General features: G+C 44.2%; 117 protein-coding genes (2 of these 117 running past the window's edge). 33 read left to right on the top strand and 84 right to left on the bottom strand.

Annotation, left to right across the window (positions count from 1 at the left end; all coding sequences use genetic code 11):
• Positions 1–1,537, top strand: the 3' portion of a protein-coding gene (locus ABXT60_RS05980) for a GMC family oxidoreductase (protein ID WP_443631830.1). 77 nt of this gene lie to the left of the window's left edge; only the last 1,537 of its 1,614 coding nucleotides appear in the window; its start codon lies off the left edge, out of view; its stop codon occupies positions 1,535–1,537.
• A 64-nt stretch (positions 1,538–1,601) separates the two neighbouring features.
• Here ABXT60_RS05980 and can read toward each other — a convergent pair whose 3' ends face one another.
• Positions 1,602–2,231, bottom strand: coding sequence for a carbonate dehydratase (gene can / locus ABXT60_RS05975; protein ID WP_443631829.1), 630 nt, complete (start codon positions 2,229–2,231; stop codon positions 1,602–1,604).
• 149 nt (positions 2,232–2,380) lie between these two features.
• On the opposite strand from can, the gene ABXT60_RS05970 reads away from it, so the two are divergent.
• Positions 2,381–2,953 carry a 5-formyltetrahydrofolate cyclo-ligase gene (locus tag ABXT60_RS05970; protein WP_443631828.1) on the top strand — a complete coding sequence of 191 codons (573 nt, stop codon included), beginning with the start codon at positions 2,381–2,383 and terminating at the stop codon, positions 2,951–2,953.
• Positions 2,954–2,969: 16 nt separating this feature from the next.
• On the opposite strand, the gene ABXT60_RS05965 is transcribed toward ABXT60_RS05970, so the two are convergent.
• The 3 genes from ABXT60_RS05965 to ABXT60_RS05955 all read right to left on the bottom strand — a co-directional run bounded on the left by ABXT60_RS05965 (position 2,970) and on the right by ABXT60_RS05955 (position 6,235).
• Entirely contained in the window at positions 2,970–3,395 is a 426-nt protein-coding gene (locus ABXT60_RS05965; RefSeq protein ID WP_443631827.1) for a copper chaperone PCu(A)C, read from the bottom strand.
• Positions 3,396–3,893: 498 nt separating this feature from the next.
• A complete protein-coding gene (locus ABXT60_RS05960; protein WP_443631826.1) occupies positions 3,894–4,847 on the bottom strand; it encodes a D-2-hydroxyacid dehydrogenase in 954 nt (317 codons plus the stop codon).
• Positions 4,848–4,873: 26 nt separating this feature from the next.
• Positions 4,874–6,235: a hypothetical protein gene (locus ABXT60_RS05955; RefSeq protein ID WP_443631825.1), complete on the bottom strand. Its 1,362-nt coding sequence runs from the start codon at positions 6,233–6,235 to the stop codon at positions 4,874–4,876.
• A 67-nt stretch (positions 6,236–6,302) separates the two neighbouring features.
• Between ABXT60_RS05955 and ABXT60_RS05950 the strand changes: the two genes are divergently transcribed.
• Entirely contained in the window at positions 6,303–6,776 is a 474-nt protein-coding gene (locus tag ABXT60_RS05950) for a peroxiredoxin (RefSeq protein ID WP_443631824.1), read from the top strand.
• Here the strand turns inward: ABXT60_RS05950 and ABXT60_RS05945 are convergent.
• Both ABXT60_RS05945 and ABXT60_RS05940 read right to left on the bottom strand, forming a co-directional pair.
• Entirely contained in the window at positions 6,754–7,812 is a 1,059-nt protein-coding gene (locus ABXT60_RS05945) for an AI-2E family transporter (RefSeq protein WP_443631823.1), read from the bottom strand. The genes ABXT60_RS05950 and ABXT60_RS05945 overlap by 23 nt on opposite strands.
• Before the next feature lie 8 nt (positions 7,813–7,820).
• Positions 7,821–8,078, bottom strand: coding sequence for a sulfurtransferase TusA family protein (locus ABXT60_RS05940; protein WP_443631822.1), 258 nt, complete (start codon positions 8,076–8,078; stop codon positions 7,821–7,823).
• A gap of 33 nt (positions 8,079–8,111) precedes the next feature.
• Between ABXT60_RS05940 and ABXT60_RS05935 the strand changes: the two genes are divergently transcribed.
• Entirely contained in the window at positions 8,112–9,617 is a 1,506-nt protein-coding gene (locus ABXT60_RS05935) for a M48 family metallopeptidase (RefSeq protein ID WP_443631821.1), read from the top strand.
• Here the strand turns inward: ABXT60_RS05935 and nadA are convergent.
• From nadA to ABXT60_RS05875, 12 genes are all read right to left on the bottom strand, one after another.
• On the bottom strand, positions 9,610–10,656 hold the full coding sequence (gene nadA, locus ABXT60_RS05930) for a quinolinate synthase NadA (RefSeq protein WP_443632073.1): 1,047 nt from the start codon (positions 10,654–10,656) through the stop codon (positions 9,610–9,612). The genes ABXT60_RS05935 and nadA overlap by 8 nt on opposite strands.
• Positions 10,657–10,678: 22 nt before the next feature.
• A complete protein-coding gene (gene ybgF, locus ABXT60_RS05925; RefSeq protein WP_443631820.1) occupies positions 10,679–11,551 on the bottom strand; it encodes a tol-pal system protein YbgF in 873 nt (290 codons plus the stop codon).
• A gap of 125 nt (positions 11,552–11,676) precedes the next feature.
• Positions 11,677–12,402 (bottom strand): peptidoglycan-associated lipoprotein Pal, encoded by a 726-nt coding sequence (gene pal, locus ABXT60_RS05920; protein WP_443631819.1) that lies wholly within the window; start codon positions 12,400–12,402, stop codon positions 11,677–11,679.
• Between the two features lie 101 nt (positions 12,403–12,503).
• A complete protein-coding gene (gene tolB, locus ABXT60_RS05915) occupies positions 12,504–13,832 on the bottom strand; it encodes a Tol-Pal system beta propeller repeat protein TolB (RefSeq protein ID WP_443631818.1) in 1,329 nt (442 codons plus the stop codon).
• Between the two features lie 14 nt (positions 13,833–13,846).
• Positions 13,847–15,130, bottom strand: a complete 1,284-nt coding sequence (locus ABXT60_RS05910) for a histone H1-like repetitive region-containing protein (protein ID WP_443631817.1) — start codon at positions 15,128–15,130, stop codon at positions 13,847–13,849.
• The gene (gene tolR, locus ABXT60_RS05905) at positions 15,127–15,561 is read right to left on the bottom strand and encodes a protein TolR (protein ID WP_443631816.1); all 435 of its coding nucleotides are present in this window, start codon (positions 15,559–15,561) and stop codon (positions 15,127–15,129) included. Before tolR ends, ABXT60_RS05910 begins: the two co-directional genes overlap by 4 nt.
• 8 nt (positions 15,562–15,569) lie before the next feature.
• Positions 15,570–16,241, bottom strand: a complete 672-nt coding sequence (gene tolQ, locus ABXT60_RS05900; RefSeq protein ID WP_443632072.1) for a protein TolQ — start codon at positions 16,239–16,241, stop codon at positions 15,570–15,572.
• Between the two features lie 234 nt (positions 16,242–16,475).
• Positions 16,476–17,498 (bottom strand): Holliday junction branch migration DNA helicase RuvB, encoded by a 1,023-nt coding sequence (gene ruvB / locus ABXT60_RS05895; RefSeq protein WP_443631815.1) that lies wholly within the window; start codon positions 17,496–17,498, stop codon positions 16,476–16,478.
• An 81-nt stretch (positions 17,499–17,579) separates the two neighbouring features.
• Entirely contained in the window at positions 17,580–18,191 is a 612-nt protein-coding gene (gene ruvA, locus ABXT60_RS05890) for a Holliday junction branch migration protein RuvA (protein WP_443631814.1), read from the bottom strand.
• Between the two features lie 27 nt (positions 18,192–18,218).
• Positions 18,219–18,782 (bottom strand): crossover junction endodeoxyribonuclease RuvC, encoded by a 564-nt coding sequence (ruvC, locus tag ABXT60_RS05885; RefSeq protein ID WP_443631813.1) that lies wholly within the window; start codon positions 18,780–18,782, stop codon positions 18,219–18,221.
• Positions 18,783–18,947: 165 nt separating this feature from the next.
• Positions 18,948–20,720, bottom strand: a complete 1,773-nt coding sequence (aspS, locus tag ABXT60_RS05880; protein ID WP_443631812.1) for an aspartate--tRNA ligase — start codon at positions 20,718–20,720, stop codon at positions 18,948–18,950.
• A 38-nt stretch (positions 20,721–20,758) separates the two neighbouring features.
• The gene (locus ABXT60_RS05875; RefSeq protein WP_443631811.1) at positions 20,759–21,019 is read right to left on the bottom strand and encodes an FmdB family zinc ribbon protein; all 261 of its coding nucleotides are present in this window, start codon (positions 21,017–21,019) and stop codon (positions 20,759–20,761) included.
• 204 nt (positions 21,020–21,223) lie between these two features.
• On the opposite strand from ABXT60_RS05875, the gene ABXT60_RS05870 reads away from it, so the two are divergent.
• From ABXT60_RS05870 to ABXT60_RS05855, 4 genes are all read left to right on the top strand, one after another.
• Positions 21,224–22,954: a proline--tRNA ligase gene (locus ABXT60_RS05870; RefSeq protein WP_443631810.1), complete on the top strand. Its 1,731-nt coding sequence runs from the start codon at positions 21,224–21,226 to the stop codon at positions 22,952–22,954.
• Positions 22,954–23,307, top strand: coding sequence for an arsenate reductase (glutaredoxin) (arsC, locus tag ABXT60_RS05865; protein ID WP_443631809.1), 354 nt, complete (start codon positions 22,954–22,956; stop codon positions 23,305–23,307). The genes ABXT60_RS05870 and arsC overlap by 1 nt, the downstream gene beginning before the upstream one ends.
• On the top strand, positions 23,307–23,663 hold the full coding sequence (locus ABXT60_RS05860; protein ID WP_443631808.1) for a DUF2069 domain-containing protein: 357 nt from the start codon (positions 23,307–23,309) through the stop codon (positions 23,661–23,663). The genes arsC and ABXT60_RS05860 overlap by 1 nt, the downstream gene beginning before the upstream one ends.
• 168 nt (positions 23,664–23,831) lie before the next feature.
• Positions 23,832–24,746: a cation diffusion facilitator family transporter gene (locus tag ABXT60_RS05855; protein ID WP_443631807.1), complete on the top strand. Its 915-nt coding sequence runs from the start codon at positions 23,832–23,834 to the stop codon at positions 24,744–24,746.
• A gap of 110 nt (positions 24,747–24,856) precedes the next feature.
• Here ABXT60_RS05855 and rluB read toward each other — a convergent pair whose 3' ends face one another.
• The 4 genes from rluB to ABXT60_RS05835 are packed head-to-tail and all read right to left on the bottom strand — an operon-like array spanning position 24,857 to position 28,012.
• Positions 24,857–25,735: a 23S rRNA pseudouridine(2605) synthase RluB gene (rluB, locus tag ABXT60_RS05850; RefSeq protein ID WP_443631806.1), complete on the bottom strand. Its 879-nt coding sequence runs from the start codon at positions 25,733–25,735 to the stop codon at positions 24,857–24,859.
• Positions 25,736–25,777: 42 nt separating this feature from the next.
• On the bottom strand, positions 25,778–26,380 hold the full coding sequence (scpB, locus tag ABXT60_RS05845) for an SMC-Scp complex subunit ScpB (protein WP_443631805.1): 603 nt from the start codon (positions 26,378–26,380) through the stop codon (positions 25,778–25,780).
• Positions 26,377–27,174, bottom strand: a complete 798-nt coding sequence (locus tag ABXT60_RS05840; RefSeq protein WP_443631804.1) for a segregation and condensation protein A — start codon at positions 27,172–27,174, stop codon at positions 26,377–26,379. The genes scpB and ABXT60_RS05840 overlap by 4 nt, the downstream gene beginning before the upstream one ends.
• 1 nt (position 27,175) lies before the next feature.
• On the bottom strand, positions 27,176–28,012 hold the full coding sequence (locus tag ABXT60_RS05835; protein WP_443631803.1) for a PHP domain-containing protein: 837 nt from the start codon (positions 28,010–28,012) through the stop codon (positions 27,176–27,178).
• A 190-nt stretch (positions 28,013–28,202) separates the two neighbouring features.
• Here ABXT60_RS05835 and ABXT60_RS05830 point away from each other — a divergent pair, with 190 nt between their 5' ends.
• The gene (locus ABXT60_RS05830; protein WP_443631802.1) at positions 28,203–28,598 is read left to right on the top strand and encodes an H-NS histone family protein; all 396 of its coding nucleotides are present in this window, start codon (positions 28,203–28,205) and stop codon (positions 28,596–28,598) included.
• On the opposite strand, the gene pgi is transcribed toward ABXT60_RS05830, so the two are convergent.
• From pgi to ABXT60_RS05745, 17 genes are all read right to left on the bottom strand, one after another.
• Positions 28,595–30,277, bottom strand: a complete 1,683-nt coding sequence (gene pgi, locus ABXT60_RS05825) for a glucose-6-phosphate isomerase (RefSeq protein ID WP_443631801.1) — start codon at positions 30,275–30,277, stop codon at positions 28,595–28,597. The two genes, ABXT60_RS05830 and pgi, sit on opposite strands and share 4 nt — an antisense overlap.
• Positions 30,278–30,362: 85 nt before the next feature.
• Positions 30,363–32,417 carry an NAD-dependent DNA ligase LigA gene (gene ligA / locus ABXT60_RS05820; protein WP_443631800.1) on the bottom strand — a complete coding sequence of 685 codons (2,055 nt, stop codon included), beginning with the start codon at positions 32,415–32,417 and terminating at the stop codon, positions 30,363–30,365.
• Between the two features lie 24 nt (positions 32,418–32,441).
• Positions 32,442–33,908, bottom strand: a complete 1,467-nt coding sequence (zipA, locus tag ABXT60_RS05815; RefSeq protein ID WP_443631799.1) for a cell division protein ZipA — start codon at positions 33,906–33,908, stop codon at positions 32,442–32,444.
• Positions 33,909–34,098: 190 nt separating this feature from the next.
• Positions 34,099–37,599: a chromosome segregation protein SMC gene (gene smc / locus ABXT60_RS05810; RefSeq protein ID WP_443631798.1), complete on the bottom strand. Its 3,501-nt coding sequence runs from the start codon at positions 37,597–37,599 to the stop codon at positions 34,099–34,101.
• 35 nt (positions 37,600–37,634) lie between these two features.
• Positions 37,635–38,858 (bottom strand): c-type cytochrome biogenesis protein CcmI, encoded by a 1,224-nt coding sequence (gene ccmI / locus ABXT60_RS05805; protein WP_443631797.1) that lies wholly within the window; start codon positions 38,856–38,858, stop codon positions 37,635–37,637.
• A 3-nt stretch (positions 38,859–38,861) separates the two neighbouring features.
• The gene (locus ABXT60_RS05800; RefSeq protein WP_443631796.1) at positions 38,862–39,341 is read right to left on the bottom strand and encodes a cytochrome c-type biogenesis protein; all 480 of its coding nucleotides are present in this window, start codon (positions 39,339–39,341) and stop codon (positions 38,862–38,864) included.
• Positions 39,341–39,889, bottom strand: a complete 549-nt coding sequence (locus ABXT60_RS05795; RefSeq protein WP_443631795.1) for a DsbE family thiol:disulfide interchange protein — start codon at positions 39,887–39,889, stop codon at positions 39,341–39,343. The genes ABXT60_RS05800 and ABXT60_RS05795 overlap by 1 nt, the downstream gene beginning before the upstream one ends.
• Entirely contained in the window at positions 39,886–41,841 is a 1,956-nt protein-coding gene (locus ABXT60_RS05790) for a heme lyase CcmF/NrfE family subunit (protein WP_443631794.1), read from the bottom strand. The genes ABXT60_RS05795 and ABXT60_RS05790 overlap by 4 nt, the downstream gene beginning before the upstream one ends.
• On the bottom strand, positions 41,838–42,335 hold the full coding sequence (gene ccmE, locus ABXT60_RS05785; RefSeq protein ID WP_443632071.1) for a cytochrome c maturation protein CcmE: 498 nt from the start codon (positions 42,333–42,335) through the stop codon (positions 41,838–41,840). The genes ABXT60_RS05790 and ccmE overlap by 4 nt, the downstream gene beginning before the upstream one ends.
• A gap of 23 nt (positions 42,336–42,358) precedes the next feature.
• Complete coding sequence (ccmD, locus tag ABXT60_RS05780) at positions 42,359–42,529, bottom strand: heme exporter protein CcmD (protein ID WP_443631793.1); 171 nt, start codon at positions 42,527–42,529, stop codon at positions 42,359–42,361.
• 2 nt (positions 42,530–42,531) lie between these two features.
• Positions 42,532–43,296, bottom strand: coding sequence for a heme ABC transporter permease (locus tag ABXT60_RS05775; protein ID WP_443631792.1), 765 nt, complete (start codon positions 43,294–43,296; stop codon positions 42,532–42,534).
• A gap of 28 nt (positions 43,297–43,324) precedes the next feature.
• Entirely contained in the window at positions 43,325–43,984 is a 660-nt protein-coding gene (ccmB, locus tag ABXT60_RS05770; protein WP_443631791.1) for a heme exporter protein CcmB, read from the bottom strand.
• Positions 43,981–44,643: a cytochrome c biogenesis heme-transporting ATPase CcmA gene (ccmA, locus tag ABXT60_RS05765; protein WP_443631790.1), complete on the bottom strand. Its 663-nt coding sequence runs from the start codon at positions 44,641–44,643 to the stop codon at positions 43,981–43,983. Before ccmA ends, ccmB begins: the two co-directional genes overlap by 4 nt.
• 288 nt (positions 44,644–44,931) lie before the next feature.
• The gene (locus tag ABXT60_RS05760) at positions 44,932–45,558 is read right to left on the bottom strand and encodes a 3'-5' exonuclease (protein WP_443631789.1); all 627 of its coding nucleotides are present in this window, start codon (positions 45,556–45,558) and stop codon (positions 44,932–44,934) included.
• A complete protein-coding gene (locus tag ABXT60_RS05755; RefSeq protein ID WP_443631788.1) occupies positions 45,555–47,393 on the bottom strand; it encodes a DUF294 nucleotidyltransferase-like domain-containing protein in 1,839 nt (612 codons plus the stop codon). Before ABXT60_RS05755 ends, ABXT60_RS05760 begins: the two co-directional genes overlap by 4 nt.
• 37 nt (positions 47,394–47,430) lie before the next feature.
• Positions 47,431–49,254, bottom strand: a complete 1,824-nt coding sequence (locus tag ABXT60_RS05750) for a sodium:solute symporter family protein (RefSeq protein ID WP_443631787.1) — start codon at positions 49,252–49,254, stop codon at positions 47,431–47,433.
• A gap of 53 nt (positions 49,255–49,307) precedes the next feature.
• Positions 49,308–49,568, bottom strand: a complete 261-nt coding sequence (locus ABXT60_RS05745; RefSeq protein ID WP_443631786.1) for a DUF4212 domain-containing protein — start codon at positions 49,566–49,568, stop codon at positions 49,308–49,310.
• 277 nt (positions 49,569–49,845) lie between these two features.
• Here ABXT60_RS05745 and ABXT60_RS05740 point away from each other — a divergent pair, with 277 nt between their 5' ends.
• Positions 49,846–53,346 (top strand): NahK/ErcS family hybrid sensor histidine kinase/response regulator, encoded by a 3,501-nt coding sequence (locus ABXT60_RS05740; RefSeq protein ID WP_443631785.1) that lies wholly within the window; start codon positions 49,846–49,848, stop codon positions 53,344–53,346.
• A 2-nt stretch (positions 53,347–53,348) separates the two neighbouring features.
• On the opposite strand, the gene ABXT60_RS05735 is transcribed toward ABXT60_RS05740, so the two are convergent.
• Both ABXT60_RS05735 and acs read right to left on the bottom strand, forming a co-directional pair.
• Positions 53,349–54,011 (bottom strand): response regulator transcription factor, encoded by a 663-nt coding sequence (locus ABXT60_RS05735; RefSeq protein WP_443631784.1) that lies wholly within the window; start codon positions 54,009–54,011, stop codon positions 53,349–53,351.
• A gap of 36 nt (positions 54,012–54,047) precedes the next feature.
• A complete protein-coding gene (acs, locus tag ABXT60_RS05730; protein WP_443631783.1) occupies positions 54,048–55,988 on the bottom strand; it encodes an acetate--CoA ligase in 1,941 nt (646 codons plus the stop codon).
• Positions 55,989–56,169: 181 nt separating this feature from the next.
• On the opposite strand from acs, the gene ABXT60_RS05725 reads away from it, so the two are divergent.
• Genes ABXT60_RS05725 through ABXT60_RS05715 form a run of 3 tightly spaced genes read left to right on the top strand, consistent with a single transcriptional unit; the run spans position 56,170 to position 57,474 of the window.
• A complete protein-coding gene (locus ABXT60_RS05725) occupies positions 56,170–56,655 on the top strand; it encodes a hypothetical protein (RefSeq protein ID WP_443631782.1) in 486 nt (161 codons plus the stop codon).
• On the top strand, positions 56,645–57,241 hold the full coding sequence (locus tag ABXT60_RS05720; protein ID WP_443632070.1) for a transglycosylase SLT domain-containing protein: 597 nt from the start codon (positions 56,645–56,647) through the stop codon (positions 57,239–57,241). Before ABXT60_RS05725 ends, ABXT60_RS05720 begins: the two co-directional genes overlap by 11 nt.
• A 14-nt stretch (positions 57,242–57,255) precedes the next feature.
• A complete protein-coding gene (locus ABXT60_RS05715) occupies positions 57,256–57,474 on the top strand; it encodes a YheU family protein (RefSeq protein ID WP_443631781.1) in 219 nt (72 codons plus the stop codon).
• A 17-nt stretch (positions 57,475–57,491) separates the two neighbouring features.
• Here ABXT60_RS05715 and tusA read toward each other — a convergent pair whose 3' ends face one another.
• Positions 57,492–57,737 carry a sulfurtransferase TusA gene (gene tusA, locus ABXT60_RS05710; RefSeq protein WP_443631780.1) on the bottom strand — a complete coding sequence of 82 codons (246 nt, stop codon included), beginning with the start codon at positions 57,735–57,737 and terminating at the stop codon, positions 57,492–57,494.
• 63 nt (positions 57,738–57,800) lie between these two features.
• Positions 57,801–58,451: an alpha/beta family hydrolase gene (locus ABXT60_RS05705; protein WP_443631779.1), complete on the bottom strand. Its 651-nt coding sequence runs from the start codon at positions 58,449–58,451 to the stop codon at positions 57,801–57,803.
• Between the two features lie 376 nt (positions 58,452–58,827).
• Here ABXT60_RS05705 and ABXT60_RS05700 point away from each other — a divergent pair, with 376 nt between their 5' ends.
• Entirely contained in the window at positions 58,828–59,487 is a 660-nt protein-coding gene (locus ABXT60_RS05700; protein WP_443631778.1) for a hypothetical protein, read from the top strand.
• A gap of 114 nt (positions 59,488–59,601) precedes the next feature.
• Here the strand turns inward: ABXT60_RS05700 and ABXT60_RS05695 are convergent, their stop codons facing one another.
• The 5 genes from ABXT60_RS05695 to recQ all read right to left on the bottom strand — a co-directional run bounded on the left by ABXT60_RS05695 (position 59,602) and on the right by recQ (position 64,041).
• Positions 59,602–59,973, bottom strand: a complete 372-nt coding sequence (locus ABXT60_RS05695; RefSeq protein ID WP_443631777.1) for a DUF2237 family protein — start codon at positions 59,971–59,973, stop codon at positions 59,602–59,604.
• Positions 59,974–60,116: 143 nt separating this feature from the next.
• Entirely contained in the window at positions 60,117–60,686 is a 570-nt protein-coding gene (locus ABXT60_RS05690; RefSeq protein WP_443631776.1) for an MSMEG_1061 family FMN-dependent PPOX-type flavoprotein, read from the bottom strand.
• An 84-nt stretch (positions 60,687–60,770) separates the two neighbouring features.
• On the bottom strand, positions 60,771–61,631 hold the full coding sequence (gene ttcA / locus ABXT60_RS05685) for a tRNA 2-thiocytidine(32) synthetase TtcA (protein WP_443631775.1): 861 nt from the start codon (positions 61,629–61,631) through the stop codon (positions 60,771–60,773).
• Between the two features lie 5 nt (positions 61,632–61,636).
• Positions 61,637–62,176, bottom strand: a complete 540-nt coding sequence (locus tag ABXT60_RS05680) for a DUF2058 domain-containing protein (RefSeq protein WP_443631774.1) — start codon at positions 62,174–62,176, stop codon at positions 61,637–61,639.
• Positions 62,177–62,241: 65 nt separating this feature from the next.
• On the bottom strand, positions 62,242–64,041 hold the full coding sequence (recQ, locus tag ABXT60_RS05675) for a DNA helicase RecQ (protein WP_443631773.1): 1,800 nt from the start codon (positions 64,039–64,041) through the stop codon (positions 62,242–62,244).
• A gap of 190 nt (positions 64,042–64,231) precedes the next feature.
• Between recQ and ABXT60_RS05670 the strand changes: the two genes are divergently transcribed.
• A complete protein-coding gene (locus ABXT60_RS05670) occupies positions 64,232–64,858 on the top strand; it encodes a YecA/YgfB family protein (protein ID WP_443631772.1) in 627 nt (208 codons plus the stop codon).
• Between the two features lie 6 nt (positions 64,859–64,864).
• Here the strand turns inward: ABXT60_RS05670 and ABXT60_RS05665 are convergent, their stop codons facing one another.
• The 5 genes from ABXT60_RS05665 to prmB form a co-directional block, all read right to left on the bottom strand.
• The gene (locus ABXT60_RS05665) at positions 64,865–65,491 is read right to left on the bottom strand and encodes an energy-coupling factor ABC transporter ATP-binding protein (protein WP_443631771.1); all 627 of its coding nucleotides are present in this window, start codon (positions 65,489–65,491) and stop codon (positions 64,865–64,867) included.
• Positions 65,491–66,201, bottom strand: a complete 711-nt coding sequence (locus ABXT60_RS05660; protein WP_443631770.1) for an ABC transporter permease — start codon at positions 66,199–66,201, stop codon at positions 65,491–65,493. The genes ABXT60_RS05665 and ABXT60_RS05660 overlap by 1 nt, the downstream gene beginning before the upstream one ends.
• 8 nt (positions 66,202–66,209) lie before the next feature.
• The gene (locus ABXT60_RS05655) at positions 66,210–67,022 is read right to left on the bottom strand and encodes a substrate-binding domain-containing protein (protein ID WP_443631769.1); all 813 of its coding nucleotides are present in this window, start codon (positions 67,020–67,022) and stop codon (positions 66,210–66,212) included.
• A gap of 8 nt (positions 67,023–67,030) precedes the next feature.
• A complete protein-coding gene (aroC, locus tag ABXT60_RS05650; RefSeq protein ID WP_443631768.1) occupies positions 67,031–68,116 on the bottom strand; it encodes a chorismate synthase in 1,086 nt (361 codons plus the stop codon).
• A gap of 69 nt (positions 68,117–68,185) precedes the next feature.
• Positions 68,186–69,094: a 50S ribosomal protein L3 N(5)-glutamine methyltransferase gene (prmB, locus tag ABXT60_RS05645; RefSeq protein WP_443631767.1), complete on the bottom strand. Its 909-nt coding sequence runs from the start codon at positions 69,092–69,094 to the stop codon at positions 68,186–68,188.
• A 92-nt stretch (positions 69,095–69,186) separates the two neighbouring features.
• Between prmB and ABXT60_RS05640 the strand changes: the two genes are divergently transcribed.
• Positions 69,187–69,789: a Smr/MutS family protein gene (locus tag ABXT60_RS05640; protein ID WP_443631766.1), complete on the top strand. Its 603-nt coding sequence runs from the start codon at positions 69,187–69,189 to the stop codon at positions 69,787–69,789.
• 122 nt (positions 69,790–69,911) lie between these two features.
• Entirely contained in the window at positions 69,912–70,454 is a 543-nt protein-coding gene (gene folE, locus ABXT60_RS05635; RefSeq protein ID WP_443631765.1) for a GTP cyclohydrolase I FolE, read from the top strand.
• On the opposite strand, the gene ABXT60_RS05630 is transcribed toward folE, so the two are convergent.
• The 8 genes from ABXT60_RS05630 to dinG form a co-directional block, all read right to left on the bottom strand.
• Positions 70,444–71,313, bottom strand: coding sequence for a patatin-like phospholipase family protein (locus ABXT60_RS05630; protein ID WP_443631764.1), 870 nt, complete (start codon positions 71,311–71,313; stop codon positions 70,444–70,446). The genes folE and ABXT60_RS05630 overlap by 11 nt on opposite strands.
• Positions 71,314–71,562: 249 nt before the next feature.
• Positions 71,563–72,132, bottom strand: coding sequence for a DUF4334 domain-containing protein (locus ABXT60_RS05625; protein WP_443631763.1), 570 nt, complete (start codon positions 72,130–72,132; stop codon positions 71,563–71,565).
• Positions 72,133–72,156: 24 nt separating this feature from the next.
• Positions 72,157–72,693 (bottom strand): DUF4892 domain-containing protein, encoded by a 537-nt coding sequence (locus ABXT60_RS05620; protein ID WP_443631762.1) that lies wholly within the window; start codon positions 72,691–72,693, stop codon positions 72,157–72,159.
• An 11-nt stretch (positions 72,694–72,704) separates the two neighbouring features.
• On the bottom strand, positions 72,705–73,175 hold the full coding sequence (gene sixA, locus ABXT60_RS05615) for a phosphohistidine phosphatase SixA (protein WP_443631761.1): 471 nt from the start codon (positions 73,173–73,175) through the stop codon (positions 72,705–72,707).
• Complete coding sequence (locus ABXT60_RS05610; protein ID WP_443631760.1) at positions 73,175–73,471, bottom strand: DUF4389 domain-containing protein; 297 nt, start codon at positions 73,469–73,471, stop codon at positions 73,175–73,177. Before ABXT60_RS05610 ends, sixA begins: the two co-directional genes overlap by 1 nt.
• Before the next feature lie 63 nt (positions 73,472–73,534).
• Positions 73,535–74,557, bottom strand: coding sequence for an NAD(P)H-dependent glycerol-3-phosphate dehydrogenase (locus tag ABXT60_RS05605; RefSeq protein WP_443631759.1), 1,023 nt, complete (start codon positions 74,555–74,557; stop codon positions 73,535–73,537).
• Positions 74,558–74,568: 11 nt separating this feature from the next.
• A complete protein-coding gene (locus tag ABXT60_RS05600) occupies positions 74,569–75,798 on the bottom strand; it encodes a DEAD/DEAH box helicase (protein ID WP_443631758.1) in 1,230 nt (409 codons plus the stop codon).
• Positions 75,799–75,910: 112 nt separating this feature from the next.
• Positions 75,911–78,040 carry an ATP-dependent DNA helicase DinG gene (gene dinG / locus ABXT60_RS05595; protein ID WP_443631757.1) on the bottom strand — a complete coding sequence of 710 codons (2,130 nt, stop codon included), beginning with the start codon at positions 78,038–78,040 and terminating at the stop codon, positions 75,911–75,913.
• Between the two features lie 177 nt (positions 78,041–78,217).
• Here dinG and lexA point away from each other — a divergent pair, with 177 nt between their 5' ends.
• Both lexA and ABXT60_RS05585 read left to right on the top strand, forming a co-directional pair.
• Positions 78,218–78,826, top strand: coding sequence for a transcriptional repressor LexA (lexA, locus tag ABXT60_RS05590; protein ID WP_443631756.1), 609 nt, complete (start codon positions 78,218–78,220; stop codon positions 78,824–78,826).
• Between the two features lie 18 nt (positions 78,827–78,844).
• Positions 78,845–79,303: a cell division inhibitor SulA gene (locus ABXT60_RS05585; RefSeq protein ID WP_443631755.1), complete on the top strand. Its 459-nt coding sequence runs from the start codon at positions 78,845–78,847 to the stop codon at positions 79,301–79,303.
• 7 nt (positions 79,304–79,310) lie between these two features.
• On the opposite strand, the gene ABXT60_RS05580 is transcribed toward ABXT60_RS05585, so the two are convergent.
• Positions 79,311–80,597: a M18 family aminopeptidase gene (locus tag ABXT60_RS05580; RefSeq protein ID WP_443631754.1), complete on the bottom strand. Its 1,287-nt coding sequence runs from the start codon at positions 80,595–80,597 to the stop codon at positions 79,311–79,313.
• A gap of 200 nt (positions 80,598–80,797) precedes the next feature.
• Between ABXT60_RS05580 and ABXT60_RS05575 the strand changes: the two genes are divergently transcribed.
• Entirely contained in the window at positions 80,798–82,882 is a 2,085-nt protein-coding gene (locus ABXT60_RS05575; RefSeq protein ID WP_443631753.1) for a carboxy terminal-processing peptidase, read from the top strand.
• Positions 82,883–82,889: 7 nt separating this feature from the next.
• On the opposite strand, the gene ABXT60_RS05570 is transcribed toward ABXT60_RS05575, so the two are convergent.
• Together ABXT60_RS05570 and ABXT60_RS05565 are read right to left on the bottom strand one after the other, a co-directional pair.
• Positions 82,890–84,044 (bottom strand): CaiB/BaiF CoA transferase family protein, encoded by a 1,155-nt coding sequence (locus ABXT60_RS05570; RefSeq protein ID WP_443631752.1) that lies wholly within the window; start codon positions 84,042–84,044, stop codon positions 82,890–82,892.
• 73 nt (positions 84,045–84,117) lie between these two features.
• On the bottom strand, positions 84,118–85,116 hold the full coding sequence (locus ABXT60_RS05565) for a serine/threonine protein kinase (RefSeq protein WP_443632069.1): 999 nt from the start codon (positions 85,114–85,116) through the stop codon (positions 84,118–84,120).
• Between the two features lie 166 nt (positions 85,117–85,282).
• Between ABXT60_RS05565 and ABXT60_RS05560 the strand changes: the two genes are divergently transcribed.
• The 10 genes from ABXT60_RS05560 (at position 85,283) to ABXT60_RS05515 (ending at position 92,072) form a co-directional block, all read left to right on the top strand.
• A complete protein-coding gene (locus ABXT60_RS05560; RefSeq protein ID WP_443631751.1) occupies positions 85,283–86,317 on the top strand; it encodes an MBL fold metallo-hydrolase in 1,035 nt (344 codons plus the stop codon).
• Between the two features lie 14 nt (positions 86,318–86,331).
• On the top strand, positions 86,332–86,544 hold the full coding sequence (locus ABXT60_RS05555) for an RNA-binding S4 domain-containing protein (RefSeq protein ID WP_046482989.1): 213 nt from the start codon (positions 86,332–86,334) through the stop codon (positions 86,542–86,544).
• Positions 86,545–86,561: 17 nt separating this feature from the next.
• The gene (locus ABXT60_RS05550; protein WP_443631750.1) at positions 86,562–86,786 is read left to right on the top strand and encodes a benzoate/H(+) symporter BenE family transporter; all 225 of its coding nucleotides are present in this window, start codon (positions 86,562–86,564) and stop codon (positions 86,784–86,786) included.
• 28 nt (positions 86,787–86,814) lie between these two features.
• The gene (locus ABXT60_RS05545) at positions 86,815–87,852 is read left to right on the top strand and encodes a histone deacetylase family protein (RefSeq protein ID WP_443631749.1); all 1,038 of its coding nucleotides are present in this window, start codon (positions 86,815–86,817) and stop codon (positions 87,850–87,852) included.
• Between the two features lie 77 nt (positions 87,853–87,929).
• The gene (ppnP, locus tag ABXT60_RS05540; RefSeq protein WP_443631748.1) at positions 87,930–88,211 is read left to right on the top strand and encodes a pyrimidine/purine nucleoside phosphorylase; all 282 of its coding nucleotides are present in this window, start codon (positions 87,930–87,932) and stop codon (positions 88,209–88,211) included.
• A gap of 81 nt (positions 88,212–88,292) precedes the next feature.
• On the top strand, positions 88,293–88,727 hold the full coding sequence (gene trxC / locus ABXT60_RS05535) for a thioredoxin TrxC (protein ID WP_443631747.1): 435 nt from the start codon (positions 88,293–88,295) through the stop codon (positions 88,725–88,727).
• Positions 88,728–88,771: 44 nt separating this feature from the next.
• Entirely contained in the window at positions 88,772–89,014 is a 243-nt protein-coding gene (locus tag ABXT60_RS05530) for a DUF5062 family protein (protein WP_046483424.1), read from the top strand.
• 32 nt (positions 89,015–89,046) lie between these two features.
• Complete coding sequence (locus ABXT60_RS05525) at positions 89,047–89,823, top strand: enoyl-CoA hydratase (RefSeq protein WP_443631746.1); 777 nt, start codon at positions 89,047–89,049, stop codon at positions 89,821–89,823.
• Between the two features lie 2 nt (positions 89,824–89,825).
• On the top strand, positions 89,826–90,407 hold the full coding sequence (locus ABXT60_RS05520) for an HD domain-containing protein (RefSeq protein ID WP_443631745.1): 582 nt from the start codon (positions 89,826–89,828) through the stop codon (positions 90,405–90,407).
• Positions 90,408–90,473: 66 nt separating this feature from the next.
• Positions 90,474–92,072 carry an ABC-F family ATPase gene (locus tag ABXT60_RS05515; RefSeq protein WP_443631744.1) on the top strand — a complete coding sequence of 533 codons (1,599 nt, stop codon included), beginning with the start codon at positions 90,474–90,476 and terminating at the stop codon, positions 92,070–92,072.
• 21 nt (positions 92,073–92,093) lie between these two features.
• Here the strand turns inward: ABXT60_RS05515 and ABXT60_RS05510 are convergent, their stop codons facing one another.
• The 17 genes from ABXT60_RS05510 to gyrA all read right to left on the bottom strand — a co-directional run bounded on the left by ABXT60_RS05510 (position 92,094) and on the right by gyrA (position 109,859).
• Entirely contained in the window at positions 92,094–92,552 is a 459-nt protein-coding gene (locus tag ABXT60_RS05510; RefSeq protein ID WP_443631743.1) for a pilin, read from the bottom strand.
• 98 nt (positions 92,553–92,650) lie between these two features.
• A complete protein-coding gene (locus ABXT60_RS05505) occupies positions 92,651–92,848 on the bottom strand; it encodes a DNA gyrase inhibitor YacG (protein ID WP_443631742.1) in 198 nt (65 codons plus the stop codon).
• Positions 92,845–93,444: a dephospho-CoA kinase gene (gene coaE / locus ABXT60_RS05500; protein WP_443631741.1), complete on the bottom strand. Its 600-nt coding sequence runs from the start codon at positions 93,442–93,444 to the stop codon at positions 92,845–92,847. Before coaE ends, ABXT60_RS05505 begins: the two co-directional genes overlap by 4 nt.
• A gap of 53 nt (positions 93,445–93,497) precedes the next feature.
• Positions 93,498–94,688 carry a type II secretion system F family protein gene (locus ABXT60_RS05495; protein ID WP_443631740.1) on the bottom strand — a complete coding sequence of 397 codons (1,191 nt, stop codon included), beginning with the start codon at positions 94,686–94,688 and terminating at the stop codon, positions 93,498–93,500.
• Entirely contained in the window at positions 94,688–95,884 is a 1,197-nt protein-coding gene (locus ABXT60_RS05490; protein WP_443631739.1) for a GspE/PulE family protein, read from the bottom strand. The genes ABXT60_RS05495 and ABXT60_RS05490 overlap by 1 nt, the downstream gene beginning before the upstream one ends.
• Before the next feature lie 75 nt (positions 95,885–95,959).
• Positions 95,960–97,300 (bottom strand): deoxyguanosinetriphosphate triphosphohydrolase, encoded by a 1,341-nt coding sequence (locus ABXT60_RS05485; RefSeq protein WP_443631738.1) that lies wholly within the window; start codon positions 97,298–97,300, stop codon positions 95,960–95,962.
• A 102-nt stretch (positions 97,301–97,402) separates the two neighbouring features.
• Positions 97,403–97,690, bottom strand: a complete 288-nt coding sequence (locus ABXT60_RS05480) for a ComEA family DNA-binding protein (protein ID WP_443631737.1) — start codon at positions 97,688–97,690, stop codon at positions 97,403–97,405.
• Between the two features lie 89 nt (positions 97,691–97,779).
• Positions 97,780–98,487 (bottom strand): orotidine-5'-phosphate decarboxylase, encoded by a 708-nt coding sequence (gene pyrF / locus ABXT60_RS05475; RefSeq protein ID WP_443631736.1) that lies wholly within the window; start codon positions 98,485–98,487, stop codon positions 97,780–97,782.
• A 1-nt stretch (position 98,488) separates the two neighbouring features.
• The gene (gene lapB / locus ABXT60_RS05470) at positions 98,489–99,652 is read right to left on the bottom strand and encodes a lipopolysaccharide assembly protein LapB (RefSeq protein ID WP_443631735.1); all 1,164 of its coding nucleotides are present in this window, start codon (positions 99,650–99,652) and stop codon (positions 98,489–98,491) included.
• 5 nt (positions 99,653–99,657) lie between these two features.
• Positions 99,658–99,945 (bottom strand): LapA family protein, encoded by a 288-nt coding sequence (locus ABXT60_RS05465; protein ID WP_443631734.1) that lies wholly within the window; start codon positions 99,943–99,945, stop codon positions 99,658–99,660.
• 58 nt (positions 99,946–100,003) lie between these two features.
• A complete protein-coding gene (ihfB, locus tag ABXT60_RS05460) occupies positions 100,004–100,288 on the bottom strand; it encodes an integration host factor subunit beta (RefSeq protein WP_046482962.1) in 285 nt (94 codons plus the stop codon).
• A gap of 16 nt (positions 100,289–100,304) precedes the next feature.
• Positions 100,305–101,969, bottom strand: coding sequence for a 30S ribosomal protein S1 (gene rpsA / locus ABXT60_RS05455; RefSeq protein WP_443631733.1), 1,665 nt, complete (start codon positions 101,967–101,969; stop codon positions 100,305–100,307).
• Between the two features lie 94 nt (positions 101,970–102,063).
• Positions 102,064–102,741, bottom strand: a complete 678-nt coding sequence (gene cmk, locus ABXT60_RS05450) for a (d)CMP kinase (RefSeq protein ID WP_443631732.1) — start codon at positions 102,739–102,741, stop codon at positions 102,064–102,066.
• Complete coding sequence (locus ABXT60_RS05445; RefSeq protein ID WP_443631731.1) at positions 102,738–104,984, bottom strand: bifunctional prephenate dehydrogenase/3-phosphoshikimate 1-carboxyvinyltransferase; 2,247 nt, start codon at positions 104,982–104,984, stop codon at positions 102,738–102,740. The genes cmk and ABXT60_RS05445 overlap by 4 nt, the downstream gene beginning before the upstream one ends.
• Positions 104,984–106,108, bottom strand: a complete 1,125-nt coding sequence (pheA, locus tag ABXT60_RS05440) for a prephenate dehydratase (protein WP_443631730.1) — start codon at positions 106,106–106,108, stop codon at positions 104,984–104,986. The genes ABXT60_RS05445 and pheA overlap by 1 nt, the downstream gene beginning before the upstream one ends.
• A gap of 7 nt (positions 106,109–106,115) precedes the next feature.
• Positions 106,116–107,204, bottom strand: coding sequence for a 3-phosphoserine/phosphohydroxythreonine transaminase (gene serC, locus ABXT60_RS05435; protein WP_443631729.1), 1,089 nt, complete (start codon positions 107,202–107,204; stop codon positions 106,116–106,118).
• A gap of 6 nt (positions 107,205–107,210) precedes the next feature.
• Positions 107,211–109,859 (bottom strand): DNA gyrase subunit A, encoded by a 2,649-nt coding sequence (gene gyrA / locus ABXT60_RS05430; RefSeq protein WP_443631728.1) that lies wholly within the window; start codon positions 109,857–109,859, stop codon positions 107,211–107,213.
• 231 nt (positions 109,860–110,090) lie between these two features.
• On the opposite strand from gyrA, the gene ubiG reads away from it, so the two are divergent.
• Complete coding sequence (gene ubiG, locus ABXT60_RS05425; RefSeq protein ID WP_443631727.1) at positions 110,091–110,807, top strand: bifunctional 2-polyprenyl-6-hydroxyphenol methylase/3-demethylubiquinol 3-O-methyltransferase UbiG; 717 nt, start codon at positions 110,091–110,093, stop codon at positions 110,805–110,807.
• Between the two features lie 57 nt (positions 110,808–110,864).
• Positions 110,865–111,617 (top strand): YciK family oxidoreductase, encoded by a 753-nt coding sequence (locus tag ABXT60_RS05420; RefSeq protein ID WP_443631726.1) that lies wholly within the window; start codon positions 110,865–110,867, stop codon positions 111,615–111,617.
• A gap of 50 nt (positions 111,618–111,667) precedes the next feature.
• On the opposite strand, the gene ABXT60_RS05415 is transcribed toward ABXT60_RS05420, so the two are convergent.
• On the bottom strand, positions 111,668–111,949 hold the full coding sequence (locus tag ABXT60_RS05415) for a GIY-YIG nuclease family protein (protein ID WP_443631725.1): 282 nt from the start codon (positions 111,947–111,949) through the stop codon (positions 111,668–111,670).
• A gap of 70 nt (positions 111,950–112,019) precedes the next feature.
• On the opposite strand from ABXT60_RS05415, the gene ABXT60_RS05410 reads away from it, so the two are divergent.
• A complete protein-coding gene (locus ABXT60_RS05410; RefSeq protein WP_443631724.1) occupies positions 112,020–113,054 on the top strand; it encodes a DUF3549 family protein in 1,035 nt (344 codons plus the stop codon).
• A gap of 9 nt (positions 113,055–113,063) precedes the next feature.
• Here the strand turns inward: ABXT60_RS05410 and ABXT60_RS05405 are convergent, their stop codons facing one another.
• Both ABXT60_RS05405 and ABXT60_RS05400 read right to left on the bottom strand, forming a co-directional pair.
• On the bottom strand, positions 113,064–113,777 hold the full coding sequence (locus tag ABXT60_RS05405) for a hypothetical protein (RefSeq protein WP_443631723.1): 714 nt from the start codon (positions 113,775–113,777) through the stop codon (positions 113,064–113,066).
• Positions 113,770–115,343, bottom strand: the 3' portion of a protein-coding gene (locus ABXT60_RS05400) for a hypothetical protein (RefSeq protein WP_443631722.1). The gene runs 127 nt beyond the window's last position; the window shows 1,574 of its 1,701 coding nt (coding positions 128–1,701); the start codon falls outside the window, past its right edge — the gene reads right to left on this strand; its stop codon occupies positions 113,770–113,772. The genes ABXT60_RS05405 and ABXT60_RS05400 overlap by 8 nt, the downstream gene beginning before the upstream one ends.

The raw sequence follows: 115,343 nt of genomic DNA, 5'->3' as shown, positions 1-115,343 counted from the left end.
TTATAATGTTCTGTTATTAGAAGCGGGAGGGCCATTATTTAACCCATGGATCTCGGTGCCTGCAGGGTTTGGCAGCACTTATTACCACCCTCGTTATAACTATATGTACCACAGCCAACCCGAGCCTAACATGAAAGGGCGAACCCTATATGTACCTAGGGGGAAATGCCTAGGGGGTTCTGGCTCCATCAATGCGATGATTTATGTACGTGGTCAAGCTCAGGATTTTGACGACTGGGCTGCGGCGGGTAATCCCGGCTGGTCTTATGATCAGGTGCTGCCTTATTTTAATGAACTAGAACAACACCCTAAAGGCCCAAGCTTATACCATGGTGCCACTGGCCCTATTGGCATAACCCCTATGCACCAAGATGCACACCCAATATGTACGTCCTATATACAGGCCACTCAACAACTAGGCTTGCCACAAAGTGACGATTTTAACGGCGTGCAGTTTGAAGGTGCAGGAATTTATGACGCCAATATCCGCAATGGCCGCCGTGACTCAAGCTATACAGCTTACTTAAAACCTGCTTTAAAGCGCAGCAACTTAGACTTGTGGACCCATGCCCACGTGCATAAATTGCGAATTAAAGACAAAAAAATAAAAGGCATAGATGTTATTCACATGGGTGAATTACGACATGTTAATGTTCGTAAAGAGATCATTCTATGTGCTGGAGCCGTTGCGAACCCTAAACTTTTACAGCTTTCTGGTGTGGGCGAAAAAGTATTACTAGAAAAGCATAATATTGACATAAAACACCTTCTTCCAGCCGTAGGCCAGAACCTACAAGACCACCTGTGTGCGAGCTTTTATTTCCACAGCAAAGTACCCACCTTAAATGATGATTTTGGCACTTGGCCAGGGAAGATAAAAGCGGGTCTAGAGTATGCGTTTAAGCGAAGTGGGCCTTTGTCTATGGCGGTGAACCAGGCAGGAGGTTTCTTTCGTGGCAACGAGTCCGAAACCCATGCTAATTTACAGGTTTATTTCAATCCACTGTCTTATGAAATCCCCCAAAGCCCTAATGCCAAGTTAGAACCGTTGCCCTATTCGGGTTACCTAATGGCAGTAAATCCCTGCCGACCTACTAGCCGCGGTCATATCAACATTGCTAGCATTGACCCTAAACAGGCACCCTTGGTGAGCTTTAATTACTTAAGTACTGAAAAAGATCGACAAGAAGTTATTCAGGCTTGCCAGTTAGTGCGCCGTATAAGCCAAGCTCAAGCGCTGCAAAACGTCACTGTGAAAGAAGAAAAACCAGCACAAAAAGTGCGAACAGAAGCCGAGATGTTAGCGTATTTTCGAACTGAAGGAAGTTCCATTTATCATTTATGTGGCACCTGTGCCATGGGCGAAGACCCACTACTCACTGTGGTAAACTCAGAGTTAAAAGTACATGGTTTGGAAGGCCTGCGAATTGCTGATGCCTCTGTGTTTCCCAACATTACCTCTGGCAACACCAATGCTGCCACAATGATGGTGGCAGCTAAAGCGGCCGACCTAATACTCAAGCCAGACTTTAAGTAAAGATCATCACTGAGCATGCATAGACGCACTTATGCGTACCTTCCCGAACTAACTCATTGAGCAGTTACACCTCAACCTGGTATATGTCATCGATATCATCTAAGCCTCTGTGGCTGACATTCAAATTCTTTATCACGCCATCATTTAAACCGTATATCCAACCATGTATTTCTAGAGTTTGATTTTTTTGCCAGGCTGTTTGCACGATTTTGCTATGGGCCAAGTTAGCCACTTGCTCAACTACATTAATTTCACACATACGGTTCAGACAAGCGTCTTCGTTGTGAAAATCTTGCAACTCTTCACGATGACGCAAGAAAATATCTTTAACTGACCTTAGCCAATAGTCGCTTATACCCGCGTTAGTATTCTCCATAGCCACTTTAACACCACCACACCCATAATGACCACAAACGATAATATGCTCAACTTTAAGCACATCAACTGCATATTGAATCACTGATTGGCAGTTGAAATCGACGTGTTTGACTAAATTAGCAACATTTCGATGAACAAATAGTTCTCCAGGCAACATACCAACAATTTCATTTGCTGGAACACGACTGTCAGAACAGCCAATCCATAAATACTTTGGGGTTTGTTGTTGAGCCAGTGTAGTAAATAATTCTGGCTGTTCCTGAGCTATCTTTTTAGCCCAAGCTTTATTCATGTCTAGTAGATCTTCAATTGCCATAAAATTACCCTAACAACTCCAATTAGTAAGATAAACACGATGTTACCACCCAAGGTGGTGAGAAAAAACTATGCTTTAGAAGAAAACTAGTGTGTACTAGCCAGATAATCAAAACAAGTCTTTGTTGTGTCTACTTAAGAGAATAGTTAATGTCGTCTATCGATGAAAAAAAGCAGTTATTGCGCGTTCAAGCGAAACAACAAAGAGCTAAAGCATTTATTGTCGACCCATATGTGGGTAAGCAAGTGTGTGATCGATTATTAGACGCAAATATACTGCCACATGCCCAAATCGTGGCAGTGTATTGGCCGTTAGGTGATGAGCTTGACCCTGTACCGTTGTTAAACACACTGCATTCTCTTGGGCATAGAATGGTATTACCAGTCATGCTTGGGGCCAAAAAACCACTTGTTTTTCGCACTTGGTGCCCAGGGGACGAGTTGCAAAATGCTAGCTTTGGAACCCTTGAGCCAAGTAAAGATAAAACAGAACTAGAACCTGATGTTATTTTGGCACCTTTACTGGCCTTTGATAGTAGAGGTTTTCGCCTTGGATATGGGGGTGGATTTTATGATCGGACGTTAGAGAAATTACGAAAAAAAAAGCGGGTATCAGTGTACGGTATTGCTTATGCTGCGCAAGAGATGGATCAGGTCATTAAGGGGCCATATGACCAGCCCCTAGACGGTATAGTGACTGAGCTGGGTGTCACTAGATTTTAATTTTAGGCATCAACACTCAAGTTTTTGGTACCCTCACCTCTGCTGGCACTGCAACCCAACCTATACCTTCAATGTTAAACTCTAGTGTGACTTCTGATTGGTTTTTCATAGTATGTTTAAGGCCCATCAACATGGCATGCTTGCCACCTGGAGATAAGGTTAGGATAGCTCCTGGGGCAATGAGCCAACCATCTGCGACCTTTCGCATTTGCATGACATTATCAACCATGATCATGCTATGGAGTTCTGAGTGCGCACTGAAAGAAGTTCTTACAGCGACCAAGCGAAGACTAGAGTCAGTCACATTCTCAATTTCAACAAACCCTGCTGTCATATGCATCCCGGGCATGGGCTTTTTTACCCAAGCGTTAGCAAACTTAACTTGGTCCGTTGCTGCTTGATTAGCATACGAGTTCGTTGACAGTATAGTCAAAGTTATCAAAAAAAATCTCATTAATTTCATTTCGCTGTCTATCTCATTGGTTAATACGTTTGTCTTACCATGTCAATTATATCAGCAAAAAATATCTTATAAATAGTATCAATAGAGTTATTTTAGTAATTGCGTTAAAGCTAATGTATTAGCAAACACTAAGCCTTAAGAGGATCCAAGTTTTATCCCCATTCGCTGTGGATAACTCGGTTGATAAATATTGTAAAAAAGCCTCAAAGCCAATTATATCGGCCTTGTTAACAAACTGGTTAAAAAATAACCAGCTTAAAAATTATCCTTTTAAATCAACATCTTATCAATGTCAATCTGTTAGGTTGAGATATTTTTAAGGAATTAATGGGTTTTATGCTGGGGCTTGAAAAATGTGCACAACCCGCGCTATAAGTTTCAATGAGTTAGGGATGTCAAGAACAAATAACACAGAAAACGACAAAAAAGATGTTCTTTTTTAGCCCTAACTATTGACACTTTTTCAAAATCAACAACTTACAGTTGGCGAACACGATCTTGGCCAAAGGTTAAACTTAGGATATTTTCTGCAGCTTGATTAAGGATAGTTTGGCGAGCTTGACGGCTAGCCCAGGCTGTATGTGGTGTAATAATAAGATTGTCTCTTTCTACAGCCAGCAAAGGATGGTTTTTTGGTGGCGGCTCCTGAGTTAATACATCAATACCTGCTCCCGCTATTTGGCCTTCATCCAGTGCCTTAATTAAAGCAGCCTCATTTACAATTCCACCACGGGCACAGTTTATTAATAATGCAGTATTTGGCAAAGCACAAAGCTGAGGCCAATCAATCAAGTTTGTAGTGTCTTGAGTAAGCGGGCAATGCAGAGATAGCACGTCCACTTGAGGCAACAGATCACTCATGGATATACGTCCATCACTAGGCTCTTGACCTTGCCTTGCAGCGACCAGTACCCTCATGCCAAAAGCACGTGCTAGATTGGCAACGCCCTTACCGAGATCTCCATAACCTATAATACCCAAAGTTTTACCTGCCAAACTTTCTACTGGGTAGTCTAACATGCAAAATTGGGCACTATCGCTCCACTCACCGTTATTGATTAAGCGCCTATAACTGAGCATTCGAGTACTTAGGCTAAGCATCAACATTAAGCAATGCTGTGCCACTGAATCTACCCCATATGCTCGACAATTTTGTACGCTAATACCAAACTTTTTAGCCGCTTTAACATCGATGTTATTAACCCCGGTGGCCAGCACAATAATGTGTTTTAGCTGGGGTAATTGGGAAAAGTGTTTGGCGCCTAAGTCAACCTTATTAACTAAGGCAATATGGGCGCCCGCTAGGCGCGCAACGATCTCACCTGGCTGAGTATGTTGATGGCAGCGCAGATTGCCAACAGCCACTTGGATGACCTTAAAATTAAGGTCTCCAGGGCCTAGCGTTGCGCCATCTAACAGCACTGCATCCATGCCTTATAACTCCTGTAATGAGTATTTTATCGAACCAACTGTTGCTGCAAGTCCCAAAGAATCTCTTCTGCATAAACTTTAGCAGCAGGCAGTCCTTGGTTGTCTAATACTTGTAAGTAAACGCTAGTTAACGTTTCTTCAAAGCTTAACTGAAATTGGCCCACAAAGGTGTATTCGCCAGTGTCGCTGGTGTCGCCCTGATCCTTGTCTTCGAATACATAAATCACCTCCCCTCCTAACCATACCTTAAAGCCCTTTTTATCTGCTAGGCTCTCTTCCTCTTTCGCTAGGTTTGGATTAGATGAGTAAATAGGACGATCACTTATTGTCGCCTCAGCCTCATTACCACCCAACAGGGCGAGATTGATGGTTACACCAGGTTTCCTAGTGCTGCCACCATGAAGGCCTTTGAACCAACTCCACATTCCACCGGTATTGGCGCTAGTCTCCTGAAACGTTCGCAAGTGACTTGTATGGGTAAAATAAACTTTTTTTGCAGTTTCGTCATAACTGCCAACATCAAAAGAAGACATAGCCGCAACAACCATTGGTAAAGCCTTGTTATAGTTTATGCTAAGCTGCACCAGCGGTTGTCCATATTGATCTTTACCTAATAAAGGTGCTTGGTATTGCAAACTCGCGTCATCAGTTTTTTGAGCCACTTGGGCTGTGTGGCTTAGGTAACGCAGCAATTCAAACGTAATCTCAGACTCATTAGCTAGCGCACGGCCTGCCTCTTGCCAATCTAATGGTTTTTTTTGTTGTATTTCTAACTGAGTAAATTGCAAAAAATTCAAAGACAGTTCAACCCGATTTTTTAGCGTTTCATTTAACTCTACTTTAACTCGGCCATAAGCAATATTATCGTCAGATTTAGACAAACTTCTAATCCAACGACTGATAAAGTCATCGGCAGGCCCTTTATTTGACAAAGAAAACCACTCAGTCTCAATCACTTTAGGGCCAGAGATAGTATCTAAAGCAATGCCCTGATTAGACCAAAACTGTGCTACTTGCCCTTGTACCTTGGTTAGGCTGCCAGCTACGCTAATACGTTTTAAATTTGCTCCACCAGTAAAATATGCAGAATCGCTTCCTGCTTCAGCAAACACAAAATCTGGTCGCGGCGCAGATTCAATTCCTGTGGATTGACCCACCAGTTGAGCAGCAGGTATAGTGAGTAGGTCGTTCTGAACTTGATCGTCATTTAAACCTTGAGGTACAACAATACGATCGATAACCTTAGATGTTGCATAATCTAAGCTTTTATTTCTTAGGATGCTGTCACCATCTTCACTAACTAAGGGGTTTCCAGAACAGGAAGTCAGCACTATAGTTGCTAAAAATAATCCGAAAGTACGCGTAAATCCAAAACCTTGTTGTTTCAAAATGTCGTCCAGTTGTTTAAGATGTCACAAAAATTATATGATAACACTTTTAATTGAGACTACCCATATGAGCCTTACTATTGGACAACCCGTACCCTACTTAACAGCCCCAGCCACAAGCCAAACTGAATTTAATTTAGATCAATTAAAAGGCCAATTTTTTGTGCTGTATTTTTATCCAAAAGACGATACTCCCGGATGCACTACTGAAGGACATGATTTTAACAACTTACTGAGTGAATTCGAACAGCTCAATTGTAAAATATTTGGTATTTCAAGAGACTCTATTAAAAAGCACGAAAATTTTAAAGCCAAACAAGGCTATAACTTTGAACTAATTAGTGATGAAAGCGAAGCATTATGCCAACTGTTTAATGTAATCAAGCTAAAAAAGCTATACGGCAAAGAGTACTTGGGAATTGATCGAAGTACCTTTTTGATTAATTCTGAAGGTGTTTTAGTACAAGAGTGGCGTGCCGTAAAAGTTCCTCAGCACGCTCAGATGGTTTTAGACTGCCTCAGCCAGATAACAGCTTCTTAGGCCAGGCATTCATTACGGCTTTGAGTAATGTTGCCAAAGGAATGGCAAAGAACACACCCCAGAGGCCCCAGAGACTGCCGAAAAACAATACGGCAACAATGATGGCCACTGGGTGCAAGTTAACTGCTTCTGAAAACAATAAAGGCACAAGCACATTGCCATCGAGGGCTTGGATAATGCCATAGACGATAATTAGAGTATAAAATTCTGTAGACACGCCCCACTGCACGTAGCCAATTAATGCCACAGGAATAGTTACCAGCGTCGCTCCTATGTATGGAATCAGCACCGACAAACCTACAACCATAGCTAATAAAGCTGCATAATCCAGCCCTAACCACAAAAAGGCAACGTATGTAGCACTTCCTACAATGCCAATCTCGACCACTTTGCCTCGGACGTAATTAGCAATTTGTTGATCCATTTCAAGCCATACATGGCTTAATACATTGCGCTCAGTAGGTAAAAATGCAGTTAGCCAAAGCACCATCATATGGCCATCTTTGAGAAAGAAAAACACTAATATTGGCACTAATACCAGATACACTAACCAAGTGAGCGACTGGCCAATAGACGCCAAGGAAAAGGACACTAAGAGCTGTCCAGCATTACCTATCTCTGCCATCGCAGCATCAGATAATTGTTTAATTTGATCAGCATTAACCAATTCAGGGTATTGTTGTGGTAACAACATAAACAAGCCCCTCAGTTTTTCTAGCATTAGTGGTAAATCACCAAGTAAATCAGTTGCTTGGTACCATAACAAAGGTAATAGAACAAAAATAAAAGCCATAAGTAACGCTATAAATAGACTATAAATGCCCCAAACTGCAGGCAAGTGATTAACCCCAAAGCGTTCCAACCACTCTACTAGACCCAGCGTCAAATATGCCAGTATCATACTTGCGAAAACTGGAGCCAAAGTAGAGCCAAACATCAAAATTGAAGCTAAACCAACCGCTAAAAGAACCACCAGTAGCAGTGCCTGTTCATCAGCAAAAAAGTGGTCCAACCAAGCGCGAAATACTTTAAACATGTGTTATCCTAAATTCTCTTTTCAATGAGATAATGATAAACGTTATCAATACATTCATTCTGATGTAAATGGTGACCAGTCAATCGTGTCCACGCTGCAAAGTCCCTTTGCGAACCAGCATCTGTTGCTAGCACTTTAAGCTTTTCGCCCACTTTTAACTGGCTTAAAGCTCGCTTCGCTTTTAATAGCGGTAAAGGACATTGTAAACCCTGAGTATCCAGCAGCTGGTGTCCGAGTGTTGCGTCCAATGTCGTATCATTATACATATCAAATCTCATCTTCATTAAAAGGAATTCTCAATGAAAGGAAACATTATAGGTCAAGCGGACCTTCAGTCCTATCTATCGTTGGGATATTTTATGAATTCCTTAGCAAGGACTATCTGTTTAGCGTTGGTGATATTGGCAATTCCCGTCCAAACAGCTGCAGCTAAAAACTTACCAGTAATTAATATTCATAGCTCTAATGACATGAGCCTAGAAGATGAGTACCAACTTGGCAACATTATTGCTAGCAGCATCCGTAAACAACTTCCACTTTGGAATGATCTAGCAGCCCTAAAATTTATTAAAGACCTCACTCAGCCATTGATTAGTCGGAGCCAACTTAGCAATAAAAATACCCAAATTTTTCTAATACATGATGGCAAAATTAATGCTTTTGCCGCTCCTGGCGGAATTATTGGCATCAATACTGGGTTAATACAGCAAGCAGGTTCTGTAGACGAATTAGTAGCTGTACTTGCCCACGAAGTAGCTCACCTTAGTTTACGCCATTACGTGCAAACCCAAGCCCAAGAAAAAGCTCAAGCGCCCCTTTACTTAGGTGCTTTCATAGCATCTATATGGCTTGCAGGAAACATAAATGATGACATAGGAGAAGCTGGCATCTACGCCACTCAATCTGCTCTTCAGCGAAACCAACTAAGCTACAGCCGCCGTCACGAAAGAGAAGCAGACCGAATTGGTTTTGATTTAATGTATCAAAGCCCTTTTGATGTAACCCATATGCAGCGCTTATTACAACGTTTGCAATCACCTTACGTTAAGGATTCTCCTCAGTGGGAATGGGCCCGCAGCCACCCAATCAATAGTGAACGAGTAGCGGATATTAGCCAGCGTATTTTAATTTCCCAGCAGAGCCAGACCGAACATGGTTTTGATTTAGGCTTTGACTTGTTAAAAATTTACCAAACGATGACTCTATCAGGCCTTACCTCACCCTCGGTCAACCAACTAATGCAAAAGTTCGACCCACTGACCAACCATTACAGTACCTTAATTGCATTTTCTGAGGCTCTGATTAACCAAAATTCCGGCAAGTTAGTTTTAGCTAACCAACAATTAAAGGACTTAGCATTAAAACAACCTAATGCCACATTGATTTGGTATAGCTGGATGCAGAGCTTATTAACTCAGAAGCAGGCCCAAACAGTATTAAAGCAATTAACACTAAGAAAACTTAATCGCCGTGATAATAGTTTGTCGTTATGGATCAAAGCGCTCGCCCTACGCCAAAATATTCAACCAAGGGCTGCTGTTGATGTTTTATTAGCCCTATTAGATGACCACCCCACATGGATTTTAGGATGGCGCACGCTTGCTGAATGGGGCGCAGAAGACCAGCGCTTACAACTTAATCACATGGCCCAGTCCCGCTGGCACTTATTGCGCGGGGAAGCAAAACTGGCGCTTAAACAGGCACAATACGCCAGTCAGCAGCAGCCTGATAGTCAAGCAGGCTCAGTGTTAGAACAACAGCAAGAGGCCTTAAAGCTTCTAGCTGATCAAGCGCGGTTTAATTAGTTGCTGCAAAGTCCATGAGTCGTTGTAATGGCTTTAACGCCCGCTCCTGCAATCCTGCATCAATGACAATTTCATTCGTCCCAAACAACAATACCTGCTCTATTTTATCTAGATCATTCATTGCCATCCAAGGACAGTGAGCACAGCTTCGGCAGGTTGCACTATTTCCAGCCGTCGGGGCTTCCATTAGCATTTTGTCTGGGGCCGCCTGTTGCATTTTATAAAAAATGCCACGATCTGTTGCTACAATAAATTCTTTATTAGGCATCTCTTGTGCAGCTTTAATTAGCTGAGTGGTAGAGCCAACAAAGTCTGCAATCTCCACCATCGCATAAGAAGACTCAGGGTGGACCAATACTGCGGCATTAGGATAAACCTGCTTCAGCTGCTGTACACCAATAACTTTAAACTCATCATGGACTATGCACGAACCCTGCCACAGTAGCATTTCAGTGCCAGTTTGTTTCGCTATATAGCGTCCTAAATGCTGGTCTGGCCCCCATATTATGGGTTTACCCTCTGAGGCCAAATGCTCCATTAACTTTACCGCAATGCCCGAAGTAACCACCCAGTCTGCACGTGCTTTAACGGCTGCAGACGTGTTGGCATAAACAACAACAGTATGATCAGGATACGCATCACAGAAGGCTGTAAACTCTTCAGCAGGACAGCCAATATCAAGAGAGCAAGTGGCCTCTAAAGTGGGCACCAGCACTCGTTTTGTAGGGCTAAGAATTTTCGCAGTCTCACCCATAAAGTGAACGCCTGCCACAATTAAAGTAGATGATAAAGAGTGATTGCCAAAACGTGCCATTTCTAGGGAATCGGATACACAACCCCCTGTTTCTTCTGCTAACTCTTGGACTAGAGCATCAGTATAATAATGGGCTACTAAGGTTGCATCTTGCTGCTTAAGCAAACGTTTAATGCGTTGCTTTTGTGCGCCTACATCTTGTCCACTCGACATCGCTTGTAAATGCTCATGAGCTAGGTGTTCTTGCACCAGCACTCTTGCTGCAATCTGTTTTTGACTCATCATCAAGGCAGCACTTTGAGACATGCTAGTTTACCCTTTCTTGGGCTAAACGAGCAGCAGAAGAGTCTGGATACTCCTGGAGTACACGCTGCAGAAGCTGGTTTGCTTTATTATTATTGCCTACATTCTGGTAGGCAACTCCAGCTTTATATAACGCATCTGGAATCTTTCGATGACCAGGGAACTCACGTATTACATACTCAAAAGATTGGGCCGCCAAAGACGCATCACCTTGCACCATGTAAACCTCTCCTAACCAATAATGCACATTACCAACTAGTAAACCCTCGGGGAAGTCATTTAAAAAAGTTAATAACGCCTCAATCGAAGCATCATATTGCCGCTCTCTAATAAGCCCAAACGCAGCCTTATAAGCTAACTTTTCAATTTCAGGATCATAGGCTTCTTGAATGACTGCGGTTTGATCTAAGGCGATGGCGCCACCAAGTGAAGCACTAGTCAAATTGGTTTCACCCGTTTCACTCTTAGTATCAGAGACTTGTGAGTCGTCTATGACTTGGGGTGGTGTGGATAAGCTAACAATTCGCCGATCCAAATCTAAGTAGCGCTGTTTTTGATCCTTTTTAAGGCGCTCTAGATTATAGCTAAGTTCTTCTACTTGACCACGTAATTGCTGCAATTCGTACTGTAACATTTCAACAATATCAAACATTTGCGCATTAGCGTTATTATTGATAGGGGTGTCCACAGCAACTGCTTTAATAGGTTCTTCAACCACAGCCTGCGCAGGCTGTGGAATAGGAATAGGAATAGCAACAGCCTCAGTACCTATATCATTTGCCAAATCACTAACTGGCACAGAATTGTTGGCATTCACTTGAAATGAAAAAACCACCACAACGAACAAGAGAACAAAACGATTAAATATTTGAGACATCCAATAAACCTCAAAAACTCCAAGTTAAAAAACAAAAACCACCGTTATGCGAGCACAACGATGGTATTTAATGCGTGTAAAACACGCTACATTACTATTGTAGTGATTGTAACAAATACAGCTAATTAGTAATTAATGTAACGGATTTCTACCCTACGATTTTCAGACCAAGACGCGCTATCATGACCGGCATTAACTGGGCGTTCTTCGCCAAAACTGACGACTTCAATAGCATCTATAGAAACACCTTGGACTACTAGGTAGCGACTTACCGCATTGCCACGACGCTCGCCCAACGCAATATTATACTCTCGGGTTCCACGTTCATCAGCATGCCCTTCTAAAACGATACTCGCCGAAGGGTTTTGGCTTAAATACGCAGCATGGCCATTAAGCGCAGTGCGGAATTCAGCTTTAATGGTGGACTGGTCAAAATCAAAGTAGATGATATGAGCTAAGGCCTGCGCGGTGTCCTGCGCTTGCTGCTGCTTTTGAGCTGCAACTGCAGCTGCTTCGCTTGCAACCTGTTGTGCCACATCTGCTGCATCTGCTGCGGCTTTTGCTGCTTGAGCCTGGGCTTGACTTGCAGCCTCTTCTTGAGCTTCCACTATAGCTTCAGCAGCAGCTTTTGCTTCAGCTTCTGCAGTTGCTTGAGCTTGAGCTTCTGCTTCGGCTGTTGCTTGAGCTTCTGCCATTGCTTCGGCTTCAGCCAAAGCTTGAGCTTCTACAGCCGCTTGTGCGGCTTGGGTGCTAGCGGTTGCATCAGTGGTTTCACCCGTAGAGCTACAGGCAGCTAGAAATGCTACCAAGATACTGGAGGCGATGATTTTCCTTAAATTACCCACTTGCATGGACTTGCTCCTCAATAAATTTAATTTGTCGATCGAAAATTTGTGCGCTAATTCTATCATATATAATCTCCACACCACTAGGCCTACGGAAATACTCCTGGTTAATTCAAATAAGGCGACCATGCTGGTTCTCTAACCACACCTTCATTTGCAGGGATATTAAACTTTACTTTGCCATCTATCGATACAGCCGCCAAAATATCTCTCCCACCGTCTTGGGTGGAATAAATTACCATGCTGCCGTTTGGCGCCACACTTGGTGACTCATCTAAGCTTGTTTGGGTTAATAAGGACATAGTGCCTCGCTGTAAATCTTGTACGGCGATATGGAACTGCGAATCATGACGGCTAACAAGCACCAAAAAACGGCCATCATGAGTTAAACTGCCACGGGCGTTGTAGTCACCTTCAAACGTTAAGCGCTCTACCCAGCCAGAATCTAACGTCACTTGGTATATTTGCGGTTTACCTCCTCTATCAGAGGTAAACAAGATATTCTTACCATCTACACTCCAAGAAGGTTCCGTATCAATACCATAATGTTTTGTTACCCTGGTAAGCCGATTAGTGGTTAAATCTAAGACGTATATCTCTGCATTACCATCTTTAGACAAAACTATCGCTAACTTACTGCCATCTGGAGACCAAGCAGGTGCACCGTTAATGCCTTTAAAAGACTTAATGCGTTCACGCTTACCGGTAGTAATATCTTGAACGTAAATGGCAGGTCTGTTTGTTTCAAAAGACACATAGGCCAGCTTACTCGCATCTCGAGACCAAGATGGTGACATAATGGGCTGATTTGATTTAAGAATCTCTTTAGCATTATATCCGTCGGCATCTGCTACTAAAAGTTTATAGTAACTAGGATTAACTTTTTTGTCGGCTGCAACATAAGCTATACGGGTTCTAAAAGCACCTTTAAGCCCAGTTAACGCTTCATATACGGCATCACTGACAGAATGTGCAAGAGCGCGTAGATCATTTTTACCCCCAGTAAAACGGGCACCAGCAACAGATTCTTGACGCTGTACGTCAAAGAGTTGGTAATCAACTTGATAACCCCCATCATCTGTTGGCAAAACTTGACCTATGATAAGGTATTCAGTTGCTAGGTAGCTCCAATCACGAAAGTAAATATCTTCTTTTTGATAAGGAAAGCTAAGCATCAACGACCGTTTTAGGGATTTAAATTGGCCACTACGCTCCAGATCTGCATCAACAACCTGGGCCACATCCTCATTCAAAGCACTGTCACCAGACCACTGAAATGGAACCACCGCAATGGGTACAGGATTATCAACACCCTGAGTTATTTCAATAACTAACTCTGAAGACCACGCTGAAAGCGACAACAGTAAGGTAAAGACTGCGGATGAAAATACCAAAAAGGGGTTAGATTTTGGTATTCTTATAGTTGAATGAACCATTTTTTTTACTCGCATCACAATCTCAAATCCTCTGGTTTAAACTTAACGGTGAATTGGCGGAAGTTAGCATCAAATAGTACTGAGTTCAGCTGGCTTAATTTATCAAACCGCCTTACTTTTTTAATAGCCTTTACTACCGACGATACAAATGCATCTGTGGCACTTGGGTCACGATAACTTACTTCTACATTAACAACTTCACCCGTGGGAACAAGGTATATAATAAGCTCAACAACCATGCCATTACGAGCATTAGCTGGTCGAACCCACTTGACCCCAATTTCATCTCTTATATAGTTTACTGCAGAGCCTACTGCTTGACCATTGGTGATCTGCTGCTCCAGAGCGTCAGCCTGCGCCTCTTCTTCATCTAATAGACTTTCTAATGCTTGCTCAACTTTAGCTAATTCTTGAGCTGCTTTTTTATCTGCTGCTTTCTGGTCTGCTAATTTTTTGTCTGCTCTCTTATCTGCTGCTTTCTTATCTGCTGCTTTCTTATCTGCTGCTTTCTTATCTGCTGCTTTCTTATCTGCTGTTTTCTTATCTGCTGCTTTCTTATCTGCTGCTTTCTTATCTGCTGCTTTCTTGTCTGCTGCTTTCTTGTCTGCTGCTTTCTTGTCTGCTGCTTTCTTATCTGCTGCTTTCTTATCTGCTGCTTTCTTATCTGCTGCTTTCTTGTCTGCTGCTTTTTTAGCTGCTGCTTGCTTATCTGCTGCTTGCTTATCTGCTGCTTTTTTAGCTGCTGTTTTCTTGTCTGCTGTTTTCTTGTCTGCTGCTTGCTTATCTGCTGCTTTTTTAGCTGCTGCTTTCTTATCTGCTGTTTTCTTATCTGCTGTTTTCTTATCTGCTGCTTTCTTATCTGCTACTTTTTTATCTGCTGTTTTCTTATCTGCTACTTTTTTATCTGCTGTTTTCTTATCTGCTGTTTTCTTATCTGCTGTTTTCTTATCTGCTGCTTTCTTATCTGCTGCTTTCTTATCTGCTGTTTTCTTATCTGCTGCTTTCTTATCTGCTGCTTTCTTATCTGCTGCTTTTTTAGCTGCTGCTTTTTTAGCTGCTGCTTTCTTAGCTGCTGCTTTTTTAGCTGCTGCTTTCTTTATTGCCGCAGAATCAACTAATTTTTGCTGAGCCAGCAAAGAATCTAAGTCAATTAGTGTTGCTTCAACCCGTTGCTTCACTTGCACAGGCGGGATGCGCTGACTACTACTTTGCCACTCCGACATAACAATAAAAGCAACAACAACATGCACAATCAGTGCAAATATACTTGGTAGAATATAAGTGTGGTCTAATTTCACGGACTTTCCGAAACCAAACCGACACTTTGGGCACCAGCCTGCTGCAGCACTGTCATAATTTCAACTATGTGGCCATATTCTATCGCCCTATCACCCCTCAAAAGCACTGGTGTATTTGGTGCACGTTGTAATATTTTCCCCACTTGTGCGCCAATGCGCTCTAAGGTAACGGGCTGTTTGTTATTTTCACCCAATTCTAGATAGTAATCGCCCAACTTGGTCACCGATATAACTAAGGGCTCCGATACCTCATCGCTTGCTACTGGGTCAGATTTAGCTTGGGGTAAATCTACACTTACCCCCTGAGTCAGCATTGGCGCAGTCACCATAAATATGACAAGCAGCACCATCATTACGTCAATGTAGGGTACTACATTTATTTCTGCGTTAGGTTTATGGCGCTTAGTTCTAGGCCGTCTAATAGTACTCATAGTGCAACCTATAGCTCAGATGCGTGGGCTTTGCGGTGTAAAATGCTCGAAAACTCTTCCGCAAAAGTCTCATAACTAGAGAGTATGGAATCTACCGTGTGCGAGAATCGATTGTAGGCAATAACTGCAGGTATAGCAGCGAACAAACCCATTGCCGTAGCAATTAAGGCTTCAGAAATTCCAGGCGCTACGGTAGCCAAAGTAGCTTGATGTGCATTAGCAAGCCCTCTAAAAGAATTCATAATGCCCCAGACTGTTCCAAATAAGCCTACGTATGGGCTGACAGAACCTACACTTGCTAAAAATGATAAGTGGGCTTCTAGCTTCTCTTCTTCTTTCGAAATAGCCACCCGCATAGCACGCTGAACACCCTCCATAACGGCATCACCATCAGCGTCGGTTTGCTGCCTTAACCGAGTAAACTCTTTTATACCAGCCCGAAAAATATTTTCTGCCCCATTGTTTGGGTTCGGCTCTGCACTAACTTGGCGGAATAATTGACTAAGATCAATGCCTGACCAAAACTGTTCTTCAAATGCTTTCATGTTAGTGCGGGCAAATTTTAGGGCCCTTTGGCGCTGGAATATCATCACCCAAGACATGACAGATGCAATCAACAACAAAAGCATGACCATTTGAACCAAAAAGCTGGCATTCAAAATCAAACTCAACACTGACATTTTATTGTCCACAGACGATTCCCCTTCAAGGCCTTGCACTGTTTTTGTGCAAAGCTGATACACGATATAGTTTTTCAAACACGGAAATTTTAGGTTAAGATTCGCGCGTCATCAAATATTTAATATTTAACTTACTAGTAATAATACCATTATAAACACCAAGTTAGCTCGATAAGTCTTTCTTTGAGCAGTGCCTTGGTAAAAAGTTCCGCACACTGAGGTACCAATCTAAATTTAGGTATTAACTTTAGGGGGAGCAAACCCAAAGTGTTCATAGGCGCGATCAGTTACAATCCTACCTCGAGGCGTACGCATAATAAAACCCTGCTGTATTAAGTAGGGTTCAAGCACATCTTCTATGGTTTCTCTTTGCTCACTGAGTGCAGCTGCCAAATTATCAATGCCAACAGGCCCACCAGCAAACTTTTCAATAATGGCTAACATCAAACACCTATCCATGTGGTCAAAGCCAAGGTGATCTACATTTAGCATGTTTAACGCTTTGTCTGCCACATAATCACTAATAACACCATCAAATTTAACTTCTGCATAGTCTCTAGTTCTGCGTAAAAGCCGATTTGCAATTCGCGGAGTGCCTCGAGATCTGCGAGCCACTTCAGCAGCGCCAGCGGCTTCCATTTGAACCTCAGACAAATATGCAGAACGCGTCACTATTGTGGTTAAATCTTCTACTGAATAATATTCAAGCCGCTGAGTAATACCAAACCGATCACGCAACGGAGACGTAAGAGACCCCGCACGTGTCGTTGCGCCAACTAATGTAAAAGGTGGTAAATCAAGCTTAATTGATCTTGCAGCTGGCCCTTCTCCTATCATGATGTCTAACTGATAGTCTTCCATTGCCGGATAAAGAATTTCTTCTATGACCGGATTCAATCGATGAATTTCATCAATAAATAATACATCACCAGCTTCTAGATTAGTAAGCATCGCTGCTAAATCACCAGCTTTCTCTAACACTGGGCCTGACGTTGTTTTTAAATCGCCACCCATTTCATTAGCAATAATATGAGCCAGTGTGGTTTTTCCAAGGCCAGGAGGCCCATAGATCAACGTGTGATCTAATGCTTCAGCTCGCCCTTTTGCTGCAGCAATGTATATCGACATTTGTTCTTGAACTACAGGTTGACCAATATAATCTTTCAGTGCCTTTGGCCTAAGTGCCCGCTCTAAATGGTCTTCACCTAACTGACTTACCGATTCTACGGGTGAGCCAAAACGATCCGCTTCTATCATGCTACTCCCATCATCATTAACACTTGTTAATTTCTCTTAACAGCAACCTAATAAAGTGTGCCAAGCACACAATAACCCAGTTTATATCATTCCTTTTAACGATAAGCGGATGAGGTCTTCACAACTTCCATGTGGCGCAGATCTTATAGCTGCTGTGACAGCTTTAGCAGCTTGTACCGGTTTGTAACCTAAAGCCACTAAAGCACTTTCAGCTTCTGATTGAGCACTAACAGTTGATAGTGTTGGTTTAATAACCCCAGATTGACCTCCTCCATTATCCCCAGTTTGCCACGATGCCAGCTTATCACCTAGTTCTAAAACTAAGCGCTCAGCAGTTTTTTTACCCACGCCAGGAATTTTTACTAAAGTGGCTGAATCTTGATGTTGAACACAGTAGCAAAAGGCATGGGCGTCCATACCAGACAAAATAGCCAAAGCTAATTTAGGGCCTACACCATTAACCTTTATTAAAATTCGAAACAGGCTTCTTTCTTCTAATTGAGAGAAGCCAAAAAGTAGTTGAGCATCTTCACGCACAACAAAGTGAGTATGCAATACGGCTGTGTCGCCTTCAGCAGGTAATTGGCAAAAACTGTTAAACGAGATTTCAATTTCATAAGCCACTCCATGCACGTCTACAACCACCTGAGCAGGCTGCTTATGCATTAAGATGCCGCTAATACGTGCAATCATTTTAATCGCCTTATGTCGATATGGGTTTTACCAAACGCGTCCACGTCGGCTTCCCTTAAGTTCATTAAGTACCACTTGTCTTTTAGCATTTGCAGGGCTGCGACTGGTGGCCAAGCGGACAAGGCTTGCATGCGTGTTAGCATGGCATATCGCAATAGCCAAAGCGTCTGCAGCATCTTCTTGAGGCAACCCTGGTAGCTTAAGTAAGCGAGCCACCATTTCTTGCACTTGGTTTTTAGCTGCTGCTCCGTTACCTACAACAGCTTGTTTTACTTGACGCGCCGAGTATTCAGAAACAGGCAGCCCATGGTTAACTGCAACCACCATAGCAACGCCCCGAGCTTGGCCAAGCTTAAGAGCTGAATCAGCATTGCGAGCCATAAACACTTGTTCGATCGCGAATTCTTGTGGCACATAGGTTTCAATGATTTCATCAATGCCACGATATATCTGTCCTAGCCGCCCAGCCAATTCATCACCGGACACTTTTATATGACCGCTTGCAACATAGGTGCGCGTTGCACCTACCGCATTAATAATGCCATAGCCAGTTTTACGAGAGCCTGGGTCAATTCCTAATATGAGCGCCATAAGGAAGCATTCGCTAGTGAAGTTAATGATAGGTCAATACTAGCAAATACTGTACAAAATCACAGTAGTTTTTTTACCAGCTTCACAGCAAACACAAAAAAGGCCCAACAGGTCAGTGGTGGGCCTTTTTAACTGCCAGCCGGCTAATACCAACTAAAGCAAGCGTTATTCGGCAGTTACTTTTTCACGTAGTTTAATGTTCAACTCGCGAAGTTGCTTCGTTGCTACAATGCCTGGCGCCTGGGTCATAACACACGCAGCACTTTGGGTTTTAGGGAAGGCAATCACTTCACGTATTGAGTTAGACCCTGTCATTAACATAACTAAGCGATCCAGACCAAACGCCAAACCACCATGTGGAGGACAGCCATACTTCAAGGCGTCTAATAAGAATCCAAACTTCTCCTGCTGCTCTTCTGGGGCAATATTTAATAGCTCAAAGACTTTAGTTTGCATGTCTTGCTGGTGAATACGAATGGAGCCTCCACCTAACTCAGTGCCGTTAAGTACCATGTCGTAGGCTCTAGACAGGCCTGTTAGTGGAGAGGCCTGTAACTCCTCTGGTGTGCAGGAAGGTGCTGTGAATGGGTGGTGAATAGCTGTGATACCGCCATCTGAAGTGGCTTCAAACATTGGAAAGTCTACTACCCACAAAGGCGCCCACTCACAGGTCATGAGATTAAGATCTTCGCCAAGCTTACAGCGCAATGCGCCTAGAGCTTCGTTAACTATTTTTTCGCTGTCTGCACCAAAGAAAATTAAGTCGCCATCTTTAGCATCCAAGCGGTCAAGCAGTGCAGCACGCACTTCTAAAGGCAAAAATTTAACAATAGGTGATTGCAAACCTTCTTCTAGGTCGACCGCGTTATTTACTTTGATATACGCCAAACCACGCGCACCATAAATGCCCACAAACTTAGTATAAATATCAATTTGTTTACGGGTTAAGCTGGCGCCGTTAGGCACCTTAAGACCAGCTACCCTGCCATTTAAATCATTAGCTGGACCAGCAAAAACTTTAAAGTCCACGTCTTTCATCAGATCACTGACAGTAACTAGCTGCAACGGGATACGTAGGTCAGGTTTGTCACTGCCATAGGTTTCCATCGCCTCACTGTAAGGCATACTTGGAAAAGCACCTAAATCTACATTAATCTGGCTCTTAAATAGCTCTACCACCATTTTTTCAGTAATAGCCATAATCTGAGCTTCATCCATGAAGGATGTTTCGATGTCTATTTGGGTGAATTCTGGTTGCCGGTCAGCGCGCAAATCTTCATCACGGAAACATTTGGCAATCTGATAATACCGATCCATACCAGACACCATCAACAGTTGTTTGAACAACTGTGGTGACTGAGGCAATGCAAAAAAGTGGCCTTCGTGAGTCCGACTGGGTACCAAGTAATCACGTGCTCCTTCTGGTGTGGCGCGAGTCAATATAGGCGTTTCAATGTCTAAGAAGCCATTTTGATCTAAAAAATTGCGGATAAAAGTGCTAACCTTAGAGCGCAGTTTAAGTTTTGCTGCCATTTCTGGCCGACGTAAGTCAACGTAACGATACTTTAAGCGAACGTCTTCACCAACAGACTGATGCTCATCTAACTGGAATGGAGGGGTTTCAGATTTGTTAAGAATCTCAAATTCTTGACCTAAGACTTCCACTGCACCTGTTGGCATTTCAGGATTATCAGTGCCGGCAGGGCGAGCACGAACTAAGCCTTTAACCTTGACCACAAATTCATTTCGGCAGGAGTCTGCTAAAGCAAAGCATTCTTCTCGATCTGGGTCAAACACTACCTGCACGATACCTTCTCGATCCCGCAGGTCTAGGAAAATAACACCTCCGTGATCACGTCGACGATGAACCCAACCGCAGAGGGTGATTTGTTGGTCAACATCGCTGGCTCTTAGTTCGCCGCAATAATGGCTTCGCATAATTGTACTTCCTAAATCTTAAATAGTATTAATAGGTGTTAGTTTGAGTCGCTAGTAGCACTTGAGCTTTTTGTATCACTTGAGCTTTTTGTATCACCCGCTAAATTCTTTTTGGCACCAGTTTTAAAGTCTGTTTCATACCAACCTTGACCCTTAAGCCTAAAGCCGGCTGCAGAAATTTGTTTACGATACTGATCTTTACCACATTGAGGGCAATCTGTTAAAGGCGCATCGCTTAATTTTTGTAATACGTCCTTACCAAAACCACATCCTTGGCAGAGGTATTCATAGATAGGCATTGTCTACTCCAGCCGAACATCTAAAAGCCGGAAATTATACCCCATTCCACCGCCTCAGAGGCAGCAGAAAATGCACCTTTATCACCCATTAGTGCAACTATTGCCTTTTTATTCCTAATTTAGCTGTGAAAGGCATTTATCCTAACGCCATGGCAACATACAATAGCGGCTTATATTTTTCGTTTCTATTGGATTCATTACCCCATGCGCGCCAGCCAGTTTTTAATTGCTACTCAAAAAGAAACCCCTGCAGATGCAGAAGTTATCAGCCATCAACTTATGCTTCGAGCCGGTTTAATTCGCCGCTTAGCTTCAGGGCTTTATACATGGCTGCCTATGGGTTTACGCAGCATTCGTAAAGTTGAACGTATTGTCCGGGAAGAGCTAGATGCGGCAGGAGCTCAAGAATTATTAATGCCTGCGGTTCAACCTGCCGAACTCTGGCAAGAATCAGGTCGTTGGCAACAATATGGTCCTGAACTTTTGCGCTTAAAAGACCGTCACCAGAGAGATTTTTGCATAGGCCCTACACATGAAGAAGTAATTACCGACATGGTGCGCAAGGAAATTCATAGCTATAAGAGCTTGCCGATGAACTTTTATCAAATTCAAACCAAATTTAGGGACGAGGTACGACCTCGCTTTGGCGTAATGCGTTCACGCGAATTCATTATGAAGGACGCTTACTCGTTTCACTTAGGCCAAGAGTCCCTGCAGCAAACCTATAATTCCATGCATATTGCCTATAGCAATATTTTCACTCGCTTAGGTTTAAACTTTCGGGCTGTGAGGGCAGATTCTGGCAGTATAGGTGGTGACGCTTCACAAGAGTTTCATGTACTGGCGCGATCTGGCGAAGATGATATAGCGTTTAGCAACAATACTAACAGCAGCTTTGCTGCCAATGTAGAGACTGCAGAGGCTATGCTGCCTGTTGCACTGCGCTTAGCGCCGAGCAAGGCTATGGGGAAAATTCATACTCCGAACCAAAAAACCATAGATAGTGTGTGTGAGTTTTTAGGCTTAGCTAAAGATCAAAGCCTTAAGACACTTGTCGTTCTTGGCACTGCTGACGACGAAGGCCATCACCCCTTAGTCGCTTTATTGTTGCGTGGCGATCACAACATGAATGACATTAAAGCTGAGAAGCACCCTATGATCGCTGCGCCACTAACTATGGCACCAGAACAACGAATTATTGATGAATTAGGTACACAGCCAGGATCTATAGGGCCAGTTGGCTTATCTATTTCTATTATTGCAGACCGAGCTGTTACGGTAATGAGCGACTTTACTGCTGGTGCAAACGAGGCGGGCTATCACTTTACCAACATTAATTGGCAGCGCGATTGCAGCTATAGCGATGTTGCCGATATTCGCAACGTAGTTGCAGGTGACCCTAGCCCTTGTGGCCATGGTGAAATTGAAATCAAACGCGGCATTGAAGTAGGCCATATTTTTCAATTGGGCGATAAGTACTCAAGGGCAATGAATGCTACGGTGTTAAACGAAAACGGCAAACCTCAATTTATGCAAATGGGTTGTTATGGTATTGGCATCACCCGCGTGGTAGCTGCCTGCATTGAACAGAACTTTGATGACAAGGGCATTATGTGGCCCCTAGCCCTTGCGCCTTTTGAAGTGGCACTTATTCCACTTAATTATGAAAAATCAGAAGCTGTTCGCGCTGCAACAGACACCCTTTACAGTGAGCTCAAGGCAGCAGGCATCGACGTCATCATGGACGACAGAGCAATGCGACCAGGAGTGAAATTTGCCGATGCTGAGCTAATAGGGCTGCCCCATCGTGTGGTAATTGGAGACCGCGGTTTAGAAAGTGGCACGTTGGAATATCGTAATCGTCGCTCTGAATCGAATGAGGACATGCCTTTAGAAGGTGCCTTAGCCTTTATCAAAGCAAAACTAGGCCGTTAATGATGAGTGTAACTCTCTACCACAATCCCCGATGTTCTAAGTCTCGCGCTACCTTAGCTTTATTGGCAGCCAACGGTGTTATCCCAAACATTCGTCTATACCTAGAGCAGGTTCCAAGTACGCAAGAACTAGAGGAGTTGTTATCCATGTTGGGTATGAATGATGCTCGTGATCTTATGAGAAAAGGTGAAGAGGCTTATAAGCTAAATCAGCTTGATAGCATTCATCTTACCCAAGCTGAATTGATTACTACAATGGTTAACTACCCTAAGCTGATCGAAAGGCCTATTGCTATTCATCAAGGCCAAGCTCGTATTGGTCGCCCACCTGAATCTGTTTTGGAGATTTTGTAATGCAGTACCAAAAAAAACGTCAATACTCTCGTGTTATAAGCCTTTCAGCCTACATTGCGCTAATAGCCTATTTTGTCATTAGCACTCTGGCGCACCCCTATGCAGAAATTGGCAGTATCGTTATCATTGGCATTAAGTGCTTCCCTTTACTAGGTTTTGCGCTTGCCATGTACAAGCAACACTTGCGCCAATTAGCATGGATGTGTTTTGTACTATTAATTTATTTCACGATAGAGATAATGTACGTGCCAGTTAATGGTGTTTTAGGTGCTTTTATCATCACTCTACTTTATACCAGTACCATGCTACACATCCGCTGGCATAACCGCGCTAATGAAGAAGCCAAAGCGACTTAAAGTTAAACCCTTAATAATAATCCGCCCCCTAGGCAACACTCAGAGCAAGGGAAGCTAACCCCTACTCAAGGGTTAGCCTTTTAAATCTTTCTCACTACCTTGATCAAGTTTTGTTAACGTTACAAAAAATTAGCGCTGGAGCGAACTGGTTTAAGCTATACTTGGGCTATGACATACAGCCAACTCATCAAACTAGCCACCTGGGCCTCGGTAGTTGTCGCCCTTAGCTTAATTGTTATCAAAACATGGGCATGGGATGAAACCCAAAGTGTCAGCTTGCTAGCCTCTTTAATAGACTCCATCATGGATAGCGCGGCTGCGTTAATTAATTTCTTCGCAGTGCGTTATGCAATGGCCCCCGCTGACAAAGAACATCGCTTTGGCCATGGCAAGGCAGAGGCACTGGCAGGCCTCGCACAAGCCTTATTAATTCTAGGATCAATTGGGTTGTTGCTTTCACAGACCTTAGGTCGTTTGTGGGACCCCGTGGTAATTGAAAACACCCCATTTGGCATTATTGTTATGGCTGCTAGCATGGGGCTTACCGGCGCTTTGGTATTATTACAACGGCAGGTTGTAAAACAAACTAAATCTACTGCAATTGAGGCTGACTCACTTCACTATACCTCAGATTTATTAATGAATCTTGGCGTTATCATCGCACTGGTCTTAGCAACCTATGGACATTACGGTGCCGACCCTTATTTAGCATTAAGTATTGGCGCATACGTCATTTACAGTGCTTGGGGCATTGCAAAAACAGCGTTTGATTTATTACTAGACCATGAGTTAAGTGATGAGCAACGGCAGCATATTACACAGATGGCCATAACACACCCACTGGTGATGGGCATGCATGACCTTCGCACCAGACAATCTGGCCACATGCAGTTTATTCAATTACATTTAGAGCTTCAAGACAGGATGCTGTTAATTCAAGCCCACGATGTAGCCGACGAGATAGAACTTCGAATCCTACAACTCTTCCCATATGCTGACGTCATTATTCATCTTGACCCTGTCAGTATTGCAGACAAAGAGGTTCATGCTAAAACAGAGCGCTTTACCACCCTGTCACAATAACTGAGCACAAAAAAATGCCTTGTTTTAAAACAAGGCATTTAGCAATATTCAGTGGCCTAAGTAACATTACTAAGACGAACTAAAGTAATTTTTTGGGTTATTTGCTCAACTTACGCATGGCGGCGAGTGCGCTGACGCTTCTCTTGACGATCAAAGCTCTCTTGTTCCTTAGGCAGTCGACGTTTTACTTTCTTTGGGCGCATACCCACAAATTGAGAAAGCGCGTTAATGTCTGGCTGTGGCATTTCCATCCACATACCAGCCCTAAGCTGAGGTGGCATAAATACATTACCATAACGTACACGTTTTAAACGGTTCACTCTTAAACCTTGAGATTCCCACAAACGGCGCACTTCGCGGTTACGGCCTTCCATAATAACCACGTGGTACCAGCGGTTGATGCCTTCACCACCAAATTCTTGGATATCATTAAACCGAGCCATACCGTCGTCTAACAATACCCCCTTGTGCATAGTGTTCACTTGTTCCATTGTCACATGCCCCATGACACGAACAGCGTATTCGCGCTCAATAGTGGTCGATGGGTGCATTAATGAATTTGCCAGCTCACCATCAGTGGTAAACAACAATAGCCCTGAAGTATTTATGTCTAAACGACCCACAGCGATCCAGCGTTCGCCTTTTAAGCGCGGCAGCTTATCAAATACAGTGGAGCGATTTTCTGGGTCTGAACGAGTAACAATTTCACCTTCAGGCTTGTTATAAATAAGTACCCTGCGTTCAATATTATTAGGCGACACCAAGTCTACCTGCCTGCCATCCACAGAAATATGATCACGCCAGGTAACACGATCCCCCAATTGGGCCTTTTCTTTATTGATAGTTACTCGCCCTGCCGCAATCCAACGCTCCATTTCTCGGCGTGAACCTACACCTGCTCGGGCAAGTACTTTTTGAAGTTTTTCGTCGCTGGCTTTTTCTTCGACGAGTTCTGAAATTTCCACAAGGGGAAGGTCTTGATCTGTCATGATAGTCCCATCAATACAGTTAATCTGAAATACTATTATAACTTAATGTATAGACTCCGTCACGACATCGATTTCTTGCTGCTGGGGTTGTTTTAACTTGGCTGGCGCCATGGTGGCCTCGTCCCATGACGCTAACTCATCAAGCGCAGGTAAATCGCTGAGTTGTTTTAAATTAAAGTGATCTAAAAACTCTTTAGTAGTGGCAAATAACTCTGGACGGCCGGGCACTTCTTTGTGTCCAACACTCCGAATCCAACTTCTATCTATCATGGTATGAATAATTGAAGAACTCACCCCTACACCTCGTATCGACTCAATCTCTCCCCGTGTAATAGGTTGTTGATAAGCAATAATAGATAAGGTTTCAAGCAACGCTTTAGAGTATTTTTGAGGTTTTTCTTGCCACAAACGTGCCACCCAAAGGGCATAGCCTTGCTGCACTTGAAAGCGGAAACCTGACGCTACCTCAACAAGCTGATAACCTCGGCCATCGTAACTTTTTTGTAGTTCCCTGAGGGTTTTTTTAATGCGCTTATTATCAACACCATCATGCTCATCAAATACTTGGCCTAACCGTTCAACACTTAAGGGCTTATCAGAAGCTAACAACAGGGCTTCTAACACGGGCGCCAGTTCGGTAATCATAGGGCAAGCTCCTGATTAGGGGAATCATTCTGCCCACCTAAACTAACATGAATGGGCCCAAACTCTTGCGCCTGAACTAACTTAATTAATTTTTCCTTGACCAATTCCATCATCGCCAAAAAAGTAACCACTATACCCATACGTCCTTCCGATAGATTGAAAAGATCATGAAACGACATAAATTGATGCTCTTGTAACTGAGCCATTAAGCTAGACATGCGTTCCCGTGTCGACAGGCGCTCACGGGATATGGTGTGATGTTCATACATGTCACACCGCTTAAGTACATCACCATAAGCCGCCAGTAACTCATCCATCTGCACTGTGGGCTGAGGGCGAGCCTGTTTAACATCAGGCATGCTCATGTTGACAGAAAAGTTATCTCTGTCCATACGGGGTAATTCGGCCACTCTTTCAGAGGCATTTTTAAAACGTTCATATTCCTGCAGCTGCTTTATCAGCCTTACCCTTGGGTCTTCCTCATCTTCGTCTATGGTCTGAGTGCTTGGCAGCAAGCTACGGCTCTTTATTTCTGCCAATGTTGCAGCCATTACTAAATATTCGCCTGCTAATTCAAATCTATTAGCTTCCATCAGTTCAATGTAAGCAATATATTGATAGGTAATCTTAGCGACATCAATGCTGAGAATATCTAAATTATGGCGCCTAATTAAATATAGTAATAAATCTAGCGGTCCCTCAAAGGTGGTTTCTAAAATAACCTGCAATGCATGGGGTGGGATATAAAGATCGACAGGTATTTCATACTCTTTACCCTCTACCCTAATGTCCACCTTAAAATAACTCCCAAACAGGCCGGCATGATATTGGCAGTTTAGGGTACTGACCCAATTTAACCCACTTGTAGTTTGGGTTGTGAAAATCACTACCTACCGAAGCATGAAAATCAAATTCACTGCATAGTGCTGCCATTTCTTCAGCAACTCCAGGCACTTGGTTACCAGCACACACTTCAATAGCTTGGCCACCTGCATCTGCAAAATCTGCCATTAAGCGCCGACGCTTGGTGCGCGTCATTTTATAACGACTGGGATGGGCTAACACAGCAATGCCCCCCGCTGCATTAATCCACTCAACAACCTTTTCTAGGTCTGGCCAAATGTTGGATACGTCGCCAACCTTTCCCGCCCCTAAATATTTGTTAAACGCTTGGCCTACGTTTAATACCATTCCTTCTTCCACCATATACTGCGCAATATGAGGCCGCCCAATTTGGCTATCTCCTGCAAGTTTTGTTGCACCTTGAGTTATATCTGGGAAGCCACGTTGCGTTAATTTTTTAGCAATCGTTTTTACTCTTTGTAAGCGTAATTGTGTTTGATGAGCCACAGCAGTTTCTATTGCAGTTGAATTAACATCTATATTTAAACCCACAATATGTATACCCATATTATTCCACTGGCTAGAAAGCTCTATGCCTTTAATAATATTAATTTCATCATCTTTATAAAATTTATTATTGGCAGCCAATTGTAAGTGCGCTTTAACGGTGTCGTGGTCTGTAATGGCAAGGTGAGTAATGCCGCGTTCAATTGCTAAATCTATTAATTCTGTCACTGGTAAACTACCATCAGAACATTTTGTGTGAGTGTGTAGATCGTATTTATTCATTAGCGTAAGTTTTGTATTAAATTAAATTAAACTAAGTTACTATCGCAGTGCACAATTTATAATATAAAAAACAAATTAATTTTTATCATATTATATGAATATGTAATCAATACTAATTACTTTTTACTAAATAAAATAATTAAAAATAAACTCGTGCGTATCGTTAAATGTAACTAATCGTGGAACCATTATGACTGAATTTTCTGAAATTGCCCGCAATAAAAGCCGTTTACGTGCTGCCTGCAAAAATCTAAGTGTAGAGCAGCTAAAAACCATGGCTAACTGCCTGTCTGAGTTTATCGAAAAACGCGCTGAAGAAGAAGCAGTACTTGCTGCCCAGTCAGCCAAAAAAGACGCAGAAAAAAAAGCCATCTTTGCAGCTATGGTTGATGCTGGCCTAACGCCAGAAGATTTCTTTTCTGGAGAAGCGCCTAAAATCAAAAAAACTCGCAAACCAGTAGCACCACAATATCAAATTATCGATCCGCAGGGCGCAACACACCAATGGTCTGGTCGAGGTCGCACACCAAAGGCATTTGAATATTACTTTACCAACGGCGGCAGTAAAGATAGCTGCCGTATTTAGTGGTGGTGTTTAAACATATGGTTTAACAGACCTTCAGTAGAGGCGTCAAATGTGGCGTCCTCTGCATCAGCGTCTCCCAACTGCCTTTTTTGAATAGCATTAAGAGTGGTTTTAGCAATCTGCTTGCCGAGTTCAACACCCCATTGATCGAATGGGTTAATATCCCACACCACAGCCTGCACAAATACTTTATGCTCGTATAACGCAATTAACCGTCCAAGACTCTCTGGTGTGAGTTCATCAAACATCAGGGTACTCGATGCATGGTTACCGGGATACAAACGGTCTGGCGAAGTAACAATGCTTTGATCCCAACTCAGAACATCATCACCCAACATGAGCACCCTAGATTGCGCTACACAATTAGCCAAATTTAACGACTGCTGATATTCCAGTTGAGTGCGTGTAGCCTTAGTATATTCGCTAGATGCAGTGCGTTTTATAGGTACTATAAAGTCAGCATAGTAGGCTGGCGTACCTTGATGTAACAACTGAAAAAATGCATGCTGAGCGTTAGCTCCTACGTCACCCCATATAACTGGGCTTGTATCAAAATCAACTTTTTCACCTGCGTTTGTCACCGACTTACCGTTACTTTCCATCTCTAATTGACTAAGGTAATTAGGCAATAACTTAAGACGCCCATCGTAGGGCAGTATCGTGTGGGCTTTTAAGCCCAAAAAGTTTATATTCCAAATACCTGTCAACGCTAGCATTACCGGTAAATTTTCGTGCAGGCTTGCATTTTGAAAGTGGTCGTCCATGGCGTTTGCGCCCTTAAGAAGCAGCTTAAAGTTGGCCATGCCCAATTTAATCGCAATAGGTAGACCAATACCACTCCACAAAGAATAGCGGCCTCCTACCCAATCCCATAAAGAAATTTGATTTTCAGAGGGTATGCCCCACTTAGCCATACGTTCTGGAAATGCACTACAACCCACCAAGTGGTGTTGGCCAATAAGGCTATCACTGGGTATCTTTTTTCGTAACCAAGCTCTTGCAGTCTCAGCATTGGCTAAAGTATCTATGGTGGTGAACGTTTTAGAAGCAATAATAAATAAGGTTGAACCTTGATCTAAGTGCTGCAGCATTTCTGCCAACTGGCTACCATCCATGGAGGAAACAAACATCACATCTAATGGGAATTTAGTCTCTAACCGGAACTCTGCTAAGGCATGGCACACCATATTAGGACCAATATCAGAACCCCCGACACCAATATTAATGACAGTAGTAATAGGCTGTCCAGAGTAGCCAAGCCAATTACCTTTTTGTATCTTGCTAGCAATTCTCTCCATGTCCAGCAGATTTTTATCAACGAGCTGCTTTACGTTCTGCCCATCCACGTGGACATCACTGTATTTTTCTGAGGAAGAGTCTCTTAACGCCGTATGCAATGCGGGTCTCAGTTCAGATCGATTGATCTCTCCACCACTATAGAGCATTTGTGTAGCTTGCCTTAAACCCTGTTGTTCAGCCATTTTAATAAGCAAGCTTAGTGTTTTTGGAGTCATTTTTTGCTTCGATAAATCCAACAATAATCCCATAGCTTCCATAGAGAGATCATTAAAACGTTGGGCGCCTGAGCCATTAAATAGTTGCTTGAGGGAATAGGGCAAAATATCTTTTTGCAGGTGCGCATCCAAAGCTTGCCAAGCAACACTTCCTCTTACAGTCATGGTGACTATGTTCCTTTAAACTGCATTTTAACCTGACCCCACAATTGAGGACGGCCTACCTTGTGGCTAAGTAACACTTGAATCCTTAATCTAAGGCTTTGGCGATCATACTAAGGGCTTGAGACTCATCTAGCACAGCTACCTGCAGGGCTTGCGCTTTCTCAAGTTTAGAGCCAGCTTTCTCTCCTGCTACAAGGTAGTCAGTTTTCTTGGACACACTTGACATCACTTTGGCTCCCAATTCTTGTAATTGAAATTTGAGCTCGTCACGAGATAAGCTAGCTAGTGTGCCAGTGACAACGAAGGTAAGCGCATTAAATGGTAAACTTTGTTGCTTAGACTGGACTTCTGCAGGATCAAATTCTAGCCACTGCAAACCCGCACTTTGTAACGCTTCAACCACTGCAAGAGTGTCATTGTCAGCAAAAAAGTGAAGAATCCGATTTGCTACGATAGGGCCCACATCCTCTACGGCTAATAGGCTTTCCATATCAGCCGATTTAATATTTGCTAAACCGCCGAAGTGTATCGCTAAGCTGCGAGCAGTGGCCTCGCCAACTTCACGAATTCCTAGGCTAAACAGAAATTTAGCTAAACTGGTGGATTTACTTTTTTGCAAGGCAGATAGGAGATTGCTGGCTGATTTCTCTCCCATGCGATCCATGCCCACTAACGCTAGATGGTCTAAGGTATATAAATCTGCAACATGCTTAACTTTACCCATTTCAACTAAAGTTTGAACTTGCTTTTCGCCTAGGCCATCAATGTCCATAGCTTTACGAGAGACAAAGTGTTTAATCGCCTGCACGATTTGAGCACCACAAGTTAAGCCGTTAACACACCTTAAGGCAGCCTCACCCTCTTCTCTTTCTACAGGCCCATCACACATTGGGCACGTCGCTGGCGGGTTTATTATCTCTGCTGGCACTTGGCGACGCTCCAGCACCACTTTAACAACCTTAGGGATTACATCACCCGCTCGCCTTACTATTACTGTATCACCTAAATGCAGGTCTAATCGCCGTATTTCGTCCATATTATGTAAAGTGGCATTACTGACAGTGACACCACCCACAAAAACAGGTTTAAGACGCGCTACAGGGGTCACTACTCCTGTCCGCCCAACCTGAAAATCAACTTTTAAAAGTTGAGTCATTTCTTCTTGGGCAGGAAATTTATGGGCAATTGCCCAACGGGGAGCACGAGCAACAAAACCTAAGCTTTTTTGCAGTTCTAATTGATCAACCTTAAAGACGATACCATCAATTTCATAGGCCAAAAGAGTACGCTTAGAGGCTAATGCTTGGTAGTAGTTTAGACACGCTTCAATCCCCTGCACCCGACGCATTTCAGCATTTATCTTAAAACCCCAGGCTTGGAGCTGGTGTAGAATATCAAAGTGTTTTGTTGGCAAAGCATTTTTATCGCTAACCAGGCCAATGCTATAGGCACATAGTTCTAGCGGTCTTTGGGCAGTAACTTTGCTATCTAGCTGTCGCAAGCTTCCAGCTGCCGTATTTCTGGGATTGACATAAGTCTTTAAACCTTTATCAAGCAAACTTTTATTAAGGGCTTCAAATCCTGCACTAGGCATGTAAACTTCGCCACGGATTTCTAAAGTTTCAGGCCAACCTTTGCCTATAAGGCGCAAAGGTACCGAGTCTAAGGTGCGCATATTTTGAGTAATGTCTTCGCCACGACTACCATCACCTCGGGTTGCTCCGGTAACTAATAGGCCGTTTTTATACGTAAGGCTTACGGCGATGCCGTCTAGTTTAGGCTCACAGGCGTAGATGATATCTTCTTCTACGGGTCTACCAGAAGACTTGTTCAGGCGCTCTCTAACACGGCGATCAAATTCTCGCAGATCTTCCCCGTTAAAGGCGTTATCCAAAGACAACATAGGTAGGGCATGGGTCACTTGTTGAAAACCTGCGAGGGGCTTATCTCCTACTCGTTGGCTGGGAGAATCTGCAGTCACCCATTGTGGATGTTCTGCCTCTATAGTTAATAATTGTTGCATTAGACGATCATATTCCGCATCAGGAATACTGGGGTCGTCCAATATATAGTAACTATGGTTATGCTGGCGTAGTTGTTGTTTAATAACGTCTAGTGGCGTTTTGGCAGAATTTGACATGAATAACTTCAGACTAATGATGAATTAAAGCTGTGCGCGTCGGGTCATGTTACGTCGCTCAAATTCACGAATTTGTTGGCGGCAATGCTCAATAGTTTGTGGACGCATTACACTTCGTTGTTCATCAAGCACCTCACCACCAAGATTAGTGGCTAAGCACTGCGCAGTTTCGAGCATATAGTCAAATGCTTGCATGCTGTCTTGAGCAGTTGGCAAACCCAAAAAGAAAACTACCCCTGGGCTGTGTAAATGTTCCATTTCTTTTAGATTAAAGGTCCCTGGCTCCATCATGTTGGCCATACTAAATTGGGTTTTGCCTAATCTCAGACCATCTTCGAACCGATGGAATATATCCATTTCACCATGAACTAGTCCACACGCTTCAACTAGCTTAAGTAACTGACTACCATAAAAACCTTGCGTGTCATTGGCAGTGACAAGAATACTAATTACTTGTTCTACAGCAGGAACATTGTTGGACCGCTCTTCCACTAAAGCTAGGTCAAGCGCAGACTGAGCAGCTACACGCTTGCGGCTGAGTAGTTTTTTACCAAAGGTCATGGAGGTGACTTTGGCTAATTTGGTAGAGAGGCTTTCGTCTTGACTAATTTTTGCCAAGTGCTCAGCCCCGCTGGCAGCTATATCCTCTATGCCTGTATCACTAAACAAAATATCATCACTGCTTTCAAGCAGCTCATGAGGCACATGACTTTTAACAGTAGCTAACTCTGTAAGGTCTTGCTCTGCAAATAAGTCGCTTTGCACCATTGAATTTGTTTCTACCCATTCATGCACTGGCCGTGTAGGGTCAAAATTTAACGAAGGCACCCGTGCATCAGCAACGACGTCTGAGTCTATTTCCCCGGCATCAGCGGTCTCAGTCAACACAGCATTTGCTGCAATACTTTCGTTCACTGGCACCGATTCAAGGATGAAATTTTCTTCATTGGGGTGCGTATCAATGCCACCAGACACCAAAGCATCTTGATCATCTGATTCATCGTGCAGAAAAAGTTCGGCATCATCTTGGTGAAGTTGTTGTTGGAATTGCTCTTGGAGTTCTTCATGACGATCTTCAACTGCAAGCACGGCAGTATCAGCCTCAACTAAAGAGGCCGTTGCTTCAACTTTGATTTCTAGCGAGGGCTCAACTGAAGCTTCTTCAACTTCAATCTCCAGAAAGGGTTCAACTGAGACTTCGTCAAGCGTTATATCGCCCAACTCAAGTGCCATAGGCTCCAGTTCAGCATAGGGCTCGATGTCAGAGTCGCTGCCATCGCTAGATGCCAAAACAATAACTCCAGGTCCAACAGCCCTTGCTCCACCGTTTGGAAGCTCGCTAGTGAACTCTTCTTGATGCAGACCACATAAACTTTCATCAATATCAATTTTTAGAGCTGCGTGGCTGGCAAACATTCTTCGCAAACCGTCTATTACTATCGCAGTAACAGTTAAACCACCAAACACTAATAACCAAGCTGTTAACGTCATAAGATTATTGATCTTTAAAAATTTTTATTATGGGCCAAAAAAAGCCTAAATGGTAGAATTAGACTATACCTCCAAAATTATAGATATAACACCTTTAGGCGTTGTTTTTATAGACTTATTTAAGGATATACACATTAAAGCCAATAAAACCTAACAATAGTGCCTAATTTAATGCTTAAAAAGGCAGCAGTTACTCTGTCATATTAATTGCTTGGGCTACATCCACACTTACCACTCGAGAAACACCCGCTTCTTGCATAGTAACTCCGAGTAACTGAGTCGCCATTTCCATGGCAATTTTATTATGACTAATATAAATAAATTGCACCTGAGATGACATTTCTTTAACTAAGCGCGCATATCGCTCCACATTAGCATCATCAAGAGGGGCATCTACTTCGTCTAACATACAAAAAGGTGACGGGTTGAGCTGAAAAATAGAAAACACTAAAGCAATCGCAGTCAAAGCCTTTTCTCCACCTGATAAGAGGTGAATACTACTATTTCTTTTACCCGGGGGTTGCGCCATGATGGTGACACCTGTTGCAAGCATATCGTCATCAGTAAGTTCAAGGGAAGCGCGTCCACCGCCAAACACTTTGGGGAACAAGGTATTTAAACTTTCATTAACCGTGTCAAAAGTTTGTTTAAATCGCGCGCGAGTTTCTTTATCAATCTTAAAAATGGCCTGCTCTAAACTATTTAAAGCTTCAATTAACTCGTCATACTGATGATCGAGAAATGTTTTACGTTCTAGTTGCAGTTTATATTCTTCAATGGCTACTAGATTAATTGCGCCTAATTTTTTAATGCGGTTCTGACACTGCTCTAGTAGAGTGCTTAATTTTTTTTGATCTATCAACTCAGGCAAGATTTCAGCAAGCTTTTCGACTCGGACATTTTGCTCAATCATCGCGTGCTTAATATGATCTGCATTCACCTCTAACTCGCGTTCTATTAAGCGTTGATCCTGCAAAAGCACATCCTTTTGCTGGATATCATGCTCTTGTTTTAATTGCTGCTGTTCTAGCTGGCGTATCAACTGCTCTAGATTGTTAATACCATGACGCTGCTGCTCCATCGCAGTCTCTGTATCCAAGCGACGTATAAGCAACGCTTCTAACTGGTCCGTCAGGCTATCCGATAGGTTATCTTCAGCATGGTGCAGATCACCTCTAGATTGAATTTCAGCTTGCTTATCACGCCACTCAACCCGCTGCTCTTGCATGCGCTCAATTGACCGCCCCAAACTAGTCTTTTGCGCCAAAACAACGTCCATACGCGCCTGAAGCTGAATGACCTGTTGTTGTTTTTGACTAAACCCTAGCCTTGCTTGACTTAACTGAGCTTCTGTACTTTGCTTATCTGCTTCCAACTCTGGCAAATTCAGCTGCGCTGTCTCTAACACCAATTGATGCTCACTCAATTCCTCTTGCAAAACTGCAATTGCGTCATCTAAGTGTCGCAATCTAACGGCTTGTTCTTGAATACGTTGAAGCAAGTTTTGCTGTTGCACTAGGCCTTGTTGACTTTTTAGCTGCACTAATGCCAGCGCTTGCTGCTGTTGCTGATACTGATTTTGACCCAGCTGCCATTTTTGACGGAGTTGATTTAACCTATGTTCCGCTGCCAACGCGCCCTCTCGAACCGATGTTAGTTTTGTTTGGGTAGCGTGCTGCAGTTCGAGCAACGTTTCCTGCTGCAATGCCAAAGTTTGAAGCTGGTGCTTACGCCTTAATACCCCAGTAGCACTACCTTTTCTTGGCGGAGTGCGTATCCAGCCATGGCCCAACCATAAGCCGTCTGGCAGAATAATACTGGCATAGATTGGCAAACTGGCGAGTAAGTCGTTAGCTTCATGCCAGTTGTCTGCTACATAAACTTGCGCCAACAAACCTTCTAATCCAGCAGGCGCGTCAAGCTTTTCAAGTAAAGTTGAAAAAGGCATAATGCCACCCTTAGGCTTTTGATCCAAAAAGGGTACCAGCAATGCTAGCCCCCTAACATCAGACAGCTTACCTACAGATTTATCTGGCAGTTGGGCCAGCAAATAACCTCCAAGCCAGTCTTGTAATACATGCTCTGCAGCAGCTTCCCAACCACTCTCAACATGCATAGTATCGATCAGTTTCTGACTGACATCAGCGTGCCACTGGGTGGGCAACTGCGCCGCATCCTGCTCAGTCTCTGTTAGCAAAACGCGCAAAGACGCTAGTTGGCCTGATAAGGTCCCAAGCTCCTGTACCTGTCCGTCTAGCTGTTCCTGGTGTTCACGCTCATACTGTCTTAATGTTAAAAGCTGATGCTCCAACGTTGAAAGCTGCTCTGTCAAATCTTGTTGCTGCTGCTGGTGCTGGTCAATCTGCTCTTCTAATAGCCTGACATCATCCGTGTTCGGCAGGCTTAAGCCATCCAACTCGGTGACGCTTTTTTGGCGATCTTGTTGCGTTTGGACCGCTTGCTGTTGTTGGTGCTGCAAGCCCATTTTAGCGACTTCAATGGCACTCTTTAAATGCGCTTGCTGATCATTTTTTTGCTGCCATAAAAGCTGCCAGCTTTGGCGATGCTCTTCTTGTTCTTGAAACCATGTCTGGGCTTCAAGCAGTTGTTCTGAGGCTAATTCCGTGTCTAATGCAAGCTCATCTTGTTCCTGACTTAAATGACTCAGTTCTTTGCCATCGATAGCACATGCTTCTTCGATACGGCGAAGCTGTTGCTCTGCTTCAGTGGTATCGGCCTGCCATCTTTGCTGCTGTTGCTTTTGATGCTCTATGGTTTGTTCTAAGCGGGCAATACCAGCACCCAAACTGTAAAACTCGCCTTGTTCCTGGGTGAAGGCATCATTGAGCACCGATAAATCATTTTTTTGTACATCTATTTGTGCAAAACGGGCATCTTGTTCGCTGCGTTGTAAAACAATTTCGTCTTCAATACGACCCATGTGAACGCGCTGATCTGCAAGCTTTTGTCGTAAATCACGCCATTGCAGCGCTGCAAGCTGAGACTTATGTTGACGTTCATTTTGTTTTAACTGGGTGTATTGCTCTGCTGCAGTCGCTTGCTGTTTTAGAGTCTCTAATTGCCGACCAAGTTCTTCTCTAATGTCTTGCAAGCGCGCTAGGTTTTCACGGCTTCGGCTGATTCTATTAGAAGTTTCACGTCGACGCTCTTTATAGCGAGAAATACCAGCGGCTTCCTCAATGTAAACACGTAGCTCTTCCGGCCTAGATTCAATTAAGCGAGAAATCATGCCCTGCTCAATAATAGAATAGCTTCGAGGTCCAAGGCCAGTGCCTAAAAATAAATCTGTAACATCACGTCTACGGCACTTCTGGCCATTTAAAAAATAGGTAGACAGGCCTTCACGAGTTACCTTCCGACGGATTGACACCTCATTGTAGCCAGCAAATTCACCAGCTAAGGTGCGATCTTGATTGTCGAACATGAGCTCAACAGTAGCTTGGCCAACAGGTTGGCGACTAGAGGATCCATTAAAAATTACATCAGTAGCACTTTCGCCACGCAAGTTTTTGGCTGAACTTTCTCCCATCACCCAACGCACTGCATCGATAACGTTAGATTTACCGCAACCATTGGGGCCAACCACAGCACACAGGTTGCTAGGTAAGCTGACCTTGGTGGGATCAACAAATGATTTAAAACCAGCTAATTTGATGCTCTTTAGGCGCATCTATAAACTCTAATATTGTTATTCTTTGAAGTAGGTTACTTCAGGATTTGGTCAATGGTCAAATATACTTTTTCAGTGCCTTCAGTAGCAATAGTGACGGTTAGGGTTTGACTGATAAAGTCACCAGATTTTTGTCCAGCTAAGCCCGCCATAGCAACATGGGCACTAAGGTTTAAGGTTTTATAATTAGCTAAACGGGTTCCCTGCTGAAGAGCCATCGCATCAGTGAGAAGCACATCTAATGGCAGGTTGCTAGGGTTGAGTTTGATTGCAAACAGAGGCATACCTTGGTTAGCCTGCCTAGCATAAACAAATAGTACTGCTTGGGATGACTCAGGTATTGATAACCCATTAGCCAAAGAAACCTCTATGGGTAAAGACACACCTAACCCCATGCTTGGGTCTTCATTGAGCATTTGTTGTGCACTGTTAATTCCGGCTTGCAGTGATGCTTTACCCTGACCCTCACCCGCTCTAGGCAAAGCACGTTGCCAAAACTGTATAGCCGCATCATAATTTTCGCTTTCAAAAGCTTGAATGCCTAACAAACTTAAGGCTGACACATCTTTAGGGTCTTGCGCCATCGCTGCAGCAATGGCCTCATTGACACGCTGACTAAACTCACCTTCATTGAAGAACAAAGCTTGCGCATACTGACCTAGTAATGCCGCTTGTTGACGGCTTCCAGCCTGAACATAATTTAATGCCTGCTCAAATGCAGCAATACCCATAGCAGTTTGCTCTGCTTGCATATAACTATTGGCCAATAAATACCATCCTTCTGGATTATTCGGCCTATTTTTCAATTCATCTTCAAGGCTGCTAACCAGCGTTGGTAAAGAGGTTGAAGAGGCAGCAATCGAACGGGTATTTTGTAAGTTAACACTTTGTTCCAAGCCGCCATATGACCCTAGTTGAATATAGGTTAGCAACCCAGCGACTGGAATAACTAACGCGATAAACAACAATAATAGACCCCCAGCATGATTGGGCGAGCTAACAGGGGCTGGGGAATCTGATGTTTCTAGCAATAATGTCCGTTGCATTTCGGCTAAGCGCTGATCATAGTCACTACGGTTGATCTGCGCTGAAGCAAGTTCTTCATCCAGCTCTATTTGTTTCACTCGATAAAGCGCTACAATCGCCTCATGCCTGTTATTGGCTGAGGAAGATACTGGCAGGGGTCGCCACCAAGCCCACAGCACAAAACCACTGGTTAAACACAGTAAAAGAGCAATAGCTGCCCATAGTTCAGTCATTATTTAATCCCTGCCCGGAGTCCGGTTTTCTGCTAAAAGCTGATCCAACTTTTGTTGTTCAGATGGTGATAACATCGCACCCTGAACATGGGTTTTACGACCAAAAAACCACAAGGCCCACAAGCCAATAAGCACCATGCCAATTGGCGCCAGCCAAAGCACTAGTGTAGCTTTGTTCAGTGGTGGGTCATACAAGATAAAATTACCATAGCGCTGTACCATAAATTCAGTAATCTGTTGATTAGTTTGGCCTGTATTTATTAACGTTTGTACTTGCTCACGAAGGTCTTTAGCGATAATCGAATCTGAATCAGCCAAATTTTGGTTTTGACATTTAGGACAACGCAAGACTGTGGTTAAGTCCACAAACCGCTGGGCCATTTCTGGCTCTGCAAATTCGTATGATTTAATGTCTGCTTGAACCAGTGGAACAGCCAAACTTGCCAAACATAAAAACAGGCTAACTAAAGCAACCTTTACCATTAGTTTGTTTCCTGCAGCAAAGTTAAATATTGACTGCGAAGCAGAGGCCAGGTCCTTTCATTGAGCTCACCTGTAAGCTTGTCAATAACAACACCTTGCGCATCAATTAAGTAAGTTTCTGGAGCGCCCACTACACCCAGATTTATACCCAACACTCCCTTTGGATCAAATACAGAAAATACGTAAGGGTCACCCAAGTCTTGCAACCACTGCTGGGCTGCTGGGCGCTGGTCATGGTAATTAACACCATAAATACGGATATTTTCCTGTTTAGCAATTGTGAGTAAAAACTCATGCTCAGCACGACATGTGGGGCACCAAGTGGCCCACACGTTCACCAAAGCCGGCTGCCCAAGCATGTCTGCTTGAGTCACGTTTTTACTGGGAGATACTAACGTTTGAGCATTAAATTTTGGCAACGGAAGGCCAATTAAACTTGATTCCATTTTATTAGGATCTTGGCCAATACCCTGGTATAAAAACAGGCCTAAAGTAAAGGCCAGTAGCGTTGGCAACAGCATCAATAGCCTTTTTGTGGTGGTGTTCATGGCAGAGCTCCGTCAATGGTTGATTTTTTTCGCCGATAACGCTTGTCCCATACCGCTAATACTCCTCCCAAGGCCATCATCAGGGCTCCCAGCCAAATTAAACGAATCATAGGCTTTATATGCAAGCGCATAGCCCAGGCTCCCTCCGCTAGAGGCTCACCCATTGCCACATAAACATCGCGACTTAGCGCTGGATCTATTGCAGCCTCTGTCATCGTTTGGCCACGGCTGGTATAAGTCCGCTTTTGGGGTAATAAGTAATCAGGTTCCTCACCAATTTTGACTAGCTTAACCCTACCTTCGATGGCAGTAAAATTAGGCCCAGTGACATTTTCAACGCCCATAAAGGTAAATTCATACTGCCCTAGAGTCGCTTTATCGCCAATATCCATACGCAGATCTTTTTGCAACGAGTAGTGGCTTACAACCGCAATACCCAAAGCAGTGACACCTATACCCATATGCGCCAGTAACATGCCATAGTAACCGGGGTTTAATTGGCGCAAACCTTGCCACCAAGTTTGGTGCCGCAGCCTTCTTCTTAGATCCACCCAAGACGCTGATAACAGCCACACCAATAATGCAGCCGCTAACGCTGTTGATGGATTAAACTCACCACTATAGACAAATGGAAACGCTATACCAAGTACAATTGCTATAAGCGCAGGAGAGCGCAATAGTCGCCATAGTTCACTGGGGTTGATTCGTTTCCATTTAGAGCCCAAACCTAAGCCCATCGAAATAATGAGCAAAACCATTAAAGGCACGAAGGCTGCATTAAAATACGGCGGGCCAACAGAAATTTTTCCACCACCCATAGCATCCAAAAACAAAGGATACAAAGTGCCAAGTAACACGGTTAGTGCGGCTATAATTAAGAGTATATTGTTAGACAACAAAAAAGTTTCACGGGACCAAAAACGATAGCCAACACGACTCTCGACAGTAGTTGCACGTATAGCAAACAATACTAAGGAACCACCCACTGTAATCGCCAATAACACCAATACATAGTAGCCACGATCTGGGTCAGAGGCGAAAGCATGCACTGAGGTTAATACACCTGAACGCACCAAAAACGTACCCAACAAACTCAGGCTAAAGGCCAGAATAGCTAATAGTAATGTCCAGTTTTTAAATAACCCTCGCTTTTCTGATACGGCCAAGGAATGCAATAAGGCTGTACCCACTAGCCATGGCATAAACGAAGCATTCTCAACGGGGTCCCAAAACCACCAACCGCCCCAACCAAGTTCGTAGTATGCCCACCAACTACCTAGAGCTATACCTGCGGTTAAAAAAGCCCATGCAACACTTGTCCATGGCCGCGACCATCGTACCCAAGCTGCATCATAATGGCCGTCTAATAGGGCCGCTATAGCAAACGAGAAAGCCACGGAAAACCCAACATAACCCATATACAACATGGGTGGGTGAACAATTAGGCCAAAGTCCTGTAATAAGGGGTTTAAGTCTGCGCCCTGAAGAGCCGCTTCTGGAAGTAAGCGCCAGAAGGGGTTACTGGTTAAAAGCGTAAAGGAGATAAAGCCCACACCGATCATACCCATCACGGCCAAAACTCTGGCTTGCATGGTCAATGGTAGGCTTTCACTCAATAGGCTTACAGCCATAGTCCACATGCCAAGAATGACTACCCACAGAAGTAAAGAGCCTTCATGCCCACCCCATACTGCACTGAGTTTATACTGCATGGGCAGCGCAGTATTTGAATTCTCAGCGACGTAGCGCACACTAAAGTCATCTTGAGCAAAGGCAATCATCAACATGGCAAAGGCAATAAGTAACATTACCCCAAGCCCTACAGCCAGAGGCTTGGCACTTAGCATTAGGCGCGTTTGGCCAGTGTATGAGCCTAGCATAGGCAAAAAGCCCAAACTTAGGGCTAAAAATAAGGCCAGTATTAAAGCCACATGTCCAATTTCTGGAATCATTTTGACGTCTCTTTTACGGTTTGGGTAGCTATTGCTTGGGAGTTGCTTTTTGGTGCACCTGAACTTGCAGCCTTGGCCTCATTTAACGCTTGAATCACTTCTGGCGGCATATAATTTTCATCATGTTTTGCTAACACTTCATCAGCTACAAATATACCCTCATCGTTCATCTTGCCTTGGGCAACAATGCCTTGACCTTCGCGAAACAGATCCGGCAATATGCCGGTATAATCAACGTTTACATTCTCCACAAAATCAGTAATAACAAAGCGTACTTTTAAGCTGTCTGTAGCACGCACTAAACTGCCCTCTCGAACCATACCACCAGCTCTAATTCGCTGATGCGCTGGCGCCTTGCCTTGAGCCATATCTGATGGTGAAAAAAACAGATTTATATTCTGTGATAAAGCATAAAGCACCAAGCCCACAATCACACCAGTGCCTGCAAGTAATGCCAGTATAAGTATCAATTTCTTACGTCTTTTAGGATGCATCAACATGGGTGTAGGCCTATTAATTACGAGTTGCGTCGAACAAATGCTTTTACCTGCTTCAGGGCCTTCAATTGTTGCCTTTTCGCATGCCACACATTAATACCCAAAAGGGCAAAAAATAGACCATAACAAGACCAAACATAAGGACCATGCCCTGCCATGTTCAATAGTGCCTCTAAAGATTCAAAATACATGATTAAGCTCCAGTAATATCCCGATGTTGCATCAGCCAACTTGCACCACTTTGGCTTTGCACTATTTGCGACCGAGTGCGCATCAACACCACTAACGCAAAAAGGCAGTAGCTGCCCAATACTGTTAACAGTAGGGGCAAATACATATCTGCGGGCATGCTTGGTTTTGCTGTCAATGTAAAGCTAGAGCTTTGGTGTAAGGTATTCCACCATTCTACAGAATATTTAATTATAGGGATATTAATAGTACCTACGATGGCCAATATAGCAGTAGCTTTACCCGCGATGTGGCGCTCACTAATAGCCTGATTTAGCGCCATGATTCCAGCATAAAGAAAAAACAGCACTAAGGTCGATGTAAGACGCGCATCCCAAACCCAATAAGCGCCCCACGTTGGCTTGCCCCAAATGGCACCCGTCACCAAGGCTATTGCGGTGAATGTTGCACCAATAGCAATACAGCTACGGGCCACCATAAAAGCCACTTTCATCTTCCAAACAAGGCCAACTGCACCAGCAACAGCCATCCCTAAAAATATAGATTGAGACAAGATAGCCGCTGGCACATGCACATACATGATCCGAAAACTATTACCTTGTTGATAATCTGCTGGCGCAAAAGCCAGGCCCCATACAGCACCCCACGTGAGCAACCCTAAAGCCGCTATTGCAAACCATGGTTGCAGTATGCCGGCAAAACCATAAAACCACTTAGGCGAACCCATTTGATGAAACCAACGGGGCATGCGCCAACTAGATTCGGTCATAAATTTCATCTCTTTTTAATAGTTTGTTTCATAGTTTTAGCGCCGAACCTGCTGACCAAGGCGTTATCATTAATGCAAAAACAAACATCGCAGCCAATAAGGCCATATAACCACCTATTGCCATACCTTGTGCTGCAGCAGCAACACTGGAAGCGCCAAAAATAATCACTGGCACATACAAAGGCAAAATTAATAACGTAAGCAACATACCGCCACCTCTTACCCCAGTAACCAATGCTGCCCCAATCGCACCTAATAGACTTAGAGTTGGCGTGCCTATTAGCAGACTTAACATCAAAGTGGGCACAGCGTGGCTCGGCAAAAATAACATCGTCGCTATTAATGGTGATATCAATATTAAAGGTAACCCACTAACTAACCAATGCACAAAAACTTTGGCAAGCACTAAACTCCAACTAGGATATGGGGCCAACAGCAACTGTTCTAAACTGCCATCATCATGATCTAGCTTAAATAATAACTCCAAAGACAGCAGCGTGGCTAACATGGCTGCCACCCAGATCACACCTGCCGCTGTTTGCGATAAAAGTGCCGCCTCCGGACTAACACCTAAAGGAAATAGCGCTATAACCAACAAGAAGAATACTAAAGGGTTAATCATTTCTGCAGGCTGCCTAGCCACTAGCAATAAATCACGACGGACAATGGCCCACATATATCTGATCATATTATCGAGCTACCTTTATCAGGGAGGCATTCGCCTAATAGTGGGGAATATTGACCTAGGTCTAAAATTTTAACGTTTGGCAAGTTTATGTCTTGGTGGCTAGTCATCAACACTGCACCACCTGCGCGTGTATGCTGCCTTAGCCAATCTATCTCGTCAATTATGCCTTGCTGATCCAGTGATGTAAAAGGTTCATCTAGCAGCCAAACGTCGGCTTTACAAAGATGTAGTCGAGCCAAAGCCACTCTTCGTTTCTGACCCGCCGACAGCTGTGCAACAGGATTCTCTTCATAACCTCTTAGGCCCACATGCTCTAGGGCAGCATATCTTTGACTTTGGGTTGATGATCCATCCAGCCCTGCAAGCCAACATAGATTCTCATCAGCTGTAAGTTGCTCTTTAAGGCCTAATTTATGGCCAATATAAATCATCTTGATAGAATTATTAGAGTACAGCACCTCTCCAGTGTCCACTGGATGAAGGCCTGCTAGCTGACGTAATAAGGTGGTTTTTCCGGCACCATTGCGACCCTTTACGTGCCACAGATGCCCGGGCTTAACGACAAAGTTAAGGTCATTGTATAAAACGCGTGAATCCCTCTCACAAGCCAAAGCGCTTGTGCACAAAAGATGGACATCGAAAGAAGGAGTAAATGACACTTATCGCTAGCTCATTAACATTTGGACACTTTATTATATCTGTTTGGCAGGAAAATGCGAACCAAGTTAGCCTATACAGTGACTAAATTTACCTCACCAATTCATGTTTTAATGGCACTAAATAGCCCGTCAGGATTAAAAGGTTTTAATCGCCAGCCACGAACTCAAGAACCTTAGCCAACTATCTTTTGTCACCCGCTGGTTCTGTCGTGAAAATTAAAGCAAAGGTGTATTTTTAAGCACCTGCCTTTAAAACTTTACGTGCTTTAGACAGGTTAATAAAATATTTTAGAGACTGACTGAAGACTTTAATCGCACATAGATAATGGCGGTAGTGATTGCGTCACCCAACGCTGTATGACGCCCCAGTACTGGCACATCTAAACCATTACAAATTGCCTCAAAGGACAGGTTAATTTGACATTCGACACCACCAGATAGCTGTGTCTTTTTACGATACAAATCCATCACATCAATATATCGATTAGGCATACCAAAATCAAACAATGGCCTTAGATATTGATCTAACACAGCTAGGTCATAGCCTATGTTATATCCTACAATCGGCCGGTTACCTATAAACTTCAGCATTTTTTCTAATGCCTCAGCAATGGGCAAACCTTCGTTCAAGTCTATTCTACGCAGTTTATGGATTTTTACAGAAGCCCTTGGCAGGTCTTTGGGGGGCGACAAGGTAAGGTGTAATTTTTCACTACTCAATACTCGGTTACCCTTAATAACCACTGCGGCTATAGATAATATCTGTGCTTTAGAGATGTCCAAACTCGTTGTTTCAATATCCAAAGAGACTAGTTCTTTTCCTTGGTAGCGTTGGAAAAGCAGCTCCCATCGACTCTTGAGCTGACGTATTTTCCACACATCTTTAATACGCCGCAACCGGCGCTTAATCATCATAGCCCCAAGCCTAGGCGATACCTAAGAGACAAGTGTTTCTTAAAATCTTTAACCACCTGAAAGGATTGTCGCAATAAATCTTTTTCTAAACGATCCAGAGCAGCTAAATTAACGTCATTATTGAGGTCCTCTGTACTAAAGTCCTGTTCTTGTTGATTAAGATGGTGGGCTAAGCGGAACCACTGCAATATTGAAAAAGATTCCATCAGTTCACTGCCCAAACGCTGAGGTAAAACACCAAGCTTAATTAAACTTTCAATACGCTTATAGGTATTATTTTCAGCAATCTGATACTGCATAGCCAGCACTCTGATTCCATGCACAATTGGAAAAATACCCCCCTTCTTAACGTCAACTCCTGCCGCTCTATCTCTAATTCCACCTAAAAAATTTAATGGTGTTTCAAACGCCAGTGCAACTTCTGCAAAGGACGACAAAAACCGTTGTTGTTGCTGTAACTCTCTTAACAACCAATTACGACTTGTTTTAAACAACGCCTTATTGCCTGCCACTGGGTAGGCATCAATAGATATCGCTAAATTAAGTAAGCTATCACTGTCAGCCTTAGCTACCCAGTCACGCATACGTTGGGTCCATGTGCTAATAGGCTGCACCCAAAATGGGTTATTCACCATTACTTGCCCGGGACAGGGTGGATAACCTAGGCCAACTAAGGCCTGAGTATAGCGCTCCATAGTTTCATGACATTCAGGCCAATCTAAGCCATCACGCATAATAAGGCCATTGTCCTGATCAATCCTTACAATCTGTTCGCCACGGCCTTCACTGCCCATAACGACTAGACACACGTGAGGCAGTACATTTTCTGGAACGATTAAATTAAATAGTTTAGACATTAAGCGTTTATTCAGGGCCGCTAGTAGATCCATAGCAAAGCGAACCTTAACGCCTTGAGAGTAGAGTGAACGAATGAGCTTGCTCATGTCCCCTGCCGCGCCTTTGAGCTCTTCAATACTACTTGCACGCTCTATACGCAACCCCACGACGTGGGAATGGCTTGAAAAATAACTTAAGGTATCTGCCAGATCAATAATCCCATGCAGTTCAGAGCTTTGCATCACGACTACCCTATCAATCTGATGGAGCGTCATCAAAATGAGCGCGTTAAAAAGGTAATCGCCAGACTCCACGGTAATAAGCCGATAGTTAGCGATGACTCGCGCATCCGTCGTTATTGGAAGTTTGTCTAATACAATCGCATTTAACAAGTCTGACCGCGTAACCATGCCATAACGTTTACCGCGTTGCACCAAAGCACAATCAATTTGCTGATCACTCATAAACTGAGTGGCTTCCTCCAGATTAGTGCCATCGGGTAGTAATGACGCCTCGCGCATGCACGAACTATCTATGCGAGCTAGCATAAATTCCGTCATGTTTAATGAATCATTTTTTTGCTTTAGTAGTTCATTTTGTAAGGAAAGACTTTTGTTAAAAAAATCACCGAAATTAGGATTTCGATAGATAAGGTCCAACAAGACTTTAGTAGGAAGGATATAACAAATAGTTTCCTCATCAGCCACAAAGTCATGGATTGAGCTGCCACGTAAAGCCGACCATGCGCCGAAGTAATCATTGTTTGTGTAGTGCACAAAGGTGTGGCCAAGGCGCTTATCTGCACTTTTTACATCAAGCTCACTGACGCACCCTTTAAGAATAATATACAAGCCTTCTGGCACATCACCAGTGCTAATAATTACTTCTTTAGCTTCATAGTACCCAATATCAAGATTATCTTGCAGCAGCGTATACTCGTCATCATCTAATAAATTAAACGGCAAGACGTCAGCATTAAACGCGCCACTAGAATGCATATTTCACCGTACAACACTCATAAAACCACTCCATTGATCAATAATATGCCGATCCACTATTTCCTGGCACCCGAATATTTTGCACGATCTGCTGAATATGCTTAGGAGGCTCTGGTGTTAAGTGAGCCACTAAATAAGCCACAATAAAGTTCAACACCATACCTACAGCACCGAAACCTTCAGGCGAAATACCTAATAGCCAATCCTGCGGCTCGCCTCCCATAAACTTAAAATAGACAATATAGCAAAGTGTGGATATCAAACCGACCAACATGCCACTAATGGCTCCATACTTATTCATCCTTTGGTAAAAGATACCCATAATGATAACTGGAAAAAATGAAGCACATGCTAAGCCAAAGGCCAAAGCCACCACAGCAGCCACATAATCAGGGGGATGCATTCCCAAGTACCCAGCAATAAGCACCGCGACCATAGCTGCCAGACGCGCAGCCAAAAGCTCCTGCCGGTCAGTAATTTGTGGCCGGATAGTTTTTTTCAACAAATCATGGGACACCGATGTCGCAATTACCAATAATAGGCCAGCAGCCGTAGACAGTGCAGCAGCCATTGCACCTGCAGCAATTAATGCGATAACCCAGTTTGGTAACCCTGCTATTTCTGGGTTGGCTAAAACCATAATGTCTGGATCAACATATATCTCATTAGCAAATGGTTGTACCTTTGGGTCGAATTCGCCACTGCTTGGATTCACTACATGTCGTTGATTAGAATAAAAGTTTCGCGCCACTTCATCTTTTGCAGCACCCCAATATATAGGTTTATGTTGTCGACCAGTAAAGGCATCTCCAGCAGCATATTGAGTGCGGCCATCAGCGTTATGATCATACCAAGCAATCAAACCTGCGTTCTCCCACTTTTTGAACCATTGGGGCATTTCTTCATATGGCGTGCCCATATTGTCTACGCCGTTAACCGTTTCAATAAGGTTAATTCGGCCAAAAGCTGCTACTGCAGGGATAGTAGAATAAAGCACTGCTATAAAAACTAGAGCCCATGCTGCCGATATACGAGCATCTCTAACCCTGGGGACGGTGAAAAAACGGACAATGACGTGAGGCAATCCCGCTGTACCAAACATGAGAGCGGCAGTAATGAAAAACATGTCTATTTTACTTTTACTACCTTCAGTAAAACTTGCAAACCCCAGTTCTGTGACGAGACCGTCCAGATGGTCCAACACCGGCAGGCCATTGTCTAGCGTTGCGCCTAAACCCGTTTGTGGCAACAAGTGCCCTGTCATCGAAAATGTTAAAAAAAGCGCAGGCACCGTAAAGGCAAAAATCATTACGCAGTACTGGGCAACTTGGGTGTACGTAATGCCTTTCATGCCTCCTAAAACCGCATAAACAAACACCACGGCCATTCCAATCATAATGCCAGTGTCTATTTCTACCTGTAAAAACCGTGAGAATACGATTCCCGTGCCACGCATCTGACCTGAAATGTAGGTGAACGAAATAAACATCACACAAACCACAGCTACAACTCGTGCCAAATTGGAGTAATAGCGGTCGCCAACAAAATCGGGGATCGTGAATTTACCAAATTTGCGCAAATAAGGCGCCAGCAATAGCGCTAAAAGCACATAACCACCAGTCCAGCCCATGATGTACCCGCTTGCGTCATAACCAGCAAAAGAGACAATACCAGCCAATGATATAAATGATGCAGCAGACATCCAGTCAGCTGCAGTTGCCATGCCGTTGGCTAAAGGTGTTACGCCTCCACCTGCAACATAAAATTCACGGGTACTGGATGCCCTGCTCCAAAAAGCAATGGCTATATAAATGACAAATGACCCTACCACAAACAAATAAGTGAGCTGTTCTAGGCTCATGATGAATTCCTATTATTAATAAACAAGTGAATCACGATAAGCATTAAATAGCCCTATTCATGCACATCAAACTCACTGTCTAGTCGACTCATGCGCACTGCATAGCCTATAGTCAACAGACAAAACACCAAAATACTGCCTTGATTGGCAAACCAATAGCCCAATTTGAACCCAAACATGTTGAAATGATTGAGCTCATCCACAAAGACGATGCCACAACCAAAAGAAACCACAAACCAAATGATCAAATAGGAAAAAATAATTTGTAAATTACGGCGCCAGTATTGTTCTGCTGCCTTAGTATTTTGTTTCATAATATGCCTGTTTTTATTATTCTTTTAGGGCTTCAATGATAACCATTTGAAGCTTTAAGGGCAACGCAACTGGCGACAAAAAACCCAAGCCATGACTAATGATTAATGACTCAAGCATAAAAACTATCGTTAGACTTTAGTATAGTGATTTTTGGGAAAAAACATAGGTAATTGATTTTAATAAACTTTACCAAAAAAGGGTTTTAAGACATAAAACTAGCTCTCGTGTTATAAATGCCTAGCGCTTTTTATTCAGTCTTTAGACTATAGGCATAACATGCTCGACATATGGGTCATTCTTTTCATTTCATTAGCTTATGTAGGTTTGCTATTCGGCATTGCCTACTATGGTGACAACCGCCGCCAAGGAGGATCGAACCTTCTTAGCCAACCCGTAATCTATAGCTTATCCTTGGCAGTTTATTGTACTTCTTGGACTTTTTATGGCTCAGTTTCAAGGGCCACCCAAGGCTGGGATTTTCTCTCTATTTATTTAGGGCCCATATTCCTTTTTGTATTTGGCTGGGGCTTAGTTTATAAAATTATACTTATCGCCAAGCAAGAGAACCTCACCACAATTGCAGATTTTATCGCGTCTCGATATGGCAAAAGTCGCAGTTTAGCTATTGTCATTACGGTGATGGCCACTTTTGGCATACTGCCCTATATTGCTCTGCAGCTAAAAGCGGTAGCTCAAAGCTTCACTATAATGGTGTCTGGCGGCGGAAACTCCGACTTTGGCTCTAGTAATACCGCTTTGGTTGTTGCCATATTAATGGCGGCATTTGCCATTTTATTTGGCACTCGTCAAATAGACACGAGTGAACACCACAGGGGAATGGTATTAGCAATTGCTTTTGAATCAATCGTTAAGCTTGTTGCATTTGTTGCTGTAGGTGTTTTTGTGACCTTTAGTTTATTTGACGGTATTGGCGACCTCAGTAACCATATAAGCCAGAGTGGCTTACAACAACAACTTGATAACTTTAACCCATTAAGAGTAAGCTTTCTCACTGAAACTCTACTGGCTTTTCTAGCTATGCTCTGTCTACCACGACAATTTCAGGTGGGCATTGTAGAAAACACTAATCCCAATGATTTACACACAGCGCGTTGGTTATTTCCACTTTATTTAATCATTTTCTGTATTTTTATGCTGCCTATCGCTGCAGCTGGAAATTTTCTTTTTAGTGGTCAGGGTATTGCCTCAGACACCTATGTATTAATGATTCCCCTTAGCCAAGGCGCCAGTAGTTTAGCCACCTTAGCGTATATTGGAGGTCTTTCAGCTGCAACTGGCATGGTTATTGTTGCCACAATTTCTATTAGCACCATGATTTGCAACGACATTGTAATGCCTGTGATATTCCACTTATCACCTTTACAAGCATCTGAGGATAAAAATATTGGCCGCTTATTACTCAGGGTACGCCGTGTGGTCATTGTTGCTATGTTACTGGCAGCCTACGGTTATTTTTTGTTGATTGGCGACGGCAAAAGTTTAGTGTCTTTAGGTTTAACCGCATTTGTTGCAGTTGCCCAATTCGCACCCGCATTAATTGGTGCCGTATTTTGGCGCCAAGGTAATCGCTATGGTGCACTAGCAGGGCTAGGATCGGGCTTTACCATTTGGCTGTATACCCTCATGGTCCCCAACCTTAGTGGCCTTGGGTTCGATACTTTAAGCTTGGTAGAACAGGGTCTGTTTGGCTTAAGCTGGTTAAGACCCACATCAATGTTCGGTCTTAATGGGTTTGACCCAATCACTCACGCCACTTTGCTGTCCCTAAGCTTAAACATTGTAGCCTTTGTATGGGTCTCTAAGCTAACCCAAGTTCGCTTGCAAGATCGCATCCAGGCTGATCATTTTGTTGACTTAAGAGTAGGCCAATCCAACACCAGTTCTGAAATTGACTTCGCCAACACCCGCTTTAGTGACCTTCAAACCCTCTGCGAACGATTTCTGGGTTCAAATCGTACCCATGAAGCTTTTCACCAATTTGCCCGCACACAAAATAGAGACCTTAATCTGAATGATCCCATCGACCAAGCTCTAGCAACCTATGCTGAACGTTTGTTAGCCGGAGTAATTGGAGCATCCTCTGCGCGAATTATTGTTGCTTCTAGCTTAATGGGTACTGAAATGCACTTGGGTGATGTGGTCTCTATCGCTGATGAGGCATCAGCGCTATATAAGTTCAATCGCTCCATGCTGCAATCTACCATTGAGCATATTGACCAAGGCATAAGCGTGGTAGATAAAGACATGCGCTTGGTAGTATGGAATCAACGTTATCAAGAAATGTTTCAATTTCCTGAAGGGCTGATCACCATCGGCAGACCTATTGTCGAAGTGATTCGACACAATGCGCTCAGCGGAGACTACGGCGAAGGAGTCATTGACCAACGGGTTGAACAACGCCTAGGCACACTGCAACGAGGCATTACCAATACCCACCTGCGCTACCGGGCTGATGGTGCAGTGTTTGAGGTGCGGGGCAATGCTATGCTGGGTGGAGGTTACGTCAACACCTACATGGACATTACTAACCATAAACGCACCGAGGCAGCATTAAAAGAAACCAACGAAACCCTGGAACAACGTGTAGAAGACCGAACCAAAGAGTTAGTGGTGGCAAACGACCAATTGAGCCGTGCCAAAACTGGCGCAGACCAAGCCAACCAAAGTAAAACACGATTTCTAGCAGCGGCTAGTCATGATTTAATGCAACCTCTTAACGCAGCAAGATTATTTTCTTCGTCTTTGTCGCAGCAACATCCTGGGGGCAAACTTGCCAGCACCCTGCATCATTTGGACGATTCTTTAGTGGCAGCTGAGGAGCTCATTGGTACTTTAATTGAAATATCCAAGCTTGATGCAGGAACTCTTTCACCTAAACTTAGCCATTTTCCAATTGACAATATGTTACAAAAATTAGCAGCAGAGCTCACTTTATTATGCCATCAAAAAGGTATTCAGTTTAGCTACGTCCCATGTCACGTAACGGTTCATAGCGATGAACAACACTTGCGTCGTATTGTACAAAACTTTTTAACCAATGCTCTGCGCTATACACCAAAGGGTAAAGTGTTGTTAGGCTGCCGAAAAAAAGGAAATGTGCTCGAAATTCAGGTTTGGGATACTGGAATTGGTATTGCTCCACAAAAACTCAATGAAGTATTTGAGGAGTTTAAACGTCTAGATCATCCCGCCACGCAAGATGTAAAAGGGCTGGGCCTAGGGCTAGCAATAGCAGATCGGACAGCCAAACTACTTAACTACCCCTTAACGGTAAGATCATGGCAAGGTAAGGGCAGCTTATTTAGCATTGTTGTGCCAGTTGGTGAACGCCAAAAAGTAGTCGCTAAAGCCACAATCCATAGTCAATACACTAGCGGCGGAGGAAGTCTAACGAACATGACAGTGCTGTGTATAGACAACGAAACATCGATACTGCTAGGAATGGAACAGTTACTTAGGGGCTGGGGGTGCACGGTAATAACAGCGCTTGATATGTCTCAAGCATTACAAAACCTAGTCGACGCAGACATCCAGCCAAATGTGATTTTAGCAGACTACCACTTAGACCAAGGCCAGACAGGCACCGCTGCCATTGCACGGATAAGGCAGGTTTACCATGATCACATACCTGCGATTTGTATTACCGCAGATCGCACTGAAGAAGTGGCCAAAGCAATCGCTGATGAAGATGCTTTGCTCCTTAATAAACCTCTAAAGCCTGCAGCCCTCAGGGCCACCCTAAGCCGCCTAAGGTAAGGCTACTTTATGGCCTCATCTTGAGGGTGCTCAATGCGTAACCGGCCTGCCATTATGACGGCCTGCGTTCTGCTATAAACGCCAAGCTTGCGCAGTATTGCCGTGACGTGGGCCTTAATAGTAGCCTCCGAAACACTAAGTTCATAAGCAATTTGTTTATTAAGCAACCCTTCTGTAAGCATCACCATCACCTTAAACTGCTGAGGAGTTAAGCTGGCCAGCTGGTCCGCAAACTTACTGTCTTGAGCATCCATGGCTTGGTCTGCTGCAGGCAGGTCTGGTGGTACCCATTGCCCACCATTAAGGATAGTTTTAACGGCGTCAATAATATCCGTCATAGAGGAAGACTTCGGGATAAACCCCGCCGCACCAAAATGCATCGCACGATGGATCACACTTGGCTGTTCATTACCCGACACTACTACCACCGGCACGCTTGGAAAATGCGTACGCAAGTAAATGAGCCCAGAAAAGCCGTTGGCGCCTGGCATATGCAGATCTAGCAGCACTAGATCTACTTCACTGCGCATTTGGTGCTCTAAGTGCTGCAGGTGCTCTGCCTCTAAAACGTCAGCACCATCCACCTGAGTGCCAATAGCCTGAGTCAGGGCAGCCCGAAACAATGGGTGGTCATCGGCTACAATAATGGTGTAGGTATTAGACATAAACGCACCTCCTAAAACATGTAAAAGACAACAAAGTTATTTGTTGCAGCGATTTTCAATCAGCTCAATAACCACACTTGGGTCTGATAAAGTAGACGTATCCCCCAGTTCACCATAGTCGTTTGCAGCAATTTTGCGCAAAATGCGACGCATAATTTTTCCTGAACGAGTTTTTGGCAAGTTGGGTGAAAATTGAATTAAATCCGGTGACGCAATGGGTCCAATTTCAGCTCTAACCCATTGTCTTAGCTCCTTCAATAGTTCAGGGCTGTCATCAACACCGTCTTGTAATGTGACGTAACAATAAATGCCTTGACCTTTAATTTCATGGGGATAGCCTACCACTGCAGCTTCGCATACCGCCTTGTGGGCGACCAAAGCACTTTCTATCTCAGCAGTGCCCATGCGGTGACCCGATACATTAAGGACGTCATCCACACGCCCAGTAATCCAATAGTAACCATCTTCGTCACGACGTGCACCATCACCGGTAAAGTAATAATTTTCAAAGGTAGAAAAGTAGGTTTCTTCAAAGCGTTTATGATTGCCCCAAATGGACCTGGCCTGGCCTGGCCAGCTATCTTTAATAACAAGATTTCCCTCAGCAGCGCCTTCTAACTCATGACCTTCATTATCAACTATAGCAGGTTGAACACCAAAAAATGGCATCGTCGCTGAACCGGGCTTAGTATCCACAGCACCAGGTAGGGGAGTAATCATGTGCCCTCCCGTTTCGGTTTGCCACCAGGTATCAACGACTGGAACATTGCCAGTGCTGAAAACACGTCTGTACCACAGCCACGCTTCTGGATTAATGGGTTCGCCCACACTTCCTAGCACGCGAATGCTAGACACATCAGAGCCAGACAGAACATCATCACCATGCTGCATTAGTGCACGGATGGCTGTGGGCGCCGTATAAAATTGATTTACCCGGTGTTTTTCAATAACTTGGCCAAAACGTGCATTAGTAGGATAATTAGGTACCCCTTCAAACATGAGTGTAGTGGCACGGTTAGCAAGCGGTCCGTAAACAATGTAACTGTGTCCGGTAATCCAGCCAACGTCAGCAGTGCACCAATAAATATCACCTGGTTTATAATCAAATACCATTTCGTGAGTCATTGCGCTCCACACTAGGTAACCTGCAGTAGTATGCTCTAAGCCCTTAGGCTGACCTGTAGAACCGGATGTGTAGAGAATAAAAAGAGGATCTTCTGCGGCCATTACTTCAGGTTCGTGGTGGATGCCTGCAGCAGCAACGATATCCCCATACCAAACATCACGGCCTTCTAGCCAATTAATATTAGCCCCTGTGCGTTTGACTACAATCACAGTATCAACACAATCCACATTGGTTAAACCTGCATCAACATTAGCCTTAAGACCAATCCTTTTACCACCTCGCAAGCCTTCATCTGCAGTAATCACTATATTACTATTAGAACCCTTTACTCGGCCGGCAATAGCATCTGGCGAAAAGCCACCAAAAATAACCGAATGCACCGCTCCAATCCGAGCACAAGCCAACATTGCCACTGTAGCTTCTGGAATCATTGGCATATACAAGGTAATTACATCACCTTTTTTCGCACCTTGTGCTAGCAGCGCATTACTAAACTGACACACTTCTTGGTGCAGTTCTCGGTAACTAATATGACGCGACTGACTCGGTTCATCTCCTTCCCATATAATGGCAATTTCTTCACCATGGTGTTCTAGATGTCGGTCTAAACAGTTGGCTGCCACATTTAATTGACCATCTGAATACCATTCGATGGCCACATCATTAGGTGTAAAGCGGGTATTTTTTATTTTTGTAGGCGCCTTAATCCAATCAATACGCTTACCCTGCTGACGCCAGAACTCTTCTGGGTTTGCAACAGACTGTTGGTACATCGCTTCGCGTTTCTTTTGGTTCAAACCAGAGGTTTCGGCAATCGATGCATCTGCTGGATATGTCTTCACGTCACTCATTTAATGGTTCCTAGTTTTGTAGGGCAAGAGGATTAACCTACCATTTATATCAAGTTAACGAGCATATTTAAATACTACTTTGGCTTAATATGGACCTTCATCTGCTAAACTTAACTTGCCTTGCGTTAACGCATACGCCATCATTTGTTCTTATTCACTTAAATTATTATCACTATTGCCTATGATTGATCTAAGCCTTGCTTTATTTATTGCTGTTGAAACCTGTCCAGAACCCCCTTACTATCCAATTGCTGCAGCTTGGACACTGCCCGATGGCAGCATTAAGTCTAGCCTCATTTTGGCAGATGACAACTGGCCTCCCCACTTATGTTATAGCGATCATATTAGCGATGAAACTGTGACTGCATTAGGGCACTCAGTTAAAGATGTGTTATTAGAAATGAACGACGACCTAGATGCAAGCCATGTAGTGGGTCACGCAGATTTTTCACCTACAGAAGGTTTAGAGCATTTAGTAGATGCACTAGATATTGAACTGGCGTTTGAAATATCTACCAGCCAAGAAGATATAAAAGAGCTTCTTGGTAATGATTGGCGAGATGAGTTACAGGATTTAGCCCACGAAACAGGCTTAGATTTATTGCAAGCTGAAGATCAAGTGAGATTGATGCAACTATGCTGGGCCAGACGCAGTGATGTACTCTAGGCTTGCTCTATTAAGCCTCCTTCTGCTGTTAATAAGTGCATGCAGCAGCATCGGTGACAATAAGGGTAAACCACACACACCAGACAACGTGTGTGGCATTTTTGCACAGTTTGAAAGTTGGCAAATAAGTGCCAGTGCTTCTCAACAACAATGGCAAATAGATCAGACTATTAGCATGGCATTTATCAATCATGAGTCTGGCTTTAATGCTACTGCTAGGCCTCCTCGAAAAATGGCATTTGGTATTATTCCAGGTCGCCACCTTTCCACCGCTTATGGCTACCCCCAAGCGATTAACGGCACTTGGACTTTGTATAAACAACTCACCGGTTACAGCAATGCTGAACGCACTAACTTTAACGATGCCATCGACTTTGTAGGCTGGTACAATAGTCGGTCTGTGCGCCTGAATAAAATACATCGAAACGACGCTTACAACCTTTATTTGGCTTATCACGAAGGCAACAGAGGTTTTGCTAAAAAATCCTATTTAGCAAAACCGTGGTTGTTAGGCGTAGCCAAAGATGTTGCAAGTCAAGCTCAGCGTTATCGCAGTCAGCTCAATTTCTGCTCTCCTCAAAGTTAACGGCGGATTAATTCATGATAGTGCCATGGCAAGATATAAACCCAGATACCCTAAACCACCTATTAGAAGAGTTTGCGAGTCGAGATGGTACAGACTATGGCGCCTATGAGACCCGCTTGGCAGACAAAGTAGCTCAGCTAGAAATACAGCTAAAACAAAAGCGAATAGTGGTGGTTTACAGTGAACTCCATGAAACTGTAAATATAGTTCCTGCCGAGCAATTTACTGATTAACTAGAAATTAGACAGTATTAGCCGCCTTTGCGAATAAGGTATTGATACTGAGAGTTGGCTTGCGCCTGTTCTATGAGTTCGTGGCCTAGAAACAAGCAGAATTTAGGAATGTCTCTAGTAGTGGATGGGTCTGTAGCTAATACTTTAACTACATCCCCTGCTTTAATGTCTTTAAAAATACTGTGCAACATCATTACCGGTTCTGGACAAAAGAGCCCCGTGGTGTCTAATAATCTGTCGATATTATGGGAGCTTTGCATCATTTGCTATACTCTGTAATAACCAAGATTAAAAATTGGTTATTAACTAGTTATGTTCGTCTAAACTTAAATATTACTGCATTTTACCGTGTATTTAGCCCAATGCTCAATATCTAATACTGATTGTTCAATAGCCTGCATTTGACTGTAGCGGGCGGCTTTAAAAGGCTTAAAGCTATGGTCCATATCATCAAGCCAGCATAAATTGATGTGAGCTGGCAATTTATAACCTAACACTTGATCATAACTACCTAAGGCATCTCGAGCACCCTGAACAATTAATCCAGGCTTATGACTTGTTAACAAATGTTCCACACGCAATGTTTGTGGCTTACCTTGGGGATGAAATGGATAGCCAAGGGCAAACCAGCCCAAAGCATTGGTACGTTCTACTATTAAACTAGCCACACGGCTTCCTAGAGACTTGCCACCTATAATAAGTGGACTTGGCAAGGCTAGTGCATCCAGTAATCCAAGGTACTCATGTTCAAGTTTAGCTACTGCTGGAGGTGGCTGTCGGACTCCTGTCGCCTGGATCTTTTGCATATAACCAAATTCAAATAAATACACAGTGAAGTCTTTCAAGCTCATTACTGCCGCTACGCACTGCATAAATTCATGATTCATACCAATACCAGAACCATGTGCAAAAACCACATTAATGGCACCAGAACCATACTTTTGTACTCTACCAAAACCTGTTTCAATATCTATCATCAAGAACCCTTAGTTGGCACCATTAAATCTTCCAAGATAACACTTCTGTTATGATCCGAGTCGGCAATAATGGCACTTCTGGCAGAGACTGAAGCACATTTAATACCCTGCATTAATACTCAGTAATCATTTCATCTTAATTCAAGTATTATTGCGTATAGCGCAACAAACCCATACTATCATGCTGTAAACGTATACTCAGGCTTTACTGTGTAAATTTACCGCAATACCGCAGGCATAAGCTGGAGTCATTCGGCCGTAAGTAGCGTTATTGGTATGTCCGCAAACTCGCCCATTACTTTAATCAATGCAACGCGGATTAATCCAGAAAAATAGCCAACGAAATAAATAATAACAACTACACAAAGGAACCCTAATGAGCGATACCACACTTGTAAGCGCAGAACAGCTCACTCAAATAGTAGAAAAAGTGGTTGCTAGCCGCGGTTTTGACCAAGCGAATCAAAAAACGGCTGGGCACCGGGCTACCTTTGCATTGCGACATGGCATTGCAAACAGCGATTTATTAGAGACCTCTTTGGCCGGCTTAGACTCCAGCATTAGCGCACCTAAATTATTAGTAGAAAGTAAAGACAGCCTAATATATGACGCCCTTGGCCAACCGGCTTTAGTACAATTCCAAGAAGCCTTTAAACATGCCGTAGACAATGGTATCAAAGAAATCCGTATGCACAAAACAGCCTGTGGCGCTTTTGCAGTGCCTGCCATTGCCCATTATTTAGATCAACATGGCGCTAATGGACAAAGTGTATGCATCTACTTCAATAACTTAGAAGGCGGTATGCGTCGCTTTGACTTAACCTCGCAAGGTCAGCTACGTGGGCTTTTACAACCTAGAGAACGAGATTTAGCTTGGAACGAAGTACGTATCACCATAGGTCCAGCGCCCTCAGACTGCAAAACTGTTGCAGGCACTTCAGACATAGACGCCTACCGCGCTCGCTGCGACGCTAATGGCATAGGTATACGCACCAGCCTGTGGAATCGCATGCAAGAATTAGCAGCAAACCACTAACGGTCAAAGGGCAAGGACGTCTTGTCTATTTTAGTTAACCAATGTAAACATTCGTAACCCTACACACCTGACCTGCCTCTTTGCAGCGGAGCCAGAGCGGGTTAATGATTAATACTAATTTAAATCTACGGCATATTTTTTAAGAAGCTCCATAGGCACAATCTCCAAAGCTCTTATATGGGTACTTTGCAGATGGAGTCTTGGCGCCATACCGTTTTTTTCGGCCTCTAACCACCTCCCAGCACATACACACCAACTGTCTCCGGGGTTTAATCCTTTGAAATTAAATGCGGGTACTGGGGTAGTAAGGTCATTGCCTTTAGATTTTGAGTAGTCTAAAAAGTCCTTTGAAGTTTCAATACAGACTGTATGAGAACCAAAGTCGTCTTTACAAGTATTGCACGCTCCATCGCGGTAAAACCCAGTGATTGGATCCACCCCACAAATACCTAATTTTTCACCAAATACATTAACTGAATCATCCATTTGCATTATTCTAGTACCTTTTTTTATGACCAATAGGAAGCTAACATTCCCCTGGGGGCTTTAGCTCAGAAGCAAACAGCGGGTCATCCGTATTTGCTATACATTAATTACCAACCACGCTGGTATCCAGCTACCCTATGCGTTTAAGTTTCGGGTATTTCATTTAATAGCAGTTGATCCTTCATCAATTGCCCAATAGTAGGCAATAACCCAAGGTCAACCTTTGGCTCAGATGACCAAAGCTGTGATCGCATTAACGCTTTGGCACAGTGCAAAAACATTTCTTTAATAGTGAGTTCAATGCAAGTTTTTGGAGCATTAGAGTAACTTGAAAAAAAACTTAAGTGATCGGCTACCGTCGAAATACGAACAACTCCGTTCACCCTAAGTGTTTCATCTACCCCTGGTATTAGGAACAAACAACCAATGTCACCTGTTTCAACGATATTCACTAGGCTATCTAGGCGGTTATTACCTTTTCCGTCAGGAATAAGTAGGCAATTTTTACTCAACACTTTCACAAATCCGGGCTGGCCGCCGCGCAAAGAGCAGTCCACAGAACCTGTTGCTGAACAGCTAGAAATAATAACAAACGGCGAGTGAGCTATAAAGTTGATAGAATGTAACTCTAAAGCCGGCAGTGGCCTAGCTTTAGCAGATCCTTTGGGGTGGCTATACACCTCTCTAAGCTGGTCTTCTGAAGTTATATACATAGAAGTCCATGATGTTTAACTGTTTATTTATCAGGGGGGGGGGTATTAGACTCTAATACAGGAAGCCCTTCAGCATTGGATTCATTAGAGCGGTAAGTTTAGTAACGCCAGGTCTGCTTCTTCACAAATTCGCTCATCATTTGAACGTTGCACCCGTTTAAAATTGTGCAGCTGGGTATCCATTAGGTGCGAGGGCACTACATTCTGTAGTGACTTAGCCATACTTTCTACTCGGCCTGGATAGTTTTTTTCCCAATCTTGCAACATGGCTTTAATGTGTTGGCGTTGGAGATTATCCTGAGAGCCACATAGGTTGCACGGAATAATAGGGTATTGCTTAAGTTGGGCATACTCGGCTATGTCTTGTTCACGAGCATAAGCCATAGGGCGGATGACCGTATTTATGCCATCGTCACTGAGTAAACGGGCGGGCATGGCTTTAAGCTTGCCTCCGTGGAACATGTTTAAAAATAAGGTTTCTAGTATGTCGTCGCGGTGGTGACCTAAGGCTATTTTAGTAATGCCACGTTCTTGAGCAAACCGATACAAAGTACCGCGGCGCATGCGTGAGCATAAACCACAGGTGGTTTTTCCTTCTTCAATCACGGCTTTCACTACACTATAGGTATCGTGCTCGATAACGTGAAAATCTACTCCCACTTCAGCGAGGTACTTAGGCAATATATGTTCTGGAAAATCAGGTTGTTTTTGGTCTAAATTAACCGCCAGTATGTCAAAGTCTATGGGCGCACTGTGTTGCAATTGCATTAATATGTCGAGCATGGCATAAGAGTCTTTACCACCAGACACGCACACCATTACCTTGTCGCCCTGTTCTATCATGGCGTAATCGTCGATGGCGCGGCCTACATCACGGCGCAAACGCTTTTGTAATTTCTTTTGCCGTTTCGTGGCATCTTGCCCATTAAGTTCTAGTCGGCTCACAAGCTTTACCACATTAAATCATCTGGAATAACAAAATCTGCGTAAGGGTCGTCTTCATCTGCAACGTCATCTGCTGCAGACTCGGCACGAATAATCAAAGTGTCTGGCGCACGCTCTTCAATTCGGACAGCCACAGTTGCCGGTACCACACAGTAATGCTCATCTAAGCCAACAATTACTAACGAACCTCTACTTAGAGCAGCTTGTTGCATTGCGTTGACGTAGAGTTTTTTAATGGCTTTGCCATCAACAAAATTATAGGTGACTTCACCGCCTGTTAGGTCTAACCGGCAGCGTTCTAACATTTGCTTCACTTGAGCAACCACTGCGCGGTCTTGATGTTCAGCGTCACGCTGCGCATTAAGCTGCTTAGACCGAGCTGCTTGTGCTTGTTTTTCACCCAGCGCACGTTGCGCAGCAGTTTCACCCATATCCACACCCTTACGCACATCACGGGTTTGCTTCTTTTTAGCCTTAGTGGCTTGCTTAGATTGCTTTTCGTTGGCTAAACCGGCCTTCAGCAACTGATCTTGTAAACTGGCCATTAATGGCTTCCTTTAAAGTAATAGGATAAGGCTTTTCGGCCAATTAATAATGGTACCATAGCTGGCTAGGCGTGTTGTTGAATTAAAGCTAAAAAGTCATCCCCGTAGCGGTCTAGTTTCTTTTCACCCACACCGTGCACATGGCTCATTTCCAAAAGTGACTGAGGTTTTGCATGGAGCATTTCTAATAAGGAAGAATCGCTAAAAATTACGTAAGGAGGCACTTTCTGATCTTGGGCTAACGCCATGCGTAATTCCCTGAGCAACTGCCATAAATCCATATCAGCATCAGCTATTTGAAGCCTTGCTTTAGCTGCTGTTGGTGCCTTAATAGACACCTTACGATCCAGCCGCAACTGCAGCTCTGCCTCACCTTTAAGTAACGGCCTACAAGGGGGTAATAACCGCAGGCCACCATAGTTTTCTGGATCACTGGACACTAAGCCCAAGGCCAAAAGTTGCCGATATACCGAGCGCCATTGTTTTTGATCAAATTCCTGACCCAATGCAAAGGTCGATATTTTGTCATGGCCTGCAGCTTTAATCTTGTCTGTTGGCTTACCCATTAATATATCAATTAAATGTGCTACGCCATAGCGTTGGCCGCTTCGAAAAATACAAGATAGCGCCTTACGAGCCACTTCAGTGCCATCAAATGTGGCCACAGGTTCTAAACAGTTATCACAGTTGCCACAAGTGTTAGACGAGGCTTCATTAAAGTAGCTTAAAATAGCTTGTCGACGACAATGCGTAATTTCGCACAAACCCAACATGGCGTCTAGTTTAGACTGCTCTGAGCGCTTAATGGCGGCATCCATATCAGTTTGTTCCAGCCGCTGCCTCAGCCACATTACGTCTTGTAAACCGTAAACCATCCATGCATCTGCAGGGAGCCCATCACGCCCTGCTCGACCTGTTTCCTGATAATACGATTCTATACTTTTAGGTAAGTCTAAGTGGGCAACAAAACGCACATTAGGTTTATCAATACCCATACCAAAGGCAATAGTGGCCACCATTACTAAGCCTTCTTCATTGAGAAAACGCTGTTGATTTTGAGCTCTTCTTTCTGAGCCTAATCCAGCATGATAGGGCAGTGCAGGAACACCTTGCTCCACTAACCAAAGAGCTGTTTCATCTACTTTTTTACGTGACATACAATAAACAATGCCAGCATTACCCTGGTGCTGCAATTGCACAAAATCTAGCAACTGCTGCTTACCTTTTTGCTTTTGCATAATACGGTAACGGATATTTGGCCGGTCAAAACTACTGATGTACTGTTGCGCTTGATTCAGCCCTAAACGTTTTACCATTTCCTGCTGCGTAGGCCGGTCTGCAGTGGCTGTTAGTGCCATTCTGGGTATATCTGGGAAGTTTTGTTGCAAGCACTCTAGTTGCAAGTATTCAGGCCTAAAGTCATGGCCCCATTGAGACACGCAGTGAGCTTCATCGATAGCAAATAACGCGACCTTACAAGATCTCAACAAATTCATACACGAAGCAGTCATTAATCGTTCAGGCGAAACATAAAGTAAATCTAAATCACCATTTAATGCCTGTTGTTCAATTTGGTTCTGCAGTTGCCAATCAATACCCGAATGCAACGCCTGTGCATTCACCCCAAGTTGCTGCATGCTTGAGACTTGGTCTTGCATTAACGCGATCAAAGGAGAAATAACAACCCCGACACCCTCTCTAAGTAGTGCTGGGATTTGGTAGCAGATAGACTTACCTCCACCTGTGGGCATTAACACTAGTGCGTCACCACCATCAATGACATGCTGAATTACGTCGAGTTGGTGGCCACGAAAATGTTCGTAGCCAAAGAGGCTGTGCAAGAGTTTTTCAGGAGTATCGTTCATCGCGCGTTATTATCCTTGAAGGTGGCCTCACTGTCACCCCTATAAAAGGCCTAGATGAGCAACACAGGCAAGAAAACAATGGGGGGTTAGGTCACAATCTCTCTAGAGCATACTAGAGGCCTAGTTTGTTAGCTGTTAATGCCTACCATGAGTTACAATAGGTCATATTTATTTGACAGAGTTACACCCCATGTCCATAAGCAGCGACCCGTTAACAGATGTCCAAATCGACCAACTTGATGCCTATCTTTTATCCGACAAAGTGCAAGAAGAAGCCTTAGATTACATTGCTCTACACGGTTACCTGTGTGCCTTAGCGATCAGTCCAGCGCCTATGCCAGAGCATGAATGGTTAGAGCAAGTTATGGCTGAAAACCCTGTGCTTGAAAATAACTCTGAGCGCCATGAGATTATTAACTTAATGCGCCAAGAGTTTGCTTTTTTACGAGAATGCTTGGAATCTGATCAAGACATCGATCTTCCCTGTGACCTAACGCTAGAACTAGACCAAGTAGACGATTGCCTTCTGGAGTACTGGGCTCAAGGCTTTATGGAGCTGATATTTAGCCAGGAAGATATTTGGTTTGCCGAGCAAGAAGAGGATGTAGCTGAATGCTTGCTACCCTTCATGTTGGCCGCTAAATTAGATGAAGACGCAGAACTTGAAGAGTTACGTCAGCAGCCTGAGTTTTGTCAACAATTGTGTGAGCAAATTCCAGAGTTATTGCAAGATTTATATCTATTGTTCCGCGTCCCTGCAGACAAACCTAAAGGGGGTTACTCAGGTAAAAAAGGGTCTGGGCCTAAAAAACACTAGCGTGGCCTAAGCCTGAACTGTTAGCTTTCCTGCAGCTAACAACCAATGTTGATTACACAATTTAGTCAAGGCGTTGTCTTGATGGCACGCCAGTAGAATACCTGTTCCGCGCCGATGCAGGTCTTGCAACATTTCTTCAATACGCGCCACAGACCCAATGTCTAAGTTACTGGTAGGCTCATCAAGCAAGACTAATGCTGGGTCTAATACTAGGGCTCTTGCCAAGGCTAAGCGTTGACGTTCTCCACCAGAGAGCAAGTGAGCTTGGCGATACTCAAGATGACCCAAGCCGGCCCATGCTAGGGCCTTATCTACTTTTTTTGTATTTTTCTCTCGCCTCATACGTAATCCATATTCCACATTGCTGCGCACATCCGTGTCGAAAAGGTAGGTATTTTGGTGCAGGTAGATGACTGCTTGGCGCCGCATGTTTTCTCCTGCCATAGGCATTCGCCTAACCTCACCTGAGGTGGGTTTTTGAAGGCCTGCCATGATTTTCATCAAGGTAGATTTGCCTACGCCGTTGGGACCATGAAGGTGCACCGCATCAGTGCTAATGAGTTGCAACTGATCAATGACAAACAAGTCCTCTTCGCCGTATCGCTGACATATGTTATTAAGCTCTAAGCGCATTAGGTGCCATGCCTCAGCACACGGCTATGGCTTTGCATCCAGCCCAAACTCACATTGAGTATTAAAGCCATCACCAAAAGTACTATCCCTAGGGCAACACCCTGCACAAACTCACCTTTGCCAGTTTCTAAGGCAATGGCGGTAGTGATGTTTCGTGTGTGGTGTAATATGTTGCCGCCCACCATCATTGCACTTCCTACTTCTGCAATAATACGCCCGAAGGCTGTGACCACTGCCGCAAGAAGTGCAAACCGAACTTCAAATAACAATGTAACAAAGGCTTGGAGTGGGCTGGCTCCCAGGGTTTTAGCAGTTTCTAAAACGCGGTGATCTGCAGCTTGGAAGGCACTTAAACTCATAGCTACCAATAGGGGAAAACATAAGAGGATCTGGCCAATAATCATAGCTGGTCGGGTGAACAGAAGATTAAGATCACCCAAGGGACCAGCACGTGACAGGAGCATATATAGCACTAGGCCAACCACCACAGTAGGGACTGCTAGCAAACTATTGAGTAAACTAATTGCGACCCAACGACCAGGAAAACGAAAATAGGCTAGCGTAAATCCAGCACTCAACGCGGGCAATAAAGCAATTAGTAAAGCGCTAGCTGAAACACTAAAAGACACTCCAACAATTCCCCACAGTTCCGGGTCACCGCTTAAGAGCTGAGCGATAGCAGTACTAAATGTAGTCCAAAGATCATTCATTGAGTTAACTATAGCGCCGAAGGCACAAATAATACCTCGCCATTTATACGAAATTTTCCAATAATTCCCTGCCCCTCTGAACTCACCATCCACTGGGCAAACTCACGAGCAGATTTAACATTAGCATGTTGGTGACGCACTGGGTTAACTAAGATCACCTGATAGGGATTGAGTAAACGAGGGTCAGTTTCAAGCACCAAACGCAATGCAAGCTTGTCTTTTAAGGCCAACCAAGTCCCTCGGTCAGTCAAGGTGTAGGCACCTAGTTCAGACGCCATTTGTAAACTGTGGCCCATACCCCGGCCAGACTCAAGATAACCAGCAAAGCTAGGCAAAGCTCCAAGGTGCTGCCATAATTGTAACTCCTTTTTATGAGTTCCTGAGTCGTCGCCACGGGAAATAAAACGTTGATTAGATAACATTATAAGAGACAACCCTTCGGTCACAGTCTGGGCTAAGCTTACCTGTGCTGCATCATCTTTAGGGCCCACCAAAACAAAGTCGTTGTACATCACGCCAAGGGGTTCAATACCAAAACCTTGGCCAATAAACCGTGCTTCTGCAGAGGGTGCATGGGTCATTACTAAATCTACATCACCATTTTCTGCCATCCTTAACGCTTTGCCAGTTCCTACAGAGATCACTTGTACCTCAGTCTGGCTAACGTTGGCATAGTGGTTTAATAAATAATCCAATAAACCTGAGTTATAGGTGCTAGTAGTGGTGGCAAATCTAATACTGTCAGCCATGGCCATCCCACTCACAAAAGTCAATGCCATTGCCAACAGGGTTGGAATAAGCGGTAATCGAATATGTTTCATGGTAGTTTTTACTTTATGGTGGGAAGATCATAGTTAGGTGTGCCATTCTGCCCACGCTGGCGAAGAAAATGATCCATTAACGTCAACGCCACCATTGCTTCAGCAATAGGTGTAGCCCGAATACCTACACAGGGGTCATGACGGCCTTTAGTGATCACTTCCACTGAGTTGCCATGCAGATCGATAGATTGCCCAGGCAAATGTAAGCTTGAAGTGGGTTTAAGCGCAATTCGGGCAATAATATCTTGGCCACTACTTATACCACCTAAAATGCCGCCCGCATGATTAGATAAGAAACCTTCAGGGGTCATTTCATCACGGTGTTCTGTGCCGCGCTGGGCAACAACCTCGAAGCCATCACCTATTTCTACACCCTTAACAGCATTGATGCTCATTAACCCGTGGGCTAATTCAGCATCTAAACGATCAAAAACTGGCTCACCGATACCTGCCGCTACCCCAGTTGCAATAATAGTCACTTGTGCACCAATAGAGTCACCCGATTTTCTAAGCGCATCCATGAACTGTTCAAGTTCTTCAATCTTATCAGCCTGACCACAAAAAAATGGATTATCATTGACAATCTGAGGTTCTGAGCAGTCCAGCTTAATTGGACCCAATTGAGAAAGATAACCGCTGATACGAATACCTTGACCAGCCAAAAACTTTTTAGCTATGGCACCCGCTGCTACACGCATGGCTGTTTCACGGGCTGACGACCGACCACCACCACGGTAATCGCGTACACCATACTTATGCATGTAAGTGTAATCCGCATGGGCAGGACGAAACTGATCCTTTATGTTGCCGTAGTCCTTAGATCGTTGGTCTGTATTTTCAATAATAAGACCAATAGGCGTGCCCGTAGTTCGACCCTCAAATACACCCGATAAAATTCGCACCTGGTCAGCCTCTCGGCGTTGGGTGGTGTGCCTTGACTTACCCGGCTTACGGCGATCTAAATCAACTTGTAAATCAGCCTCAGTCAGCTCAATGCCTGCTGGGCAACCATCAATTGTGGCACCCAAGGCTGGGCCATGGCTTTCGCCAAAGGTGGTGACCGTAAACAACTTACCGAAGGTATTGCCAGACATGACATTTTTACTCTAAAATTTTTCAAATTAATTATAGCTGTTTAGTACACTAAGCAGCAAACAATAGACTTATGGGCGTGATTGATACCATGCTCTAAATCTGTCTTGATATTGCCTACATTGCGCCCCTGTGAGGCAAAAAACACCGTTACCACCAGCACTTAAATCGAGCCACATAAAAGGTACTTCAGGTAAAGCCTGTTGCAGTGCTACTTCACTATTGCCTACTTCAATAACGATAAGCCCCTGTTCTGAAAGCCAATCTGCAGCTTGGGCCAGCATTGCTGCAGTAAGGTCTAAACCGTCGACACCTGATACCAGGGCCAACTTGGGTTCGTGGGAAAATTCCAAAGGCATGTCATCATAGTCTTTCGCGTCCACGTATGGTGGGTTACTAACAATTAAATCATAATGTTTAGCAGATAAACCCGAAAATAAATTGGAATCAAACACCCGCACTCGATCAGCCACACCATGGTAATCAATATTTTCTTGACTTAGTACTAATGCCGCAGGGTCAATGTCCACCATATCAACATGAGAAATATCCATGTGCAAGGCCATAGCAATGCCAATACAGCCGCTGCCGCAGCAAAGATCTAGTGCAGTTTTTGGACTATTCTTAACAAAAGGAGAAAAATGCCTACCAATAAGTTCTGCCATTGGTGATCGGGGAATAATGACGTCCTGACTCACCTTAAAGGGAATTTCTGCAAACCAAGTTTCACCTAGCAGGTAAGGCAAAGGCAAACGCTGCTGAATACGTTTACCTAACCAATCTTCAATGCAGAATAACTGCTCCCTAGTGAGCACGTTTTGTAATTGATCTTTTTGTGTATCTAAGGGCATACCACAGGCTCCTAGCACTAAAAAAACAGCCTCATCCCAGGCATTGTCAGTGCCATGGCCAAAGTGCACCTGAGCTTCAATGAGCGCGGCTTCAGCTGTCTTTATTGCTTGGGATAATTTAATAAGCATGACTTATAACAATAATACTTTAATAGCGCCATTGTAAGCTAAGCCATGTCCCGATACCATATTGGTATGAACACAAACTGCATTTAGAAACCATGAACTCAACTTCAGACCAAGACCCGCAAAACCCATTAACAGAACTAGATTTTGGGTCAGCATTTGGCGCAGCGTCTCCGTTAAAAAAAACTGGACGTCAGACCACACCTGCGTTTAAAGGCGCTGACATTTTAAGTTCTGCTACACGCAGAGCTGCTGCAATTGAGCTTGTTCAAGAAAAAGCAGCACTTGGGGAGCAAGGGTTTGAAATGTTAGAGTCAGAACAAAGCATTACCTACTCACGCGTGGGGCTAGATGGCGGTAGCCTGCGCAGGCTCAGTAATGGCCACATGCGTCCAACCCTTACTCTTGATTTACATGGTTATCGTATAGAGACAGCGCGGGACTCAGTATGGAACGCGGTTAAACATGGTCAGACTGAAGGAGACCGTTGTTTGCTTATAGTGCACGGAAAAGCTGGGGCAGGTTATCGAGACGAAAATGGTGAAATTAGAGGCGCAGGACAAGCCTTAATTAAGTCCCATGTAAACCACTGGTTGCAGCAACTTGATGCCGTTTTAGCGTTCACTTCTGCCCTACCAAAAGATGGTGGCACCGGCGCACTGTATGTATTACTTAAAAAGGCTGCAAAAAGAGGGTAATATGGCCTTCAAGCCTTTACCTTAGCCATCGCTTCACGTATTGTGCGCGTAAAATTTGGTCTCTCTGTTTTACTATCCTACTGGTAATGAGGGCAACAACAACAATAGCAACGAGAAGGTCTATGGAAAAAGCATACGAAAACATCCTTACCAGTATTGGTGAAGATTTAAATCGTCCAGGTTTAAAGGACACGCCTAAGCGGGCAGCTAAAGCCTTTAAATTCCTCAATAATGGCTACGATAAAAATGTTGACGAAGTCATTAACGGTGCACTATTTCCATCAGACAATGAAGAGATGGTGATTGTTAAGGACATAGAGCTGTACTCTTTGTGCGAGCATCACCTTTTACCGTTTATTGGCAAGTGTCATGTGGCTTATTTGCCTTCAGGTAAAGTGCTAGGTCTGTCAAAAGTAGCTCGTATTGTAGATATGTTTGCTCGTCGTTTACAGATTCAAGAAAATATGACTAAACAAATTGCCGATACTATTATGGAAGTTACTCAGGCTAAGGGAGTTGGTGTGGTCATTGAAGCACAACACATGTGTATGATGATGCGCGGAGTGCAGAAACAAAATGCAAGTATGAAAACCTCTGTTCTGCTGGGGAAGTTGCGCGAAGATGCACGCACTCGTGCAGAGTTTTTGACATTAATTAAGTCTTAATTAACTTTTTATTACCATGCAGTGCCTCAAGTGCTGCATGTCGACCAATCTCTATCATTTCTTTGGCTCGATAGAGTTCAAAGAAATTGCAGGCGTTGCGATCTATATTGATCTCAATGTCTGGTTCATAGCCTGCCATTTTGTATTTCGCCATGGTCGCCTGCATGGTTTCAAAACACTGGTTTAGCATTTCCATCTTATTCCAATGCAAATGGCTGCGCTGACTTTTTGAGGCGTTTACGCCAGATAATATCGAGTCGTCGCCGTATTTTGCACTATTTAATATTGACTTCTGCCCAGGTCGAAAGTTTTCTACGTTAGTATTTAAATTAACTGAAATAATTAAATCAGCTTGATCTGGCACTACAGGCATAATGGGCACAGGATTAAGTAACCCTCCATCTACCAAGAAGCGACCTTTTTCTGTGACCGGCATAATCATCCCAGGCACTGCAACACTCGCTCTTATTGCATCCATTATATGACCAGACTGAAACCACACCTCCTGCTGCTTAACTAAGTCTGTAGCCACAGCAGTATAGGGTATGGGCAGGTCTTCAATCAGCTGGTCTCCTACAAATTCTTCAAGGATAGCGTAGGCTTTTTCGCCACGGATTGCTCCCATGGACAGCAAAGACATATCAACTAAACGGAACACATCAAACCTTGATAAGCCTGACACCCACTCAGTAAAAGCAGGCAACTTACCCGCTGCATACATGCCTCCCACTACAGCACCCATAGAACATCCAGACACACTAATAATATCAAAGCCCTGTTCTTCTAATATTTGAATTACGCCAATATGGGCGTTGCCTCTGGCGCCACCACTACCCAAAACTAGTGCAACTGTAGGCATGTTTATTATCCTATGAAGTGTTACATTGGTAAGCCAATGTATAATTTAGACATCCTTAGATTAGTTGGTGTATCAATGGAGACAACGGGTTTAATTTATAGCTCACTCAAATTAAATCTGGCCATACTGCATTAGACTTATACCAAACAACTTATTACTTAAATTTCACGATAAGTTCAGCCATTAGCTTAGCTTTTAATCATTTAAAGAGGAAGTGTGAAAACACGTTTCAAATAATAACACTTACTATCACTCGCTATAGTGTCGTGATCTTTCATTTTGCAACACAAAAAAGAAAGGTTGCTCCATCCCTTTGCGATCCATAATTCCAAGGACGGTATTACTATCAACCTGACGAAATACGTCGTTGATCGGTTTATGATCATAGATCATAGTTGCAGTAACTTTGCCACGATAGCTGGTCATTCTCAGTCGGGCCCGAGAGCGTTGGGTTGTGAACAAGGGTATAAAGTACTGCATTAGGCGTCCCAAAAAAGGTGCCTTCAAAATAGGCATAACATCAAGCGCACTCAAAGGGATCAAGGCAGGGTTCACACTTACTTTGCTACCGCGCCTGTTGGTGAACACCAAAGGATGCACATGCTCAGCACTTTCAAATGTCTTCCCGTACCAATGGTAAACTTCCAACACCCCGTCGAGCAAGTGGCCAGTGGGAAAGCTTGCCCCTTTCCAGTTCCCAAGCATAAAGTCAATATTGACAGAATTGAGGCTGTCAAATAGCGCTAGCGCCTCGTGTGTCGTTGCACTACCCGCAGCAATGAAGTCAGAAAATGAATCTAAATTGGATTTCTTATCCATATTGGACCTTTTATTTGTTTTGCGTTAAAACACCGATCCCTTAATCATTTCTAGGTGTAAATAAACTTTTTTGTTGCCCCGCTCAGTGCTGTAAAGTGCATAGTAGTTCTGCCCCTTTAAAGTGTCTTGCTTTAGAGCAGCATAAGACTGCTGACTATCTAGGCCGTAGAGACGTGATTGATGAAACACCTGATTTGCCCATTGGTTACTAGACCCACAAGAGCGTCCGTGGCATTGATACAGCACTTCTACATTAGTTGTTTTGAGTTGCGCTAAAGCTTTTTCATGAACCATTTTAGCGCTTAACCCTGGCATCATTTCCCAGGTGTAACTACTAAGCTGGCCAGCCAAAGACAAGTTATATTCAGCTCCAATTACGCCATTAACCTTGCGCATCGCGCTAGTGGGTAGCGTGTAGTATGGTGCATTTATCTGTGTCTGATGAATCAAAAAACTGTTTTGAGTCACATCCAAATTCACCTCTGCTTGAGCGATTAAAGACACACAAAAGCAACTTATGAAGATGCTGGCATTGCTTGTTAAACGAGAAAATATAGCCATATTAATTACCTTTATGGATGGAATAAATTGGTCAATCGAAGACACCCTGCAGCCGCAACCTCACCTTCCAGCAAGGCTATAGAAGCTGGCCGCATAGGCTCTCCCATGTGATGATTCCCATGGCAAAAATGGCCAATCAAACCACTAACTAATGGCTGGTGAGTGATCAGAACAATGCCTTCATGATGTTGTTGCAGCAAGAAACTTTGCACTTGATCGATCTCTCCGTGAGGAGTGATACAGTCCAGTGTTTGTAGATTTAATAGGTGCTTTTTATAAGCATAGTTCTGTAACAACAAAGATGCCGTCTGTTGTGCCCTCATATAAGGGCTAACCCACAGGCTAGTATATTCATGCCAAGGTATGGTTTGCTGTTGGCTTTGCTGTATGACTGAATCGCTGCCCCTTTGGGTAAGCCGCCTTTGAGCGTCAGAGGGAGCATTGAAGCTGGCCTCACCATGGCGCATTAGGAGCAGTTTCATTAGTCCTGGGCCTGTGGTAAATCCTTTGCCTCCGGCCAGTCATTAAATGGAAAAGGCTTGCTTTCAGTTTGGTAAGACAAAAACCGGTAGCTTTGAAGGATGAAACGCCCTGTGCTATTACTAAATTCAAGTATCGTATGCTGGCTAGATTCATTAAAAAGACGATAAAAAAACTGAGCAACAACTAACAGCACTAATATATACGCTGCAATTTTTACCAACACCAAGGTTAACAACATAAAGACTAGGCGAAGCCAAAAAGCTTCTGATTTCAGGTTATTTTTTAATGCTTGCATAGTATTTGCTCCTTTAACTTCCATGTACTTAACATAGGGTCAATTCAGACACATTTCAAGTGATTAACTGCGTTTTAGTACAAACTCAACATCTGAATTTTGATCACGATCCATTAGTGCTTTCGCTACAGTAGAGGCATCTTCACCCTCATAAACCAACGCATAAAGGCCATCAACTAAGGGCATATTCACCTGTAATTGATCAGCTTTTTCCTTCACCAAGGCAAGGGTATTTACACCTTCAGCCACCTCTCCTAGCTCGGCTACAGCCTGGTCTAAACCTTTTCCTTGGCCTAACGCATAACCTACCCGGTAATTTCTACTCAAGGGAGACATACAGGTAACGATTAGGTCCCCAACCCCAGCTAGACCCAAAAATGTCATTGGATTAGCGCCCATATGCACTGCTAGGCGGCTCATTTCAGCTAAACTGCGGGTTAATAACATGCTACGGGTATTTTCACCCATACCCAAAGCTGCACTCAGGCCGGCAGCAATGGCATAGATATTTTTGAGTGCACCACCCAACTCTGTGCCATAGCGATCATTGCTCGCATACACTCGAAAGAAGTGGCACTGTAATATGTCCTGCACTTGACGACGCAGCCCTTCATGATCACTAGCAATCACAGTACCCGTTAACTGTTTAGCAGCCACTTCTTTTGCTAAGTTCGGGCCACTGATCACACCCACAGGGTTGTTAGGAAAATAGACTTCAAGCACCTGACTCATTAATAAAAAAGTATCAGGCTCAATACCCTTTGCTGTCGTAACTAGGTATTGCTGTGGGTTTATAAAGCCTTTAGCTTGCTCCAAAACCCCTCTAAAGGCTTTACTGGGCACGGAAAATAAAACGGTGTCTGCATCACTAATACAGGCACTAAGATCAGTCATTATTTCGAGGTTCTGGTGTAATTCTAGCCCGGGCACATAGCGAGAGTTAATCCGTGTATTACGCATTTCTTGGGCCAACATTTCGTCACGTAGCCACAGCCTAACAGGAAATCCATTGTGAGCGACAATGTTGGCTAATACAGTGCCAAAGCTGCCGCCACCAATGACTGCAACTGCGGGTTTAAAGTTCATTGCGACACCTATTAAACTAACAGTTCGCTAGGTGTCGGTTCGCAGTCTAAACGTTTTCCCAGCATCTGTTCTAGGTCAGGCATTATGAAGGCATCATCTTCTGAGGCAAAGCTAATTGAAATCCCAGAAGCTCCTGCTCGGCCAGTGCGTCCTATACGGTGCACATAGTCTTCTATTTCTTCTGGCAGATCATAGTTAAAAACATGAGTTACACCATCCACATGGATGCCTCGGCCTGCTACATCCGTAGCGACTAAAATAGGTGTATCGCCACTGCGGAAGCGCTCTAGGGTTTTAACCCGTTTGACTTGCGCAACTTCACCCGACAAAAGGGCACTTTTAATGCCGTCTTTTTGCAACTTTTCAGCTAAATCACGGGTAATATGACGCCGGTTAGCAAATACAATCGCACGCTCTACGCCCATTGTTTTTAAGCAATTTAGCAACACTTTATATTTATCAGCGCGGGCTACAGAAAAGAAACGCTGCTCTACAGTGGCAGAAGCTAGGTCGTCAGACTCAATTTCCACATGCACAGGCTCAAAAGTCCATTGTTCTGCCAAGCGTAATATCTGTTCGCTAAAAGTAGCACTAAATAACAAAGTTTGGCGATCTTCTTTTTTTGGTGTTTGACGAATAATAGCCCGCACATCTGGGATAAAGCCCATACTCAACATCCGATCAGCTTCATCCAAGACGATCACTTCCACTTCACGCAGATTGACATGCCCTCGGCGACAAAAATCTAACAACCGACCCGGTGTAGCCACCATGATGTCAGTATGCTGCTTTTGTAGTTGCTTTTGCTGTACTTCAAAATCCATGCCACCAACAAGTTGCTGAACGTTGACATCGCAAAAACGTGTAAGGTCCTCAGCGTCACTGGCTATTTGCATTACCAACTCTCGGGTGGGAGCAACAATAAGCGCTCTTGGAGTACCTAATCGACGAGGACCTTCTATGGGAAAATCTAAAAAGTCAGTAATAATACTGAGTAAAAATGCAGCTGTTTTTCCTGAGCCAGTCTGTGCTTTCCCGGTAATATCTTTTCCAGCCAGAGATTCAGGCAAGGTTAATGCCTGTATTGGGCTACAGTATTCATATCCCAACGCCGCAATACCCTGCATCACTTGGTCGGGCAAATCTAAATCATGAAAGCGGGTTTTGCCCTCCTCCTGTGGGACGATAAAATCGTCCAGCGACCAGTTTAAACCAGAGGCTTTTGAATCATTTGATTTCAAGGTGATTTTCCATTGAGAGGCGAGCATGCCTCGTTAAGATAAACTTCAACGAGGCAGTATAGAGAGTTTGAGACCATTACACAAAACACCTTTAATTAGCCTTAATCGTTCATTAACTAAACTGCCGATGATAAGGCGGTAACGCCTGCAAAAGCTGTTGGCCATAGCGTTTACTTAAGATACGTTTGTCCAAAATAGTAATGCGGCCTTTATCTTCTTCTTTGCGCAGCAAACGACCTGTGGCTTGCACTAGCCTAACACTTGCTTCTGGCACCGATAGTTCAGCAAAACTATTACCACCAGACTTCTCGATCCACTCAGCAAGAGCTGATGGCACGGGGCGGTCTGGCACCGTAAATGGTAGCCGTGTTATTACTACGTGAGTTAGGTAATTGCCAGGTAGATCGATACCTTCAGCAAAACTGGCCAGGCCAAACAAAATACTGCCCTCTCCTTCATCGATACGTTGTTTGTGTTGGTCCAATAGACGTTGCTTAGAAGATTCACCTTGCTGCAAAATTAAATCCTGCCATAGACCGTCCATACCCTCAAAAACCAACTGCATTACACGCCGTGAAGTAAACAACACTAAGCTGGCTTCAGCCTGATTTAACTGAGCTTTAAGCCCTACAATCAAATGATCCACAAACACGCCCTCTGGCCCTGGCTCAATCGCCTCTTTGGGGACACAGATCTGTGATTTAGAGAAATCAAAGGGGCTGGCAACAGCCAGCATCGTGCTACTAGGGTTTAAACCAGCATGGGTTATAATGCGGTCAAAGCGGCCCAAAGCAGTGAGGGTAGCGGATGTTAACAAGGCTCCATAACATCGTTGCCATAAGTTTTTTTGCAGCAGTTCAGCCGCCATTATAGGACTTGCTGACATCTCTAAATCCACACGCTCTGGTGTTTGCCAATACTGTAGCCACCGTGCCATGGGCACTTCACCCTCTTGGTCAACTTTAGCATAGGCTTGCCATAAACTTAGCTGTTGCTCAGCGTTTTGTTGTAATACCCCAAAGGCTGCAAGGTAGTTCTCCGCTTGGTCTTTAGGCAAACCGTTTTGATCACCTTTAACGACATCGTCCATCAACGCGTGTAAGGCGCCTAAGTCTCTTGCTAAGCGGGCACTACTGAGGCCCATATCATGACTAATTTGTACTAGCTCGGTTGGCACTATGCCTTGTGAAAAACGATAATTTTCTTGCTGCTGGTAACCATCCTGGGGCCTAAATGCCGACTGGTCTAAGAATTGCTCAACGCTAATGAGTTGCTGCTCAAGCCCTTGCAGATGGTCCTTTACCTGCCCACTGAGTTGAGCACCTTTACCACCCCCCTGCCATTCTTTTAAAAACTTTTTTAAGCCCGAGCGCGTTTGCCCGTACCAGCGACTAAGTTGGCGAATACCTTGCTGATGGGTGAACTGTTTTAGGGTTTTATCCGCTAAATGATGACCTTCATCAAAGATATAAATAGTGTCTTCTGGTGCTGGCAAAATAGCACCCCCTCCTAAAGCTAGATCTGCTAAAACCAAGTCATGATTAGTAACAATGCAATCAGACTGTTCTAAACCATCTCTAGCTTTAAAAAATGGGCACTGACTAAAATGGCTACAACGGCGGTTAGTGCAACCTTTGTGATCTGTCGTAATTGGCCGCCAATGATCCTCTGCCAAGGAGTCTTTCCAGGCATCACGGTCGCCATCCCATTGATTACTGCCAAGTTGCACTACCATATCTTTATACAAAGTTTGTTGTTGCGCATCTAGCTTTAGGGCTAACTCATCCTCAAACAGCGCCTGGGTTGGGTCAATAGCGGCATTTTGTGATAAGGCTTGGTCTAACCTAGATACACACAGGTATCTTCGCCGGCCTTTTGCTAATTGAAAATCAAAATCATAACCACCATGTTTTTTAAGGGCCGGCAGATCTTTTTGTACAATTTGTTCTTGTAGGGCGATAGTTGCTGTTGAAATAACTAATTTTTTGTCTAAAGCTTTAGCTATAGGCAGACAGGCCACCATATAGGCTAGGGTTTTTCCCGTACCTGTACCCGCTTCTACCAAGCACACCGGATTATCATCTCGGCGATGGCCATCAGCATCCATATCGATTGCCAAAAAATGATTAGCCACAGTCGCTATCATTTGTTTTTGACCCCATCGAGGTTTCAGGTCTAGCTGCTTAATAAGCTGACGGTAAAGTTGTTGTATATCTTGTTTTACAGAAACAGAATCAGACACGGAAGAAGCTCTTTGTTAGCATCGAATAATCGGTCATCAGGGTACACCATTTTAGCCTTAAAAGCTGACAGAAAAACCGCTAGGGAAAATAAAACTTGCCAGCGTCAATATTACTGGTATTATATACAGTAACTGTACAAACAACCAGCATATCTAGTATGTGTTAGAGGACGTAATATGATTAAGTTGACCCCACGCCAAGATCAAGTACTCGACTGTATTCGCAACTACATTAATGATACAGGTTACCCACCGACTCGGGCAGAAATTGCTAAAGAACTGGGTTTCAAGTCACCTAATGCTGCAGAAGAACATATAAAAGCCCTAGCCCGTAAAGGTGCAATTGAGATCATTCCGGGTGCTTCTCGAGGTATACGAGTGCCCGATATGCATGAAGTAGACCTTGGACTGCCCATTATTGGCATGGTAGCCGCTGGTAGCCCACTGCTAGCGCAAGAACACATCAGCGACTATTGCGCAATTCCAGAAAATCTATTTTATCCGAAGGCAGACTACTTACTTAAAGTGAGTGGAATGTCGATGAAAGACATCGGTATTTATGATGGCGATTTATTAGCCGTGCATAAAACAGATCAAGCCAGAAATGGACAAGTTGTAGTGGCACGCCTAAACGATGAGGTTACTGTTAAACGTTTTCAACGCAATGGTAACCACGTGCAACTGATTGCAGAAAATCCAGATTTTTCACCCATAGAAGTAGACCTTACGCACCAACACTTAAGCATTGAAGGATTAAGTGTCGGTGTCATACGCCGTGGTAACTAAACCAGAAGGAGAGCCAAAATGATGCGACAACAGCAGCAAAAAACTGAGACTAACATCGAGGGAATTTTAGCAGAACATCAGCTAGATCTCTGGGCTCAAGAAGAACATACACCTGCACAAGATCTTAGTAGCATCACAGAAATCATTATGCGCGGTGAGGCCTGGAACAATGTGCAGACATTGCTACCATTACTTGCACAACTCAGCCATGACCAACGTTGGTTAGCTTGGGTTGCACCGCCTAGGTTATTGCCTAAAGCCCAACTAAGGGCTGCTGGGTTTGACTTGGATAAAATCATCTTATTAAAACCTGATTCCCACCACGACACCATGAGCCTAGCCAAGCAAGCGTTAAAGAGTGGCACTTGCCACACTGTTATTAGTTGGTTTGGCTCCCTTGCTGAAAACCAACTTAACGATTTAGCTCAGGCTGCAGAGCTTGGTAACAGCCGGGCTTTTTTAATTAGGCACCAGTAAATAACATCTAGAGAATTAGTTGTGTCTCAAAGAACCTTGTTAGTAAATTATGGGTGATTTGTGCATCAGCACTGCCAGCAAGCTCGCGTATGGAGTGCATTGCAAACGTGGGCACTCCCAAGTCTAATGTGCGCACACCGAGCTGAGCCGCAGTAATAGGCCCTATGGTGCTGCCACAGCTCATGTCGCTGCGCACCACAAAGGTTTGGATAGGCAATCCGATTTGGGCAGCCAGCTCTTTTACCATTGCACTAGTCACTGCATTCGTAGCATAGCGCTGGTTTGCGTTGACTTTAATTACTGGCCCTTGATTTAACTTAGGCCCGTGCTGGTCATCATGTTTATTAGTAAAGTTGGGATGGACCCCATGTGCATTGTCAGCCGAAATAAAAGTGGATGCATCTAACACTTGATGCAGTAGTTCAGCCGTTGGGTAGATGCGCTGCAGCACAGACATTAAAAAACTACCCTGAGCCCCCTCGGCTGACTGACTGCCGACCTCTTCATGATCATTACAGATCAATAACATACCCTGATCAGTTTCAGCATCTAGCATGGCTGTTAACCCTATGTAACAGCTTAATAAGTTATCTAATCTTGCCGCTGCTAGAAACTCCAGCTTTAGTCCCACTAAAGCTGGGGCCTGAACGTCATAGAAACTTAACTCATAATCAATCACCTGCTCCACAGACTGCCCATTAGCGTTTAACTCGTGCTCCAGCAGTGAGCGTAGATTAAAATCATCACCCAAGGCCTGTCCGAGTAACACAGGCAGATCTGTTTGTGGGTTCACAGTATGGCCTTTGTTAGCCTCACGGTCTAAATGTATGGCTAGACTTGGAATACATGCCACTGGGCGCTTAAAATCTATCAGGTGGCTCACTAGGCAACCCTTGGCATCACGACAAACCACTCTGCCAGCTAAAGACAGATCGCGGTCAAACCATGGATGTAACAATGCCCCGCCATATACCTCCACACCCAACTGGTGATAGCCTTTACATCTTATTTCTGGGTTAGGCTTTACCTTTAAACACGGGCTATCTGTATGAGCACCCACCATGTGTAGCCGCTGCAGAGCATTGTCTTTAGGTAACTGAAAAGCCACAATAGTTGAATCATTACGAGTAATAAAATAACGCCCTCCAGCTTTTAAATGCCAAGTGTTCGCCACTTTGAGCTGGTAATAACCAGCAGCACTTAATTGGCTGGCCATTGAAGCAACAGCATGAAAGGGTGTTGGTGAGTCACTAATAAAACTCATCAGTCCACTGAGATAGGCTTGTTTTGGCATGGTTTTGCTTGTTCCTTCGTTACAAAGGGCTAATATTGCCACATTCTGGGCTGCAAACGTAACGATTCTGTAAAGCATTGGCTAAATTAGCTTCAATTCGCTCTAGACGTTTGAAAAGCTCACTAAAATCAAGCTAGTATAGGGTCAATGAGATTTCGTTGTTAAACCCCATTGGCTTACTAAAGGTCTTCATACTATTTATGACTCCTGATACTTTTTTGACTGCTTTGTACATCCCTTTCACAGCTGCTTATTGGCGCCAAACCTTCCCTAAGGTGGTATTTTTAGTAAGCCTTATAGTGGTGCCGTTTGCCATAGCACAAACTAGCCCAACTGAAACACCAGTGCAGATTAAGTTCACTGAGAAACAGGGTTTGTTGGCCCAAGAAATTATTGAGTTATTAGGTCGTCAGCACTATTCCCCTAGGGAAGTTAACGACCAGTTTGCCACTGATGTGTTTACCAGGTATTTAACGCTTCTCGACCCTCAACACATTTACTTTAGCAAAGCTGACTTAGCACCATTTAATTACCTTAATAGTGAACTTGACGACCTTTTATTAAAAGGTGATTTGGTTGCTATGGGCCAGCTGTACAATTTATTACAACAAAGACGCCTAGCATTCATAGACTACAGCTTGACCTTATTATCCAGTGAAGGCCCTATGTTTAACTTTGAACTGCTTGAAAACATCAGCACAACACCGTTTGATGATCCTCGCTTAGAAAATTTGGCAGCTATTAGAGACATTTGGCGCAAACAACTGAAAAACGAGTTTATAAACGGCCAATTAGATAGTGAAACGGCTGATCAAATTAAGCAACGGTTGCTAAAGCGCTATACCACGATGCGCAAACGTGTAGTTCAAGTGGAACTTCGAGACGCCTATGAAGCGGTGAGTAACAGTATTACCACAGTTACAGACCCGCACACCTCATACCTTTCGCCACGCAAAGTGGAAGACTTTAATATCGACATGAGCTTATCTTTGGAAGGCATTGGAGCTGTGCTGCAGCGGGATGATGAGTTCACTAAGGTAGTTCGTTTAGTGGCTGGCGGTCCAGCTGATAAAGCTGGCGACTTGCAGGCCTCAGATTACATCGTTGGTGTAGCGCAAGATGGCGAAGCGATGCAGGAAATACTAGGGTGGCGCTTAGATGATGTTGTTGACCAAATAAGAGGGCCAAAAGGCTCACTTATTAATTTGCAGATTATTCCAGGTGGCGACTTGCAGCAAACCAAAAAAACGATTCAAATTCGCCGCAACAAAGTTGAGCTAGATGATCAAGCCGCTAAGAAGTCAGTGATTGAGTTACCGACTAAGGAGGGCACCCGCAAATTTGGTATAATTACCTTACCAACTTTTTATATGGACTTTGCTGCTGCAAAGCAAGGTGACCCCAACTATCGTAGCTCTACTCGGGACGTATATGAACTTATCCAAGAGCTAAATGAGGAATCTGTTAGTGGCATTATTGTTGACTTGCGCAACAATGGTGGTGGTTCGTTGCGAGAGGCGAATCAACTCACTGGGCTGTTTATTGAGACCGGCACCACAGTTCAGGTTCGCTATGCCAATGGAGTGATCGAAAAACAGATAGACCGTAACCCATTTTTGGCCTACACCGGCCCCCTAGTGGTTCTAGTTAATCGCTACAGTGCCTCTGCTTCAGAAATTTTTGCAGCAGCAATGCAAGATTACAAACGGGCTTTAATTGTTGGCAGCCAGACCTATGGTAAAGGCACGGTGCAAACATTTGGTGATCTCACTAGCGGCCAGATCAAGTTCACCCAAGCAAAATTTTATCGAGTTTCTGGAGCGAGTACCCAACACAAAGGTGTGATCCCAGACATCACTTTGCCCAGTTTGAATGACCCAACGAAAGTCGGTGAAAGCACACAAGACCATGCTCTCCAGTGGGATCAAGTTAAGGCTGTTGATCACAAAACGTACTTTGCATTTGAACGAATTATTCCACAGCTGCAGGCGCAGCAAGAGCAACGCAACCAACAAAGCCCAGATTGGCAATACACCCTAGCCGTTGTTGAACATCAACGTAATAGACCAGAACAAATTAGCCTTAACTTGAGTCAGCGTCAGCAGTACTGGCAAGACCAGCAAAATTGGTATTTGAGCCGTATTAACCAATTACGCCTTGGCCAAAAGTTAGACCCAGTAACGGACGTTGAAGATCATCAATTTAATTATGATAACGCCCAAAGCGATCCCAGTTTATTAGCAGCGGCTGGAGTCATTGCTGATTGGATTGATATGGTGCGCTAAGCCATGCCTAAACTACCTTATCTTGCCGCAACTGGGCAATGCGTTTGGGTGATATGCCTAATTGGGCTAGTACATCGGCTGTGTCTTGGCCAGCCCTTGGCACAGAGTTGAGTAACCCTTGGTTATGATCCATTTTTGGTGCTGGTGCGGGCTGGGTGACGCCATCTAGCTTAATAAAATTGTTGCGGGCTCTATGATGTGGGTGTTGTGTGGCTTCTGTAAAATTAAGTACTGGTGCAAAGCACACGTCAGTTCCTTCCAATTGGCCGCACCAATAGTGTCGAGTTTGACTGGCAAACTTTTGACTTAAAGCAACCCGTGCCTGGGGCCAACTTTGCTCCTGCCACTGATGTTCAAAACAGCCCGTTTGGGTTAAACCCAAACGGGCCAATAACAGGCCATAGAACTTGGGTTCTAAGGCACAGATATTAATGTAATGACCATCTGAACATACATAACTATCATTCCACGGAGCAGCACCATCGGTCCAACTAGTACCTACTTGGTCAGCAGAGTGAGATGAATTATGAATCATCCATAGTAGGCTAGAAGCATAAACACAGCCGTCTGTTATGGCAGCATCTATTACCTGCCCTTTGCCAGAGCTTTGCGCTTGCCAAAATGCACACATCACGCCCCATAAAAGCATCATGGTGCCACCGCCTACATCTCCGACTAAAGTTAATGGCACTGTAGGCTTTTGATTAGGCCTTGCGCCAGCGTGCATTGCACCAGTAAGCGCTACAAAATTAGGATCATGACCCGCCGATTGCGCTAACGGCCCTGTTTGCCCCCAGCCCGTCAAACGACCATAGATTAGTTTTGGGTTAAGCGCTTCGCAAACCTCTGGTCCCAGCCCTAGCTTCTCCATGACCCCTGGCCTAAAGCCTTCAATCAAAATCGCCGAGCGGGCAATTAATTCTAGAGCTAGCTCTACTCCCTCAGTTTGTTTGAGGTCTAGTTGGATGGAGCGTTTACCACGATGATAAAAGCCATCAGCAGTTTTTTCTGGCGCAAAGTTTGCCGCATTGAGGTTCTTTACTTTGCGCCCAACAACAATAACATCTGCACCCATATCAGCAAACATCATGCCTGCCAAAGGACATGGTCCAATGCCTTCAAATTCTATTACGGTAAGACCTGATAAGGGTTTTTTGTGCATTAGGTACTCCCGCTAAAATTTTAATAATGGGCAATTAGTACTGACAAATATGCTACTACACAATTACCATACATTAAATTAATTCCATCATTGGCTCACTGAGTGCCGACAACTGTTCCCTTAATTCTAAAATATGCTCTCCCCAATAACGCTCAGTGTTAAACCATGGAAAACTATGGGGAAAGGCTGGATCTTCCCAACGTCGGGCCAACCATGCAGCGTAATACAGCATCCGTAAGGTTCGAAGCGGTTCTATCAACGCCAGTTCTTGAGGCTTAAAGTCATAGAACTCATTGTAACCTTCGACAATTTCAGACAATTGAACCCTCTGACGGTCACGATCACCTGACAACAACATCCATATGTCCTGAACAGCCGGAGCCATCCGTGAGTCATCAAAATCAACAATATTAGGAGCATCATCGCGCCACAACAAATTACCACCGTGGCAGTCTCCATGAACGCGAATGTAGTTCACACTATCGGTTTGCGAAAAAGCAGTATCTATGCGACTTAATAAGTCTGCCGTTAAACTGTCATATGCTGCTTTTAAAGATTTAGGTATAAAGTGCTCACTGACAAAAGCCACACTGTCGTGACCAAAGGTTTGAGGGTTTATAGAAGGCCTATGCTGGTAGGGTTCTACCGCACCAAGGGCGTGTATACGCCCTAATAATCTGCCCATGGTGTAGAGATTATCAAGGTCATCTAATTCGGGTCCATGGCCCCCTTTGCGCTCAAACAAAGCGAATTGAAAATCTTCATAGTGCAATAAACTTAAACCTTGTGGATTGACCAAAGGTGGCACTACGGGTAACTCATAGTCTGCTAGAGCAATACTAAATCTATGCTCCTCTAATATTTGATCTGAAGACCACCGCTTTGGCCGATAGAATTTGGCAATTACAGGCACATCTTGATCTTCAAGGCCAACTTGGTAGACACGGTTTTCGTAACTATTAAGTGCCGATATTCGCCCATCACACACATAGCCTTGGCTTTCAACTGCATCCATGATGTAGCTAGGGGTTAATATTGAAAACGGGTGAGTTTCTTGGGTCATAGTAGCCATGAGTGAGTCATTCAGTGCCACAGTATATCCTAAGACTGGGGCGTCTTGATTCAACGTTTAAGTTATATTTTTGCAATATCAATAACTGGTAAAAACCTTTGTATAATCTAGGATTAGCTCCGTATAATAGTAAATTTTTCGTGCCCATTAAATAAGGCAAGCGCTAATGACCTCTACCAATGCTCTGCAGTTCCCAATTAGTGAGGCCCCTCCTATGGGCCAGCCTCTTGCTGTTGCCAAGGGTGTTTATTGGTTACGGATGCCATTGCCTTTCTCTTTGAATCATATTAATTTGTGGTTATTGGAAGACGATGTTGGCTGGACCATAGTAGATACAGGAATCAACACCTCCGCTTGTAAGGAGTTATGGCAGCAAGTGTTTGATAACCACCTTAACAATAAGCCCGTGCATCAACTTGTTGTCACACATTTGCACCCAGACCATGTTGGTTTAGCCGGTTGGATCTGCGAAACTTGGGGTTTAGAGTTATACATGTCCCGCACAGACTACATGGCCTGTCGTGTATTGATGTCTGACACGGGCAAGCCAGCACCCACAGCTGCTATCAGTTTTTATCAACGAGCTGGCGTCAGTAATGAACAGCTGGCGTCTTACAAAGCCAAGTTCGGTGGTTATGGTAAAGGCATTTACCCCATGCCTGAAAGCTATGTGCGCATCCAAGATGGTGAATCGCTCAGCATGGCTGGCCAGAAGTGGAACATTATCGTAGGCCGTGGCCATGCACCAGAACATGTTTGCCTAATGTGCCCAGCATTAAATGTTTTTATTGCTGGTGACCAATTGCTGCCCTCTATTTCTTCCAATGTTAGCGTGTGGCCTACAGAGCCCCACTCTAACCCGTTAAAAGATTGGCTTGATTCATGTGCTATGTTGCAACAATGCATCCCCGCTGATGTGCTAGTATTGCCATCTCACGGCCAGGTATTTTTTGGTGCCCATCAACGCTTGCAAAGACTCATTGATGGCCATGAAAAGTCACTTGTTAAGTTATTAGATGCCTGCCAGCAGCCTCAGCGCAATGTAGATCTGTTTAGCCAATTATTCCGCCGCCCTATTACTGATGATGTTCTTACCCTGGCTGTCGGTGAAACCCAAGCCCATTTGAATTATTTAGTGAATAAAAACAAACTCCAAGCCAGCACCGATAACATGGGTGCTAACTGGTACCAAACCATTTAAAAGAAGACTATTTTATGCACATTATTACGATCAATTTTGAACCTGTTGAATTATTTAAGATCTTAAAGTTTGAGTCTATCGTTGGCAGTGGTGGCGAAGCTAAAAAAAGAATTGGCGAAGGCTTGGTTAAAGTTAACGGTGATGTTGAAACACGTAAGAGCCGTAAAATGGTAGCGGGTGACACCATTGAATTTGAAAAACGTCACTATGAATTAAAACTCGCTTAAATAATGGACATTAGTCGTTGGTAGTTACGATTGCCGGCTTAGCATTATTGGGCACCATAAGCAGTAGTCTTAGCACTGCACTAGCGCACGAAGCAGAACGTATTCCAGCCATAATTACTTTGATTACTACCACTTCTGGTGTCGTTATGTGGGGCATAGGTAGCGCATTTTGGGGCTTAATACTCGGCACTATGGCTTTGTTAATTCAACGCTACCTTTCACCCAAACCTACATATTATTGATCTAAAACGTTTATTACTGGGGCTGTCTATGAAAACTGTTTATTCGCCTGAACACATTTTGCGCAATGCTAAAACAGAGCTGACTGGTGGCCAATTAGTCACCCCATTTGAGTGCCCGCAACGCGCAAATTATGTTTTAGATGCCATAAAGTTAGCGCAGCTTGGTGATGTGGTTATGCCAACGCAGTGGTCTAGACATTGGGTAGACAGCGTTCATGACAAAAATTACCTTACTTTTTTGGATACCGTATGGCAACGTTGGGTAAACGCAGGTAATCAGGGTGAGGCTATCCCTAATGTTTGGCCTTCGCGCTCTATGCCTAGCCAACGAATTCCTAGACATATTGAAGGCCAATTAGGCTATTACAGCTTAGCTGGGGAGACTAGCATTAGTGAAGGTACCGCAGAAGCAGCATGGGTTTCTGCAAATGTGGCCTTGTCTGCTGCAGAATTATTGAATCTTGGTGAACATAGCGCCTTTGCTCTTTGTCGCCCACCAGGGCACCATGCGTCAAATGACCAATTTGGTGGTTACTGTTTCATCAATAATGCGGCTATAGCAGCTCAAAAACTGCGATATGATGGCGCTCATAAAGTGGCTATTTTGGATGTAGATTTTCATCACGGAAATGGCACCCAAGATATTTTTTATCAACGCGATGATGTGTTATTTTGCTCTATTCATGGTGACCCTATGGTCGCTTTTCCTTATTTTTTGGGATTTGCCGATGAAATAGGCGAAGGCCCTGGTAAAGGCTTCAACCTTAACATTCCCCTTCCACGGGGTACGTCATACTCAATATGGCGCGCAGCACTTTGCAGGGCAATAACCAAAATACTTAGCTATGGTGCAGACGCTGTAGTCGTTTCCTTAGGCGTAGATACCTTTGAGAAGGACCCTATCAGTTTTTTCAAACTCAAAAGTAATGACTTTATAGATATGGGTCAAACTATCGCTGAAATGGGTTTGCCAACCTTGTTTGTTATGGAGGGCGGGTATGCTGTAGAAGAGATTGGCACAAATACTGTCAATGTGCTTAGAGGTTTTGAAAACCCCACTGGATAGTCGTTATTTAGTCTATGATTAAGGCTTTAAATAAGGCAAGATGTGGTTTTTCCATTTTATAATAAGAGATTAATCCAATGCTTTCAGTTACTTCTTACTTTGATGATAACGTTAAATCTATCGCTTTCCAAGGCAAAAGCCTAGCGACTACAGTGGGGGTAATGGATATAGGTACATTTACCTTTGGCACTAGCCAGTATGAGGTCATGACCATTATCGATGGCGAACTTGAAATTAAGTTACCTGGCACCAGTAGCTGGAATACCTTTACCAACGGTGATCAGTTTGAAGTAGAAGCCCACAGCAGCTTTGACGTTAAAGTTGTGCGCCAAACCGCTTACCATTGCACATATGAGTAAACCTGTGCCTAAACTTTGCGATAGCACGCATTCAAAATTAAATTAGCATGAACTACATAATATTCATAAGAGTATAAGCCGATGTCTACCATCACCAGTCGCTGCCCTCATTGTCAAAAAAATAACCGCTTGGCTGCAGAAAGAGTTAAAGACAACCCTTCTTGTGGTGCTTGTAAAGACGCTTTATTTTCTGGCAAACCCGTGGTTGGCACCAGCGCTAATTTCAACGCAATTATTCAAGGAGACAAGCCAGTTGTGGTTGACTTTTGGGCCCCCTGGTGTGGCCCCTGTGTTAGTTTTGCACCAGTATTTGAACAACTAGCCCAAATTCAAGTCAATGAACTTCGTTTTGTAAAAGTGGATACTGAAGCAGAGAAAATGTTAGGTTCTCAATTCAACATACGCAGCATTCCTACCTTAATGGTATTTAAAAATGGTAAGGTCGTAGATCAGCTCAACGGCGCATTGCCCAAGCAACAATTTGAGCAATGGTTAAATGCCGCAGTGAATAAATAATACAGACGTTTCAACTTTTTCAACCTATTAAAGCGAAGTGGATGATGAAAAAACTTAAGAATGAAAAAGAACTCCTGAAAAAAGCAATCACATTAGGCACAGTTTACGCCAGTAAGCGCGGTGTTGCGCAGTTTGAAGCCACAGATTCTGCAGCCAATAAGATAGAGTATATTTACCGCCTTTTGGTGCACGATAAACTAATCCAGCCATTGCCAGCCAACCAGGTCTCACAACCCAGCATGCAACACAAACTCGCTTTATGGGTCGATCGTCAAATCAACCCGTAAAAGCACCACAAGCAACTCAAGGATTCTAGATTATGTTCAAAGATCAACAACCCTACGTTATTGTAGAACATCATCATCAATGGCTAGAAATTACGCTCAACCGCCCTGACAGCTTCAACGCTTTGTCTCAACAAATGATGCACCATCTGCAGATGGCTATTGATCTAGCTAATACACAAGAAGACCTTACCTGTATTATTATTAAGGCCAAAGGCAAAGCTTTTTGCGCAGGGCATGACATCAAACAAATGCAGGCCACTGCTGAGAAAGATTATTACCAAGCGTTATTTCATCAGTGCAGCCACCTTATGCAATCCATTGTGGCATGCCCCATTCCTGTCATTGCTCAAGTACAGGGGATAGCAACTGCAGCTGGTTGCCAATTAGTGGCTAGCTGCGACCTAGCCATTTCATCTGATAGTGCTCGCTTTGCAGTTTCTGGCATTAACTTAGGCCTGTTCTGCTCTACCCCAGCAGTTGCTCTTAGTCGCAACATTCATCCAAAGCACGCTATGGAAATGTTATTAATAGGGGAATTTATCAGTGCAGACAAAGCTCAAACCCTAGGATTAATCAATGGCGTGGTTACAGATGATGAGCTTACAGCTGCCACACGGGAAATGGCCAGGAAAATAAGTCTAAAAGCCAGAGCAGCAGTCCTTACAGGCAAAGCAATGTTTTACCCTCAGTTAAATATGGCATTAGAACAAGCCTATGTGTTTGCCAGTGAGCATATGGTAAACAATTTACAGGATGCACAGACGCAACGCGGTCTCAATGGCTTTGTAAACAAAACGCCTAAGGGGTAACTGTGCAAGAACTCATAAAAATTATCGGTTTTGTGAAAGAAATTGACCAACTTAAAGCTGTACTCAGAAAAACTCGCCCGTTGGGCATGAAACGTTATGAAAACTCAGCTGAACATTCATGGCAAGTCACCTTAGCTGCGCTGATGTTAGAAGACTATGCTGCACAGCCTGTGGATATTAATCGAGTGTTACGCATGCTCTTGATCCATGATTTATGTGAAATTGATACTGGCGATGTCATCGTCTATGACGCCGTGGGCGCAGCGCACGAAGAAGCAGAGGCTGCAGCCACTCAACGCATTTTAGGCATGCTGCCGAACCATATGGGTGATGAGTACATCGCCCTATGGCATGAGTTTGAAACTGCTAAAAGTGCTGATGCTCGTTTTGCTAAAGCGTTAGATCGCGCACTGCCTTTGATACATAATTTAAATGATCAAGGGCACAGTTGGCAAAGCCATGGCATTACTAAAGAGCAAGTGAAAACGGTTAATGGTAGTCGGATAAAGACAGGATGCCCACAGCTCTGGGACCTACTTGAGCCATTAGTAGACGAAGCCGAATTAAAAGGTTGGTTATGTTAGACCTAACAGGTGTCTAGCTGGTAGACTACGCGCCCTAATTTCACTACCAGCACAAAGCGTATTCCCTTGATTACTACCGCGAACATCACCATGCAGTTTGGCGCCAAGCCATTATTCGAAAATATTTCAGCTAAATTTGGCAATGGCAATCGCTATGGTCTCATTGGTGCTAACGGATGCGGCAAGTCCACCTTTATGAAAATACTCAGTGGGGAGCTCACGCCCTCTGCTGGCAATGTTTCCTTCTCCCCTAATGACACCGTTGGAACCTTAAGCCAAGACCAGTTTGCCTTTGAAGAATATACTGTAATTGATGCAGTAATCATGGGCGATGCCAAACTGTGGCAGGTAAAGCAAGACCGTGAAGCCATTTATAGCCAGTTAGATATGAGCGAAGAAGATGGCATGAAGGTCGCTGAGTTAGAAGTTGAATTCGCTGAAATGGATGGCTACAGTGCCGAAAGCCGTGCCGCAGAAATTCTAACCCAAGCCGGCATAGAAGAATCTTTCCATTGGGGTCTAATGTCTCAAGTTGCGCCAGGCTGGAAACTACGTGTGCTGTTGGCTCAAGCATTGTTTGCGGACCCTGACATTTTGTTATTGGACGAACCTACCAACAACCTTGATATCACGACTATTAATTGGTTGACAGAGGTATTAAGTCAGCGCCGAAGTACCATGATCATCATCTCTCACGATAGATATTTCTTAAACTCTGTATGCACCCATATGGCTGACATTGATTATGGTGAATTGCGTGTTTACGCTGGCAACTACGAAGCCTATACCGCTGCCTCTAACTTAATACAAGAACAGCTACTTTCGTCAAATGCCAAAAAAAGTGCAGAACGTGAAGAACTGCAACAGTTTGTAGCCAGATTTTCTGCTAACGCATCAAAAGCTAAGCAGGCCTCTTCAAGAGCGAAAAAGCTAGAAAAAATCCAGTTAGATGAAGTCATCGCTTCCAGCCGTGTGTCCCCCTATATTGGCTTTACCTCACACAAAAAACTCCATCGCCAAGCATTGGTGATAGAACAGTTAAGCCACGGATTTGAAGCTGAGACTTTATTTAATAATGGCGAACTTATTTTAGAAGCGGGCTCAAAACTAGCAGTCATTGGTGAAAATGGTGTGGGTAAGACCACTTTTTTACGCTGCCTATTGGACCAACTCAAAGCAAACAAAGGTGTTATTAAATGGTCTGAAAATGCTGTGCTTGGATACTGTCCACAAGATAGTACCAGCGTATTCAACAGTGAACTCACCTTGTTTGACTGGATGTCTCAGTGGCGCACACCTAAGCACGACGACCTGACCGTAAGAAGCATGCTGGGCCGTTTACTCTTTACTGCAGACGACTACCTAAAGAAAGTAGCCGTATGCTCAGGAGGTGAAAAGAATCGCCTATTGTTTGGCAAACTGATGATGCAAGATACTAACGTGTTAATTATGGACGAACCGACAAACCATTTAGACATGGAAGCTATAGAGTCACTTAACAAAGCATTAAAAACTTACGATGGCACTTTAATATTTGTAAGTCACGACCGCGAGTTTGTGTCCTCATTAGCCACAAGGGTGTTAGAAATAAAATATCAAACACTTGTTGATTTTCACGGCACCTATGGTGAGTACCTAGCTAAACAAGCAGCAGATAATGGTTAATTATAAGATATTTAACTAATATCAAGGCTTACAGAAACCTGCTGATATACAACTACCCCCCACGGTGTAGGTTAATAGTCCTTTACTATTTATACTGGGAGAGAGTTTGAAGGTATAGCCGCCAGCTGCTGCAGCGGCAGTGCCAGTGATAATACCACTGGTAGCAGAAACCCCAATACTTTGGGTATTATCAGTGGCCAAGGATGCAGGCATTGCAAGCTCTCCAAAGGTGTCACAGGCGCTAACGTTGTCTCCTGCTTGCAATAAACAAGCGGACTGAGCAACGCGGATAGCATGAGTGTGTTGTACCACTTCCATAAAGCGCGTTTTCTGAAGATAAGTTTGGTAGCTAGGCACTGCAAAAGCTGCCAAAATACCAATCAGAGCCACTACAAGCAATAATTCTAGCAAAGAAAAACCGCTCACTCGGTGTATTTTTTTGATGTCTGAACTAAGGCGGATCTGCGTAGCATATAACACATCACGCTCCTGTGATTACTTGGATACTCCTTAATCATAGTTCAAACTCTAAGTATTGCAGATGAAACTTAGGATTAACTCCTTTCGTTTGTTTTGATCTAATCGTGTTGATCCGCAGATTCCAACAACGCACTAGAAAAATCATTTTCCAGGTCATCACCCGCAATAGCATAATCTCCACTGGCCCATGCCCCTAGGTCAATTTGCTGACAACGCTCACTGCAAAAGGGCCTGTGGGGGTTTTGGGGGTTCCAAGTGAGTGTTTTTTGACACTTTGGGCAAGGGTACTGACTCATAATTGGTCTTCCATTATATGGCAAAGGTGGCGATGTAATTGCAGCACCTGACTACTCAGGTGGCTTAGATCATGCTGATTATCCAGTACCCAGTGGGCCCTTTCTAAACGTTTTTTTCGTTGCATTTGACTATTAATAATGGCGTCGATTTGTGCTGGTGTGTTGCCGTCCCTTTTGCTAGCTCGCTGTCGTTGAAGCGTTTCACTGGCATCTACAACCACTACAAAATCTGTTTTTTTATACTGTAATGTTTCTAACAATAAAGGCGATTCTAAAACAGTATAAATACTGGAGCCTGCGTTAAGTTGCTCATTAATACTAGCACCTATAAGTGGGTGCAGTAGCGATTCTAACCATTGCTTTTGGGCTTTATCAAGAAATATTTGTTGGCGCAAATTGGCTCTATTCAAAGCGCCATTTTTAAGTAGTATTTGATCGCCAAAATGTTCAGCAATACTTTTAAGAGCAGGGCTTCCCACCAACACCACATCTTTGGCAACCTGATCGGCGTCAACTACCCAAATACCAAGGGTTTTAAGCTGGGCACTCACAGCACTTTTACCACTGCCAATACCACCTGTAAGGCCTACTATCATTAATGTAACCCACTAAAAATCGAGTGATCCAGTATATCAGTACATGAGACTAGTCACACCATTTGCCCCATTTGAAATAACGGCAAGTACAAAGCCACTAAAATTAGGCCTACAAATAGGGCCACCACAATGAGTAATACGGGCTCTAACAGTTGCTCTAACCACTGACTTTGACCTATGACTTGGGCCTCATAATAGCCTTGTAATTGGGTAAAACTCAACGCTAAATCACCCGCAGACTCTCCTACACGGATCAGTTGTAATGCTTGTGGTTGCCAGGACATGTTAGTTAATATTTGACTCAATCTTTGACCCTGCTGAAGCCTCAAGGTGGCGTTTTTCAAGTCCCTAGATATATGCTGCCAGGAACTGGCATTGGCAGCTAACATTAGGCAGTCTAATAATGGTACGCCAGCCTTAAATGTTAGAGAGAGTACTAAAAACACGTCAGCCTGACTATGCAGGTGCATCAAACGGCCAATCCCTGGAACCTGCCACAATACCCACTCCAACCTCACTCGTATGTTGGGTATAAACCAGAGCCACTTCAAACTGATATAAGCCAATATAAACGTCACTAACATATTCCCCATATTCTCCTTGGCAGTATGGGAAAAGGTCAGCAGCCACTGAGTCAAAGCGGGTAATTCATAAGACCCAGCAGCATATAAATTAGCCACTTGTGGCACCACCCAATAAACGATCAACATACTCACTACCCCACCACTTAATAGGGTCACCAAAGGCATAAACAAACTGCGCTTAAAGCGGCGCTTTAGATTGGCCTGGCGCGTTTGCTGGAGATGGACTTGGGTTAACAGATCAGCCAACTCACCACTGGCTTCCCCAGCTGCAACCAATTGCACGATCGTTGGAGGAAATATACCACTTAGGGATAACGATTGAGAAAAAGTTGCTCCAGTGAGCAATGCACTTTGAAGTTGTATAAGCTCATAACGAAGGCGGCCTGAAGCCTGCTCCAAATAAACCAGAGTGATACAGGTCAATAAGGGTAACCCGGCACTTAATAGCTGAGACCATTGTCCTAACAAGCTTTGTAAGTGCCTATCATCAATACGCTTGGGCCAATAACGCTGCCAAGGCCACAAGTGCTGCGCTCTGTCTAGTTGGATTCCTTCTAGTGCCAAATCAAAGCATAATCGTTGCCTGTTTAAGCACTGTCGCGCACCACTACTTTGAACGTGGTTTGCATCCAACCCATACCATAGCCACCAAAATCGCATTACCAAGTGACTCGATTTAATTCAGCGATGCTAGTGTGGCCGGAGAGAACGCGCCACAAGCCTTGACGGCGAACCCCCGCTCCAAATTCTAGCTCCTGCACTTGCCGCTGAGCAACAGAGTCTCTTTTTGACTGATCCATGACTAATAGGTCAAATACACCAAAGCGTCCCTTATAGCCACCATGACAGGCCTCACAGCCTATAGGCAAACAAGGATTAACTGCACCAAAACCAAGATCATAGGTTGTCACTGCATTTAACCACTCTTCACTGCTCATAGATGCTAATTGCACCTCAGTCATTGGCTGTTTGCACTGAGCACATAAACGACGCACTAAACGTTGGTTAATAATCAAACTCAAGCAGTAACTTAAGGCCAACATATCCACACCTAATCCGTGACAGCGGTGTACCGCCTCACTAAGGCTGCTTGTATGCATCGAAGTGAGTAGTAAATGCCCTGTTTGTGCTGCCTTTAATGCAACGTCTGCGCTATCAAAATCACGCAGTTCCCCCAACATAATGACATCAGGGTCTTGACGCAGCAGAGCTCTGAGTATTTGGCTAAAAGATAAGTTTATAGCATTATTTACTGCAACTTGGTGAACATCCAACAGTACAACTTCTACTGGGTCTTCTGCACTTACGGTGTTGATATGCGGTGCCTGGATTTGTTTAAGGCAGCTATACAAAAACATTGTTTTACCACTCCCTGTAGGACCGGTCACAAGGATAAGGCCTTGGGGCTTATTCAGTTGATGGTTAACAACCTGTAACTGTTTGGGTGAGAGGCCTTGCTGAGCAATATCAATATTTTGTTGCTGCCATTGTAATCTTAGCACCAGTTTCTCACCCCAATGCCCTGCCAAACTACTGCAACGTATATCTAGCCGCTTATCATTTAGCTGCCACTGAAAGCTGCCATCTTGTGGCCGACGCGACTCACTAATATCCATTTCTGATAGTAGCTTAATACGCACCACAATGGCGTCTGCTAAGGTGGCTGGCAGCTGGTCAAATGGAGGTTTAAGCAACTGCATTAGACCATCGACTCGCATGCGTATACGCATACTTTGGAACAAAGGTTCCAAATGCAAATCAGAAGCACCAGCCGTAGCAGCAATTTCTAATAATTGGTCTGTCAGAGCAATAACGTTTTTAAGAGGTACAGGAGTATAAATGGGATTATCAGACATCGACGCTTCCTTGCGTTAGTTATCTATCCCTTAATCTTAGATTATATTTCAACTATAGCCTCTGACAACTGAGTTTTATTTCATTTCCCCACTCAGCTGGCGTGTTAGGTCGACAGCATAGTTATCAGTCATACCACCAATAAAGTCCATCGTACAACATAACGCTTGATACGCACTTGCCCCCTTTTCAGGACGGTGGGCACCCATCAATGCCAGGTGCTTTTCTGCTTTAAAAGATAGCCGCTTGTCACCTGACTGCTGGTCTATAGCTAAGGCTGCAGGAACAAACCCATCAAGTAGTTTCTCTAACACCGAGTAGGCTGCTAGCTCTGTGCGATGGCGTTCCGGTGCTAGGAATATACGGTTTTTTGCTAACGCTTTGGCATCACCAATAATTTGCTGGGTAACAGGGTCACAATGGGAAATTAGGTCCCCCTCTAGCTGCCCCTCTAATAAGGCAGGTATATGCTGCATAAAGGTATGGGCCGCAGACTGCACAAGATAATCAATAACCTTGCCACGCAATAAAGCCAAGCGGCGAGTGGAGTAATATGCGTCAACCATGGCAGTTCGCTTGGGGACGGCTAAGGGCCCTGTAATGGGAGATAACAATTCCAGCACATCCTGTTCATCTATCATACCTAGCTCTACACCATCTTCTAAGTCTATTATGGCGTAACAAATATCATCAGCAGCTTCCATTAAATAGACCAATGGGTGGCGACACCATTGAAAGTCTGCTTGCTGTAACAAACCTAAACGTCCAGCAATATCAGCTAGAATGTGCTTTTCTGATTGCAAGGCGCCAAACTTAGATTTGCGTTCACACTGCGTTGAATTTGATAACCAAGGGTATTTAAGAAAACTTCCCAAAGTAGCATAAGTGAGGCGCATTCCACCATTAAACTGATGGTATTCAAGCTGTGTAAGGGTTCGTAATCCCTGCGCATTCCCTTCAAAATTAAGCAGATCAGCCTGCTCCGCAGAACTCAACTGGTCCATCCCTCCCTGCTGAGCATAGCTCGCAAACCAATGACGAATTGAGCTCTCACCAAAGTGGCCAAACGGTGGGTTACCTATATCGTGGGCCAAACAGGCTGACTGCACGATAGCACCTAAGTCATGGGGCTCTATCCAATCTGGCCAATGGGATTGATGTTTTAAACTTTGACCTACTTGAATACCTAGGCTGCGGCCTACGCTTGACACTTCTAAACTATGCGTTAAGCGATTGTGTACGTGGTCGTTATGAGACAGTGAGTGGACTTGGGTTTTGTGTCCCATACGTCGAAACGCACTGGAGAATATTAGCCTATCATAATCTTTGTGGAATGGAGTGCGGCCTTGGTGGTGCTCTTCAGTATAGGGCTTGCCAAAACGCTGATCAGCTAACAAACCTTGCCATGTCATGGCCATTGTTAATGTCCTTGTGAATACGTAACAACTATTGCTGTTAAACGTGACAGGTGCAATGACCAAAGTACAAAGCCATCATACCCATCATAGAGTGAGTGACGCCTACTCTAGCACGATTATAGAACGAATGCGTGACAGGGTAGTGTCGCCTATGCCTTTGATAGCAAGCAATTGTTCTAGATTAACAAATCCCCCAAGCTGCTCACGCAAAGCGATAATGGCAGCGGCCCTAACCTCACCGACGCCATCTATGGCCTCAACAAGTTCAACAGCAGTGGCTGTATTAATGTTAATAGGTAAAGTACTTTGAGCTAGAGAAAAGGGCGAAAAGGACCCTAAAGTAATGCAAATGGTTAATAGCAGCAAGGCTATATGACGAGTTAGTTTCATGATCTATTCCTTGATTAAAAGATGAGTCTCGAATTCCTTGAGACACACTAAGCGTAGCACATAACAATAAAGCTGCTAGGTAAGGTGATTTATCCTTTATTCATAAGTTCTTGTTCGATCAGCTCCAAGGCTTTCATTGGATCATCCGCTTGAGTGATAGGCCTGCCAATTACTAGGTAGTCGCTACCTGCTGCAATAGCTTGGGCTGGCGTCATGATACGCTTTTGATCCCCAACTACTGCAAAATGTGGCCGGATACCCGGCGTAATCAATTTGAATTCTTGACCTAATTCACGCTTCAACAATGCCGCTTCTTGGGCTGAACAGACGACACCATCAAAGCCGGCGTGTTTAGTCAAGTAGGCCAGCCAAAGAACTCTCTCTGATGGGGACTGATCTATACCTGTAGCGATTAAACCCTCAGCATCCATACTGGTTAGAACAGTTACCGCAATTAATAAGGGTTGGTGACCCCCTTTGTCTTTGAGTGCAGTTCGAGTGGTTTGCATCATCTCTGCTCCACCACTGGCGTGCACATTAACCATCCACACCCCCATACGTGCTGCAACCAGAACTGCTTTGGCAACAGTGTTAGGAATGTCGTGAAACTTTAGATCTAAAAATATTTCAAAGCCAAACTGTTGAAGCTTATCAACTAACTGCGGACCTGCAGCAGTAAATAGCTCTTTACCCACCTTTAGGCGGCAGCGAGCTGGATCTAATTGCTGCGCCATCGTGATTGCTTGGTCTGCAGACTGATAATCTAAAGCCACAACAATCGAAGAATCTTGCTTCAAGTTATTCTCCTTCTAATCCGTAAATGGGTTTGGTGCTATCCCACTGGTGACAGCTAGGACATTGCCAGTGCATCGAATTTCCAGCAAAGCCACATTGCCTACAACGATACTGTGGTTTACTATTTTGTAGCGCTACTGTAAGCCCCTTGAGTACCTGTAAACTATCTTTCGCATTATCAGACGCCCACTGCATATGGAGGTCAATAAGGTAATTAAAGCCCTTTAAAGACGGTCGTTGCCGAAGCTTCTCTGTCACATAGGCTGCTGCGTCAGAGCCATTTTGCTGGCCTATTTCATGAGCTTGAGCTAATAATAAACTAGTGCTTGGGTGTTGTGACATAGTTTGGCTTAACCAAGACCTCCACCCTTCTATATCAGAAAGTTTAGTAAAGCATAGCTGAAGCGGTTGGATAATTTCAGGTACCAACTGAACATCTTGTTGGCACATCATCAACAAGTGCCGCTTGGCATCTGTGTAGTTGTCCTGTTGCATGCTTAACTGAGCTCGTAAAAAGCTCACTCTAGGGTTGTCAGCATTATGGCGTTTAGCACGCTTTAAGTAGGCCAAACATTCTTGGTGTTCATTTTGTTGTAATACTTGTTCTGCCAATTCACAGCAAAAGTGAGATAACCTTTGGGCTAAGTCGACACTGGCAGACACATTAGCAGCAGTGCCTACGTTGAGGGCCTTATGCCAATCCTGCTCGCGTTGATAAACGTCAACTAATAGTTCCGTTGCCTTAGCTTTTTGTTGATTTGGCTGTTGCGCCACATCAAGTAAAAGTTCTTCAGCCCGATCTAACAAACCCGCTTTGATAAAATCATGCGCTAATTCTAGCTTCGCCAACATTAATTGCTCTTGATCTAAGCCTTTGCCAGATAATAAATTCTGATGAATTTGAATGGCTTTATCAACTTCACCACGGCGGCGAAATAAACTCCCCAAGGCTAAGTGAGTCTCAACAGTTTGAGGATTAACTTCTAACGCATGAATAAATAGATCGAGTGCTTCATCGGTTTGTTGATTTAATAAGTAGTTCAGACCACGGTAGTAATCCGCTTGTAAACCCAGTCGAGAGTTTCGTTTTTGTTGATTTTCTCTTTGGCCTAACCACCAACCAATGCCCAAGGCGGCAATTAATACAACAAGCAAAAAGGCGTCCATACTTATCAAATAACCTTGTTAAGAGATTGGCTTTGGTTAGCTTTAGATAATTGGCGCTGCAACTGAGTATTGTGGCGTTTCAACTTAAAGGTGACGACGCTATATATAAATGCACACAAAAGCATGCCCATGGCTAGACTTAATAAAAGCCATATAGCCATACTCATTGGGGGTAATTGAAAAAAGATAAGATCTAAAGAAACAGCCTGGCTATTGCGTGTGCTAAATAACACACCAACAACCAAGGCCACCATAATGACGACAAAGAAGAGTACAGCCTTAATAAATTTCACGTGCTTTTACCTAATCAGGGTGGTTGAAGCCTGCCCAACCTTTATCAACGATAGCCTATTATAGACTATCGTTTACCTGATCGCGTAATTCTTTCCCTGGTTTAAAGTGGGGGACATACTTTGCCGCTAATTCTACCGAATCACCAGTTTTTGGATTACGCCCTGTTCTGGGTGCTCGATAGTGCAAACAAAAGCTACCAAAGCCTCTTATTTCAATTCGATCACCCGCCGCCAAAGCATCTGCCATATGGTCAATAATGGCTTTAACTGACTGCTCCACATTCTTTACGGGAACGCTTTCAAAACGGTCAATCAAATTCTCAATCAGTTCAGACTTACGCATAGCCTATCCTTTTTTATTATTTTTTGAGCTGTTCCTTGATAAGGTCACCAATAGTAGTTGGGCCTTCGGATTCAACCGACTTAGTGTTCAGCTCTTGCATTTGCACACGTTGTTGAGCCGCTTCTTGGGCCCGTATTGCAAGGCTAATAGAACGGCCTTTGCGGTCTAAGCTAGCAACAAAACTGGTGATCGCTTGGCCTTCATTAAAGTCTGTTAGTTCTTGGCCTTGAGCCAACTCACCTCGCTTTAAAAAGCCTTGTACACCTTCGGCTAAGTTAACCAGCAAACCCCCAGAAGTCACTTCTGCGATGGTACCGTTTACCTCCGCGCCTTTAGCATTAGCAGCTGCATAGTCAGAAAACGGATCTCCTGCCATCTGTTTAATACCCAGAGCTACTCGTTGGCGTTCCGTATCAATAGATAATATTACAGCTTCAATCTCTTGGCCTTTCTGGAAACCTTCCAGTAAACTCTCATCGCTCTTATTCCAATCTACATCTGACACATGAACGAGACCATCAATACCATCTTCTAAGCCAATAAATAGGCCAAAATCAGTCTTAGAGTTTAACTTTCCAGAGACCTTATCACCCTCTGAATACTGCTTCGAGAAAGCAACCCATGGACTTTCGCTGCATTGTTTCATGCCTAAAGATAAACGACGTTTTTCACCGTTGATGTCTAGAATCATCACTTCAATTTCTTCACCGACAGACACCATTTTTGATGGGTGCAAGTTACGCTTCATCCAGCTCATTTCCGAAGCATGCACTAGGCCTTCGATACCATCAGACACTCGAGCAAAACAACCGTAATCTGTCACTGTGGTCACCGTGGCTGGTAACCGACTCCCTACCGGGTAGGTGTCTGTGAAGCTGGTCCAGGGGTCCTGTTGTAGTTGTTTCAAACCCAAGGACACACGCTGCTTCTCAGCATCAAATTTCAACACTTTAACTTCAATGTCTGCACCAGCAGTTAACATTTCACTCGGGTGTTTAATACGACGCCAAGCAATGTCAGTAATGTGCAGAAGACCATCGAGGCCTCCAAGGTCGATAAAGGCGCCATAATCAGTTAAGTTCTTCACAAAACCTTTCACTACCGCACCTTCTTCAAGAGTAGATAAAACTTGCGCACGTTGTGCTTTGTTGGCTTCATCCATCAGGGCTCGACGAGAAACAACAACGTTATTGCGTAACATATCTAACTTGATAATCTTAAATTCTAGATCCACACCTTCTAAATGAGACACATCTTGCAACGGGCGGGTGTCGATAAGGGAACCAGGCAAGAATGCACGAATGCCACCAAGCTCAACGTTAAAACCACCCTTAACACGAGCACTAATAACACCCGTAACAGTTTGGTCGTCCGTTTGGATTTTTTCGAGTTGATGCCAGCGTTCCATTTCACGAGCACGTTCACGAGATACTTGAGTTGCGCCTAAGCCATCTTCAATTTCCTGTAGGGCAACCAGCACGTCGTCGCCTATGGCAACCTCTAGTTCACCAGCTGCATTAAGAAACTCACTGCGTGACACCACGCCTTCAGACTTTAAGCCCACATTAATTGTGACGACTTCACTATCAATAGCAATGACTACACCCGTAATCAAAGAACCCTTTTTCATCTCTACCTGCTGAAGACTTTCTTCAAACAGATCTGCGAAACTTTCGCCCATGGCAATACTCGATGAGGTTGGCGCTACGCTCAGAACTGTCTTGCAGTATGGGCGTCTCGAAAGACCTCTAGTTAGTTAAAGTTAAGTAAGGTTGCTATAAAACGCCCTTACTATGAATAAATGTAAGTATCTTTTGCTCCACATCTAGAATACTCATGTGGGTGCAATCAATCACTAACGCATCTTCAGAAGGCTTCAAAGGTGCAACAGTACGACTTTCGTCGCGCTCGTCCCGTTTCTGAATATCAGTCAGTATGTCCGACAGGCTAGCACTCAAACCCTTGCTTTTCAACTGTTTATAACGTCTATCAGCCCGTTCTTGTGCGCTTGCTGTTAAGAAAACCTTTACTGGGGCTTCTGGAAAGATTACCGTGCCCATGTCTCGTCCATCCGCAACCAAACCTGGCAATTCTGCAAAAGCACGCTGCCGCTCCTGCAAAGCCTTACGAACCAAGGTGAGACTGGCAACTTTGGAAGCGTTCATACCACAGGTCTCAGTGCGAATTGAAAGGCTCACGTCTTCTCCTTCTAACACCACCTGCACACCATCACCATGGGCTTTAAATTGCACATCTAAACACCCAGCAATATCAGCTACAGCCAGCTCGTTTTCTGCGCTCACACCATGGTGCTCAGCAGCCAAAGCCACTAAACGGTATAGCGCACCACTATCTAGTAAATGATAACCTAAGCGATCTGCAAGTAATTTACATAGCGTGCCTTTGCCAGAGCCACTAGGTCCATCAATAGTGATAATGGGGACATTTTTCATAATTGAAATTCCTCTTCGAGCGCCATACCTACAGTCCGTGCAAGTTCCACAAAATTAGGAAAAGATGTGGCAACATGGGCACAATCTAGAATTTTTATTTCGGCCCCAGCGCGCAAACCCGCAACAGTAAAGGCCATCGCAATACGATGGTCATGGTGTGTGACAATATGCGCAGCATTAAACTGTGCATCGGCTCCCATACCGTGAATGATGGCTCCATCAGCAGTTCCTTCAATGCTGACTCCCATAGCGCTGAGTCCATCTACCATAGCTTGGATACGATCACTCTCTTTTACTCGCAGCTCTTCAGCGCCAGTAATTGTGGTGACCCCAGTGGCACAAGCAGCCGCAATCATTAGCGCTGGGAATTCGTCAATGGCCAAAGGTACCTGGTCTTCAGGCACATGAATGCCTTTTAATGGTGAATATTTAATATGCAGGTCTGCGACTGGTTCGCCACCTACTTCTTGCTCATTTTCAATGGTTAGATCTGCGCCCATTAAGCGCAAAATATTAACCACTCCAATACGAGTTGGGTTCATACCAACATGCTCAATAACAAGGTCTGAACCTGGACAAATAGCTGCAGCCACCAAGAAAAAAGTGGCCGAAGAAATATCTGAGGGCACATCAATATCTGTAGCCATAAGGTGCCCCTGGCCCAAAATGGTACAGGTATCTGCAGTGCGCTCTACATCATAACCAAATCCCTTAAGCATACGTTCTGTATGGTCACGAGTTGGCGCAGGCTCAGTAACGCTGGTATTACCTTTAGCGTATAAGCCAGCCAACATGACACAAGACTTTACCTGCGCACTTGCCATAGGTAAGTCGTAATGAATGCCCGTTAGCTGCTGACCACCTTTTATTTTGATTGGCGGACAACCCCCCTTTGCTGTATCAATTATCGCACCCATTAAGCGCAATGGCTTAGCTACACGCTCCATAGGACGCTTGTTAAGCGACACATCGCCACTAAGTTCAACATCAAATACTTGACCCGCCATTAAACCAGCCAGTAACCGAATGGTGGTGCCAGAGTTGCCAACATAAAGCGGCCCAGGTGGCGGCTTGAGCCCATTAAGACCCACACCATGGACCACAACTTTTCCTTCTGTAGGGCCTTCGATAACGACACCCATGTCACGGAACGCTTGCAGCGTTGCCATGGCGTCTTCGCCTTCTAAAAAGCCACTAATATGAGTAGTACCTTGGGCTAAAGCGCCAAGCATTATGGAGCGGTGGGAAACAGATTTGTCCCCAGGAACGCGAATACGCCCTTGTACTTGGCCGCCAGCGTGTACATTGAAATGTTTTGTATTTGTCATAGTTCCTGTATAGGCAGAGTTTGCCAATATTTTTTCAAAATGATGTCGTGCACTTCGTGCGCGAGTTAATATACCCATGATGGTTTGACTGTCACCTGTGGCCACAGCACCTCTTAAATTAGCCAAACCTTCAGTGAACTGATCTAAGGTTTTGAGGCAGGCCTCACGGTTGGCTAGAAACACATCATGCCACATGGTTGGGTCGCTTCCAGCAATTCGGGTAAAGTCTCTAAAACCCCCTGCTGCGTAGCGAAAAATGTCTTTATTTTCTGAATTTGACGCTAACGTGTCTACTAAAGAAAAAGCTAAAAGGTGAGGCAAATGGCTTGTTGCTGCCAATACCTCATCATGCCTTTCAACCTCCATGAGTAATATTTCACTACCAATACCAGCCCACATGTCCGCTAGAACTTCAATAGCCTGTGGATCACTTGTCGTTAACGGGGTGATAATAAACTTGTGATCAACAAACAAATCAATGTTTACTGCGCTGATACCACTGCGCTCAGACCCTGCAATAGGGTGTCCGGGCACAAAACCTGGTGGAGGTGTGGCAAACACGTCGTAGGCTGCAGCAATAATGCTGCCCTTCACACTCCCCACATCTGTTAACACTGTGTGAGCATTTAGATAAGGCGCCACTTGAGCCAATACTTTCTCCATGGCCTTAACAGGTACTGCCAGCACCACTAGATCCATTTGATCAATCGTCGTTGCTAAATCCATCACCTGATGATCGATTATCCCCTGATCCTGTGCTTGCTGCATACTGGCTTGATCGAGATCATAACCCCATAGTTGATGCTTTTGAGTGCGCCGCAAGGCAGCAGCTAAAGAACCACCAATTAGGCCTAAGCCCACTACTAGAACCTTACCATGGGAAAATACCAAAGAAGACTGAGGCTCAAAGGCCATTAAAGCACCGCCTGCGGGTATGAGCCTAATAAGCGTACTTCTACGGAGTCTTGATCTAAGTCTTTTAAAACTTGTTGTACTTTGGCGTCACTGTGATGACCCTCAAAGTCAATATAGAACACATAGCCCCACGCACCATGCCCCGAAGGCCTAGACTCAATGCTAGTCATACTTACGTCATGACGATGAAAGGGTTCCAGTATATGGTATAGGGCACCCGGCTTGTTTCGAGCCAATACTAATAAAGAGGTTTTATCTTGGCCAGAAGCTGGCACTGTAGAGTGACCAATAATTAAAAACCGGGTGGTGTTATCTGGCTGGTCTTCAATGTTGGCATGCTCAACCTCTAGTTCATATAGTTCTGCCGCCATGATGCCTGCAATAGCAGCCACTTTACCAACATCCTCCCCTGTCTGATTTGCTACCCTGCGGGCTGCTTCTGCATTACTGCTCACTGCAAACCGTTCTGCGTGTGGCATGTGGTTATCCAACCATGAGCGGCACTGCGCTAACGATTGGGAATGAGAATATATGCGCTCTACTTGGGATAGATCTGTACCGTACTTCAGCAATAAATTTTGGTGAATACGCATTTCTACTTCACCAGAAATAACCAAGGAGGAGTGACGAAAGCTATCCAAGGTATGGTTAATCATACCTTCAGAGGAGTTCTCGATGGGCACTACACCATAATTAGCACTTTTGGCTTCTACTTCGCGGAACACTTCATCAATTGAGCCTAAAGGTGCACTTATTACCGAATGCCCAAAGTGTTTTAAAGCGGCAGCTTGAGTGAATGTTCCCTGAGGCCCAAGAAAAGCAATCCTCATTGGCTGTTCGTGGGCCAAACATGCCGACATCAGCTCACGAAACAGGCGTGCCATCTCCTCATCATCTAATGGGCCTTGATTACGCTCCATCACCCTACGCAACACTTGCGCCTCTCTCTCGGGGCGATAAAACACAGCATCTTCGCTACCCTGATGCACCTGTTTAACTTCAGCAACTCGCTGCGCACAGGCTGCACGTTGGTTTATGAGGCTTTGTATTTGTTGGTCAATTTGATCAATATCTTGGCGCAATTGGCCAAGTTCTTGCTCTTGGGTTGATGCTGGCTTGGTCATAATTATTTTAAGCCCAGTGTCGAGTTTCAAAATCATTCATAAAGGCGACCAACGCACGTACGGCCGCTTCGGGAACTGCATTATATATACTTGCCCTCATACCACCCACACTGCGATGACCCTTGAGGTTAAGCAAGCCATTAATTTCTGCCTGCTGTAAAAATTTAGCATCTAGTGTTTTATCTGCCAAGGTAAAGGTCACATTCATCTTAGAGCGATTGGAAACACTGATCTTATTAGAATACAACTGACTTTCATCTATTGCTTGGTAAAGCAGGCGTGCTTTTGCCGCATTTATTTCAGCCATAGCACCAAGTCCACCCTGCTTTAACAGCCAATCAAAAACCAACCCAGCCAAATACCAAGTATAGGTTGGTGGCGTATTTAGCATAGAATCATTAGCTGCTTGCATGGCGTAGTTAAACGGGTTTGGCGTGGTTGCCTGCGCACTACCCAAAAGGTCTTCCCGAACGATGACTAAAGTTAGTCCAGCTGGACCAATATTTTTTTGCGCCCCCGCATAAATAACACCAAACTGAGTCACATCGATTGGCTCTGAAAGAATGGTTGACGACATGTCTGCTACTAGGGGTACTGCACCAGAATCAGGCACATAATCAAATGCCAAACCACTAATGGTTTCATTGGGACAATAGTGAAGATAAGCCGCATCTTTATTAAGCTTAAGATCACTTTGAGCCGGCACTTTAAGGTAGCCACTCGAAGCAGTTGATGCGGCTTCTGAAGCTACGCCATAGGGCGCCATGGCTGCTATAGCTTTAGCAGACCAAATTCCAGTATCTACATAGTCTGCATGGGTTTTAATGCCTAGCAAATTCATAGGTAACAGGGCAAACTGAGCAGTGGCCCCTCCTTGCAAAAATAACACTTTATAGTTGCTTGGAATGCCCATTAACTGACGTAATTTAGACTCAGCTTGCTGCACTAATGCCATATAAGCAGGATGCCGGTGACTGATTTCCATCACCGATAAGCCACGGCTTTGCCAATCCAACATTTCTGCTTGGGCCAGCTCCAACACTGCAGTAGGCAGTGCAGCAGGACCAGCACTAAAATTAAACTGACGTGTATTCATCGACGTCTACTCCTGCTCCGGCGCATCCGTCGTGGTCGAAGCCTCGTTCGACTCGACCTCAGGGCCACCCTCTGTGGAAACTACAGCAGCTTGATCTGCAGCTTCATCAGTGTCCTCCTCCATCGTTTCTGCAACACGCGCAACTTGCACCAGCTTTTCGCCTTCTTGCACTTTAATTAAGGTTACGCCTTGGGTATTACGACCCAAAACAGACACTTCGCTGATTCGAGTGCGTACTAGGGTGCCTTGGTCACTGATAAGAATCACTTCATCACCATCAAACACCTGAACTGCACCTATAAGAGCGCCGTTACGTGCAGACATTTGAATTGCGATAACACCCTTACCACCACGACCCCGCACTGGATAATCTTCGTTCCGGCTTTGCTTACCATAGCCATTTTCACTAGCAGTCAGAATGCGTCCTTCTGTTTGAGGCATAATTAAACTAATGACAATGGCATCTTCAGCAAGGCGTATACCACGGACCCCTCGAGCAGTTCGGCCCATAGGGCGCACATCACCTTCATCAAAGCGCACAGCCAATCCGTTGTTTGCAAATAACATGATTTGCTGATCACCATCAGTGACAGTCGCTCCAATAAGCGTGTCACCTTCATCTAAGCCAAGAGCAATTAATCCACTCGTCCTAGGTCGCGCAAATGCAGTCAGTGGCGTTTTCTTCACAGTGCCACTAGCAGTCGCCATGAAGATGTAGTGCCCTTCTTGATAACCACCCTCTGGCAACGGCAGAATAGTAGTCAGCCTTTCACCCTCGTCCAGTGGCAATATGTTAACAATAGGGCGCCCACGGGCAGTACGACTTGCTTGTGGAATTTCAAATACCCGCAACCAATACACTTTACCGCGGTTACTAAAGCACAAAATAGTATCGTGGGAAGAGGTTACCAGCAGATGCTCTACAAAGTCGTCTTCTTTCACTCCTGTGGCTGCTTTGCCTCGACCACCTCTGCGCTGAGCTTGGTAATCACTCACTGGCTGAGTTTTAGCGTAGCCGCCATGGGATATAGTCACCACCATGTCTTCTTCAGGGATCAGGTCTGCTACCGTAAGATCTTGGCGTGAAGCGATAATTTCTGAGCGACGCTCATCACCGTAAGCCTCTAAAACTTGTTTCAACTCTTCACGAATCACTTCCATCAGACGCTCTGCAGAACCTAGGATTTCTAATAACTCAGCAATACGCTCTAATAACAACTGGTATTCAGCTACCAGTTTATCTTGCTCTAATCCCGTCAAACGGTGCAAACGCAGGTCTAAAATAGCCTGGGCCTGGCCATCAGAGAGTTGATATTCATCCCCGTGCAAGCCAAATTCAACACCTAACGTGTCTGGCTTACACGCATCTGGTCCAGCGCGCTCAAGCATAGCCACTACTCGGCCAGCAGGCCAACGTTGCGCAACTAACTTTTCACGAGCTTCCGCGGCGTTTGCAGAAGTTTTTATAAGTTCGATCACTGGATCGATGTTAGCCAAAGCCACCATTAACCCTTCAAGCACGTGCCCACGCTCTCGCGCTTTTCGTAATTCAAATAAAGTTCGTCGCGTAACAACTTCACGGCGGTGACGTACAAAGGCTTCCAGCATTTGTTTAAGGTTTAAGGTACGTGGCTGGCCATCAACCAAGGCCACTACGTTAATGCCAAACACGTTTTCCATTTGTGTTTGCGTATACAGGTTATTGATAAGAACCTCGGGCACTTCACCACGACGAAGCTCAATAACCATACGCATGCCATCTTTGTCAGACTCATCACGCAGCTCAGTAATACCTTCGATTTTTTTATCTTTAACAAGTTCAGCAATTTTTTCAATTAAACGCGCCTTGTTAACCTGATAAGGCAATTCTGTAACAATAATAGACGCTTTATTATTTTTTGGATTTTCTTCTACGTGATAGCGGGCGCGCACATAAATTCTGCCACGGCCAGTACGGTATGCCTGCACAATACCTGCACGACCATTAATAATGCCTGCTGTTGGGAAATCTGGGCCAGGGATGTGCTGCATTAGCTCATCCACTTCAATATCAGGGTTCTCAATGAGGGCCAAACAGCCACTCACCACCTCATTAATATTATGCGGTGGAATGTTAGTAGCCATGCCTACAGCAATACCTGAGGATCCGTTAACCAAAAGGTTGGGTAACCGCGTGGGCAAAACATCTGGGATCATTTCGGTGCCATCATAGTTAGGCACAAAATCAACTGTATCTTTCTCTAAGTCGGCCAATAAATCGTGGGCAATCTTTTGCATACGGATTTCCGTATAACGCATAGCTGCTGCAGAGTCACCATCTACTGAACCAAAATTACCTTGACCGTCAACCAGGGTATAACGCATAGAAAAAGGCTGCGCCATACGTACAATAGTGTCGTATACCGCAGTATCACCATGAGGGTGATACTTACCGATAACATCACCCACCACACGGGCAGATTTCTTGTAGGGCTTATTCCAATCGTTGCTCAACTCATTCATAGCGAACAATACACGCCTGTGCACAGGCTTCAAACCATCACGCACATCCGGCAGGGCACGTCCAACGATGACGCTCATAGCGTAATCTAGGTAGGACTGTTTGAGTTCATCTTCAATATTTATAGGCGATATTTCTTTAGCCATTTCAGCCATAATTATGCCAATTTCCTTGTGCGACTAACGCTTCGAGCTTACCTTTCGGCGCCCTTATGGACAACGCCAAAAACCGGCGCTAAATAAAGCCCAACTTTAGCACAATTAGAGGCTAATTTGCCACCTACAAAGCGATCATTAGCAGGCCGCATAGATGTTGGTTTTCGGATGCAGTCAATCGATTTACGCGGTATAATCGTAGATATTATTTTACTAGCGTGAAACCCCACTGTGAATCAAAACGTTGACCCAGCAGAAATAGCCAAATTTGAAGCCCTTGCAGCCCGTTGGTGGGATCTAGATAGCGAGTTCAAACCTTTACACGCCATTAATCCATTACGTATTGGATGGATTGATGAACGCGCCCACCTGCACGGTAAAAAAGTAGCTGACATTGGCTGTGGTGGCGGTATTGTCGCAGAAGCCATGGCGCTGCGTGGCGCAACTGTTACCGGCATAGACATGGGAGAGGCCCCTCTGAAAGTGGCACAACTACACAGCTTAGAAAGTGGTGTAAAAGTTGATTACCGACAAATGACTGCAGAACAGCTAGCGGACGAAGAAGCGGGTTTATATGATGTTGTGACCTGCCTGGAAATGCTAGAACACGTGCCAGACCCTAGCGCAGTTGTTGCAGCCTGTGCAAAACTACTAAAGCCAGGTGGCCAGGCTTTCTTTTCTACTATTAACCGCAATGCAAAGTCGTATTTGTTCGCAATTATTGGCGCAGAATATCTGTTAAAAATGCTTCCCAAAGGCACTCATGAACATAAGAAGTTCATCAAACCCTCTGAACTAGATCAATACATGCGTTTGGCAGGCTTGTCTGCGCAATCAATGACAGGCATGACCTACAACCCTCTCACCAAAAAATACGCCCTAACAGCTCGAGACGTCGACGTTAATTACATCGTTTATGCCACAAAACCACACGCTGGAAAATCTTAGGGCCATTATCAAAACTAAGCCCACCTTGGTTTGATTTATTTTAGGACAAAACTTTTCATGTTGGATTACACAGCACCAGAACAACTACTTAAAAACAGAGTGATTTTAATCACTGGAGCTGGCGACGGCATCGGCCGCGCAGCAGCCCTTGATTGCGCCCGACTGGGTGCGACTGTGATATTACTGGGCCGAACGATAAAAAAGCTTGAGGCTGTCTACGATGAGATTGAACACGCTGGCCATGGCCAACCGGCAATTTACCCGTTAGATTTAAGCATCGCTACAGATGAGAACTATATCGAACTGGCGCAAATACTCGAAGGAGAATTTGGCAGTTTGGATGGCTTAGTCCATAACGCATCCATTCTTGGCCAACGAACACCTATTTCAAACTACGAATCTCGCACTTGGCAACGTGTAATGCACGTGAATGTCACTGCACCATTCATGATGACACAAGCACTGTTACCGTTACTTGAAACATCAAATGATGCCTCAATAATCTTCACTAGCTCCAGTGTTGGCGCCCAAGGTAAAGCATACTGGGGGGCCTACAGCGTCTCTAAATTCGCAACGGAAGGCATGGCTCAAGTACTGTCAGAGGAAACCGAGAACACGAGCAAAATTCGCGTCAACATCATCAATCCTGGGGCAACACGGACCAACATGCGAGCTCAAGCCTACCCGGGCGAAGACCCTGGGCTTAACTTAGCACCAGAAGATATCATGCCAACCTACCAGTACTTGCTTGGCCCAGACAGTGCAGGCGTTACTGGTCAGCGGTTTAACGCCCAAGAAATGTCAACATAACAACAAAGAAACATAACCTCATCTATTAGTGAAAGCTGAACGACATACCTTCAACTACTGGCGTTATTAGCAGCGTAGGCTGCAACTAGTAATAATTTTTTCTGCCGGGTTAATTTCTTCACAGCAGCTTCACGTATACTTGCAGCAGATCGATCCGACTGGGGTTCTACAAACGCTATAGCGTAAGCTGGGTCTGTGCGAAAAAACCGCGCGCCTAACTTACCCCCAGCACAATGTTCTTTAAAACGTCTTTGAGGATCTGTAGTAATCCCAGTATACAAGCGTCCACCCAGGGTCTGCACCATATATACCCACCAGCGCTTTGGTTCCACAATTCTCACCCCACTGAATAAAACTTGATATAATACGCGCCATATTAACCTACGCCAGCGAGCAGACCAAATGCAACCCATGGAAACTTTGAGTGATCTTCTGCAACAACTGCAAGGTCAGTACCGCATATATGACATGGGCTGTCGGCTGAGTAAACTTTCGTCTACAGACTTTAAAAAATTTGAAGAAGGGCAAAAAGCTTATCCACTACCGTGGTTACGCCATGCCTGGGTAAGTATTTTATCTTGGTCACCAAAAAGCCTAAAACTCCAAGCCTCTAGCCCCACAGTTTGGTTTCTTAAACTGCCACTGGATGAACGTGGCCTACTCATTCAAGCCGCCCGCGATGAATTTCTTAATCAGTTATTAGAGACTATTGGCACCAACATGCTAGATGAACAGGCCTCCAGTGAGTGGGCTGAACAACTCAAACACAGCAACCTTGCCTTTACGCCAGATCAGGCCCGTATGGCTGCTTTTCATGCTCAAGCAAGCATTACACTAGACCAACCTGCTTCCAGATTTTACCCAGCAGTACGAAGCTACATGAGTAGCGAAGACTCACAACAAAACTGGCAAGAATTAGGGTTACAAGGGTTTGCTGATTTTGCCATGCGTTTAGATCAGCAACAGCAGTGGCAACAAAAAATCAGCCAATTGCCTGCTGCGGTGCTTGAAACAATAGCTGCACAGCTTGAAAATCAAAAGCTAGACCACCTAGCATCTAAGGCCTTTATCTTGCGCGGCGAGGCCAGCATAAATAATGCTGAAAAAGTGGCCTGTTTGCGTGCTATTAGCCAATCTACAGATGCAGCATCACGCCAGCATTGGTTAAAGCAGATCCTGGACAAGGATAATATGGTAGAAGTTGAACTATTAGCTACGATTACCAGCAAGTGCAGTGACGATTTATTAAAGCCAGATTTGATGGATTTATTTATTCACCAGTGTGCTGCAGATCAGGGCGTATTCAATGGCTTAGTGCAAGAACTTATGTACCAGCCTAAGTTACGCATAAAGGTACTAGAGGCGTTTAGAGCTGAAGACCGCAGCCCAAGGGTTATTCAGGCAATAGGTATTCTTATGGGACAAAAAAAGGCCTAAGGTTGCAACCTAGCCAGGCCCAGCACCTGCCCGGGAGGCCTCAGTTTCTGGCACAAAAGAGGCCTGCATCATGCGTTTTAAACGGCTAACTAAAGCTGCATCTAGGTGTATGCCTTGATCCAAGCATCGTTCGCGCCAACCCAATAAATCCGCACCGTCAGTAATAAGTAGCCCGTCTATATCAGCTTGACCCATGCATAATAATAGTTCATCAGCTGCCACAAGACGCTGCGAAGGCTGGTACAAACCTAACAACTGGCCATCTGCTGCGATCAGCACACAACGCTGTGCCCCAGTATGGTGGGCAAAGTAAAGGGCATAACATTGTTGTGCTGCAGGTCTGCTCAAAGGTTGAGCAAGCCAGTTCATTAAACACGGCACAGCAAAGACTGCTGCTGCAACCCGTTTAATACGTAACTGAGGCACAGCCTTAGCCAAGGTCAAGCCTAACGCTAATTCAACCTGCACCAAAGCAGATTGACCTTGCGCGTCAAACTGCAGTTCTTGGTTACTTGAAGATACCAGCACAGGGGCGCTAATGAGGCTGTTAAGAGCATCTAACGCCTTATCGAGCAACTTACTATTAGCCAGACCTAGCTGAAAAGCAGCAGCTGCTTTAATACCTGCAGACAACTGATCCCCTGGGGGAAAGCCTAAACCTTCAACGCTCCGCTTTACCAAAAACTTAATTTCGTTCGCTGATACCTGTATCAACTCAGACATTCCCGAGCGTCTCACAACTCAATTTAGGCGCCACAGGAAAATACCAATCGTCATTAAACTCATGAGTTAAATCACTCACTACAGGAGCACCTTGGAACATAGTGTTGCGCACCCACAATGCAGATTTTGGATCAAACTTACCCACTCCAAAAAATGCCAACTTGCATCGCAACAGGTGCATAGGCAATACGTCTTTGTGCAGCAAGTTAGCTCGAATTTCTCCATATTGAGTCTGGGACATAGTAGCGATACGATTTACAATCCCAAGGTGCTTTGGCTTCTGCAATAAAAACTCTGCCACACTGGCATCCTTAGTATGGTCAATGACCATTAACAAGTCGTCATGGCACGCCTGTACAGCCTTAGCGATACCCAAAAACATTTGTACCTCAGCACCATCATCAACACCCATTTTACCAAGCCTGGGTTCAATTTTTTCTTGCGAATAATACCAAAAAGTTTGTTTCTCATCAGTTTCACTAAAGTCATAGTCAAATACCCAGTCATAACTTTCCTGAATGCTGTCAGCTAGGTTCTGTGCCGATTGAGTTGGATCGTAGGTAAGGCTTTCATTAATAGCCAACTGATCTTCCTTTGGATTAACAATGGCTGGGTATAGCTCAAACAACAAACTCACTAATAATTCTTGAGTTTCTAGGCTGTAATGCTGCTGGGCCCATTCATGCAGTTCACGCCAATCATGAACTTCTCCTTGATCACTGGCTAACCAGTCAGTTAACTTTTGAGTATCGACTAAAAGTTGTTCATTATTATTACTCTGCCATTCATCAAGCGTGCTCACTTCTCGCACATGCTGCATTGCTTGCAACAGCACTTGTTGCAGCTTAGCCACCTTTTCCTTGGCCACCGGCTCAGCCAAAACTTCTGCATAGGCCTGCTCCCTTTGGCCAATCCACTGACTCATCAATAAAGGGTGATTAATTAAATAAGGCGCCATACCCAGCCCAGTAGAATTACCAATCCCTAAATAACGCTGTAAATTAACATCTAAGTCCACAGCGTCAGGGTAATTTGGCTGGTGCACCATGTGGTGCAATTGATCCAAACTAAATTGACGTAATAAATAGCACACCAACATTTCAGCAGAAAAAGGCCGTGCTAAATCAGGGTGCTGGCGAGCAATTTTACCCCAGTCACAAGCTCCAAATTTACCAGAACCATACACCGCCGTAGTGCGGTACAAGTAGCCAACTTCAGCTAGCTTGTTTGGGTCTGGTTGCAGACCACTGCGCAGCTGGGCCAGCAAAGAATCAAATATTCGAGCACTACGGTTTCCCCGCGATAAGCACAAACTGCGGGAATCTACACGGCCAGCTTCTTGTAATGGTACATTAACCGCTAAGCGCTCGAGCCACTGGTCATCTACCTCACCTTCTACTAGAGTCATGGTTAAGTCCCACTTTTCAGCAATCACCCGATCATTACGGTCTTCTGGGGCCAAGTATTGAGAAAAAACCACCAAGCTTAGCTTGCTATGAGGCATTTTAATATCAAACACAGCGTGTCCATAACCATTTTGATCTAACTCAAACTGGCTATAACTAA

Source organism: Candidatus Njordibacter sp. Uisw_056 (genome assembly GCF_047730085.1).
In the GTDB taxonomy this organism is placed as follows: domain Bacteria; phylum Pseudomonadota; class Gammaproteobacteria; order Pseudomonadales; family Balneatricaceae; genus Njordibacter.
Note: the sequence above shows the minus strand (reverse complement) of the source record. Positions and strands in the feature narration are given on the sequence as shown.

What these genes read in the sequence shown, in the direction of transcription:
- can (WP_443631829.1), bottom strand. Translation starts at nt 2,231, where the DNA reads ATGGCAATTGAAGATCTACTAGACATGAATAAAGCTTGGGCTAAAAAG.
- ABXT60_RS05970 (WP_443631828.1), top strand. Translation starts at nt 2,381, where the DNA reads ATGTCGTCTATCGATGAAAAAAAGCAGTTATTGCGCGTTCAAGCGAAA.
- ABXT60_RS05960 (WP_443631826.1), bottom strand. Translation starts at nt 4,847, where the DNA reads ATGGATGCAGTGCTGTTAGATGGCGCAACGCTAGGCCCTGGAGACCTT.
- ABXT60_RS05950 (WP_443631824.1), top strand. Translation starts at nt 6,303, where the DNA reads ATGAGCCTTACTATTGGACAACCCGTACCCTACTTAACAGCCCCAGCC.
- ABXT60_RS05945 (WP_443631823.1), bottom strand. Translation starts at nt 7,812, where the DNA reads ATGTTTAAAGTATTTCGCGCTTGGTTGGACCACTTTTTTGCTGATGAA.
- ABXT60_RS05940 (WP_443631822.1), bottom strand. Translation starts at nt 8,078, where the DNA reads ATGTATAATGATACGACATTGGACGCAACACTCGGACACCAGCTGCTG.
- ABXT60_RS05935 (WP_443631821.1), top strand. Translation starts at nt 8,112, where the DNA reads ATGAAAGGAAACATTATAGGTCAAGCGGACCTTCAGTCCTATCTATCG.
- nadA (WP_443632073.1), bottom strand. Translation starts at nt 10,656, where the DNA reads ATGATGAGTCAAAAACAGATTGCAGCAAGAGTGCTGGTGCAAGAACAC.
- ybgF (WP_443631820.1), bottom strand. Translation starts at nt 11,551, where the DNA reads ATGTCTCAAATATTTAATCGTTTTGTTCTCTTGTTCGTTGTGGTGGTT.
- pal (WP_443631819.1), bottom strand. Translation starts at nt 12,402, where the DNA reads ATGCAAGTGGGTAATTTAAGGAAAATCATCGCCTCCAGTATCTTGGTA.
- tolB (WP_443631818.1), bottom strand. Translation starts at nt 13,832, where the DNA reads ATGGTTCATTCAACTATAAGAATACCAAAATCTAACCCCTTTTTGGTA.
- tolR (WP_443631816.1), bottom strand. Translation starts at nt 15,561, where the DNA reads ATGAGTACTATTAGACGGCCTAGAACTAAGCGCCATAAACCTAACGCA.
- tolQ (WP_443632072.1), bottom strand. Translation starts at nt 16,241, where the DNA reads ATGTCAGTGTTGAGTTTGATTTTGAATGCCAGCTTTTTGGTTCAAATG.
- ruvB (WP_443631815.1), bottom strand. Translation starts at nt 17,498, where the DNA reads ATGATAGAAGCGGATCGTTTTGGCTCACCCGTAGAATCGGTAAGTCAG.
- ruvA (WP_443631814.1), bottom strand. Translation starts at nt 18,191, where the DNA reads ATGATTGCACGTATTAGCGGCATCTTAATGCATAAGCAGCCTGCTCAG.
- ruvC (WP_443631813.1), bottom strand. Translation starts at nt 18,782, where the DNA reads ATGGCGCTCATATTAGGAATTGACCCAGGCTCTCGTAAAACTGGCTAT.
- aspS (WP_443631812.1), bottom strand. Translation starts at nt 20,720, where the DNA reads ATGCGAAGCCATTATTGCGGCGAACTAAGAGCCAGCGATGTTGACCAA.
- ABXT60_RS05875 (WP_443631811.1), bottom strand. Translation starts at nt 21,019, where the DNA reads ATGCCTATCTATGAATACCTCTGCCAAGGATGTGGTTTTGGTAAGGAC.
- ABXT60_RS05870 (WP_443631810.1), top strand. Translation starts at nt 21,224, where the DNA reads ATGCGCGCCAGCCAGTTTTTAATTGCTACTCAAAAAGAAACCCCTGCA.
- arsC (WP_443631809.1), top strand. Translation starts at nt 22,954, where the DNA reads ATGATGAGTGTAACTCTCTACCACAATCCCCGATGTTCTAAGTCTCGC.
- ABXT60_RS05860 (WP_443631808.1), top strand. Translation starts at nt 23,307, where the DNA reads ATGCAGTACCAAAAAAAACGTCAATACTCTCGTGTTATAAGCCTTTCA.
- ABXT60_RS05855 (WP_443631807.1), top strand. Translation starts at nt 23,832, where the DNA reads ATGACATACAGCCAACTCATCAAACTAGCCACCTGGGCCTCGGTAGTT.
- rluB (WP_443631806.1), bottom strand. Translation starts at nt 25,735, where the DNA reads ATGACAGATCAAGACCTTCCCCTTGTGGAAATTTCAGAACTCGTCGAA.
- scpB (WP_443631805.1), bottom strand. Translation starts at nt 26,380, where the DNA reads ATGATTACCGAACTGGCGCCCGTGTTAGAAGCCCTGTTGTTAGCTTCT.
- ABXT60_RS05835 (WP_443631803.1), bottom strand. Translation starts at nt 28,012, where the DNA reads ATGAATAAATACGATCTACACACTCACACAAAATGTTCTGATGGTAGT.
- ABXT60_RS05830 (WP_443631802.1), top strand. Translation starts at nt 28,203, where the DNA reads ATGACTGAATTTTCTGAAATTGCCCGCAATAAAAGCCGTTTACGTGCT.
- pgi (WP_443631801.1), bottom strand. Translation starts at nt 30,277, where the DNA reads ATGACTGTAAGAGGAAGTGTTGCTTGGCAAGCTTTGGATGCGCACCTG.
- ligA (WP_443631800.1), bottom strand. Translation starts at nt 32,417, where the DNA reads ATGTCAAATTCTGCCAAAACGCCACTAGACGTTATTAAACAACAACTA.
- zipA (WP_443631799.1), bottom strand. Translation starts at nt 33,908, where the DNA reads ATGACGTTAACAGCTTGGTTATTAGTGTTTGGTGGTTTAACTGTTACT.
- smc (WP_443631798.1), bottom strand. Translation starts at nt 37,599, where the DNA reads ATGCGCCTAAAGAGCATCAAATTAGCTGGTTTTAAATCATTTGTTGAT.
- ccmI (WP_443631797.1), bottom strand. Translation starts at nt 38,858, where the DNA reads ATGACTGAACTATGGGCAGCTATTGCTCTTTTACTGTGTTTAACCAGT.
- ABXT60_RS05800 (WP_443631796.1), bottom strand. Translation starts at nt 39,341, where the DNA reads ATGGTAAAGGTTGCTTTAGTTAGCCTGTTTTTATGTTTGGCAAGTTTG.
- ABXT60_RS05795 (WP_443631795.1), bottom strand. Translation starts at nt 39,889, where the DNA reads ATGAACACCACCACAAAAAGGCTATTGATGCTGTTGCCAACGCTACTG.
- ABXT60_RS05790 (WP_443631794.1), bottom strand. Translation starts at nt 41,841, where the DNA reads ATGATTCCAGAAATTGGACATGTGGCTTTAATACTGGCCTTATTTTTA.
- ccmE (WP_443632071.1), bottom strand. Translation starts at nt 42,335, where the DNA reads ATGCATCCTAAAAGACGTAAGAAATTGATACTTATACTGGCATTACTT.
- ccmD (WP_443631793.1), bottom strand. Translation starts at nt 42,529, where the DNA reads ATGTATTTTGAATCTTTAGAGGCACTATTGAACATGGCAGGGCATGGT.
- ABXT60_RS05775 (WP_443631792.1), bottom strand. Translation starts at nt 43,296, where the DNA reads ATGACCGAATCTAGTTGGCGCATGCCCCGTTGGTTTCATCAAATGGGT.
- ccmB (WP_443631791.1), bottom strand. Translation starts at nt 43,984, where the DNA reads ATGATCAGATATATGTGGGCCATTGTCCGTCGTGATTTATTGCTAGTG.
- ABXT60_RS05760 (WP_443631789.1), bottom strand. Translation starts at nt 45,558, where the DNA reads ATGATGATTAAGCGCCGGTTGCGGCGTATTAAAGATGTGTGGAAAATA.
- ABXT60_RS05755 (WP_443631788.1), bottom strand. Translation starts at nt 47,393, where the DNA reads ATGCATTCTAGTGGCGCGTTTAATGCTGACGTCTTGCCGTTTAATTTA.
- ABXT60_RS05750 (WP_443631787.1), bottom strand. Translation starts at nt 49,254, where the DNA reads ATGAGCCTAGAACAGCTCACTTATTTGTTTGTGGTAGGGTCATTTGTC.
- ABXT60_RS05745 (WP_443631786.1), bottom strand. Translation starts at nt 49,568, where the DNA reads ATGAAACAAAATACTAAGGCAGCAGAACAATACTGGCGCCGTAATTTA.
- ABXT60_RS05740 (WP_443631785.1), top strand. Translation starts at nt 49,846, where the DNA reads ATGCTCGACATATGGGTCATTCTTTTCATTTCATTAGCTTATGTAGGT.
- ABXT60_RS05735 (WP_443631784.1), bottom strand. Translation starts at nt 54,011, where the DNA reads ATGTCTAATACCTACACCATTATTGTAGCCGATGACCACCCATTGTTT.
- acs (WP_443631783.1), bottom strand. Translation starts at nt 55,988, where the DNA reads ATGAGTGACGTGAAGACATATCCAGCAGATGCATCGATTGCCGAAACC.
- ABXT60_RS05725 (WP_443631782.1), top strand. Translation starts at nt 56,170, where the DNA reads ATGATTGATCTAAGCCTTGCTTTATTTATTGCTGTTGAAACCTGTCCA.
- ABXT60_RS05720 (WP_443632070.1), top strand. Translation starts at nt 56,645, where the DNA reads ATGTACTCTAGGCTTGCTCTATTAAGCCTCCTTCTGCTGTTAATAAGT.
- ABXT60_RS05715 (WP_443631781.1), top strand. Translation starts at nt 57,256, where the DNA reads ATGATAGTGCCATGGCAAGATATAAACCCAGATACCCTAAACCACCTA.
- tusA (WP_443631780.1), bottom strand. Translation starts at nt 57,737, where the DNA reads ATGATGCAAAGCTCCCATAATATCGACAGATTATTAGACACCACGGGG.
- ABXT60_RS05705 (WP_443631779.1), bottom strand. Translation starts at nt 58,451, where the DNA reads ATGATAGATATTGAAACAGGTTTTGGTAGAGTACAAAAGTATGGTTCT.
- ABXT60_RS05700 (WP_443631778.1), top strand. Translation starts at nt 58,828, where the DNA reads ATGAGCGATACCACACTTGTAAGCGCAGAACAGCTCACTCAAATAGTA.
- ABXT60_RS05695 (WP_443631777.1), bottom strand. Translation starts at nt 59,973, where the DNA reads ATGGATGATTCAGTTAATGTATTTGGTGAAAAATTAGGTATTTGTGGG.
- ABXT60_RS05690 (WP_443631776.1), bottom strand. Translation starts at nt 60,686, where the DNA reads ATGTATATAACTTCAGAAGACCAGCTTAGAGAGGTGTATAGCCACCCC.
- ABXT60_RS05680 (WP_443631774.1), bottom strand. Translation starts at nt 62,176, where the DNA reads ATGGCCAGTTTACAAGATCAGTTGCTGAAGGCCGGTTTAGCCAACGAA.
- recQ (WP_443631773.1), bottom strand. Translation starts at nt 64,041, where the DNA reads ATGAACGATACTCCTGAAAAACTCTTGCACAGCCTCTTTGGCTACGAA.
- ABXT60_RS05670 (WP_443631772.1), top strand. Translation starts at nt 64,232, where the DNA reads ATGTCCATAAGCAGCGACCCGTTAACAGATGTCCAAATCGACCAACTT.
- ABXT60_RS05665 (WP_443631771.1), bottom strand. Translation starts at nt 65,491, where the DNA reads ATGCGCTTAGAGCTTAATAACATATGTCAGCGATACGGCGAAGAGGAC.
- ABXT60_RS05660 (WP_443631770.1), bottom strand. Translation starts at nt 66,201, where the DNA reads ATGAATGATCTTTGGACTACATTTAGTACTGCTATCGCTCAGCTCTTA.
- ABXT60_RS05655 (WP_443631769.1), bottom strand. Translation starts at nt 67,022, where the DNA reads ATGAAACATATTCGATTACCGCTTATTCCAACCCTGTTGGCAATGGCA.
- aroC (WP_443631768.1), bottom strand. Translation starts at nt 68,116, where the DNA reads ATGTCTGGCAATACCTTCGGTAAGTTGTTTACGGTCACCACCTTTGGC.
- prmB (WP_443631767.1), bottom strand. Translation starts at nt 69,094, where the DNA reads ATGCTTATTAAATTATCCCAAGCAATAAAGACAGCTGAAGCCGCGCTC.
- ABXT60_RS05640 (WP_443631766.1), top strand. Translation starts at nt 69,187, where the DNA reads ATGAACTCAACTTCAGACCAAGACCCGCAAAACCCATTAACAGAACTA.
- folE (WP_443631765.1), top strand. Translation starts at nt 69,912, where the DNA reads ATGGAAAAAGCATACGAAAACATCCTTACCAGTATTGGTGAAGATTTA.
- ABXT60_RS05630 (WP_443631764.1), bottom strand. Translation starts at nt 71,313, where the DNA reads ATGCCTACAGTTGCACTAGTTTTGGGTAGTGGTGGCGCCAGAGGCAAC.
- ABXT60_RS05625 (WP_443631763.1), bottom strand. Translation starts at nt 72,132, where the DNA reads ATGGATAAGAAATCCAATTTAGATTCATTTTCTGACTTCATTGCTGCG.
- ABXT60_RS05620 (WP_443631762.1), bottom strand. Translation starts at nt 72,693, where the DNA reads ATGGCTATATTTTCTCGTTTAACAAGCAATGCCAGCATCTTCATAAGT.
- sixA (WP_443631761.1), bottom strand. Translation starts at nt 73,175, where the DNA reads ATGAAACTGCTCCTAATGCGCCATGGTGAGGCCAGCTTCAATGCTCCC.
- ABXT60_RS05610 (WP_443631760.1), bottom strand. Translation starts at nt 73,471, where the DNA reads ATGCAAGCATTAAAAAATAACCTGAAATCAGAAGCTTTTTGGCTTCGC.
- ABXT60_RS05605 (WP_443631759.1), bottom strand. Translation starts at nt 74,557, where the DNA reads ATGAACTTTAAACCCGCAGTTGCAGTCATTGGTGGCGGCAGCTTTGGC.
- lexA (WP_443631756.1), top strand. Translation starts at nt 78,218, where the DNA reads ATGATTAAGTTGACCCCACGCCAAGATCAAGTACTCGACTGTATTCGC.
- ABXT60_RS05585 (WP_443631755.1), top strand. Translation starts at nt 78,845, where the DNA reads ATGATGCGACAACAGCAGCAAAAAACTGAGACTAACATCGAGGGAATT.
- ABXT60_RS05580 (WP_443631754.1), bottom strand. Translation starts at nt 80,597, where the DNA reads ATGCCAAAACAAGCCTATCTCAGTGGACTGATGAGTTTTATTAGTGAC.
- ABXT60_RS05575 (WP_443631753.1), top strand. Translation starts at nt 80,798, where the DNA reads ATGACTCCTGATACTTTTTTGACTGCTTTGTACATCCCTTTCACAGCT.
- ABXT60_RS05570 (WP_443631752.1), bottom strand. Translation starts at nt 84,044, where the DNA reads ATGCACAAAAAACCCTTATCAGGTCTTACCGTAATAGAATTTGAAGGC.
- ABXT60_RS05565 (WP_443632069.1), bottom strand. Translation starts at nt 85,116, where the DNA reads ATGGCTACTATGACCCAAGAAACTCACCCGTTTTCAATATTAACCCCT.
- ABXT60_RS05560 (WP_443631751.1), top strand. Translation starts at nt 85,283, where the DNA reads ATGACCTCTACCAATGCTCTGCAGTTCCCAATTAGTGAGGCCCCTCCT.
- ABXT60_RS05555 (WP_046482989.1), top strand. Translation starts at nt 86,332, where the DNA reads ATGCACATTATTACGATCAATTTTGAACCTGTTGAATTATTTAAGATC.
- ABXT60_RS05545 (WP_443631749.1), top strand. Translation starts at nt 86,815, where the DNA reads ATGAAAACTGTTTATTCGCCTGAACACATTTTGCGCAATGCTAAAACA.
- ppnP (WP_443631748.1), top strand. Translation starts at nt 87,930, where the DNA reads ATGCTTTCAGTTACTTCTTACTTTGATGATAACGTTAAATCTATCGCT.
- trxC (WP_443631747.1), top strand. Translation starts at nt 88,293, where the DNA reads ATGTCTACCATCACCAGTCGCTGCCCTCATTGTCAAAAAAATAACCGC.
- ABXT60_RS05530 (WP_046483424.1), top strand. Translation starts at nt 88,772, where the DNA reads ATGAAAAAACTTAAGAATGAAAAAGAACTCCTGAAAAAAGCAATCACA.
- ABXT60_RS05525 (WP_443631746.1), top strand. Translation starts at nt 89,047, where the DNA reads ATGTTCAAAGATCAACAACCCTACGTTATTGTAGAACATCATCATCAA.
- ABXT60_RS05505 (WP_443631742.1), bottom strand. Translation starts at nt 92,848, where the DNA reads ATGAGTCAGTACCCTTGCCCAAAGTGTCAAAAAACACTCACTTGGAAC.
- coaE (WP_443631741.1), bottom strand. Translation starts at nt 93,444, where the DNA reads ATGATAGTAGGCCTTACAGGTGGTATTGGCAGTGGTAAAAGTGCTGTG.
- ABXT60_RS05495 (WP_443631740.1), bottom strand. Translation starts at nt 94,688, where the DNA reads ATGCGATTTTGGTGGCTATGGTATGGGTTGGATGCAAACCACGTTCAA.
- ABXT60_RS05490 (WP_443631739.1), bottom strand. Translation starts at nt 95,884, where the DNA reads ATGTCTGATAATCCCATTTATACTCCTGTACCTCTTAAAAACGTTATT.
- ABXT60_RS05485 (WP_443631738.1), bottom strand. Translation starts at nt 97,300, where the DNA reads ATGGCCATGACATGGCAAGGTTTGTTAGCTGATCAGCGTTTTGGCAAG.
- ABXT60_RS05480 (WP_443631737.1), bottom strand. Translation starts at nt 97,690, where the DNA reads ATGAAACTAACTCGTCATATAGCCTTGCTGCTATTAACCATTTGCATT.
- lapB (WP_443631735.1), bottom strand. Translation starts at nt 99,652, where the DNA reads ATGGACGCCTTTTTGCTTGTTGTATTAATTGCCGCCTTGGGCATTGGT.
- ihfB (WP_046482962.1), bottom strand. Translation starts at nt 100,288, where the DNA reads ATGCGTAAGTCTGAACTGATTGAGAATTTGATTGACCGTTTTGAAAGC.
- rpsA (WP_443631733.1), bottom strand. Translation starts at nt 101,969, where the DNA reads ATGGGCGAAAGTTTCGCAGATCTGTTTGAAGAAAGTCTTCAGCAGGTA.
- cmk (WP_443631732.1), bottom strand. Translation starts at nt 102,741, where the DNA reads ATGAAAAATGTCCCCATTATCACTATTGATGGACCTAGTGGCTCTGGC.
- ABXT60_RS05445 (WP_443631731.1), bottom strand. Translation starts at nt 104,984, where the DNA reads ATGGCCTTTGAGCCTCAGTCTTCTTTGGTATTTTCCCATGGTAAGGTT.
- pheA (WP_443631730.1), bottom strand. Translation starts at nt 106,108, where the DNA reads ATGACCAAGCCAGCATCAACCCAAGAGCAAGAACTTGGCCAATTGCGC.
- serC (WP_443631729.1), bottom strand. Translation starts at nt 107,204, where the DNA reads ATGAATACACGTCAGTTTAATTTTAGTGCTGGTCCTGCTGCACTGCCT.
- gyrA (WP_443631728.1), bottom strand. Translation starts at nt 109,859, where the DNA reads ATGGCTGAAATGGCTAAAGAAATATCGCCTATAAATATTGAAGATGAA.
- ABXT60_RS05420 (WP_443631726.1), top strand. Translation starts at nt 110,865, where the DNA reads ATGTTGGATTACACAGCACCAGAACAACTACTTAAAAACAGAGTGATT.
- ABXT60_RS05410 (WP_443631724.1), top strand. Translation starts at nt 112,020, where the DNA reads ATGCAACCCATGGAAACTTTGAGTGATCTTCTGCAACAACTGCAAGGT.
- ABXT60_RS05405 (WP_443631723.1), bottom strand. Translation starts at nt 113,777, where the DNA reads ATGTCTGAGTTGATACAGGTATCAGCGAACGAAATTAAGTTTTTGGTA.